The organism is Bradyrhizobium sp. Ec3.3, from assembly GCF_000472925.1.
In the GTDB taxonomy this organism is placed as follows: domain Bacteria; phylum Pseudomonadota; class Alphaproteobacteria; order Rhizobiales; family Xanthobacteraceae; genus Bradyrhizobium.
The window spans coordinates 1-112101 of record NZ_AXAS01000016.1; the positions used below are offsets into that span (position 1 = coordinate 1).

General features: G+C 64.2%; 110 protein-coding genes and 1 pseudogene (1 of these 111 only partly in view). 57 read left to right on the forward strand and 54 right to left on the reverse strand.

All coding sequences use genetic code 11. The features are described 5' to 3' along the window. The 6 genes from YUU_RS0117770 to gph all read right to left on the reverse strand — a co-directional run. The coding region (locus YUU_RS0117770; RefSeq protein ID WP_027523787.1) for an IS630 transposase-related protein at window positions 1-227 on the reverse strand (227 nt) is incomplete at its 3' end. A 165-nt stretch (window positions 228-392) separates the two neighbouring features. Beyond that, complete coding sequence (locus YUU_RS0117775) at window positions 393-1997, reverse strand: TRAP transporter large permease subunit (protein WP_027523608.1); 1605 nt, start codon at window positions 1995-1997, stop codon at window positions 393-395. Then, window positions 1994-2533, reverse strand: coding sequence for a TRAP transporter small permease subunit (locus tag YUU_RS0117780; RefSeq protein ID WP_027523609.1), 540 nt, complete (start codon window positions 2531-2533; stop codon window positions 1994-1996). The genes YUU_RS0117775 and YUU_RS0117780 overlap by 4 nt, the downstream gene beginning before the upstream one ends. 340 nt (window positions 2534-2873) lie before the next feature. Then, window positions 2874-3908, reverse strand: coding sequence for a GTP 3',8-cyclase MoaA (gene moaA / locus YUU_RS0117790; RefSeq protein ID WP_027523610.1), 1035 nt, complete (start codon window positions 3906-3908; stop codon window positions 2874-2876). 108 nt (window positions 3909-4016) lie between these two features. Further along, window positions 4017-4511, reverse strand: a complete 495-nt coding sequence (locus YUU_RS0117795; RefSeq protein ID WP_027523611.1) for a hypothetical protein — start codon at window positions 4509-4511, stop codon at window positions 4017-4019. A 129-nt stretch (window positions 4512-4640) separates the two neighbouring features. Next, window positions 4641-5336, reverse strand: coding sequence for a phosphoglycolate phosphatase (gene gph / locus YUU_RS0117800; RefSeq protein WP_027523612.1), 696 nt, complete (start codon window positions 5334-5336; stop codon window positions 4641-4643). 192 nt (window positions 5337-5528) lie between these two features. Here gph and rpiA point away from each other — a divergent pair, with 192 nt between their 5' ends. The 3 genes from rpiA to gor are packed head-to-tail and all read left to right on the forward strand — an operon-like array spanning window position 5529 to window position 8200. Further along, the gene (gene rpiA / locus YUU_RS0117805; protein ID WP_027523613.1) at window positions 5529-6242 is read left to right on the forward strand and encodes a ribose-5-phosphate isomerase RpiA; all 714 of its coding nucleotides are present in this window, start codon (window positions 5529-5531) and stop codon (window positions 6240-6242) included. A gap of 2 nt (window positions 6243-6244) precedes the next feature. Continuing rightward, on the forward strand, window positions 6245-6778 hold the full coding sequence (locus YUU_RS0117810; protein ID WP_027523614.1) for a DUF2059 domain-containing protein: 534 nt from the start codon (window positions 6245-6247) through the stop codon (window positions 6776-6778). Between the two features lie 33 nt (window positions 6779-6811). Beyond that, a complete protein-coding gene (gor, locus tag YUU_RS0117815) occupies window positions 6812-8200 on the forward strand; it encodes a glutathione-disulfide reductase (protein ID WP_027523615.1) in 1389 nt (462 codons plus the stop codon). Window positions 8201-8207: 7 nt separating this feature from the next. Here the strand turns inward: gor and YUU_RS0117820 are convergent, their stop codons facing one another. Then, entirely contained in the window at window positions 8208-9149 is a 942-nt protein-coding gene (locus YUU_RS0117820; protein WP_027523616.1) for a LysR family transcriptional regulator, read from the reverse strand. Between the two features lie 129 nt (window positions 9150-9278). On the opposite strand from YUU_RS0117820, the gene YUU_RS0117825 reads away from it, so the two are divergent. Next, on the forward strand, window positions 9279-9827 hold the full coding sequence (locus YUU_RS0117825; RefSeq protein ID WP_035662655.1) for a hypothetical protein: 549 nt from the start codon (window positions 9279-9281) through the stop codon (window positions 9825-9827). Window positions 9828-9838: 11 nt separating this feature from the next. Here the strand turns inward: YUU_RS0117825 and YUU_RS0117830 are convergent, their stop codons facing one another. Together YUU_RS0117830 and YUU_RS0117835 are read right to left on the reverse strand one after the other, a co-directional pair. Further along, complete coding sequence (locus YUU_RS0117830) at window positions 9839-10399, reverse strand: DUF2478 domain-containing protein (protein WP_027523618.1); 561 nt, start codon at window positions 10397-10399, stop codon at window positions 9839-9841. A 67-nt stretch (window positions 10400-10466) separates the two neighbouring features. Continuing rightward, on the reverse strand, window positions 10467-11876 hold the full coding sequence (locus tag YUU_RS0117835; protein ID WP_027523619.1) for an aldehyde dehydrogenase family protein: 1410 nt from the start codon (window positions 11874-11876) through the stop codon (window positions 10467-10469). 186 nt (window positions 11877-12062) lie between these two features. On the opposite strand from YUU_RS0117835, the gene YUU_RS0117840 reads away from it, so the two are divergent. Together YUU_RS0117840 and YUU_RS0117845 are read left to right on the forward strand one after the other, a co-directional pair. Continuing rightward, window positions 12063-12440, forward strand: coding sequence for a hypothetical protein (locus YUU_RS0117840; RefSeq protein WP_027523620.1), 378 nt, complete (start codon window positions 12063-12065; stop codon window positions 12438-12440). 314 nt (window positions 12441-12754) lie between these two features. Beyond that, window positions 12755-14611, forward strand: a complete 1857-nt coding sequence (locus YUU_RS0117845; protein WP_051389787.1) for an AI-2E family transporter — start codon at window positions 12755-12757, stop codon at window positions 14609-14611. A gap of 21 nt (window positions 14612-14632) precedes the next feature. Here YUU_RS0117845 and YUU_RS0117850 read toward each other — a convergent pair whose 3' ends face one another. Further along, window positions 14633-15007, reverse strand: coding sequence for a winged helix-turn-helix domain-containing protein (locus YUU_RS0117850; RefSeq protein ID WP_027523622.1), 375 nt, complete (start codon window positions 15005-15007; stop codon window positions 14633-14635). 362 nt (window positions 15008-15369) lie between these two features. On the opposite strand from YUU_RS0117850, the gene YUU_RS0117855 reads away from it, so the two are divergent. Genes YUU_RS0117855 through YUU_RS0117865 form a run of 3 tightly spaced genes read left to right on the forward strand, consistent with a single transcriptional unit; the run spans window position 15370 to window position 16849 of the window. After that, window positions 15370-15843: a TerB family tellurite resistance protein gene (locus tag YUU_RS0117855; RefSeq protein WP_027523623.1), complete on the forward strand. Its 474-nt coding sequence runs from the start codon at window positions 15370-15372 to the stop codon at window positions 15841-15843. A 2-nt stretch (window positions 15844-15845) separates the two neighbouring features. After that, window positions 15846-16208 (forward strand): hypothetical protein, encoded by a 363-nt coding sequence (locus YUU_RS0117860; RefSeq protein ID WP_027523624.1) that lies wholly within the window; start codon window positions 15846-15848, stop codon window positions 16206-16208. Further along, window positions 16205-16849: a TerC family protein gene (locus YUU_RS0117865; RefSeq protein ID WP_027523625.1), complete on the forward strand. Its 645-nt coding sequence runs from the start codon at window positions 16205-16207 to the stop codon at window positions 16847-16849. The genes YUU_RS0117860 and YUU_RS0117865 overlap by 4 nt, the downstream gene beginning before the upstream one ends. Window positions 16850-17014: 165 nt before the next feature. Here YUU_RS0117865 and YUU_RS0117870 read toward each other — a convergent pair whose 3' ends face one another. The 3 genes from YUU_RS0117870 to YUU_RS0117880 form a co-directional block, all read right to left on the reverse strand. Then, on the reverse strand, window positions 17015-17800 hold the full coding sequence (locus YUU_RS0117870) for a class I SAM-dependent methyltransferase (RefSeq protein ID WP_027523626.1): 786 nt from the start codon (window positions 17798-17800) through the stop codon (window positions 17015-17017). A gap of 8 nt (window positions 17801-17808) precedes the next feature. Further along, window positions 17809-18552 (reverse strand): glutamine amidotransferase, encoded by a 744-nt coding sequence (locus YUU_RS0117875; protein ID WP_027523627.1) that lies wholly within the window; start codon window positions 18550-18552, stop codon window positions 17809-17811. 122 nt (window positions 18553-18674) lie between these two features. Further along, window positions 18675-19757: a substrate-binding domain-containing protein gene (locus tag YUU_RS0117880; protein WP_027523628.1), complete on the reverse strand. Its 1083-nt coding sequence runs from the start codon at window positions 19755-19757 to the stop codon at window positions 18675-18677. Window positions 19758-19870: 113 nt separating this feature from the next. Between YUU_RS0117880 and YUU_RS0117885 the strand changes: the two genes are divergently transcribed. Continuing rightward, window positions 19871-21355, forward strand: coding sequence for an aldehyde dehydrogenase family protein (locus tag YUU_RS0117885; RefSeq protein ID WP_027523629.1), 1485 nt, complete (start codon window positions 19871-19873; stop codon window positions 21353-21355). Between the two features lie 46 nt (window positions 21356-21401). On the opposite strand, the gene YUU_RS0117890 is transcribed toward YUU_RS0117885, so the two are convergent. From YUU_RS0117890 to YUU_RS0117900, 3 genes are all read right to left on the reverse strand, one after another. Next, window positions 21402-21782: a DUF779 domain-containing protein gene (locus tag YUU_RS0117890; RefSeq protein ID WP_027523630.1), complete on the reverse strand. Its 381-nt coding sequence runs from the start codon at window positions 21780-21782 to the stop codon at window positions 21402-21404. A gap of 69 nt (window positions 21783-21851) precedes the next feature. Further along, on the reverse strand, window positions 21852-23372 hold the full coding sequence (gene adh / locus YUU_RS0117895) for an aldehyde dehydrogenase (RefSeq protein WP_027523631.1): 1521 nt from the start codon (window positions 23370-23372) through the stop codon (window positions 21852-21854). A 313-nt stretch (window positions 23373-23685) separates the two neighbouring features. Continuing rightward, window positions 23686-23952, reverse strand: coding sequence for a hypothetical protein (locus YUU_RS0117900; RefSeq protein ID WP_027523632.1), 267 nt, complete (start codon window positions 23950-23952; stop codon window positions 23686-23688). A 140-nt stretch (window positions 23953-24092) separates the two neighbouring features. Between YUU_RS0117900 and YUU_RS0117905 the strand changes: the two genes are divergently transcribed. Then, window positions 24093-24344 (forward strand): hypothetical protein, encoded by a 252-nt coding sequence (locus YUU_RS0117905; RefSeq protein WP_156944366.1) that lies wholly within the window; start codon window positions 24093-24095, stop codon window positions 24342-24344. Between the two features lie 125 nt (window positions 24345-24469). Continuing rightward, complete coding sequence (locus YUU_RS0117910; protein WP_027523634.1) at window positions 24470-24733, forward strand: hypothetical protein; 264 nt, start codon at window positions 24470-24472, stop codon at window positions 24731-24733. A 4-nt stretch (window positions 24734-24737) separates the two neighbouring features. Here the strand turns inward: YUU_RS0117910 and YUU_RS0117915 are convergent, their stop codons facing one another. Beyond that, window positions 24738-25634 carry an alpha/beta fold hydrolase gene (locus YUU_RS0117915; RefSeq protein WP_027523635.1) on the reverse strand — a complete coding sequence of 299 codons (897 nt, stop codon included), beginning with the start codon at window positions 25632-25634 and terminating at the stop codon, window positions 24738-24740. Window positions 25635-25817: 183 nt separating this feature from the next. Here YUU_RS0117915 and YUU_RS0117920 point away from each other — a divergent pair, with 183 nt between their 5' ends. Genes YUU_RS0117920 through YUU_RS0117930 form a run of 3 tightly spaced genes read left to right on the forward strand, consistent with a single transcriptional unit; the run spans window position 25818 to window position 29326 of the window. Continuing rightward, window positions 25818-27206, forward strand: coding sequence for a class II 3-deoxy-7-phosphoheptulonate synthase (locus tag YUU_RS0117920; RefSeq protein ID WP_027523636.1), 1389 nt, complete (start codon window positions 25818-25820; stop codon window positions 27204-27206). 4 nt (window positions 27207-27210) lie between these two features. Further along, complete coding sequence (locus tag YUU_RS0117925; protein WP_027523637.1) at window positions 27211-27564, forward strand: diacylglycerol kinase; 354 nt, start codon at window positions 27211-27213, stop codon at window positions 27562-27564. 4 nt (window positions 27565-27568) lie between these two features. Further along, the gene (locus tag YUU_RS0117930; protein ID WP_027523638.1) at window positions 27569-29326 is read left to right on the forward strand and encodes an NAD+ synthase; all 1758 of its coding nucleotides are present in this window, start codon (window positions 27569-27571) and stop codon (window positions 29324-29326) included. A 210-nt stretch (window positions 29327-29536) separates the two neighbouring features. Here YUU_RS0117930 and YUU_RS0117935 read toward each other — a convergent pair whose 3' ends face one another. From YUU_RS0117935 to YUU_RS0117955, 5 genes are all read right to left on the reverse strand, one after another. Next, window positions 29537-29929 (reverse strand): cytochrome C oxidase subunit IV family protein, encoded by a 393-nt coding sequence (locus YUU_RS0117935; RefSeq protein WP_027523639.1) that lies wholly within the window; start codon window positions 29927-29929, stop codon window positions 29537-29539. A gap of 9 nt (window positions 29930-29938) precedes the next feature. Further along, a complete protein-coding gene (locus YUU_RS0117940; protein ID WP_027523640.1) occupies window positions 29939-30661 on the reverse strand; it encodes a heme-copper oxidase subunit III family protein in 723 nt (240 codons plus the stop codon). 15 nt (window positions 30662-30676) lie between these two features. Beyond that, window positions 30677-31381 (reverse strand): cytochrome c oxidase subunit 3, encoded by a 705-nt coding sequence (locus YUU_RS0117945; RefSeq protein ID WP_027523641.1) that lies wholly within the window; start codon window positions 31379-31381, stop codon window positions 30677-30679. Further along, window positions 31378-33156 carry a cbb3-type cytochrome c oxidase subunit I gene (locus YUU_RS0117950; RefSeq protein WP_027523642.1) on the reverse strand — a complete coding sequence of 593 codons (1779 nt, stop codon included), beginning with the start codon at window positions 33154-33156 and terminating at the stop codon, window positions 31378-31380. The genes YUU_RS0117945 and YUU_RS0117950 overlap by 4 nt, the downstream gene beginning before the upstream one ends. An 80-nt stretch (window positions 33157-33236) precedes the next feature. Continuing rightward, on the reverse strand, window positions 33237-34070 hold the full coding sequence (locus YUU_RS0117955) for a cytochrome c oxidase subunit II (protein WP_027523643.1): 834 nt from the start codon (window positions 34068-34070) through the stop codon (window positions 33237-33239). 550 nt (window positions 34071-34620) lie between these two features. Here YUU_RS0117955 and YUU_RS0117960 point away from each other — a divergent pair. Beyond that, window positions 34621-35529: a DUF2189 domain-containing protein gene (locus YUU_RS0117960; protein WP_027523644.1), complete on the forward strand. Its 909-nt coding sequence runs from the start codon at window positions 34621-34623 to the stop codon at window positions 35527-35529. Between the two features lie 73 nt (window positions 35530-35602). Here YUU_RS0117960 and YUU_RS0117965 read toward each other — a convergent pair whose 3' ends face one another. Both YUU_RS0117965 and YUU_RS0117970 read right to left on the reverse strand, forming a co-directional pair. After that, window positions 35603-36799, reverse strand: a complete 1197-nt coding sequence (locus YUU_RS0117965; protein ID WP_027523645.1) for a DUF2865 domain-containing protein — start codon at window positions 36797-36799, stop codon at window positions 35603-35605. Between the two features lie 124 nt (window positions 36800-36923). Continuing rightward, window positions 36924-37229, reverse strand: a complete 306-nt coding sequence (locus tag YUU_RS0117970; protein WP_027523646.1) for a hypothetical protein — start codon at window positions 37227-37229, stop codon at window positions 36924-36926. Between the two features lie 293 nt (window positions 37230-37522). On the opposite strand from YUU_RS0117970, the gene cysS reads away from it, so the two are divergent. The 4 genes from cysS (at window position 37523) to YUU_RS0117995 (ending at window position 41628) form a co-directional block, all read left to right on the forward strand. Next, window positions 37523-38908 (forward strand): cysteine--tRNA ligase, encoded by a 1386-nt coding sequence (gene cysS, locus YUU_RS0117975; protein ID WP_027523647.1) that lies wholly within the window; start codon window positions 37523-37525, stop codon window positions 38906-38908. Window positions 38909-39023: 115 nt separating this feature from the next. Further along, window positions 39024-39515 carry a GNAT family N-acetyltransferase gene (locus YUU_RS0117985; protein ID WP_027523648.1) on the forward strand — a complete coding sequence of 164 codons (492 nt, stop codon included), beginning with the start codon at window positions 39024-39026 and terminating at the stop codon, window positions 39513-39515. Continuing rightward, window positions 39512-41110, forward strand: a complete 1599-nt coding sequence (cimA, locus tag YUU_RS0117990; RefSeq protein ID WP_027523649.1) for a citramalate synthase — start codon at window positions 39512-39514, stop codon at window positions 41108-41110. The genes YUU_RS0117985 and cimA overlap by 4 nt, the downstream gene beginning before the upstream one ends. A gap of 140 nt (window positions 41111-41250) precedes the next feature. After that, on the forward strand, window positions 41251-41628 hold the full coding sequence (locus YUU_RS0117995) for a VOC family protein (protein ID WP_027523650.1): 378 nt from the start codon (window positions 41251-41253) through the stop codon (window positions 41626-41628). Between the two features lie 59 nt (window positions 41629-41687). Here the strand turns inward: YUU_RS0117995 and YUU_RS0118000 are convergent, their stop codons facing one another. Beyond that, on the reverse strand, window positions 41688-42293 hold the full coding sequence (locus tag YUU_RS0118000) for a TIGR00730 family Rossman fold protein (protein ID WP_027523651.1): 606 nt from the start codon (window positions 42291-42293) through the stop codon (window positions 41688-41690). A gap of 201 nt (window positions 42294-42494) precedes the next feature. Between YUU_RS0118000 and YUU_RS0118005 the strand changes: the two genes are divergently transcribed. The 4 genes from YUU_RS0118005 to YUU_RS0118020 all read left to right on the forward strand — a co-directional run bounded on the left by YUU_RS0118005 (window position 42495) and on the right by YUU_RS0118020 (window position 47043). Continuing rightward, a complete protein-coding gene (locus YUU_RS0118005; protein WP_027523652.1) occupies window positions 42495-44453 on the forward strand; it encodes an ABC transporter ATP-binding protein/permease in 1959 nt (652 codons plus the stop codon). A gap of 78 nt (window positions 44454-44531) precedes the next feature. Then, the gene (locus YUU_RS0118010; protein WP_256375280.1) at window positions 44532-45236 is read left to right on the forward strand and encodes a phosphatidylserine decarboxylase; all 705 of its coding nucleotides are present in this window, start codon (window positions 44532-44534) and stop codon (window positions 45234-45236) included. Between the two features lie 84 nt (window positions 45237-45320). Then, entirely contained in the window at window positions 45321-46202 is an 882-nt protein-coding gene (locus tag YUU_RS0118015) for a phosphatidylcholine/phosphatidylserine synthase (protein WP_027523654.1), read from the forward strand. A gap of 121 nt (window positions 46203-46323) precedes the next feature. Beyond that, the gene (locus YUU_RS0118020; protein WP_027523655.1) at window positions 46324-47043 is read left to right on the forward strand and encodes an RraA family protein; all 720 of its coding nucleotides are present in this window, start codon (window positions 46324-46326) and stop codon (window positions 47041-47043) included. Window positions 47044-47062: 19 nt separating this feature from the next. Here YUU_RS0118020 and YUU_RS51065 read toward each other — a convergent pair whose 3' ends face one another. Beyond that, on the reverse strand, window positions 47063-47764 hold the full coding sequence (locus YUU_RS51065; RefSeq protein WP_084801474.1) for a TerC family protein: 702 nt from the start codon (window positions 47762-47764) through the stop codon (window positions 47063-47065). A 74-nt stretch (window positions 47765-47838) separates the two neighbouring features. After that, entirely contained in the window at window positions 47839-48129 is a 291-nt protein-coding gene (locus YUU_RS0118030; protein ID WP_027523656.1) for a hypothetical protein, read from the reverse strand. Between the two features lie 459 nt (window positions 48130-48588). On the opposite strand from YUU_RS0118030, the gene YUU_RS0118035 reads away from it, so the two are divergent. From YUU_RS0118035 to YUU_RS0118065, 7 genes are all read left to right on the forward strand, one after another. Further along, the gene (locus YUU_RS0118035; RefSeq protein WP_027523657.1) at window positions 48589-49362 is read left to right on the forward strand and encodes a motility protein A; all 774 of its coding nucleotides are present in this window, start codon (window positions 48589-48591) and stop codon (window positions 49360-49362) included. A 22-nt stretch (window positions 49363-49384) separates the two neighbouring features. Continuing rightward, complete coding sequence (locus tag YUU_RS0118040) at window positions 49385-50215, forward strand: flagellar motor protein MotB (protein WP_027523658.1); 831 nt, start codon at window positions 49385-49387, stop codon at window positions 50213-50215. A gap of 169 nt (window positions 50216-50384) precedes the next feature. Next, a complete protein-coding gene (locus YUU_RS0118045; protein ID WP_027523659.1) occupies window positions 50385-52283 on the forward strand; it encodes a potassium transporter Kup in 1899 nt (632 codons plus the stop codon). A gap of 142 nt (window positions 52284-52425) precedes the next feature. After that, window positions 52426-54354: a potassium transporter Kup gene (locus tag YUU_RS0118050; protein ID WP_027523660.1), complete on the forward strand. Its 1929-nt coding sequence runs from the start codon at window positions 52426-52428 to the stop codon at window positions 54352-54354. A gap of 144 nt (window positions 54355-54498) precedes the next feature. After that, a complete protein-coding gene (locus YUU_RS0118055; RefSeq protein ID WP_027523661.1) occupies window positions 54499-54825 on the forward strand; it encodes a rhodanese-like domain-containing protein in 327 nt (108 codons plus the stop codon). Window positions 54826-54834: 9 nt separating this feature from the next. Then, entirely contained in the window at window positions 54835-56016 is a 1182-nt protein-coding gene (locus YUU_RS0118060) for an aminotransferase (protein ID WP_035662661.1), read from the forward strand. A gap of 7 nt (window positions 56017-56023) precedes the next feature. After that, on the forward strand, window positions 56024-57136 hold the full coding sequence (locus tag YUU_RS0118065) for a polyamine ABC transporter substrate-binding protein (RefSeq protein WP_027523663.1): 1113 nt from the start codon (window positions 56024-56026) through the stop codon (window positions 57134-57136). Window positions 57137-57257: 121 nt separating this feature from the next. On the opposite strand, the gene YUU_RS0118070 is transcribed toward YUU_RS0118065, so the two are convergent. The 3 genes from YUU_RS0118070 to YUU_RS55110 form a co-directional block, all read right to left on the reverse strand. After that, on the reverse strand, window positions 57258-58877 hold the full coding sequence (locus YUU_RS0118070; protein WP_027523664.1) for an autotransporter outer membrane beta-barrel domain-containing protein: 1620 nt from the start codon (window positions 58875-58877) through the stop codon (window positions 57258-57260). After that, entirely contained in the window at window positions 58874-59287 is a 414-nt protein-coding gene (locus YUU_RS0118075) for a hypothetical protein (protein ID WP_027523665.1), read from the reverse strand. The genes YUU_RS0118070 and YUU_RS0118075 overlap by 4 nt, the downstream gene beginning before the upstream one ends. 73 nt (window positions 59288-59360) lie before the next feature. Then, window positions 59361-63734 (reverse strand): autotransporter domain-containing protein, encoded by a 4374-nt coding sequence (locus YUU_RS55110; RefSeq protein WP_051389780.1) that lies wholly within the window; start codon window positions 63732-63734, stop codon window positions 59361-59363. 186 nt (window positions 63735-63920) lie between these two features. Here YUU_RS55110 and YUU_RS0118085 point away from each other — a divergent pair, with 186 nt between their 5' ends. Next, on the forward strand, window positions 63921-65657 hold the full coding sequence (locus YUU_RS0118085) for a winged helix-turn-helix domain-containing protein (RefSeq protein WP_027523666.1): 1737 nt from the start codon (window positions 63921-63923) through the stop codon (window positions 65655-65657). 306 nt (window positions 65658-65963) lie between these two features. Here the strand turns inward: YUU_RS0118085 and YUU_RS0118090 are convergent, their stop codons facing one another. The 7 genes from YUU_RS0118090 to YUU_RS0118120 form a co-directional block, all read right to left on the reverse strand. Continuing rightward, window positions 65964-66896 carry a lipid A biosynthesis lauroyl acyltransferase gene (locus tag YUU_RS0118090; RefSeq protein WP_027523667.1) on the reverse strand — a complete coding sequence of 311 codons (933 nt, stop codon included), beginning with the start codon at window positions 66894-66896 and terminating at the stop codon, window positions 65964-65966. A gap of 8 nt (window positions 66897-66904) precedes the next feature. Continuing rightward, on the reverse strand, window positions 66905-68182 hold the full coding sequence (locus YUU_RS0118095; RefSeq protein WP_027523668.1) for a beta-ketoacyl-ACP synthase: 1278 nt from the start codon (window positions 68180-68182) through the stop codon (window positions 66905-66907). 50 nt (window positions 68183-68232) lie between these two features. Then, window positions 68233-69441: a beta-ketoacyl-ACP synthase gene (locus YUU_RS0118100; protein ID WP_027523669.1), complete on the reverse strand. Its 1209-nt coding sequence runs from the start codon at window positions 69439-69441 to the stop codon at window positions 68233-68235. Continuing rightward, window positions 69438-69908 carry a 3-hydroxyacyl-ACP dehydratase FabZ family protein gene (locus YUU_RS0118105; RefSeq protein ID WP_027523670.1) on the reverse strand — a complete coding sequence of 157 codons (471 nt, stop codon included), beginning with the start codon at window positions 69906-69908 and terminating at the stop codon, window positions 69438-69440. The genes YUU_RS0118100 and YUU_RS0118105 overlap by 4 nt, the downstream gene beginning before the upstream one ends. Before the next feature lie 10 nt (window positions 69909-69918). Continuing rightward, on the reverse strand, window positions 69919-70206 hold the full coding sequence (locus YUU_RS0118110) for an acyl carrier protein (RefSeq protein WP_007592476.1): 288 nt from the start codon (window positions 70204-70206) through the stop codon (window positions 69919-69921). Between the two features lie 222 nt (window positions 70207-70428). Then, window positions 70429-70776, reverse strand: a complete 348-nt coding sequence (locus YUU_RS0118115; protein WP_027523671.1) for a hypothetical protein — start codon at window positions 70774-70776, stop codon at window positions 70429-70431. A gap of 113 nt (window positions 70777-70889) precedes the next feature. Then, the gene (locus YUU_RS0118120; RefSeq protein WP_051389781.1) at window positions 70890-71801 is read right to left on the reverse strand and encodes an ion channel; all 912 of its coding nucleotides are present in this window, start codon (window positions 71799-71801) and stop codon (window positions 70890-70892) included. Between the two features lie 107 nt (window positions 71802-71908). Between YUU_RS0118120 and YUU_RS0118125 the strand changes: the two genes are divergently transcribed. Then, window positions 71909-72532: a ParB-like protein gene (locus tag YUU_RS0118125; RefSeq protein ID WP_027523673.1), complete on the forward strand. Its 624-nt coding sequence runs from the start codon at window positions 71909-71911 to the stop codon at window positions 72530-72532. A 15-nt stretch (window positions 72533-72547) separates the two neighbouring features. Here YUU_RS0118125 and YUU_RS60270 read toward each other — a convergent pair whose 3' ends face one another. After that, window positions 72548-72703 (reverse strand): hypothetical protein, encoded by a 156-nt coding sequence (locus YUU_RS60270; RefSeq protein ID WP_198031773.1) that lies wholly within the window; start codon window positions 72701-72703, stop codon window positions 72548-72550. 416 nt (window positions 72704-73119) lie between these two features. Here YUU_RS60270 and YUU_RS60275 point away from each other — a divergent pair, with 416 nt between their 5' ends. Then, window positions 73120-73278, forward strand: a complete 159-nt coding sequence (locus YUU_RS60275) for a hypothetical protein (protein WP_198031774.1) — start codon at window positions 73120-73122, stop codon at window positions 73276-73278. A gap of 65 nt (window positions 73279-73343) precedes the next feature. Here YUU_RS60275 and YUU_RS0118140 read toward each other — a convergent pair whose 3' ends face one another. The 6 genes from YUU_RS0118140 to YUU_RS0118165 all read right to left on the reverse strand — a co-directional run bounded on the left by YUU_RS0118140 (window position 73344) and on the right by YUU_RS0118165 (window position 77948). Then, the gene (locus YUU_RS0118140) at window positions 73344-73769 is read right to left on the reverse strand and encodes a GFA family protein (protein WP_027523674.1); all 426 of its coding nucleotides are present in this window, start codon (window positions 73767-73769) and stop codon (window positions 73344-73346) included. A 170-nt stretch (window positions 73770-73939) separates the two neighbouring features. Continuing rightward, the gene (locus YUU_RS61220; protein WP_245288035.1) at window positions 73940-74401 is read right to left on the reverse strand and encodes an alpha/beta fold hydrolase; all 462 of its coding nucleotides are present in this window, start codon (window positions 74399-74401) and stop codon (window positions 73940-73942) included. After that, the gene (locus YUU_RS61225; RefSeq protein ID WP_245288036.1) at window positions 74361-74750 is read right to left on the reverse strand and encodes an alpha/beta fold hydrolase; all 390 of its coding nucleotides are present in this window, start codon (window positions 74748-74750) and stop codon (window positions 74361-74363) included. The genes YUU_RS61220 and YUU_RS61225 overlap by 41 nt, the downstream gene beginning before the upstream one ends. A gap of 161 nt (window positions 74751-74911) precedes the next feature. After that, window positions 74912-75412: an MgtC/SapB family protein gene (locus YUU_RS0118155; RefSeq protein WP_156944376.1), complete on the reverse strand. Its 501-nt coding sequence runs from the start codon at window positions 75410-75412 to the stop codon at window positions 74912-74914. Continuing rightward, window positions 75412-75993 carry a peroxidase-related enzyme gene (locus YUU_RS0118160; protein WP_027523676.1) on the reverse strand — a complete coding sequence of 194 codons (582 nt, stop codon included), beginning with the start codon at window positions 75991-75993 and terminating at the stop codon, window positions 75412-75414. The genes YUU_RS0118155 and YUU_RS0118160 overlap by 1 nt, the downstream gene beginning before the upstream one ends. A gap of 215 nt (window positions 75994-76208) precedes the next feature. After that, on the reverse strand, window positions 76209-77948 hold the full coding sequence (locus tag YUU_RS0118165; RefSeq protein ID WP_027523677.1) for an ATP-binding protein: 1740 nt from the start codon (window positions 77946-77948) through the stop codon (window positions 76209-76211). A gap of 452 nt (window positions 77949-78400) precedes the next feature. Between YUU_RS0118165 and YUU_RS0118170 the strand changes: the two genes are divergently transcribed. After that, the gene (locus YUU_RS0118170) at window positions 78401-79369 is read left to right on the forward strand and encodes a catechol 2,3-dioxygenase (RefSeq protein WP_027523678.1); all 969 of its coding nucleotides are present in this window, start codon (window positions 78401-78403) and stop codon (window positions 79367-79369) included. Here YUU_RS0118170 and YUU_RS0118175 read toward each other — a convergent pair. Beyond that, window positions 79366-82884, reverse strand: a complete 3519-nt coding sequence (locus YUU_RS0118175) for a molybdopterin cofactor-binding domain-containing protein (RefSeq protein ID WP_027523679.1) — start codon at window positions 82882-82884, stop codon at window positions 79366-79368. The genes YUU_RS0118170 and YUU_RS0118175 overlap by 4 nt on opposite strands. After that, a complete protein-coding gene (locus tag YUU_RS0118180; protein WP_027523680.1) occupies window positions 82884-83366 on the reverse strand; it encodes a (2Fe-2S)-binding protein in 483 nt (160 codons plus the stop codon). The genes YUU_RS0118175 and YUU_RS0118180 overlap by 1 nt, the downstream gene beginning before the upstream one ends. A 251-nt stretch (window positions 83367-83617) precedes the next feature. On the opposite strand from YUU_RS0118180, the gene YUU_RS0118185 reads away from it, so the two are divergent. From YUU_RS0118185 to YUU_RS0118225, 9 genes are all read left to right on the forward strand, one after another. Beyond that, complete coding sequence (locus tag YUU_RS0118185; RefSeq protein ID WP_027523681.1) at window positions 83618-85075, forward strand: hypothetical protein; 1458 nt, start codon at window positions 83618-83620, stop codon at window positions 85073-85075. Next, window positions 85072-85971 carry a UPF0280 family protein gene (locus tag YUU_RS0118190; RefSeq protein ID WP_027523682.1) on the forward strand — a complete coding sequence of 300 codons (900 nt, stop codon included), beginning with the start codon at window positions 85072-85074 and terminating at the stop codon, window positions 85969-85971. The genes YUU_RS0118185 and YUU_RS0118190 overlap by 4 nt, the downstream gene beginning before the upstream one ends. Before the next feature lie 27 nt (window positions 85972-85998). After that, window positions 85999-86583, forward strand: coding sequence for an amino acid synthesis family protein (locus YUU_RS0118195; protein ID WP_027523683.1), 585 nt, complete (start codon window positions 85999-86001; stop codon window positions 86581-86583). An 81-nt stretch (window positions 86584-86664) separates the two neighbouring features. Then, on the forward strand, window positions 86665-87867 hold the full coding sequence (locus YUU_RS0118200) for an ABC transporter substrate-binding protein (protein ID WP_027523684.1): 1203 nt from the start codon (window positions 86665-86667) through the stop codon (window positions 87865-87867). A gap of 154 nt (window positions 87868-88021) precedes the next feature. Then, window positions 88022-89911: an ABC transporter permease gene (locus tag YUU_RS0118205; RefSeq protein ID WP_027523685.1), complete on the forward strand. Its 1890-nt coding sequence runs from the start codon at window positions 88022-88024 to the stop codon at window positions 89909-89911. Beyond that, window positions 89908-90699: an ABC transporter ATP-binding protein gene (locus YUU_RS0118210; protein ID WP_027523686.1), complete on the forward strand. Its 792-nt coding sequence runs from the start codon at window positions 89908-89910 to the stop codon at window positions 90697-90699. Before YUU_RS0118205 ends, YUU_RS0118210 begins: the two co-directional genes overlap by 4 nt. Further along, window positions 90696-91400: an ABC transporter ATP-binding protein gene (locus YUU_RS0118215; RefSeq protein WP_027523687.1), complete on the forward strand. Its 705-nt coding sequence runs from the start codon at window positions 90696-90698 to the stop codon at window positions 91398-91400. Before YUU_RS0118210 ends, YUU_RS0118215 begins: the two co-directional genes overlap by 4 nt. Before the next feature lie 16 nt (window positions 91401-91416). Beyond that, window positions 91417-91872: a MarR family winged helix-turn-helix transcriptional regulator gene (locus YUU_RS0118220; protein WP_027523688.1), complete on the forward strand. Its 456-nt coding sequence runs from the start codon at window positions 91417-91419 to the stop codon at window positions 91870-91872. A 42-nt stretch (window positions 91873-91914) separates the two neighbouring features. Beyond that, on the forward strand, window positions 91915-92304 hold the full coding sequence (locus tag YUU_RS0118225) for a hypothetical protein (protein WP_027523689.1): 390 nt from the start codon (window positions 91915-91917) through the stop codon (window positions 92302-92304). An 11-nt stretch (window positions 92305-92315) separates the two neighbouring features. On the opposite strand, the gene YUU_RS0118230 is transcribed toward YUU_RS0118225, so the two are convergent. After that, entirely contained in the window at window positions 92316-92999 is a 684-nt protein-coding gene (locus YUU_RS0118230) for a hypothetical protein (protein WP_027523690.1), read from the reverse strand. A 125-nt stretch (window positions 93000-93124) separates the two neighbouring features. Continuing rightward, complete coding sequence (locus tag YUU_RS0118235; RefSeq protein ID WP_027523691.1) at window positions 93125-94321, reverse strand: amidohydrolase family protein; 1197 nt, start codon at window positions 94319-94321, stop codon at window positions 93125-93127. A 150-nt stretch (window positions 94322-94471) separates the two neighbouring features. On the opposite strand from YUU_RS0118235, the gene YUU_RS0118240 reads away from it, so the two are divergent. From YUU_RS0118240 to YUU_RS0118255, 4 genes are all read left to right on the forward strand, one after another. Continuing rightward, complete coding sequence (locus tag YUU_RS0118240) at window positions 94472-95245, forward strand: ferredoxin--NADP reductase (protein WP_027523692.1); 774 nt, start codon at window positions 94472-94474, stop codon at window positions 95243-95245. Between the two features lie 175 nt (window positions 95246-95420). Continuing rightward, window positions 95421-95741 carry a hypothetical protein gene (locus tag YUU_RS0118245; RefSeq protein WP_027523693.1) on the forward strand — a complete coding sequence of 107 codons (321 nt, stop codon included), beginning with the start codon at window positions 95421-95423 and terminating at the stop codon, window positions 95739-95741. 88 nt (window positions 95742-95829) lie between these two features. Then, window positions 95830-97095, forward strand: coding sequence for a cytochrome P450 (locus tag YUU_RS0118250; protein ID WP_027523694.1), 1266 nt, complete (start codon window positions 95830-95832; stop codon window positions 97093-97095). A 112-nt stretch (window positions 97096-97207) separates the two neighbouring features. Further along, entirely contained in the window at window positions 97208-97444 is a 237-nt protein-coding gene (locus YUU_RS0118255; protein ID WP_027523695.1) for a hypothetical protein, read from the forward strand. 5 nt (window positions 97445-97449) lie between these two features. Here YUU_RS0118255 and YUU_RS0118260 read toward each other — a convergent pair whose 3' ends face one another. The 3 genes from YUU_RS0118260 to YUU_RS0118270 form a co-directional block, all read right to left on the reverse strand. After that, window positions 97450-98697: a DUF763 domain-containing protein gene (locus YUU_RS0118260; RefSeq protein WP_027523696.1), complete on the reverse strand. Its 1248-nt coding sequence runs from the start codon at window positions 98695-98697 to the stop codon at window positions 97450-97452. 115 nt (window positions 98698-98812) lie between these two features. Then, entirely contained in the window at window positions 98813-99610 is a 798-nt protein-coding gene (locus YUU_RS0118265; RefSeq protein ID WP_027523697.1) for an ABC transporter substrate-binding protein, read from the reverse strand. Between the two features lies 1 nt (window position 99611). Beyond that, a complete protein-coding gene (locus tag YUU_RS0118270; protein WP_027523698.1) occupies window positions 99612-100589 on the reverse strand; it encodes a tripartite tricarboxylate transporter substrate binding protein in 978 nt (325 codons plus the stop codon). Window positions 100590-100701: 112 nt separating this feature from the next. On the opposite strand from YUU_RS0118270, the gene YUU_RS0118275 reads away from it, so the two are divergent. From YUU_RS0118275 to YUU_RS0118310, 8 genes and pseudogenes are all read left to right on the forward strand, one after another. Next, window positions 100702-101412, forward strand: coding sequence for a TetR/AcrR family transcriptional regulator (locus YUU_RS0118275; RefSeq protein ID WP_027523699.1), 711 nt, complete (start codon window positions 100702-100704; stop codon window positions 101410-101412). A gap of 114 nt (window positions 101413-101526) precedes the next feature. Beyond that, window positions 101527-102447, forward strand: a complete 921-nt coding sequence (locus tag YUU_RS0118280; RefSeq protein ID WP_051389788.1) for an amidohydrolase — start codon at window positions 101527-101529, stop codon at window positions 102445-102447. 9 nt (window positions 102448-102456) lie between these two features. Further along, on the forward strand, window positions 102457-103332 hold the full coding sequence (locus YUU_RS0118285; RefSeq protein WP_027523701.1) for an amidohydrolase: 876 nt from the start codon (window positions 102457-102459) through the stop codon (window positions 103330-103332). Then, window positions 103329-104549 (forward strand): annotated as a pseudogene (gene dctA, locus YUU_RS0118290) (C4-dicarboxylate transporter DctA); the annotation flags it as partial. The gene YUU_RS0118285 and the pseudogene dctA, both read left to right, overlap by 4 nt. Window positions 104550-104698: 149 nt before the next feature. Then, complete coding sequence (locus YUU_RS0118295) at window positions 104699-105412, forward strand: PIG-L deacetylase family protein (RefSeq protein WP_027523703.1); 714 nt, start codon at window positions 104699-104701, stop codon at window positions 105410-105412. After that, complete coding sequence (locus YUU_RS0118300) at window positions 105409-106092, forward strand: 4-carboxy-4-hydroxy-2-oxoadipate aldolase/oxaloacetate decarboxylase (protein ID WP_027523704.1); 684 nt, start codon at window positions 105409-105411, stop codon at window positions 106090-106092. The genes YUU_RS0118295 and YUU_RS0118300 overlap by 4 nt, the downstream gene beginning before the upstream one ends. 24 nt (window positions 106093-106116) lie before the next feature. After that, the gene (locus YUU_RS0118305; protein ID WP_027523705.1) at window positions 106117-106986 is read left to right on the forward strand and encodes a hypothetical protein; all 870 of its coding nucleotides are present in this window, start codon (window positions 106117-106119) and stop codon (window positions 106984-106986) included. Next, the gene (locus tag YUU_RS0118310; RefSeq protein WP_027523706.1) at window positions 106986-107909 is read left to right on the forward strand and encodes a DUF1932 domain-containing protein; all 924 of its coding nucleotides are present in this window, start codon (window positions 106986-106988) and stop codon (window positions 107907-107909) included. Before YUU_RS0118305 ends, YUU_RS0118310 begins: the two co-directional genes overlap by 1 nt. Here YUU_RS0118310 and YUU_RS51080 read toward each other — a convergent pair. Then, window positions 107893-109167 carry an amidohydrolase family protein gene (locus tag YUU_RS51080; protein WP_051389783.1) on the reverse strand — a complete coding sequence of 425 codons (1275 nt, stop codon included), beginning with the start codon at window positions 109165-109167 and terminating at the stop codon, window positions 107893-107895. The two genes, YUU_RS0118310 and YUU_RS51080, sit on opposite strands and share 17 nt — an antisense overlap. Window positions 109168-109315: 148 nt before the next feature. Between YUU_RS51080 and YUU_RS0118320 the strand changes: the two genes are divergently transcribed. Further along, entirely contained in the window at window positions 109316-109735 is a 420-nt protein-coding gene (locus tag YUU_RS0118320) for a nuclear transport factor 2 family protein (RefSeq protein WP_027523707.1), read from the forward strand. 43 nt (window positions 109736-109778) lie between these two features. On the opposite strand, the gene YUU_RS0118325 is transcribed toward YUU_RS0118320, so the two are convergent. Both YUU_RS0118325 and YUU_RS0118330 read right to left on the reverse strand, forming a co-directional pair. Beyond that, window positions 109779-111950 (reverse strand): hypothetical protein, encoded by a 2172-nt coding sequence (locus tag YUU_RS0118325; RefSeq protein WP_027523708.1) that lies wholly within the window; start codon window positions 111948-111950, stop codon window positions 109779-109781. Window positions 111951-112069: 119 nt separating this feature from the next. Beyond that, window positions 112070-112101 carry the 3' portion of a YciI family protein gene (locus tag YUU_RS0118330; RefSeq protein WP_027523709.1) on the reverse strand. It continues 256 nt past the right edge of the window, so only the last 32 of its 288 coding nucleotides appear in the window; the start codon falls outside the window, past its right edge — the gene reads right to left on this strand; it ends in the stop codon at window positions 112070-112072.

Here is a 112101-nt window from a genome sequence, read left to right on the forward strand (position 1 = left end):
TTGATCCGTTGCGACAGCCAGACCGCGTGGTCTCCCGAAACCGCCTTCGGCTTGTGACCGCCCATCTGGCCCGGAGCAACGCTGCCGGTCTCATCGACCCGCTTCATCCAGCCAATTGCCGTGCTGATCGCGACCCCAAACTGCTTGGCTGCCTGATTGCGGGACATCCCGCCCTCGATCGCGGCCACGACACGCTTGCGAAGATCCAGAGAATAAGGCTTGCCCATCCATGCTGGCCTCCGCCCAGCCAGCATGGTGAATCAGAAACAGCCTGATTTGGGAATCCCAAATCGATTCAACCTAACCCCATCCCGCTTTAGTTCCTTGTAATCATTATGTTATTTCCTCTTTCCCGGTTCCCGCAAGGGGAGAAGGAAGAAAGCGCGCGCGGCCTACTTCTGCGGCGGGCCGAGGTCGAGCGGGGGCAGGTCGATCTGCGGCACCTCGATCTTCACCTTGTCGAGATCGACATTGACCGGCTTGTCGAGCAGGCCCGTCACCACGGACGGGAAGACGATCACGAGCAGCACCATGATCATCTGCAATCCGATCCAGGGCACAGCGCCCCAATAGATGTCCGAGCTCTTCACCGAGCGCGGCGCGACGCCGCGCAGGTAGAACAGTGCGAAGCCGAACGGCGGATGCAGGAACGAAGTCTGCATGTTGACGCAGAGCATGACGCCGAACCAGATCAGCGCGGCGTCGGGGCCGACCACCGGCGCCAGCATCTTCTGCGCGATCGGCGCGATCATCGGCAGGATGATGAAGGCGATCTCGAAGAAGTCGAGGAAGAACGCGACGAAGAAGATGAAGAGGTTGATGAAGATCAGGAAGCCCCAGACGCCGCCGGGCAGGGAGGTGAGCAGGTGCTCGAGCCAGACGCCGCCGTTGCAGCCCAGGAACACGATCGAGAAGCAGGTCGAGCCGATCAGGATGAAGGTGACCATGCAGGTGATGCGCATGGTCGTCTCGTAGCCCTGCTTGATCAGGTCGCGCAGATCGGGGATGCGGGCCGCCTCGATGCAGATCCAGGCGACGGCAAGGTAGGTGATCGCATAGGCGATCTTGAAGACGATGTTCTCGCTGAACAGCATCGCGACGATCGTGCCGATGCCGGCGGTGATGACGCCGATGATCAGGATCTTGCGTCCCGTGGAGGAAAAGTCCTTGTGGTGGATGGCGGCGAGGACGATGGCGCCGACCGCGCCCATCGCGCCGGCTTCGGTCGGGGTCGCAAGGCCCAGCATCATGGTGCCGAGCACCACGAAGATCAGGACCGCGGAGGGGATGATGCCGAGCAGGCATTTCTTCCAGAGCGCCCATCCGGTCAGCGTGCGCGCCTCTTTCGGCACCGCCGGAACGTGGCTCGGCTTGAAGATGCCGAGCATGAAGGTGTAGCCGGCGAACAGGATGATCTGGAAGATCGAGGGGCCCCAGGCGCCGAGATACATGTCGCCGACGGACTTGCCGAGCTGATCGGCGAGCACGATCAGCACCAGCGAGGGCGGCACGAGCTGCGTGATGGTGCCGGAGGCCGCCAGCACGCCGGTGATGTAGCGGATATTGTAGCCGTAGCGGATCATCACCGGCATCGAGATCAGCGCCATGGCGATGACCTGCGCCGCCACCGTGCCGGTGATGGCGCCGAGGATGAAGCCGACGATGATGACGGAGTAGCCGAGGCCGCCGCGGATCGGCCCGAACAGCTGGCCCATGGAATCCAGCATGTCCTCGGCAAGCCCGCACCGCTCCAGCACCGCGCCCATGAAGGTGAAGAAGGGAATGGCGAGCAGCAACTCGTTGGCGAGCACGCTGCCAAACACGCGGCCCGGAATCGCCTGAAGGAAGTTCAGGTCGAAGAAGCCGAGATGGATCGCGAGAAAGCCGAAGGAGAGGCCGAGCGCCGCCAGCGTGAACGCGACCGGGTAGCCGATCAGCATCGCGATCACCAGGCCGCCGAACATCATCGGCGGCATCATCTCCAGCGTAATGGTCATTGGGTCGGTCTCTCGTACTTGGCGTCGATCGTCACATAGCCCTGGAGAGCCGCGATACGCTTGATGACTTCAGACACACCCTGCAGCGCCAGCATGACGAAACCTGCGGGGATCACGAACTTGATCGGCCAGCGGATCAGGCCGCCGGCGTTGCCGGACATCTCGCCGACGTCATAGGCCTGCATGAAGAACGGCCATGAGAGTTTTGCGAGCAGGAGGCAGGAGGGGATCAGGAAGAAGAGCGTGCCGATCAGGTCGAGCCAGAGCTGGCCGCGCTCGGACAGCATCAGGTAGAAGATCTCGACGCGGACATGCTCGTTGCGCTTGAAGGTATAGGACGCGCCGAACATCACGAGCACGGCGAACATGTACCATTGCAGTTCCAGCCAGCCGTTCGACGAGTAGCTGAAGGCGTAGCGGATCATGGCATTGGCGGCACTGACGAGGCACGCCAGCAGCACCAGCAGGTTACAGATGTTGCCGATCTTTTCATTGAGGAGGTCGATGGCGTTGCTCACCGCCAACAATGGACGCATCTTACTTTTCTCCGCCGCGGCCTTTATTCATTGAGGCGCAATTCATTGGGGCGAATTCGCATGCATCGCTCGGCCGGCGTGCGGATGCACGCGACTTTACGGCTCATCGTCCGGAGCGATTGCAGCGATAGTCCTCCCCCTCATGCCTTGCCGTCTTGACCGCGACCATCGAGGGTCGCGCCGGTTTATGCTGCCGGGCGAGCCAAGGCGCAGGCACCATTTCAGCGGCTTGTCGCGCCGTCAATCGGAAAATGGGCAAATTGACGCGCGGTCAGGGGGTTAGGGTTGCGGAAGATACGGTGATTCTACGCGTCGAGATCGGGATTATTGTCTGATTGCTCTAGCCGCCGGTGACGCTCATGTGCCGGCTGACGCTCGGGCGGTTGTGCCGGCGGTCGATGATGAAATCGTGCCCTTTGGGCTTGAGGCCGATCGCACGGTCGATCGTGGCCGCTAGCAGCGCATCCCCAGTGGACTCCCGCAGTGGCTTGCGCAAATCGGAGGCATCCTCGTGACCGAGACAGGTGTGCAGCGTGCCGGTGCAGGTGATGCGCACCCGGTTGCAGGCTTCGCAGAAGTTGTGGGTCATCGGCGTGATGAAGCCGAGCTTGCCGCCGGTCTCCGCGACGCTGACATAGCGCGCCGGGCCGCCGGTCGTCTCGCTTAAGTCCGTCAGCGTAAATTGCTGGGCAAGCCGCGCGCGCACCAGCGACAGCGGCAGATACTGGTCGATGCGGCCCGAGCCGATCTCGCCCATCGGCATCACCTCGATCAGCGTCAGGCCCATGCCCTTGCCGTGCGCCCACTGCATGAGCGAGGGGAGTTCGTCCTCGTTGAGGTTTTTCAGTGCCACGGCATTGATCTTCACCGCGAGCCCGGCCGCGCGTGCCGCCTCGATGCCCTCCAAGACCTTGTCGATCTCGCCCCAGCGGGTGATCTCGCGAAACTTCTGCGGATCGAGCGTGTCGAGCGAGACGTTGATGCGGCGCACGCCGCAATCGGCGAGTTCCCGCGCGTGCTTGGCCAGCTGCGTTCCATTGGTGGTCAGCGTCAATTCACCGAGCGCGCCGCTCGCGAGGTGGCGCGACAGCGAGCGCACCAGCGACATCACGTTGCGGCGGACCAGGGGCTCGCCGCCGGTCAGCCGCAGTTTCTTCACGCCCTTGGCGATGAAGGCCGAGCAGAGCCGGTCGAGTTCCTCCAGCGTCAAGAGGTCCGCCTTGGGCAGGAAGGTCATGTCTTCCGACATGCAGTAGAAGCAGCGCAGGTCGCAGCGATCGGTGACGGAGACCCGCAAGTAGGTGATGGTCCGGCCGAACGGGTCGGTCATCGGGCTCGACAGCGGGGACAGGGGACTCACAGCGGGTCCGTTCATTCAACAAGCCTTGTCACGATCACTATCACCGCGGTTTGCGCGGTGACAAATACATTAGATGCAATCTAAGCATCCCCGCGATTGCCGACAATCGTGCGCTGCACCGTATTAGCGCGTGGGGGCGGGGGCTTCGGGCGGCGGCGCGATGGCAGGCGGTGCCGAGTTCGGGTCGGGGAACGGAGAGCCCGCCGAGGCGGGCGCTGCTGCTTTCGGCGCCTTCGGCTTCTTCGGTCGGTGCGGCTTCTTCACTGGTTTCGGCGGCACGGCCGGTTGCAGCTCGACGAATGCCGGATTTGGATCGGTCGTCACCGAGGCGGGTGTGGAGAAATCGCCGGGGGTCTTGATAACGTTCACTGGCACTGAGGCCGGCAGAAACTGGTTCAGCGTGTAGTTGACCGTGAACGGCACATCCGACGCCGGAACCGAGACCGCGCAGGGGGTTTTGCAGCCCGGGCCGAGCGAGGTGACGGCCTCGGCGCCAGGCGGGTTCGATTCGAGTCGGACCTGGACGGCGGGGGGCGTCGACTTGAACATGTCCCACGAGACCGAGGAGCAGCCGGCCAGGCTCGCACCCGCAAACGCAATCGCGATCACACGATGCATGACCATCACAACTCACTGCGACGAACCGCTGCAATCCCCGAGCGAACCTTAGGTGCGTCGGTTTGCCCGCGCAACGGGCCGGGTGCGTATAGCTAATAGACGGTTAATGTTTCGGTTTACGTAACGATATCAAGCGCTTGCCTCGGCGCTTAGGCGCCCCATCAGGCTCGTCGCCGCCGCCGGCAGGTCGCGCATGTGATGGATCAGGCGGTCCGGCTTGAGTTCCTCGATTGGCACATCGGTATAGCCGAAGCTGACGCCGATCACGGGAACCCCGGCACGCCGGGCCACCCCAACGTCGGTTCCGGCATCCCCGACCATGATGCTGGCGGCGAGCTGTCCGCCGGCGCGGGCCACCGTCTCGCGCAGGATGGTCGGGTCGGGCTTCTGCACCCCAAAGGTATCGGCGCCGCAGATGGCGGCAAAGCGCCGGGAGAGGCCCAGCGCGTCGAGCAGCCGCCTGGAGAGCCATTCGAGCTTGTTGGTGCACACCGCGAGCCGGTGGCCACGCTCCGCGAGGTGGTCGAGCGCGGCCTCCAGCCCCTCGAACGGGCGCGATTCATCGGCGATATGGTCGGCGTAATAGGCGATGAAATCCGCCGTCAACCGGTTGATGTCCTCGACGCCGACGATCCGGCCTTCGGCCTCCAGGCCCCGCTCGATCAGCTTGCGGGCGCCGGCGCCGATCATATTGCGGGCCGATTGCATCGGCACGGGCGACAGCCCCTCGCGATCGAGCACGTGGTTCAGCGCGCTGATCAGGTCGGGCGCCGTATCCACAAGCGTGCCGTCGAGATCGAAGACGATGGTGTGAGCGGTCATGATCATGCGCTACCGGCAAGGCGGAGCTTCTGCAAGCGGACCGGCCATAAGATCAGCTTATAACCTCGTTCCGCAGGCCTGTTCTCCGGGCCAAAACGGGGCTAGATAGGCCGCCGAATGCGACTTATTTCGGCGGTCTCTCAAATGAGATCTCAAGTGAGACCTTGAAGCCACACACAAAGGGCAGGCCCGAACGTGGACATGGACCAGTTGAAGCGACAGGCGGCTGCTCGCGCCCTCGAGGAGGTGCGCGACGGCATGCAGCTCGGTCTCGGCACCGGATCGACGGCCAAGCATTTCGTCGAGCTGCTCGGCGAGCGGGTGCGCGCCGGCCTCAAGGTGATCGGCGTGCCGACCTCGGAAGCCACACGGGCCGACGCGGTCCGTTGCGGCGTGCCGCTGACCACGCTGGACGAGATCGACCATCTCGACATCACGGTCGACGGCGCTGACGAAGTCGATCCCGAGCTCAACCTGATCAAGGGCGGCGGCGGCGCGCTGCTCCGCGAGAAGATCGTCGCGGCTGCCTCCGATCGAATGATCGTAATCGCTGACGACAGTAAATGGGTGGCGACGCTCGGCCGTTTTCCGCTGCCGGTGGAGGTCATCCCGTTCGGGCTTGGCGCGACACGGCGGGCGATCGAGAAGGCATTTGCGCAATCCGGCGTTTCCGGGCAAATGGCGCTCCGCAAGGCCAAGGACGGCCACGTTTTCGTCACCGATGGTGGCCACTGGATCCTCGATGCCCATCTTGGACGGATCGAGGATCCGGCACGGCTCGCGGTCGCCTTGAGCGCGATCCCCGGCGTGGTGGAGCATGGACTGTTCATCGGCTTGGCCGGCTCTGCCGTCCTGGCGGGCGGCGAAGGAATCCGCGTGATTGAACGGCGAAAGCCGAAAGGAGACTAGGAATGAAGAGCGTTTTGAAGATGCTGCCCGTGGCAGGCCTCGCCCTGGGACTGGCTGGCCTGGGATTGGCTTTTGGCGCCGTCCCGGCGGCGGCACAGCAGGCGGCAGCGCCCAAGGCCTCGCCCGCGGCGATGGCGGCCGCCAAGGAAATCCTGACCATGAAGAACGCCAGCGCGCTGTATGCCAACGCCGTTCCCGGCATGGTGGAGAAGGTCAAGGGTGCGCTGATCGGGCAGAACCTCAACTACCAGAAGGACCTCAACGAGCTGGCACCGGTGGTGGCGCAGCAGCTCGCCGGCCGTGAGAAGGAGATCGGCGACGGCATGGCGCAGGCCTACGCCGCCCAGTTCACCGAGCAGGAGCTCAAGGATCTCGTGGCGTTCTACAAGTCTCCGCTGGGGCAGAAGCTGATTAACGCCGAGCCGCGCGCGATCGAACAGGGCATGGCCTTCACGAATTCATGGGCGCAGAATTTCTCCGAGATCGTCGCGAGCGCGTTCCGCGCCGAGATGAAGAAGCGCGGCAAGGATATGTGACGAGGAAGAAAGGCAGAGAGGTCGGAGTGGACAATGGCTGAATTCGACGTCGACCTCTTTGTCATCGGTGGTGGTTCGGGCGGCGTGCGCGCCGCTCGCATCGCGGCCGGTCACGGCGCACGCGTGATGATCGCGGAAGAGTACCGCATGGGCGGGACCTGCGTGATCCGCGGCTGCGTGCCGAAAAAGCTGTTCGTGATCGGATCGCATGTCCGCCACGAGATCGAGGATGCCGCGGGCTTCGGCTGGACCATTCCGTCCGCAAGCTTCGACTGGCCGACGCTGATCGCCAACAAGGACAAGGAGATCGCGCGGCTCGAGGCGGCCTACACAACGAATGTCGAGAAGTCGGGCGCGCGCATCGTCAAGAGCCGCGCGGTGATCGAGGACGCTAACACCATCCGCCTGCTCGAGAACGAAAAGACAATCACGGCAAGATACATCCTGATCGCCACCGGAGGCGCGCCCAACCATGGCTCGGCGATCCCCGGCATCGAGCATGTGATCTCCTCCAACGAAGCGTTTCATCTCAAGAAGTTGCCGAAGCGGATCGTGATCCAGGGCGGCGGCTATATCGCGCTGGAATTCGCCGGGATTTTTGCCGGCTTCGGCTCCGACGTCACCGTGATCTATCGCGGCGACAATATTTTGCGCGGTTTTGACGACGACGTCCGCGCTCATGTCCGCAGCGAGATGGAGAAGCAGGGCATCACCATCCTGACCGGCTGCACGGTGACCAAGGTCGATCGTTACGGTGACGAGTTCACCAGCCATCTGTCGAACGGCTCGAGCGTCGCCTCGGACCAGGTGATGTTCGCGATCGGCCGCCATCCGGCGGTCGCCAATCTGGGCCTCGAGAAGGCCGGCGTTGCCATCAACCCGAAGAACGGCGGCATCGCGGTCGACGGGTTCTCGAAGAGCTCGGTCGACAGCATCTACGCCATCGGCGACGTCACCCATCGCTTCAACCTGACGCCGGTCGCGATCCGCGAGGGCCATGCCTTCGCCGATACCGTGTTCGGCAAGCGCGAGGTGCGGGTCGACCACGCCAACATCCCGACCGCCGTGTTCTCGCAGCCGGAGGTGGGCACCGTCGGCCTGACCGAGACCGAAGCGCGCGCGCAGTTCAGCCACGTCGATATCTACAAGGCGACGTTCCGCCCGATCAAGGCGACGATGTCCGGCCGCGACACCCGCGTCTTGATGAAGCTCATCGTTGACGGCACCTCCGACCGCGTGCTCGGCTGCCACATCGTCGGCGATGCCGCCGCCGAGATCATCCAGGCGGTCGCCATCGCCGTGAAGATGAAGGCGACCAAGGCCGATTTCGACGCCACCATCGCGCTGCATCCGACCGCCGCCGAAGAGCTCGTCACCATGCGCACCCCGACCGCGCGCCACGTGCGGCAGGCGGCGGAGTAGGGGCGCCTTACGCGCCGACCTTGCCGTGGTCGGCGTTCTCCTGCCGTTCGCGATCGCCGAGCTCGCGCACCAGCTCCTGGAGGAACGACTCGGTGTAGGCGGGCAGGACCCGTTCGGCGCGAACATAGACGCCGAGGTCCGACCACACCGGACTGCCGTCGTTGTCCAGCGGCAGGAATTTGAGCTGTCCGCTATTGGCGAGGCGGCCGATGCCGATCTGGGTCTGGATCGCAACGCCGACGCCGCGCGCCGCAAGCTCGCGCATCAGGTCGATGGAATTGGCCTGCACGGCGGGCTCGGGCGTTTCGGCAAGCTGCGCGATGAGCGGTTGCAGCAGGTGGTAGATCGACAGCTCCGGAAGCGCGTGAATGATCGGAAAGGCGAGGCATTGCGCCAGCGTCACGGTCCGGCGCCGCGCCAGCGGATGATCGGCCGCAACGATCGCCCCTAACCGGAAGCGCTTCAGCGCGACCTGGCGCAGATCCTGGGGATGGCGCAGCGCCATGGCAATGCCGATGTCGGCTTCGCCGCGGCTCAGCGCGTCCAGCACGTCGGCTGATCCCATCACCTGCGTGGTGAAAGTGACGCGGCGGGCGCGGCCGCGATGCGACGCGATCAGGCCGGGCAGCAGCGATTCAGCGAGCGACTCGATGCAGGCGATGCTCACCGAGCCGCGCCATGTCCCGGACAGCGACTGGACGTCGGAGCGAAAGCGGTCGTGGTCCTGGAGCACGGTCATGACGTGCCGGGCGAGCATCTCGCCGACCGTGGTCAATGTCAGCCCGCGAGCCGTCCGCTCGAACAGCGGCGCGCCGATCTCCTCTTCCAGCTTGAGAACCTGCCGGCTGACCGCCGAGGAGGCCACGTTGAGGGTCCGCGCCGCGGCGCGGATCGAGCCGGTCCGGCGCACGGCGTGGAAGTAGTACAGGGCGGGGGCATGAAATCGCATCGCGCGACTATAGCTGTTGCCGATTCGGCAGCAAGGCGTACGAAATTCTCTGCTTTTCGAGAACAGCCTCTGGCCCTAGTTTTCGCCCGCGGCGGCCAGGGGGCGCGGCCGAACAGGGGGATTTGGGCGGTGGACGGGAAAAGCGCGTGCGCGCTGGCGGCGGAGCCGCACGGTTTGATCGATCGGCGCCGCGCGGCCGCCTATGTCGGCGTCACCGCCGGCCGCTTCGAGCAGCTGGTCCGCGACAGTGTCGTGCCGCCGCCGGTCATGGTGGACAGGAGCCGCCGATGGCCGGTCGCAGCACTCGATCTCGCCAAGCAATCGGTCAGCGCAGGGGCGACGAAGGCGGCGGTGGTCCCGGAGACTGCGCCGTGCGGCGAGCCGATCGAGCCATCGCGGGTGTTGCCCGATGAGGCCTGGCTCCAGCAGAGGGCAAAACTGGTGCGGCGGGTCCGCAGGTCGCTGCTGTCGGGCAACGAGATCCGCGCGTTGCGCGAGTTCAGGGCGCAGCGACAGAGCCAGATCAGCATGCACGGCTATTACGGGAGCTTCGAAGCGCTGATGGTCCGCGGTTACGTCGTCGAAATCGCGCGCAAGCCGCCGTCGAGCCGTCCGCTGGTGACCTACCGCTTGACGGAGCTCGGCGGACAGGTGCTCTCAGCGCTCAGGGACGAGTAGGGGGCGCGACTTCACTTCAGCACGGCGCACACCGTGGAATGCTCGGCTTCGACCGCGCAGGGCGAGGGCGTCGCGATACGCTGCCACCACGCATCGAGCGCGTGGCGCTCGCAGCGGAGCTTGACGCTCATGCCGCCGGCGAACTTGATCCAGTCGGCGAAGTGGTCGTTTGCAACCGCGATCACCACGGGGATGTCGGCGTTGAACGCCCGCTCGATCAGATAAGCCAGCCCCTTGCCATTGCGCTCCCGTTTGCCGAAGCGGTTGATGATGACGAGGTCGGCGCCATGTGCCAACGCCTCGGCGATCTGCTCGCCGGCGTTCTGGAGCCGCGCAAGATCGAGCCGGCAACCGCTCGCGGCGGGATCGAAGTCCTGCGCCAGCAGCAGTTTCTCGCCGTTGTGAAGCAGCACCGCCGACAGGCTGGAGTCCGCGCAATGGCCCGCCTGCACCATGCCCACGACCCGCAACCCGCGCGCATTCAGGTCGGCCGCGAAGCCGCGCAAGATGGTGTCGGGATCCTGATGCGGTTCATAGACCAGGGCGGCAAGATCGCTTTGTGCATCGAACATCGTCCGCCTCCGCTTGAGTGAGAATGAGCGGGGCCGCGGCGGTTGCGCAGCGACCCCGGATTTCGCCTCAGGCCGCAGGCGGCCCGTTGATGATCTGAAGCTGGGTGAATTCGGCAAGGCCCTCCTCGGCGAATTCGGTGCCGATGCCCGACTGCTTGGCGCCGCCGAACGGGATGTTCGGAGCCATGTCGAGATGCTTGTTGATCCACACGGTGCCGGACTCGAGCTGGCTTGCGACCTCGTGGGCGCGCTTGACGTCGGACGACCACACCGAGGCGCCGAGGCCGTAGGTCGTGGCATTGGCGCGGCGGATCACGTCGTCCTTGTCGGAATATTTGATCACCGGCAGGACGGGGCCGAACTGCTCCTCGTCGACCAGCTTCGAGCCCTCCTGAATGTCGCGCACGATGGTCGGTTCGATGAAATAGCCGGGACGGTCCATCGCCGAGCCGCCGGCGATGACGTTGCCGTTCTTGCGCGCGTCCTCGAGAAACGTTTTCACCTTCTCGTACTGCATCTTGTTCTGCAGCGGCCCGAGCTTGGTGCCCTGCTTCGATCCGTCATCGACCACGGTGTTCTTGGCGATCGCGACCAGCTCGTTGCAGAGCTCGTCATAGACGGACTCGTGGACATAGAGCCGCTTGATGGCGAGGCAGACTTGCCCTGAGTTCTGGAACGCGCCTTCGAAGATTCCCGGCGCGACCTTCTTCGGATCGACGTCGTCGAGCACGATGCCGGCATCGTTGCCGCCGAGCTCGAGCGTGATGCGCTTGAGCGTCTGCGCTGCGCTCGCCATGACCTTCTGGCCGGTGGCCGAAGAGCCGGTGAAGGAGATCTTGCGGATATCAGGGTGCTTGGTCATCTCGCCGCCGAGATCGTTGGCGTCGGTGATGACGTTGAGCACGCCTTTCGGCAGCACGTCCTTGACGAGCTCGGCAAAGCGCAGCGTCGCGAGCGGCGTGGTCGGCGCGGGCTTCACCACCAGCGTGTTGCCGGCGAGCAGCGCCGACGGCAGCTTGAAGCTGAGGATAAGCAGCGGATAGTTCCAGGGAATGATGGCGCCGACGACGCCGAGCGGCCGGCGATACGCCTCGACCTTGCGGTCGCCGGAGTTCTCGATCACCCGCATCGGCAGCTCGAGCGAGCCGAGATAACGGAAGAACGCGGCCATGCCGAGGACCTCGCCGGTGGCGTCCGTGAGCGGCTTGCCCTGCTCGGCGGTCAGAAGGCGCGCGAGCTCGCCGGAATTGGCCTCGATGACGTCAGCCATCTTGATCACGAGCTTGCGCCGCTCCTCGATCGGCGTCGCGGCCCAGGCCGGGTAGGCGGCTTTCGCCGCGGCCACGGCCGCGTCGAGCTGGCTCTTCGAGGCGCGCGGGCACTGCGCCAGTACGTCCTCGGTCGCGGGATTGAGCACGGGCATGGTCAGGTCGCCGGGCACCATCTTGCCGTCGATGAGAAGGTTGTAGTCGCTCATTGGCTTGTTCGCTCCCTGTCAAAACGGGCCGTTCGGGCCTCGCTATATCCATACGTATATCACGCATTCGGTGAGTGAGCCATGCTGTGCGTTTCGAGCGGTTCCAAAAAAGGCGGCTGGACGAGGCGGCCGATATCGATATATCGTGAGCGATATAGCGAAGGCGTGCATTTGTCGGAGCGTGCAATGGAAATCAGCGTCAAATCGCTCACGACCTGCGAGGTCGCGCCCGATGGCGGCGCGATCGCGCTGCGGTTCGAGGATGCTGCGGGCAAGCCTGCCGAGGTCCGCGTCTCGCTCAACCAGGTCGGCGCGCTGATCATGACATTGCCCGGCCTGCTCGAAGCCGCGCTGAAGGCCCGCTATGGCGACCAGAGCCTGCGCTACGCCTATCCGCTGGCAGCCTGGGTGGTCGAGCAATCAACGGACACGACCCAGCGCATCATCACGCTGGAGACCGAGGACGGCTTCAAGGTCCGCTTCTCGATCCCGAAAGCCGAGCAAAGCCTGCTCGGCGAGGCGCTGATCCAGCCGGCACCGGAGATGGCGGTGCGGCCGAACTAGGGCAATCCCGCGCGCCGCAGATCCACTAATCCATCGAGATCGACGTGCTCACGCGTGCCCGGGCAGCGGGCATTGCGGTCACCCTCTTACTTTGTTCTTACCCGAGGTGGAAAAGAGGCGTAGAATTATCCGCCGAAATAGTAGCGCGCGACCGGCAATCGTCCATTCGCATTGCAGAACCCAAGTCCAGTGAACTGAGGGGTTTCATCGAAGCCGGAGCGACTATCGTTCGGCTAAGAGCGAGGGCCACGCAGTTGCAGGATAAGCCCGAGCAAACAAGGCTAACGCAGCGGCGGGGGAGCGCGCTGATAAATATGGCCGTCGCAGCGCTGATTATTGCTGCGCTGTATTTCGGCCGGGAAGTTTTCGTTCCGGTCGCTCTGGCCGTTCTCTTGAGCTTCGTTCTCGCGCCTTTCGTCATCCGCCTCTATTCATGGCGAGTTCCGCGCACGGCTTCCGTACTCGTAGTCGTCTTCTTCGGATTTGCGATCATATTCAGTTTAGGCGGGCTCATGGTATCGCAGGCAACGCGCCTTGCCGCCAAGCTGCCCGGATATCAGCAAACGCTGAGTGACAAGATCGAGAGCCTTCGCGGGCTGATGGGCGGTTCTGGAACGTTGGAACAGGCCTCTACCGTTCTCAAGGAACTGGGGACGGAGCTGCAACATGGTGAGGCGACGACTGGTCGGCCGGACAATGGGCTCTCGAGACAAGCGTCAGATAGAACGCTTCCGATACCCGTTGAGGTCAAGCAGCCCGACCCGGGTGCTCTGACGACGCTCGCCAAAATTATCGAGCCTTTGCTTTCGCCGCTCACGACGACTGGAATCGTCGTCATTTTCGTAACTTTCATCCTGTTGCAACGCGAGGATCTGAGGAATCGCCTGGTCCGTCTTGCGGGCTCGAGCGATATTCAGCGGACGACGGCCGCCCTTGACGACGCGGGCAAGCGCCTGAGCAAACTCTTCCTGACCCAGATCATCTTCAACGCGGTGTTCGGTCTGGCAATCGGCTTGGGTCTCGAATTGATCGGCGTGCCCTCCGCTCCGTTGTGGGGGCTGCTAGCGATGATCCTAAGATTCGTTCCGTATATTGGTGCGCTGATCTCAGCCATATTTCCGCTCATTCTCGCTGCCGCTGTTGGTTCGGGCTGGCAAATGCTGGTGCTGACAGCTCTGTTGTTCGTGGTTCTGGAACTGCTCGCCGGCCAGGTACTTGAACCATTGATCTATGGCCATAGTTCTGGCCTGTCTCCCGTCGCAATCATCCTGTCTGCGTCATTCTGGACGTGGCTCTGGGGTCCGGTCGGACTGGTCATGGCGACGCCTCTGACAATATGTCTCGTTGTCGTGGGACGGCATGTCGAGCGGCTCAAGTTCCTTGAAATCATGCTGGGCGACCGACCTCCTCTGAGTCCGCCTCAGCTGGCTTATCAACGAATGCTGGCGGGGGATCCTCTTGAAGCCGCGGAGCAAGCACATGAGTTCCTCAAAGGGGCGTCACTTGAGGAATACTGCGATACGATCCTGCTCGAGGGACTGAGGCTCGCGGAAGCCGACCGCCGATTGGGCCATCTCGACGAAGAACGGCTAAATCGCATTGCTTCGACCGTCGACGAGCTGGTGGCCGACCTGGAAGCGCACCACGATTTGGACTCACCGGCCTTGGACATGAGCGCGAACCCCGGTGCCGCGATCGCAATTGAGCAGGCAAGGGCGCAACGCAAGTTGATCGAGGAAGAAAGCAGATCACCGCGTTCGGTGCTCTGCATTCCAGGATCCGGAAAGCTCGACGAAGCGACGGCGCTGGTGTTGTCCTATTTGCTGCGGCACCGTGGTATCGAGGCGATCGCGGAAGAAGCGGACGCGCTATCAACGGCGAAATTCTTTTCGCTCGATATGACGGATACCTCGCTTGCGTGCCTCTGCTACGTCAGTCAACCGTCCACCGCCAAGATTCAAGATGTCGTTCGCAGGCTCAATAAGAAGAACGCCGATACCCGCATTCTGCTCGCCCTGTTCGGAACAGGTGCCGCCACGCCGACGATGGGTGCGGTTGGTGCGACGGTTTGTGCTGGATCATTTGGCGCCGCGTTAGACGCAATAGTTCAGACGGCTGCCAGGCAGCGCGACCCTACAATCGTCGACACCAAAGATATTACTGCTACCTAACACGAGTCGGCGCGTTCGGACTCACGCCTTGCGCGAGCGCTTGATGTCCGTCCTCAGCGCCATCAGCTCCTTGCGCACGGCGCGCGCGGCGTCGCGCTCGATCTTGCGGTAGCGCGCGACGAGGGCGGTGCCGAACGGGGTCAGCATCGCGCCGCCGCCGTTCTTGCCGCCGGTCTGGCGCTCGACTGCGGCGTGTCCGCAGATACGGTTGATCTCGTCCACGAGATCCCAGGCGCGCTTGTAGGACATGTCCATGGCGCGGCCCGCGGCCGAGATCGAGCCGTGCTCCCGAATATTCTCCAGGAGCTGGATCTTGCCGGGCCCGATCCGGTCCTCGGCGTCCAGATCGATCCGGACGCTCAGTTGGGGAAGCGATTTTGCGCCCAAGCGCGACATGACTGGCTCTCTTCGGTCGTCCAGCGCGAGATTGCCACCACGCAGGCCGGCGAACAAGGTAAACGGGACGGATATCCCTTACGGCGATTTTATGAACGGCGCGCCGCGTTCCCGCGGCTGCTGGTCGCAGCTCGGCCGGCTTGATTTGGCCTGGGCGAACTTTATCTCTCCCTTCAACAGAATCCGGGCCCCTCTGACGAGGCCGCCGATCCCTCGGCCAACCTCGTGATGTCGGATGACCTGTCCCGCGCGCGAATGCGTTTGGATTGGACGATCGTTGGGCCCAGCGCACCTGCTCTCATCGACCAGCCATCCTCATCGCTTCCCGCGTGCGGTCACAACCGTAAGCTTGAGGAGCTATGATGCCTGACGCAGAAGCTTTGCGCCCCATCCAGGGCGAGATTACCGAACCTTCCAGCCTGCACGAGCAGGCCGCCGCCGCGCTCGTGATTGCCGGCGCGCTGGTCGCCGTCGCCGACCGCCGTGTCGCCGCGGTCGAGCGCGAGGAGGTGACCCGCTTCATCCGGGAGCGCGGGCTCGCCCCGCATGTCAGCGAAGCGCGGCTTGCTGCGATGTTCGACGAGCTCGCGGAGCGGCTGGAGCAGCCTGATTTCGCCAATGTCGTCATCGACACGCTCCGCCCGGTCTCGGACCTGCCGCTGGCCGCGCATCTCATCGACATCTCCGAGCGGGTCGCCGCGGCGGACGAGGACGTGCATCCGCATGAGGTGCAGGCGATCAAGCTGCTCCGCCTGCTCACGCTGGTGCTGCCGCGCTCGAAGCCGGTTAGCCGGGTCACGCCGCGCGGCGAGGGCCGCCTCGCATCCGGAGCGTGAGCATGCGCGCAGGCACCGACGATCACGCGAGGTCGCGCGAGCGCGCCACCGGCGAGGCCGCCGGCGGCGATCCGCGCCTTGACGCGCTCGTCGGCCGCCTGCCGCCGCGCGTTAGCGGCACCGTCACCTACCTGCTGCGACCCTCGAACCGCTGGGTGCGGATGCCCGCCGGCGCGCTGCTGGTCGTCGGCGGCGTGCTGTCGTTTCTGCCGGTGCTCGGCATCTGGATGCTGCCGCTCGGCCTTGCCCTGCTTGCCGAGGATGTGCCGGGCTTGCGCTCGCAGCGCTCGAAAGTCCTGGACTGGATCGAGCGCCGCAAGCCGCACTGGCTCGGTGCAGCCTCGCGTCCGAATGATCAGACATGAGCGAATTCATCACCCCCGAAGCGCTGACGGCGCTGTTTCAGGTCGTCCTGATCGACCTCGTGCTCGCCGGCGACAATGCCGTCGTCATCGGCCTTGCCGCGGCGGGCCTGCCTGCCGGCCAGCGCCGCCGTGCCATCATCGTCGGCATCGCGGCTGCGACCGTGCTGCGCATTGTTTTCGCCGGCGTTGCGACCCAGCTCCTCCAGGTGCTCGGCCTTCTGCTGGCCGGCGGCGTGCTGCTGCTGTGGGTCTGCTGGAAGATGTGGCGCGAATTGCGCGAGCAGTCGTCCCACGCCGGCGTGCTGGCGCTCGGTCATGCCGGGGCCGGGAGCACGACGCATGCGCAGGCGCCGCGCAAGACTTTTCGGCAGGCGGCGCTCCAGATCGTCGCCGCCGACGTCTCGATGTCGCTCGACAACGTGCTGGCTGTCGCGGGCGCCGCACGCGAGCATCCGTTCATCCTGGCCTTCGGCCTGTTGCTGTCGGTCGCGCTGATGGGCGTCGCCGCAGATCTGCTCGGCCGCGTGCTCCAGAAGCAGCGCTGGATCGCCTATGTCGGCCTCGCCATCATCGTCTACGTCGCCTTCGAGATGATCTGGCGCGGCTCGGTCGAGCTCGCGCCGGTCATCGCCAGCCTCTGATCCAAGCCTTTCCGACTTCTTTTCGGAAAACCGCTTCGCACTTTTCCGGATCATGCTTGTCGGAAACGTCTTGCTGTCAAGGAACGAGCGAGGACACCGCCAGCGTCACCACGCACGGACGATCAGTCAATGACAGAGAAGTTTCCGCCGCCTTACCCGGTCGGATCAGACCCGGCCGACGATCAGTTTGAGGGAGCCGCCAAAGGAGGGCAATTTTCGATGCTCGCCAAATCGCTCGTCCCAGTGGCCGGACGCCAGATCGCGGCCGAGGGCATCCTCGAAGCGCTGCACTGCATCGTCGTCGACGAAGCTCCAAGCTGAGCAGGCGAGCCGCGCGGCGGGATCAAGCAGCATCTCCGGCCGGCCGTAATAGGCTTCATTGAAGCCATCGGTGCAATCCAGCGGAATGGGAACGGACAGGATCTCGGAGTTGGCCCCGAGTGCCTGCGCAATGTCGTGCACCGGCGGATATCTCACCGACTCGACTGCGATCACCTCGGGGCAATAGGCGTCGAGCCAGAAGCGATCGAGTTCGCTCGGCTCGCAGCTCATGATGATGACCGGACCGCGTGTGACCCGCCGCATCTCGCGCAGGCCCGCATTGAGATCTTTCCATTGATGCACGGAGAAAGTCGACATCGCGGCGTCGAAGGAAGCGTCCTTGAAGGGGAGGTTTTCGGCAACGGCGTCGATCGCTGCGGGAAGATGCGGCGGGCGCTGGTCGCGCATCGACTGTGAGGGTTCAACCGGGGTCACCGTGCGGTCCTTCGGTTCGTACGAGCCGGCACCGGCCCCGACGTTGAGAACGGTCTGTGCATCGCCAAGCGCGTCCCCGATCAGGCTGGCGATGCGCGGGTCGGGACACCGAAAATTCACATAGCCCTTGCCGATCGCACCGTAATTGGCGTCGCCGGCACTGCCGTCCTGATGACGCGGCGATTCGTTTTGCATGAAGGCTCCTACGGCGCAGCCGTGCGCAGCGATGCGTCACGGTGCCCGATCTGGCGAAGCCAGTCGGAGAATACGCGATCAGCCTCGCGCGCAAGTCCGCGTGAGAGTTCTGCGGTCCGTGTCCGAAGCTGCGACACCGAAATTTTTGTCGCCGCAAGCTCGATAGCGTGGCCGACATACCATTCCTCGAGTTGCCGCGGATCGGCCTCGAGGTGGAATTGCAGCGCCAGCGCATGGGCGTCGCAGGAGAATGCCTGGTTTTCGTAGTTCTCGTTGGCGGCAAGCCGCGTCGCGGAAGCCGGGAGATCGAACGTGTCGCCATGCCAATGCAGGACCGGCGTGGTGCCGGCAAGCGGTTTCAGGCAGGAGGCGAGGCCTGACTCCGTCAGCGAGACCGGTCCCCAGCCGATCTCCTTGACGTGACCAGGATAGACGCGGGCGCCAAGTGCCTTCGCCATGAGCTGCGCGCCGAGGCAGATGCCGAGTGTCGGAAGATCCCGGCCGAGGCGGTGCTCGATGAGCGCGATTTCCCGCGCGATGAACGGATAGCTCTCGGTCTCGTAGACGCCGATCGGGCCGCCGAGAACGACGAGGAGATCGGCATCCCTGATCGAGGGATGGCTGAGATCGTCGACCGGTGCGTCGCAGAAGGAAACGTTCCAGCCTTCGCGCTCCATGACCGGCGCGAGCAGGCCGAGATCCTCGAAGGCGACGTGACGGAGCGCGACGGCAGATCGGCGGCGTTGAAACATTCAGCAAGTCCTGTTGCGCGAGTTAGCCGGGCCAGCATCCGCTATATTCAAACTGATATAGCGTGTCCCGGACCTCGTCCAGTCGGTTCGGGCTAATGCGGCGTCGACATGACCGCATGGCTTCACCGTACGGCGTGCATCTCCAAAAAGGCCTTCACGCCGGTGACGTCGCCGGTATCGGTCGGCTGGTAGCCCGGGAGGACGGCGACAGCGGCCCGAAACTCGGCGCTGCGGATGATCTCGAGGATGCGCCGCATCGGCTCGGTATCCAGGAATGCGCGCTTGCAGACGAAGAAATAGTCCTCGGTCACGACCCGGATGAAATCGAGGCCGAAATGCCGGGCGGCCGCTTCCACGCCAAAGCTCACGTCCGCCATACCGCTCGCGACATAGGCGGCGACTGCGGCGTGAGTGAATTCGATCTGCTGTGCGCCGTTGATGCGGCTCTCGTCGATGCCGTTCGCGGCGAGCAGCTGGTCGAACAACAGGCGCGTGCCGGAATCATGGTCGCGGTTGACGAAGCGTACCCTGGGAGCGGTCAGATCCTGGATCGATCCGATGCCTAGCGGGTTGCCGCGCGCAACCATCAGCCCCATCTCGCGCGTGACGAAATTGATGATGCGGTCCTCACGCGGATCGAGCCATTCGCGCGCCGCCTTGATGCCCTGCGCTCGCAAGGCGCCGTGCGGCAAGTGGAGGCCCGAGAGGTCACAGGCGCCCTGCGCCAGCGAGACCAGCGAATGCTGGTTGCTGACATAGCGCAGGTCGACGCCTATGCCGGGCTCGCGGTCGAGGAACTCGCGAAGCTTCGCGACCGCAAAGCCGTGGCTGGCATGAACGCGGATCACCGAGGGGCGCTGCTCGAGGAACGGCTTGATCTCGCTCGCCAGTTCCTGCGCGAGATTGTCGAGCTGGGGTCCGAGCCGCGCCTGCATGCGTTCGCCGGCCCATACCAGCCGCTCGCCGAACGCGGTGAGCTTGGTGCCCTTGCCGCGCTGGGTCTCGACGAGAGGCGTGCCGAAGAACTCCGACCATTGCTCGATCAGATTCCAGACGTGCCGATAGGACAGATGCGCGTCATTGGCTGCGCTGGTGATCTTGCCGGTCTTCCTGATCTCGTTGAGGACGCCGAGCATGATCACGGCGGTGCGCGGGCTTCCTTCGCGGCGAAACCGCCAGACGGCCTCGATCTCGATCTGAAGCATTGGCTTTCCTTATGAAGTTCGCTTCATATGAGAAGCGTCCATTTGCACACGATATCATATTTACTACAGCCAGTCGGCGCCTAGTCTGGCATACCAGAACAGGAGGAAATATGATGTCTGTTGCATATGACTTTGCGCACTCGCCGGCCAGCGAGTTCATGTCCCGGCCGCAGCATCTATTGATCGACGGCCGCCGCATCCCCGCCAGCTCCGGGCGTACCTTCAAGTCTCTCAATCCTGCGACCGGGCAGGTCATTGCTACCATCGCCGAAGGCGACGAGGCCGATGTCGAGCACGCGGTGGCGGCTGCGCGGCGCGCGTTCGAGGGCTCCTGGCGCACCATGCGCGCCTCCGAACGCGGTCAGATCCTGCTCCGCTGGGCGGAGCTTCTCAAAGCCCACGCCGACGAGATCGTCGAGCTCGAGTCGATCGATGCGGGCAAGCCGATCGCTGCAACGCTGCGCCAGGATTTCCCGGCTGCCGTCGACACTTTGATCTACTACGCTGGCTGGGCCGACAAGATCAGCGGCGACGTCGTGCCCGTGCGCGACGATGCCTTGACCTACACGGTGCGTGAGCCGGTTGGCGTCGTCGCGGCGATCGTGCCCTGGAATTTCCCGCTGATGATCGGCATGTGGAAGCTCGCGCCCGCGCTCGCCTGTGGCTGCACCGTGGTGATGAAGCCGGCCGAGCTGACCTCGCTGTCGGCGCTGCGCATCGCCGAGCTTGCCCTCGAAGCCGGCCTGCCGCCGGGCGTCTTCAACGTCGTCACCGGTCCGGGCCGCGTCGTCGGTGATGCGCTGGTCAATCATCCCGATGTCGACAAGGTCACCTTCACCGGCTCGCCGGGTGTGGGGCGCGGAATCATGAAAGGCGCAGCCAGCAACTTCAAGCGAGTCTCGCTCGAGCTAGGTGGCAAGTCGGCCAACGTCATCTTCGACGACGCTGATCTCGAAGCAGCCGCGAAGGCAGCCGGCTCCGGCATTTTCTTCAACGCAGGCCAGGTCTGCTCGGCCGGCTCCCGCGTGCTGGTGCAGGAGGGCGCTTATGACGAGGTGGTGGAGCGGCTCGCCGCCCGCGCAAAATCGCTGCGTATGGGCGATCCGCTCGATCGCAAGACCACGCTCGGCCCCGTGATCTCCGAAAAGCAGATGAAGTCGATCCTCGACTATGTCGATATCGGACAGAAGGAGGGCGCAACGCTCGTCACGGGCGGCGAGCGGGTCGGCGATCGCGGCTATTTCATCAGCCCCGCCGTGTTTGCAAATGTCGAGCACGAGATGCGGATCTCGCAAGAGGAGATCTTTGGTCCCGTGGTCAGCGTCATCAAGTTCAAGGACGAGGCCGACGCGCTGCGGATCGCCAACGGCACGGCCTATAGCCTTGCCGCCGGCGTCTGGAGCCGCGACATCGGCAGGCTCCAGCGTATTGCCAAGAAGGCGAGGGCAGGCACCGTCTGGATGAACACCTATGGCTACACCGACGTGCGCCTGCCCTGGGGCGGCGAGCGCGACTCCGGCCTCGGCCGCGAGCATGGCACTGCCGCGCTCGACAATTTCACCGAGCCCAAGGCGGTCTGGATGAACCTCGCCGTCTGACGGAGACGGATCGCGTGACGGCGGCCGGAGCATCCCGTAAGGAAGCTCAGGCCGCCCGGGCCGGTGGGCCTGCGGCCTCGAGCTCGGCGACTTCCTCGTCGGTAAAGACTCGGCTGCGTGTCAGAAACCGCACGCCCTCGGGTGCTTCGACGGAAAATCCCGATCCGCGTCCGGGAACGACGTCGATGATGAGCTGGGTGTGTTGCCAGTACTCGAACTGCGCGGCGCCGATATAGAAGTCGCATCCGGCGATATTGCCCAGCAGCACGTCCTGCGGTCCGACCTTGAAATCGCCGACCGGATAACACATCGGTGCCGAGCCATCGCAGCATCCGCCGGATTGATGAAACATCAGCGCGCCGTGCTGGGCCTTGAGACGTTCGATGATTTCGGCGGCCTTTGGTGTGATCTCGACCCGGTTGACCATGGCGTGCATCCCATAAAAAAGGGGCGCAAGCGCGGTCAGGCCGCGCCTGCGCCATCAGGCGGCGAACGATCAGAAGAAGCCGAGCGCCTTGGTCGAATAGCTGACGAGGACGTTCTTGGTCTGCTGATAGTGATCCAGCATCATCTTGTGGGTCTCACGCCCGATCCCGGACTGCTTGTAGCCGCCGAACGCTGCGTGCGCGGGATAGGCGTGATAGCAGTTCGTCCAAACACGGCCGGCCTGGATGGCGCGGCCGAACCGGTAGGCACGGTTGCCGTTGCGGGTCCAGACGCCGGCGCCGAGCCCGTACAGGGTGTCGTTGGCGATTGCGAGTGCGTCTTCCTCGTTCTTGAATGTCGTGACGGAGACGACCGGTCCAAAAATCTCTTCCTGGAAGACCCGCATCTTGTTGTTGCCGGCGAAGATGGTCGGCTCGACGTAGTAGCCTTCGGCGAGTTCGCCTTCCAGCTTGGCCCGGTTGCCACCAGTTAGAACTTTTGCGCCTTCCTGCTTGCCGATGTCGAGGTAGGACAGGATTTTCTCGAGCTGGTCGTTCGAGGCTTGGGCGCCGATCATGGTGCTGGGGTCGAGCGGATGGCCCTGCTTGATCTTTTTGGTGCGCGCGACCGCTTTCTCCATGAATTTGTCGTAGATCGACTCCTGCACCAGTACGCGACTCGGGCAGGTGCAGACCTCGCCCTGATTAAGTGCGAACATGGCAAAGCCTTCGAGTGCCTTGTCCAGGAAGTCGTCATCGGTCTCGGCGACGTCGGCGAAGAAAATATTCGGCGACTTGCCGCCGAGTTCTAGTGTCACTGGAATGAGATTGTCGGACGCATATTGCATGATCATGCGCCCCGTCGTCGTCTCGCCGGTGAAGGCGATTTTGGCGATCCGTTTGTTCTGCGCGAGCGGCTTGCCGGCCTCGATGCCGAAACCGTTGACGACGTTGACGACGCCTGGCGGCAGGATGTCCGCGATCAGCTCCATCACGGCGAGGATGCCGAGCGGGGTCTGTTCGGCCGGTTTGAGCACCACGCAATTGCCCGCGGCCAGCGCTGGCGCCAGCTTCCAGGTCGCCATCAGGATCGGGAAGTTCCAGGGAATGATCTGGCCGACGACTCCGAGCGGCTCATGGTAGTGGTAGGCGACAGTGTCGTGGTCGATCTCGGAGATGCCGCCTTCTTGGGCGCGTACCACGCTGGCGAAATAGCGCCAGTGGTCGACGACGAGCGGCATGTCGGCATGGGTCGTCTCACGGATCGGCTTGCCGTTGTCGAGCGTCTCGACGAGCGCGAGCAGGTCAAGATTGGATTCGAGCTTGTCGGCGATTTTGTTCAGGAGCCGGGATCGCTCCTGCACCGACGTCTTGCCCCAGACGTCCTTGGCCTTGTGCGCAGCATCGAGCGCAAGCTCGATGTCGGCGGCGGTGGAGCGGGGCACGGCGCAGAGCTTCTTGCCAGTGATTGGGCTCGGGTTATCGAAATACTTGCCTTCCACCGGGGCCACCCATTTGCCGCCGATGAAATTGTCATAGCGTTCGCGGATAAGGAGTTGTTTCGAGATTTGGTCGAGCGCTTGCTGGAACATGCATTTCCTCCGTGGGATTGACGAGTTTTTTTGTACTTGTCGTCTGCGGTCCCGCGCCTGGTTGACCGTGTGCGCCGATCGCGGCGGTGCAGCACGACGCAACAGGTTGGCTAGGAGCGCAGCAGGCTCCAGCAGCGAGTGGGGATTCAGTTATCCCGGCGAAACCATCAGGAATTCTGCGCTGAACGCAGACATTCGTCAACGTTATATCCGTACGGATATCGCGACGGTTTAGGACCTAAGTAGTAGGCGATCTCGCCGGGGCGCGAACTCGTGGGAGTAGTGCGCCCCGGCGCCGGCAAGGCGGATGATTTTATTTCGGTAAGGCGACGGACTTAAGTACGAACGGTCCTGGGTCCTTGTCCTTGTTGAAGCTGCCGACGTAAAGCGCGCCGTCGCTGGTTGACGTCACGCTTTCGGGGAAGCTCCTGTCGGCAAGGCTGATTGGTGCGTTCTGCGCATGCACGAAGCCTGCGGTCAGTCCAAGGACAGCGATGGTCCATGCGGCCGCGCCGAGTGTGCGACCGGCCTTGAGCGTTTCTCTCTGCTTACTCGAAGCAGCGTCATATTGTTGTTTCATGATTGAAAGTCCTGATGAATACGGGGCTATTCTTCAGAAGCGGTGCGGTGTCGACGGGAGGCTGCTCCGCCTTGCCGCGATCGATATATACCGATAAATATAGCGAGACGAAGGCTGAGGACCGTACAGAGGATTGCGCGATGAACCGCCATGGTTCGCTTGGGCGTGAAGCCGCCACGGATTCCTGGGTGGACACCCAGCACAGGTGCCTGAGCTGCAATGGCGTCATCGCCGGCCTTGCCGGCCAGGATCTGGGGCTCGGCCTCGACACCAGGTTTGGTCTGGTGTCGGATGAGTGCGCGCTGATCTGCAACGAGTGCACTGCAAGATTGATTGAGCCAAAACTGATCGAGCCAAGGGCGCCGGCCGTCATGGCGATACCCCGGCGGTAACGCATTCGTTCAAATTGTCTGCAATTTGCTGACCCGCGGCCAACCCTGCCGACAAGTGCCGCACGGTCTTAAACCTTGCCTTTGGAACCGGCCTGCATCCTCCCGGAAAAGGGTGGGGCATCAACATGTCGGTTCTCAAGGAAATCGTCGCTGCGATTGCGGGAGTCTACGCACTCCTGTTCGTCTGCGACGCATTGTTCGGCATCAACGAGACGCGTTTCGACGACGCCTATTACAGCCGCGACTTCTATGCGCCGCGGCCGAAAGAGTTTCGCTTCGCCAGCGATACGCCGCCGGCGGTCCGCGTCAGCGACGCCTTCGCGCAGTTCTCGCCGGGTGAAGCAAAGCCGGGCAAGCGCTACTCGTCTCTGACGACCATCCTTCGCTAGCCCCTCACTCCCCCTGGATCCATTCCGCCACACCGCGCCAGAGCGTGTCGCGGTGGTCGGGGCGGAAGAAGCCGAAATGGCCGATTGTCTTGACGCCAACGTCGGACGGCTTGACCGTGAGCACCTCCGGCTTGATCGCGCTGAAGCCGGAGCAGAGCAGCTCGACCGCGGGCCGCGTTGCCCAGGGATCGTCGGCGAAGGCGAGGGCGCGCAGCTCGCCCTTGTAGCTTGCGAAGTTTGCCAGCGCCGGCAGCTTGGAATCAAAGAGGTGGCGCGGGCTGCTCACCCATTTGGCGCCTTGCAGGAACACGCCCTTGGGCAAATCTTCGCCGATGCCGAGCCAGCCCGGCGCGTAGCCGAGCAGCTGGGTCACGGGCACGCCGATGAAATTCATGAACACGAAAACGCGGTAGTTTTCCGGCGGCGGGATCAGTTTCCACGTCGCGGCTTGGGACGCCACGAACAGCGCGCGCGAAATCTCGGCGTTGTTCGCGATCAGCCCAAGCGCCTGGCCGCCGAAGGAATGACCGACATAGTTGAGCGGCAGGGTATGATAGCGCTCGCGCATCCATTTGACTGCGGCGGTGACGTCGAGCGCGGCCCAGTCGGACATCGAGGCCTTGAAGCCGACCAGCGATTTCGGCTGGTTGTAGCCGACCAGCGCCGGCAGGCGGGAGTCGCCGATGCCGCGATAGTCGTAGGTCAGGACCGCGCAGCCGCGGTTGGCGAGGTACGAGGCAAAGCCCCTATAGACTTTGCGGGGGACGGCGGTCGCGGAATTGATCAGGACGGCGTGGCGCTTGACGCCGCGCGGCAGGAACAGGGTGCCGGTCAACGAATAGCCGTCGACGGCCGGAAAGCTGATGTCGTCGATAAAAACGTCGTCGAGTGCCGCGTCCATGAGCAGCGCACGCCCCAAGGTTTCTCCGCACGCCCCTACCAAATGCGAATTCGGCTTTGCCCGCAAGGGCTTGCGTGCGGAAATGGATTTACGACTGGCGAGGCGATGCCAGCCTGTGTATAAGGCGGCTCGCGCAACCCACAGATCAGGTTGCAGTTTTTGCTTTAGGAAAGAGGATTTACGATGTCCGAGCGGTGGACACCCGAGAGCTGGCGCAGCAAGCCCGTGCTGCAGGTCCCCGACTATCCCGACGCCAAGGCGTTGGCCGATGTCGAGGCGCAGCTTGCGAGCTTTCCGCCGCTGGTGTTCGCGGGCGAAGCGCGCAATCTGAAGAAGGCGCTGGCTCGCGTCGCTGCAGGCGAAGCGTTCCTGCTCCAGGGCGGCGACTGCGCCGAGAGCTTCGCCGAGCACGGTGCCAACAACATCCGCGACTTCTTCCGCGTGCTGCTCCAGATGGCGGTCGTGCTGACCTATGCCGGGGCCGTCCCGGTGGTGAAGGTCGGCCGTATCGCCGGGCAGTTCGCAAAACCGCGCTCCTCGCCGACGGAAAAGGTCGATGGCATCGAGCTGCCGAGCTATCGCGGCGATATCGTCAACGACATCGCCTTCACCAAGGAAGCGCGAGTGCCCGATCCGCAGCGCCAGCTGATGGCGTACCGCCAGTCGGCGGCGACGCTGAACCTGCTCCGCGCGTTCGCGACCGGCGGCTTCGCCAATCTCGGCAGCGTGCATCAGTGGATGCTCGGCTTCCTGAAGGATTCTCCGCAGTCCCGCCGCTACAAGGAGCTGGCCGACCGCATCTCGGACGCGCTGAACTTCATGCGCGCCTGCGGCCTCGATCTGGAGAGCCATCCCGAGCTGCGCGCGACCGATTTCTACACCAGCCACGAGGCGCTGCTGCTCGGCTACGAGCAGGCGATGACCCGCGTCGATTCCACCACCGGCGACTGGTACGCGACGAGCGGCCACATGATCTGGATCGGCGACCGCACGCGGCAGCTCGACCACGGCCATGTCGAATATTTCCGCGGCATCAAGAACCCGATCGGGCTGAAGTGCGGCCCGTCGCTGAAGCCCGATGAGCTCTTGAAGCTGATCGACGTGCTCAACCCCGACAACGAGCCCGGACGGTTGACGCTGATCGGCCGCTTCGGCTCCGACAAGGTCGGCGAGCATCTGCCGAACATGATCCGCGCCGTGCAGCGCGAGGGCAAGGTGGTGGTCTGGTCCTGCGATCCCATGCACGGCAACACCATCACCTCCACCACCGGCTACAAGACGCGGCCCTTCGACCGCATTCTGTCGGAGGTGAAGTCGTTCTTCGCGATCCACGCGGCCGAAGGAACGCATGCCGGCGGCGTGCATCTGGAGATGACCGGCAAGGACGTCACCGAATGTCTCGGCGGCGCTCGCGCGATCACCGACGAGGATCTCAACGACCGCTATCACACGGTCTGCGACCCCCGCCTCAATGCCGAGCAGTCGATCGACATGGCTTTCCTGATCGCGGAGCTCTTGAAGCAGGATCGTGCCGGCAAGGCCAGGCCGATGCCGGTCGCAGCGGGCCTTTAAGACCTTGCTGCGGCTCTGGAAGGCCACGATCAACTCGCGCAACGGTCTGGCCTTTGCTTTTCGTTCAGAGCAGGCCATCCGCGAGGAGATATTTGCGCTTTTGCTGTCGCTGCCGCTGGCCTGGTTCATTGGCGCGACCGCGATGCGCACGGTCGAGCTGGTCTGTGCCGTCGCCTTCGTGCTGGTTGTCGAGCTGCTCAACACGGCGGTCGAGAAGCTCGCCGATCGCCTGACGCTCGATCACGACAAGCAGATCGGTCAGGTCAAGGACATGGGCTCGGCCGCCGTCGGTGTCGCGCTGTTGATGGCGGGCGCGTTCTGGATCTTCGCCATCGTGGAGCGGGTAGGGCTGATCTAGCCAGATGAACGAACGCGTCAGCCAGTTCGCCGTGACGCTCGCCCAGCTCAATCCGACGGTGGGCGATATCGACGGCAATGCCGCGAAGGCGCGCGCGGCGCGCGCGCACGCCGCTGCAGACCGCGCCGATCTCGTGCTGTTTCCGGAATTGTTCATCGCCGGCTATCCGCCCGAAGACCTCGTGCAGAAGCCGGCCTTCCAGGCCGCCTGCCGCGTCGCGATCGAAAGCCTTGCGCGCGAGACCGCCGATGGCGGCCCCGCCATGCTGGTTGGCACGCCCTGGGTCGAGGAGGGCAAGCTCTACAATGCCTGTGCGCTGCTCGATGGCGGCCGCATCGCGGGCCTGCGCTTCAAGGCCAATCTGCCGAACTACGGCGTGTTCGACGAGAAGCGGCTGTTTGCGCGCGGCCCTGCGGCCGGCCCGGTGACCGTGCGCGGCGTGCGGATCGGCGTGCCGATCTGCGAGGACATCTGGCTGGAGGAATCCGAGGACTACGAGAACGTCGTCGAGACGCTGGCCGAGACCGGCGCCGAGATCATCCTCGTGCCCAACGGCTCGCCTTACGCCCGCGACAAGGGCGACGTGCGCTTGTCGGTCGCGGTCGCGCGCGTGACCGAAAGCGGCCTGCCGCTGGTCTATCTCAATCAGGTCTGCGGCCAGGACGAGCTGGTGTTCGACGGCGCTTCGTTCGCGCTGAACGGCGATCTCTCACTTGCCGCGCAGCTGCCGGCATTCGAGGAGAGCGTCACCACGCTGCACTTCACCAAGACCGGCGATGATTGGCGCTGCACGGGTCCGGTTGCGCAGCTGCCCGAAGGCGACAGAGCCGACTATATGGCCTGCATGCTCGGCTTGCGCGACTATGTCGGCAAGAACGGTTTTCCCGGTGTGTTGCTCGGCATTTCCGGCGGCATCGATTCAGCCCTGTGCGCGGCGATCGCCGTCGATGCGCTCGGCGCGGATCAGGTGCATGGCGTGATGCTGCCGTATCGCTTCACGGCGCCAAGCTCGATCGCGGATGCCGGCGAGCTCGCAGGCCACCTCGGGATCCGTTACGAGGTGCTCCCGATCGCAGAGGCGGTCAACGGTTTTGGGACCATCCTCTCCGATATCTTCAAGAATCTGCCGCCCGATATGACCGAGGAAAACCTCCAGGCGCGCACCCGCGGCACGCTGCTGATGGCGATCTCCAACAAGACCGGCTTGATGGTGGTGACCACCGGCAACAAGTCGGAGATGTCGGTCGGCTACGCCACGCTCTATGGCGACATGAATGGCGGCTTCAACCCGATCAAGGACATTTACAAGACGCAGGTGTTTCGGCTGGCGTCCCTGCGAAATAGCTGGAAGCCGGATGGCGCGCTTGGCCCCTCCGGCGAGGTCATTCCGCCTGACATCATCACGCGCCCGCCGACGGCGGAGTTGCGCGAGAACCAGCTCGATCAGGACTCGTTGCCGCCCTACGAACTGCTCGATGCGGTGCTCGAGCGCCTGGTCGAGCGCGAGGAGCCGCTGGAAGAGACCATTGCCGCAGGCTTCGACCGTGCGATAGCGACGCGGATCGACCATCTCCTCAACATCGCCGAATACAAGCGCCGCCAGGCCGCGCCGGGCGTGAAGGTGACGCGCAAGAATTTCGGTCGCGACCGCCGCTATCCCATCACCAACCGCTTCCGCGACAAGGGCGATCCACTGCCTGTGCCGGACGACACGCTGGTGTCACGCGGCAGCCGCGCCTCGATCGACGCGTTCGAGGGGTGATGGTTAGCGCATGCTGGTGAGGCGGACGGTCCCGCCGCCCACTACGCCGTCATCATCCGCGAAAGCGGATGATCCAGTACTCCGCGGCGGACGTTGTAGAAACCGACTCCTGTCGCGGAGTACTGGATGCCCCGGAGCCTGTCATCGGGCTCGCCGAAGGCGAGACCCGGTGGCGGGGCATGTTCGCGCGAGGTACGAACTCGCGTACTGCTAAGACGGGGCCGCGAAGAACAGCACCCGCAGGAGGTGCGTGTATTCGGATTCGAGCACCATGATCGCCACAAAGACCAACACCGCGATCGGCGGCGCCAGGATGGCGTAGGCCAGGGCCAGCCGTTCCCAGGCCATGTGCATGAAGACGGCGACGATCAAACCGGCCTTCAACACCATGAACAGCAGGATCAGCGACCACCTGAGATAACCATGCAGGCCAAAGTAGTCGACCAGATAGGAGCAGGTGCTGAGAACGAACAGCCATCCCCAGACCACGAGGTAGAGCTTGATCGGGTGCTGCTGACCCTTGGTGTGTACGGCAGGCACTGCGACTGCATCATGCGCATGAGCCTGGAGCTGTCCTTCCATGGGTAATGCTGCGTTTGTCATGCGCCGACCTCACCAAAGATAGAAAAGCGCAAAGATAAAAACCCATACGAGATCGACGAAGTGCCAGTACAGGCCCATGATCTCGACGATCTCGTAATATCCCTTGCGGCTCGTGAAGAAGCCGCGCCTGCCGACGTCGAAGTCGCCGCGCAGGACCTTGCGTGCGATCGCGATCAGGAAAATCACGCCGATCGTCACATGGGTGCCGTGGAAGCCCGTGATCATGAAGAAGCTTGAGCCGAACTGCTCCGCGCCCCACGGATTGCCCCAGGGCCGGACGCCCTCCCTGATCAGCTTGGTCCATTCGAAAGCCTGCATGCCGACGAAGGTTGCACCGAACGCCGCCGTGACCAGCATCAAGGCTGCGGTTCTGACGCGATCGCGGCGGTAGCCGAAATTGACGGCCATCGCCATTGTCCCGCTGCTGCTGATCAGGATGAAGGTCATGATGGCGATCAGGATGAGCGGGATCTGCTTGCCGGCGAAGTTGAGGGCGAAGACTTCGCTGGGGTTGGGCCACGGCACGGTCGTCGACATGCGCGCCGTCATGTAGGAGAGCAGGAAGCAACTGAAGATGAAGGTGTCGCTGAGGAGGAAGATCCACATCATGGCCTTGCCCCAGGACACGTTCTTGAAAGCGCGCTGATCGGACGCCCAGTCGGCGGCGATGCCGCGCCAGCCTTCAGGCCGTGCAGGCGATTGTCCGGAGGTTGTCAGCACAGTCTCTGCCATCTGGTCTCGCCCTCCCTAGCTCAGCAATTGGCGGCAGATGTCGACGAAATTGTCCGTCCATCCCGTGAGCAGCCCGAGCAGAACAAGCCAGACCAGCAGCAGGAAGTGCCAGTAGATGGTGCATAGTTCCACGCTCAAGCGCATGTCGGCGATCTCGGCGCCGCGCCACACCTTGGCCGAGGTTCGCCCGAGGGCTACCAGGCCACCCGTCAGATGCAGCCCGTGCACTGCGGTCAACAGGTAGAAGAAGGAATTGGCCGGATTGGACGCCACGAAATATCCGGCCGCGCTGAGCTGCTGCCAGGCCAGGAGTTGCCCGGCCAGGAAGATCACGGCAGCTACGCCGCCCGCGAGCAGGCCGACCATGACGCTCTCGGCGTCGCCCCGGCGCGCAGCCACATATGACCATTGCAGCGCGACGCTGCTCAGGACCAGGACGCCCGTGTTGAGCCACAGCAGTTTCGGCACGGGCAGGGCCCGCCAGTCCACCACGGACATGCGCATGGAGTAGGCGCTGATGAAGAGGACGAACAGACAACTCGCGACAGCGAGGAACACGCCTAGTCCGACCTTCGCCGCCGGCCATGCCATGGCGTCGCCGCCGGGGAAATCGCCGACCGAACCTTCCTCCAGCCATGGCTTGGCGGTCAGCCGTTGCTGCGAGAGCCACCATCCGGCGATGATCGCGATCATCGCCAGGAAAAGGACGATGGCGCTCACGAAGCAGCTCCCTGAACGGCTCTCGTTGCACGCGGCGGCTGGTTCTGCGGAATGAAGTCCTCTTCGGCGCCGGGTACGCTGTAGTCATAGGCCCAGCGATAGACGATCGGGAGCTCCTTGCCCCAGTTGCCGTGCCCGGGCGGCGTCTCCGGCGTCTGCCACTCCAGCGTCGTCGCCCGCCACGGATTGCCGCCCGAGGGCTCACCTTTGAACAGGCTCCAGGCAAGATTGAACAGGAACACCATTTGGCTGAAGCCGACGGTCAAGGCCACCACGGAGATGAAGGCGTTCAGTGAATGGGCCGAGGGCGGGATGAACGCTGCGTCGCCGAGTTCGAAGTACCTGCGTGGAACTCCGAGCAGCCCGAGATAGTGCATGGGGAAGAAGATCAGGTAGGCGCCGAGGAAAGTGACCCAGAAGTGAAACTTGCCGAGCGCGTCGTTCAGCATCCGCCCCGTGACCTTGGGGTACCAATGATAGATCGCCCCGAGCACGACCATGATCGGCGCCACGCCCATCACCATGTGGAAATGCGCGACCACGAACATGGTATCCGACAGGGGCACATCCACGACGACGTTGCCGAGGAAGAGGCCGGTCAGTCCGCCGTTCACGAAGGTGATGATGAAGCCGAGGGCGAACAGCATCGGCACCCTGAGATGAATGTCGCCGCGCCACAGGGTCAGCACCCAGTTGTAGACCTTGATCGCGGTCGGGATGGCGATGATGAGCGTCGTGGTGGCGAAGAAGTACCCGAATTGTGGGAACATGCCGCTCACATACATGTGGTGCGCCCAAACGATGAAGCTGAGCGCGCCGATGGCCACGATCGCCCAGACCATCATGCGGTAGCCGAAGATGTTTTTGCGCGCATGTGTGCTGATCAGATCGGAGACGATCCCGAAGGCGGGCAGGGCTACGATGTAGACTTCGGGGTGGCCAAAGAACCAGAACAGGTGCTGGAAGAGCAGCGGGCTGCCGCCACCATATTTCGACAGTTGGCCCATTTCGACGAGGGAAGGCATGAAGAAGCTGGTTCCCAGCAGACGGTCGAGCAGCAGCATCACCGAGGCAACGAAGAGCGCGGGGAATGCCAGCAGCGCCATGACGGTCGCCGTGAAAATGCCCCACACCGTCAAGGGCAGCCGCATCAACGTCATGCCGCGGGTGCGCGCCTGCAGCACCGTCACCACGTAGTTCAGTCCGCCCATGGTGAAGCCGATGATGAACAGGATCAGGGACGACATCATGAGAATGATGCCCCAATCCTGCCCGGGCGTTCCGGAGAGGATCGCCTGCGGCGGGTACAGCGTCCAGCCGGCGCCGGTCGGGCCGCCGGGCACGAAGAATGTCGAGGCCAGCACCAGGACTGCGAGCAGGTAGACCCAGTAGCTCAGCATGTTCACATACGGGAAGACCATGTCGCGGGCGCCGACCATCAGCGGGATCAGGTAGTTGCCGAAGCCGCCCAGGAACAATGCCGTGAGCAGGTAGATCACCATGATCATGCCGTGCATGGTGATGAACTGGAGGTACTGGTTGGCATCGATGAAGGAGAAGGTGCCGGGGAATCCCAATTGCAGTCGCATCAGCCACGACAGCGCCAGGGCCACCAGCCCGATCGCCGAGGCTGTCAGCGCGTACTGAATGGCGATCACCTTGGCGTCCTGCGAGAAGACGTACCGTGTCCACCAGCTCCTCGGATGATAGAGCTCGACATCAGGTACTTCGGCAGGCGGAATGCCGGCGACGGTATCATATGGGACATCGACCATAGAAATATCTCCTCGGTCGTTTCCTTCGGGGACAATGAGCTGGTCTCACGCACCCGATCTATTTTCCCAGCGGCACCTTCTTACTTGCCGCCGGATTGGTACGTCGCCTTCACGACGGCTTTTGCGGGCGACAAGTCTGCGAACGTTTTCTGCTGCTCCAGCCAGGCGTGATATTCGCCCTCGTCGTCGACGATCACCTTGGCACGCATTTGATAGTGCGCAGCGCCGCAAAGCTCCGCGCAGAGAACGTCGAACGTTCCGGTTCGGATCGGCTTGATCCAGAAGAAGGTGACCATGCCTGGGACCATGTCCATTTTGGCCCGGAATTCGGGCACGTAGAAATCGTGCAGGACATCAACTGAGCGGAGAAGAATCTTGACCGGCTTTCCCACTTGAAGGTGCAGATCGCCGTTCTCGATCACGACGTCGTCCTGCGCTTGCGGATCGTCGCGATTGAGTCCCAACGGATTGTCGGAACCGATGTTGCGGACATCGGATGTGCCCAATCGCCCATCCTTGCCCGGAAGACGGAAGCTCCATTGCCATTGCTGGCCCATCACCTCGACCTCGGTGGCATCCGCAGGCACCGTCACGAACTGGTGCCAGACCACGAGGCCGGGCGCCAGCATGGCCGCGACGCCGACGCCGGTCCCGACGCTCAGCCACCATTCGAGCTTTTTGTTTTCCGGATTGTAGTCAGCCCGTCTTCCCTCTTTGTGGTGAAAGCGGAAGACGCAATAGGCCATGAAGGCGATGACCGCGACGAAAACGAAGCCCGTGATCCAGAACGTGATGTTGATGGTGTGGTCGATATACGCCCAGTCGGTGGCGATCGGCGTCCACCACCACGGGCTGTAGAGGTGAAACAGCACCGAGCCGATCGCGACCAGAAGCAGTATCAGTGCGACAGCCATCCTGATCCATCCTTGCCATCGAAGGCTGCGGATACGATTCCAGGGCGGAGCTCACGTCTGTCGCGATGGCTGACTAAGTTGGCATCTACGTTGGCATGTTCGCCATCGCCGCGCCTCTTGCTTCGCCCATTCCACCGGTCGCAAAATCAAGAAAAGGTCGCGACCGTCAATTTCATCGGAGCTTTGGGTGTCTGCGTTTTAAAATGATCCCCGCCGAACCCGGCGTCAATAGCGCATGCTGGAGTTCATTTGGCGCGGACGAACTGTGCACTGCCGCGCAAGACGATGGGCGTCAGTCGCCGGACTTGCCGGGTTGCGCAGCGCACAAATCTGCGCGGATGCACGATCACCCAACCGTGAGCACAGCGGTGCGTCGTGCGCGCTAAGCTTGTGCGGGCAGGTCGCGGCGGGTTCCGTCCGGCCAGGGTCGTTTCGCTGAACCTGGGTTGCCGTACTCGGTCCATCGCGTCTCTCGCTCGTGAGGCGGACGCGCGTGGCTGAAAAGCGCGTGGTATCGCCACCGCGGCTTTCAGCACGGGAGGGTGCATTCATGGCCACTCTGTACTCCCACGACCTCATAAGACGGCACGTGTTCGGCGAAGCGGTCTCTTATCCCGTTCGCAAGATCGACCTGTCCGACCTTCGAGAAGCGCTGCGCCTGGGTTGGGAAGATTTCCAGGCAATGCCAAGTCACGCGATCGTCGTATGCGTGATTTATCCCGTTCTCGGCCTCGTCCTGTTCAGGATGGTCCTCGGCCATTCGGTGCTGCCGCTATTGTTTCCGCTAGCGGCCGGATTTGCCTTGATCGGACCCTTTGCCGCGATCGGTCTCTACGAGCTCAGCCGTCGCCGCGAACGCGGCGAGGAGGTCGATGCATGGGACGCGATCAAGGTGCTGCGGGCACCGTCGTTCGGCGCCATGGTCGAGCTCGGCGTGCTCCTGCTCGTCCTGTTCGGGGCCTGGATCGGTGTCGCGAACGCGATCTATGTCTCAATCTTCGGCCACGCGGCAGCCGCGAGCATTCCCGACTTCGCAACGCGCGTGCTGACCACACCGGAGGGCTGGTCGCTCATCATCGTGGGTTGTGGTGTCGGCTTCGTGTTTGCGGTCGTGGCCCTGTGCGTCAGCGTGGTGTCGTTTCCGTTGATGCTCGACCGGCATGCGACTGCGATCGATGCGATCCGCACATCGCTGCGAGCGGTGGCGGCGAATCCGGTTGCGATGGCTGCGTGGGGCCTCATCGTCGCGGCGCTGCTCGTGATCGGCTCGCTACCGCTCTTCGTCGGTCTCGCCGTCGTCCTTCCGGTGCTCGGCCATGCCACCTGGCATCTTTATCGGAGGGTGGTCGAGCCGAATCCAAATCCACCGGACGAGGCGCCGCCGCCCCCGAAGGGAAAGCGCTATGCCGCGGATTTCCCGGCCAATCTCTTCCCGTGGAGCCGCGAGGGCGAGCAGTAACAGCGCAAGGGCCGCGGAGTACTGGATGCCCCGCCTTCGCGAAGGCGGGGCATGACAGTAGAGTAGGGACCAGCTACTTCTGCTGCTGCGGCAGGAAGGTCGGACCGACTGAGCGGATCGGCTTGTTCTCGCTCGGGGGCGTCGTCGGCGTGGAATCCGCCGGTGCAGCCGTCGCCGGTGCGCTCGCCGTAGCCGTAGCCGGAGGTGCACCCTTCTTGCCGTTGGCCGGCGCACCCTTGGTGAGCTGCCGCTGCTGCATCTTCTTGGCGCTCTCTTCGGTGACGATGATGTCACCCTGCTGCTCGGCCGCCGCCTTGTCGTCGGCCGATTTCAGCGCGTCAGCCCAGCTCTGGCCCGCGGCCTTGCACGAGCAGGACGGGTTGAACTCGCTGCGGAATTTGAAGGCGTTCGGGAGCGCGGTGTAGGGCTGGCCGCTGACGGAGACCGCCGCGTTCATGTCCTCGCCGGGATTGCGATAGGCGTAGAGCGCAGCGTCGGCCGCCGGGCACAGCGCCTTGCAGGTCCTCTCGTCGTCGGGGAAGCGTGCCGGGACGGTGGCGAACGAAACCGGAAAGTAGGCGCCGTCGCAGGTGCGGACACAGACAGTACGATAAGTGCCCGACTGCGGGCCGAGATCGGCGGGCGGTGTGCCGGGTGGAGGATTATTAGGATTGTTGCCGCCGCCAAACAGGTTGCTGAGGAAATTGCCGGGGCCTTGCGACTGCGCGGCGTTGGCATATTGCGGGCCGCAATTGTTCTGCGCGAGCGCGACCAGCACCGATCGGCGCTGGTTGTCGCGGTCGGGGCTGTAGCTGCCAGGACCGCCGGCGCGTAAGCGTTCGAGATTGGAGGTGATCTGGTCGAGATTCGCCCGCATCTGCTGGATCTGGGTGTTGACCGGACCGCATTGCGCCGACTGGTTGTTGAACAGCGAGAAGAAGCCGGAACTGTCGCAGCCCATACGCTTGGCCTGCGAGGTGAGGCGATCGAGCTCGGCCTGCTGGCGGGTCGCTGAATCCTGGTAGCGGCGGATCTGGTCGTCCTTGGCGGGATCGCCGCTGCCGCCACGGTCGAGCGCGGCAAGCTGGCCTTCCAGCCGCGAGCAGATCGGGTTCGCTCCGGGCGCGGCTTGCGCGGGCGGCGGCGGCCCGGGGGGACCTGATTGTGCGAGAGCGTCAGTGCCGAGGGCGAGCGCGCTGATCAGCGCGGCGCCGGCAAGGATCGAACGGGAGCGAGAGAGAGAAGACAAAAATTCCGGCATATCCGCCATTCTAGCGATGTCACGGCCCCAAACATGGGGCCGGTGCGCGCCCTCCAATACCCGCTTCTCGGGGCATCGTCACGTCGTTTCGGGGGCGATGATTGGACCTAAGGTCCGCCAGCTCCGACCGAATTCAGCGCTGGCAGGTGATTGCGACGTAATCGTCGCAATGGCCATGGGAGCAATTTGCGCCTGATTTGGGGACGGAGCCGGTAATTTCGTCGGGATCGACCCGGCGGTAGGACGAGGCCTGGGCAAAGTCCCGGGACTGGCAATAGGAGCGGGCGGCGTGCGCGCCGCACTGTTCACCCTTGGCCAGGCACTGGTCGACGCCGTAGCCGTCCGCCTGGTTGGCGATGATGAAGACGCTGGTCTCCGCCGAGGCGCTGGAGGCGGCGATGATGAAGGCACAGCAAAGAAGTGCCGGAAGGGATCGCATGGAAAGCACCGTAGCTTGGGAGGAACCGCCATCACATGAGTAAACTCAAAAGGTTAAGGATGATTAACCCTGGTGGCGGGACGCGGGCGCTTTGAGCAGAGAAAGCGGCTTTTTCGCGGCTCACTTGACGGCAGGCCCGCTTGTGGCCCATATGTTCCGCATGAACGGTCTCCTCGCCATTTGCGCCATTTGCCGCGAGATTACGAGCTAGCGATTCGCTGGCTGGAGCCGTCTTTTCTCAAAACATATTGAGAGCACTGGACGCCCGGCCCGGCCGATAGGGATGGGTTGTCATGGACTTGCGTCTTCACGATACGCTGACGAGGGAAAAGCGCACTTTTGTGCCGCTCGATCCAAAGAACGTCCGCATGTATGTCTGCGGACCGACCGTCTACGACTTCGCCCATATCGGCAATGCGCGGCCGGTGATCGTGTTCGACGTGCTGTTTCGGCTGCTCCGCCACCTCTATGGCGAGGCGCACGTCAAATATGTCCGCAACATCACCGATGTCGACGACAAGATCAACGACCGCGCCGCGCGGGATTTTCCAGGGCTGCCGCTCAACGAGGCGATCGGCAAGGTCACCGAGGAGACGGGGCGGCAGTTTCACGCCGACGTCGACGCACTCGGTGCGCTTCGGCCGAGCGTCGAGCCGCGCGCAACCGAGCATATCGGCGAGATGCGCGAGATCATCGAAAAGCTGATCGCCGGCGGTTTTGCCTATGTTGCCGAGGACCACGTGCTGTTCTCGCCGCAGGCCATGAACGCGGCCAATTCCGAGCTGCCTCGCTATGGCGCGCTGTCCAATCGCTCGCTGGACGAGATGGTCGCCGGTGCCCGTGTCGATGTCGCGCCCTACAAGCGAGGGAACACCGACTTCGTGCTGTGGAAACCGTCAAAGCCCGGCGAGCCGTCATGGCCGTCGCCGGCCGGCATCAAGGCAGAGGGGCGCCCGGGCTGGCACATCGAGTGCTCGGCCATGGCCTGGAAGCATCTCGGCACGCATTTCGACATTCACGGCGGCGGCATCGATCTCGTGTTTCCGCATCACGAGAACGAGGTCGCGCAGAGCTGCTGCGCGTTCCACCAGTCGCGCATGGCGAACTATTGGATGCACAACGGCTTCCTCCAGGTCGAGAGCGAGAAGATGTCGAAGAGCCTCGGCAACTTCATCACCATCCGCGACCTGCTTGCGGATTGGCCGGGTGAGGTGCTGCGTCTGAACATGCTCAAGACGCATTACCGTTCGCCGATCGACTGGACCCTGAAATCGCTGGAGGAGAGCGGCAAGACGCTCGACGACTGGTATCGTGTCGCGGCGGACGTTCCGCCCGGCAAGCCGGCCACGTCGGTGATCGAGCCGTTGCTGGACGACCTCAACACGCCGCAGACCATCGCGGCGCTGCATGGTCTGCGCAACGCGTCCGACGCCGCCGGCCTGACGGCGTCACTGCGGCTGCTTGGCTTCCTGTCCGAAACTGCGGCGCAGTGGGAGGGACGGAAGCGGCAGGCAAGTGGTGTCGATGCCAGCGAAATCGACCGTTTGATCTCGGAGCGCACGGCGGCACGTGCGCGGAAAGACTTCAAGGAGTCCGACCGCATCCGCGATCAGCTCGCCGCGATGGGCGTTGCGATCAAGGACTCCAAGGAGGGCACGACCTGGGAGATCGCGCGATGAGCCGTCCCGATACGCCTTTTCCCAGGCACTGGCTTTACTACATCGTGCTGAAGATTCTGCTCCTTGCCGGCGCGGTTGCGCTGGCGCTGAAACTGTACGGAATGTGGTGACGATCATGGGACAGACTTTGCCGAAGCCCGCGCTGCGGCCGTTCCTGCCGGCCGATGTCCCGGTCGTTGCCGCGATCTTCGCATCCGCGATCGAGGAGCTGACCGGCGACGACTACAGCGAGGCGCAGCAGGAAGCCTGGATGGCGGCTGCGGAGGAGGACGAGTTCGGCCGCCGGCTCGCCTCCGACCTGACGCTGGTCGCAACGCTCGATGGATCGCCGGTCGGCTTTGCCTCGCTGCGGGGCAACGATCACATCAGTATGCTCTATGTGCATCCGGCGGTGAGCGGCCAGGGCATCGCGACCCTGCTGGTCGATGCGCTGGAGAAGCTTTCCGGCGGCCGCGGCGCCACGAGCCTGACGGTCGATGCCAGCGACACCGCGCAGGGCTTCTTCGCCAAGCGCGGCTATACCGCCCAGCAGCGTAACAGCGTGACGATCAACGACGAATGGCTCGCCAACACCACCATGAAGAAGACGCTCGGAGCGCCGCAATGAGCAAGGAGCGCCTCTATCTGTTCGATACCACGCTGCGTGATGGCGCGCAGACCAACGGTGTCGATTTCACGCTTGCCGACAAGCAGGTCATCGCGCAGATGCTGGACGAGCTCGGCATCGACTATGTCGAGGGCGGCTATCCCGGCGCCAATCCGCAAGATACGGAATTCTTCGCCGAGAAGCCGAAGTTCGCGCAGGCGCGCTTCACCGCCTTCGGCATGACGCGGAGGGCGGGGCGATCGGTGTCGAACGACCCCGGCGTCGCCGCGCTGCTGGAAGCGAAGGCGGACGCGATCTGCTTCGTCGCAAAATCCTCCGCCTATCAGGTGCGCGTCGCGCTCGAGACGACGAAAGAAGAAAACCTCGCCTCGATCCGCGACAGCGTCAGCGCCGCCAAGAAGGCCGGTCGCGAGGTGATGCTCGATTGCGAGCATTTCTTCGACGGCTACAAGGAGGATGCGGATTTCGCGCTCGCCTGCGCGAAGGCAGCCTATGAGGCCGGCGCGCGCTGGGTGGTGCTGTGTGACACCAATGGCGGCACCATGCCGCACGAGGTCGAAAGCATCGTCACCGAGGTGATCAAGCACATCCCCGGCGATCACGTCGGCATCCATGCCCATAACGATACCGAGCAGGCGGTGGCGAACTCGCTCGCAGCCGTGCGCGCCGGCGCGCGCCAGATCCAGGGCACGCTCAACGGGCTTGGCGAGCGCTGCGGCAACGCCAATCTCTGCTCGCTGATCCCGACCTTGAGGTTGAAGCAGGAATTTTCCGACGTCTTCGAGATCGGTGTGACGGGCGAAAAGCTCGCAAGCCTCGTCAAGGTCTCGCGCACGCTCGACGACATGCTCAATCGCGCACCGAACAGGCACGCGCCTTATGTCGGCGAGAGCGCCTTCGTCACCAAGACCGGCATTCACGCCTCCGCCGTGCTGAAGGATCCGCAGACCTATGAGCATGTGGCGCCGGAGGCCGTCGGCAATCATCGCAAGGTGCTGGTCTCCGACCAGGCCGGGCGCTCCAACGTCATCGCCGAGCTCGATCGCGCCGGGATTGCCTACGAGAAAAGCGATCCGAAACTGACGCGGCTGGTCGAGGAGCTGAAGGAGCGCGAGGCGCAGGGCTACGCCTATGAATCCGCCAACGCCTCGTTCGAGCTGCTGGCGCGCCGCACGCTCGGCAAGGTGCCGCACTATTTCGAGGTCGAGCAGTTCGACGTCAATGTCGAGCAGCGCTACAACGCGCTTGGTGAGCGCGTCACCGTTGCGCTCGCCGTGGTGAAAGTCGACGTCGCCGGCGAGCGCCTGATCTCGGCGGCGGAAGGCAACGGCCCCGTCAACGCGCTCGACGTCGCGCTGCGCAAGGACCTCGGCAAGTACCAGAAATACATCGAAGGGTTGAGGCTGATCGACTACCGCGTGCGTATCCTCAACGGCGGCACCGGCGCGGTCACGCGCGTTCTGATCGAGAGCGAGGACGAGAACGGCGACAGCTGGACCACGGTCGGCGTGTCGCCCAACATCATCGACGCCTCGTTCCAGGCGCTGATGGATTCGGTGATCTACAAGCTCGTGAAGTCAGGCGCGCCGGCGTAAGACCCGCGACGGCCGTCATACCCCGCGAAAGCGGGGTATCCAGTACGCCGCGGCTTCTCAGTAGCTCTCGGGCGTCTCGGAATACTGGATCGCCCGGTCGAGCCGGGCGATGACAGCGGAGGTGAGGAGGGGACGAAGACATGATCGACCACATCTCCGTCGGCGTCAGCGATCTCGATCGCTCCGCAAGATTCTATGAGGCGACACTTGGCGCCCTCGGGCTCACGCGCCTGATGAGCCGGCCGGGGACGGTCGGTTTCGGCAAGGCCTATCCGGAATTCTGGATCAATTTGCGCGCCGGCATGCCGCCCGTAGCACGGGAGAGTGGCGTCCACATCTGCCTGCGGGCGAAGTCGACTGTCGAAATCGATGCGTTTCACACCGCAGCGCTTGCGGCGGGCGGCGCTTCCGACGGTGCGCCGGGCCTCCGCCCGCATGACCGCGTGCGCTATTACGCGGCCTTCGTTACCGATCCCGACGGCAATCGCATCGAGGCGGTGACGTTTCCGAGCGAATAAGATTATCGTTTGAGCATGATCTTTTCGGAAAACCGCTTCACACTTTTCCGGATCATGCTCTACAGCTTCCGCGCAACTTCCGGCGCGAGGTTCTTCTCCGCCTCGGCCACCTGCGCGGCAGCCGCCTTCAGTTTCGGCAGGATATCCTCGACCTTGTCGGCCATGAGGATGTCGACGTTGAAACCGGCGCGGATGAATTCCGTCTGGCGCATGTGCGACAAGAGCGAGAACAGTGGCTCCCAGAAATTGTCGATATTGGCGAGCAGCACGGGCTTGGCGTGACGGCCGAGCTGCTTCCAGGTGAGTTGCTCGACCAACTCCTCCAGCGTGCCGATGCCGCCGGGCAGCGCCACGAAGGCGTCGGAGCGTTCAAACATCAGCCGCTTGCGCTCGTGCATGTCGGGCGTGACGACCATCTCCTGCACGCGGGTCAGCGCATTCTCGCGCATCCGCAGGAAGTCAGGGATGATGCCGGTGACGGTGCCGCCGTGGTCGAGCACGGAGGTTGCGACTGCGCCCATCATGCCGAGCGCGCCGCCGCCATAGACGAGGCGGACGTTGCTCTCCGCGAGCGCCTTGCCGAGCGCCTTGGCGCCTTCGATGAAACGGGGATTGGTTCCTGGGCCGGAGCCGCAATAGACACAGACGGTTTTTAGAGTGCTCATTGAACCCATGATGCATTGCAGCGAAAGGGCGTCAAGTCCAATCGGTGATTCGCAAGCCCCCGGGACTCTACCGGTAAATCACGACAAACAATCGAGAATAGCCGTCTGGTGGGGTGCGCGGCTGGCCCGAAGCCTCTATATGAGGGCGAAATCGGTTAATCGCAAACGGGCTCGCATCCGGCGGGTCTTCCAAGGTTGTCTATGGCTCACCCTCATTCGTCCCCTGCCGGCGGCGACGTCCCTGATGCCGCGCGCAGCTCCGCGGAGCGGGCGACCCTGGCTGGAACGCTGGCGCATCTGTGGCCCTATATCTGGCCGAGCGACCGCATCGACCTGAAGATGCGCGTGGTCTGGTCGATGGTGCTGCTGCTCATCGCCAAGCTCATCACGCTATCGGTGCCCTTCACCTTCAAATGGGCGACCGATGCGCTGACCGGCGCGAACACGGCGCCGGTGGAAGCCTCCAACTGGCACCTCTGGGTGATCGCTTCGCCGCTGGTCCTCACCGCAAGCTACGGCGCGACGCGTATCTTGATGGCGGTGCTGACGCAGTGGCGCGACGGCATCTTCGCCCGCGTCGCCATGCACGCGGTGCGTAAGCTCGCCACCATCACCTTCATCCACATGCACGAATTGTCGCTGCGCTTTCACCTCGAGCGCAAGACCGGCGGCTTGACGCGCGTACTCGAGCGCGGCCGCGAGGGCATCGAGGTCATCGTGCGCATGGTGATCCTGCAGCTCATCCCGACCATCGTCGAGGTGTCGCTCTTGATGGCCGTGCTGTTCTGGCAGTTCGACTGGCGCTACGTGGTCGCGACCCTGATCACCGTCGTGATCTACATGTACTACACCTACATCGCCACCGAATGGCGGATCGGCATCCGCCGCAAGATGAACGATTCCGACACCGAGGCGAACACCAAGGCGATCGACTCGCTGCTCAACTACGAGACCGTGAAATATTTCGGCGCCGAGGCGCGCGAGGCGCAGCGCTATGACCGTTCGGTCGAGCGCTACGAGGAGGCGAGCGTCAAGACCTACACCTCGCTCGCGGTGCTCAACACCGGCCAGGCCGTGATCTTCACCATGGGACTTACGGCAACCATGCTGATGTGCGCGATCGGCGTACGAAGCGGGCGCAACACGGTCGGCGATTTCGTGCTGGTCAACGCCATGATGATCCAGCTCTACCAGCCCCTGAACTTCATGGGCATGGTCTATCGCGAGATCAAGCAGGCGATCATCGACATCGAGAAGATGTTCAACGTGCTGTCGCGGGAGGCCGAGATCAAGGACGCCCCGGACGCCAAGCCGCTGGTGGTGTCCGCAGGCGCCGTGCGCTTCGAGGACGTGCGTTTTGCCTATGAGACGGCGCGGCCGATCCTCAAAGGCATCAGCTTCGAGGTGCCGGCCGGCAAGACGGTTGCGATCGTGGGGCCGTCTGGCGCCGGCAAGTCGACGATCTCGCGGCTCCTGTTCCGCCTCTACGACGTCTCCGGCGGCAAGATCCTGATCGACGGCCAGGACATCCGCGATGTCACCCAGGGCTCGCTGCGCGCCTCCATCGGCATGGTGCCGCAGGACACCGTGCTGTTCAACGACACCATCCGCTACAACATCCGCTACGGCCGGTGGGATGCGAGCGATGCGGACGTGGAGCAGGCGGCGCGGCTCGCGCAGATCGACAATTTCATCCGTATGGCGCCGAAGGGCTATGAGACCCAGGTCGGCGAGCGCGGCCTGAAGCTTTCCGGCGGCGAGAAGCAGCGCGTGGCGATCGCGCGCACCGTGCTGAAGGCACCGCCGATCCTGGTGCTGGACGAGGCGACCTCGGCGCTCGACAGCCACACCGAGCACGAGATCCAGGGCGCGCTCGACCGCGTCTCGAAAAATCGCACCTCGCTGGTGATCGCGCACCGGCTTTCGACCATTGTCGGTGCCGACGAGATCATCGTGCTCGACCAGGGCCGCATCGCGGAGCGGGGGACGCATGCCAGCCTGCTGGCGTTCGGCGGGCTCTATGCCAGCATGTGGAACAGGCAGCGCGAGGCGGAGGCCGCACGCGAAAAGCTCGCCAAGATCGCCGAGTCCAGCGAGGCACCGAACCGCGAGCCGCCGCCGGTCGATGACGTCCTCACGACGCCGGCGGCCGCCGAGTGACCTTGTCTATGGTCCCAACTCTGGCCTAAACCTCTCCCGCGCGCGAGGTGACCGCGCGCCAGCAACCCCAGGCGGCAGATAGCGATGTCCATTCTCGATTCGATCCAACGGCAGATCCCGCCGATCCACAAGGAAGGCTATCCCTTCATCGGCATCTTCGCGCTGGTGAGCCTCCTCCTGTTCTGGCTCTGGTCGCCCCTGGGGTGGATCGGCACCGTGCTCACGGTGTGGTGTGCGCTGTTCTTCCGCGACCCCGTCAGGGTGACGCCGGTGCGAGAGGGGCTCGTGGTATCGCCGGCCGATGGGCGGGTCTCGATGATCACGATGGCGCTGCCGCCGGCCGAGCTCGGGCTCGGCGACCGGCCGCTGCCGCGGGTCTCGATCTTCATGAGCGTGTTCAACTGCCACGTGAATCGTGCCCCGATCGCAGGCCGCATCGACCGCATCGCCTACCGGCCCGGCCTGTTCATCAATGCCGAGCTCGACAAGGCGAGCGAGGACAATGAGCGCAACTCGCTGGTGATCTCCTCGGCGCAAGGGCGGATCGGCGTCGTCCAGATCGCCGGCCTCATCGCCAAGCGCATCGTGTGCTTCGTCAAGGAGGGCCAGTCGATCGGCGCCGGCGAGCGGTTCGGTCTGATCCGCTTTGGCTCGCGACTCGACGTCTATCTGCCGCTCGGCACCCGGGCGCTGGTCTCGGAAGGCCAGACCGCGATCGCCGGCGAGACGGTTTTGGCCGATATTGTCGCTGACGACACCGGCCGGTCCTACCGCGCCAATTAACTATTACAGCGGCGAAAGGTCCCGCGGGCGCATTGGCGGGAGGCGGGGCGGCTTGCTATATCCCGGGGAAGCGAGGTCAAAGCCATGACGCCCTACGACTTCAAGAATCCCGACGTGCGCCGCCGGCGGTTCCGCCCGATTCCGGTGCGGATGCTGGTGCCCAACGTCATTACACTGCTGGCGATCTGCGCCGGATTGACCTCGATCCGGCTGTCGATCGAAGGGCGGATGACGCTTGCGGTCTATGCGATCGTGTTCGCCGCGGCCCTCGACGGCATCGACGGCCGCATCGCGCGGATGATCAAGGGCCAGTCGAAATTCGGCGCCGAGCTCGACAGCCTCGCCGACTTCGTCAATTTCGGCGTGGCGCCCGGCCTGATGCTGTATTTCTGGGAGCTTCACGAGCTGCGCAACGCAGGCTGGATCGCGGCCATGGTGTTCGCGATCTCCGGCGGCTTGCGGCTCGCGCGCTTCAACGCCACCATGGACGATCCCAACAAGCCGCCGTTTGCCTCGAATTACTTCACCGGCATTCCGGCGCCTGCCGGTGCGATCACGGTGCTGCTGCCGATCTATGCGGCGTTCCTGGATCTTGGGCGCTGGCCCGCGCCGGTGACGGCCGGCTACACGCTGCTGATCGCCTTCCTGATGGTGTCGCGGCTGCCCGTGTTCTCCGGCAAGACGGTGCGCATGCGCGTGCCGCCGGAGCTGGTGCTGCCGTTGTTCGTCGGCGTGATCTTCTTCATCGCGCTCCTGATCAGCTATCCCTGGTACATCCTGCTGGCTGGCTCGGTGCTCTATCTCCTGGCCCTGCCATTGGGCTGGAGGTCGTATCAGAAGCAGGCGCGTGCGTACGCCGCTGCGTCACCGGGACCGGTTGGCGTCACGCCGCCGGGTGCCGCGCCGACGCTGTCGCCGAACCTGCCGGAACCCCCGCACGACGACCGGCCCGAGCGGCTGCATTAGACGGCGCTCGCGGATATCTGCCATGAAGGCGCGCGCGTTGGGTTGACTCCCGATCTCGGCTATATCGCCTTGGGTCCGCGGCGCATGCGAAACAGCCGTGGCCAACAGGGGAGAGAACGCCGTGACGACATCCGCAACCGGGCCGCTGCCTGCATCCGTCCTCGAAGCGCTCGGCCGCTACGACACGCCGACGATCTGCAACGCCATGGAGATCGTGGCCCCCGAGCGGCGGCTGATCGGCTTCACCACCAAGCCGCTGGTCTGCCCGTTCCCTGATCTGCCGCCGATCGTCGGCTACGCGCGTACGGTGACGATCCGCTCGGTGCTGAAATCCTCGCTTCCCGCGGAAGAGCAGGCCAAGCGCCGCATCGACTATTACGAATATGTCGGCACCGGCCACGGGCCGCGCATCGCCGTGATCCAGGACATCGACGGCGCGGACGTCGGCTACGGCGCGTTCTGGGGCGAGGTGCAAAGTAACGTGCACAAGGCGCTCGGCTGCCTCGGCGTCGTCACCGATGGCTCGATCCGTGATATCCCGCAATGGGCGCCGGGCTTCCAGGCGCTCGCCGGCTCGATCGGCCCGTCACATGCCTGGGTGCATGCGGAAAGTTTTGGCGGCGAGGTGCGGGTCGCCGGCATGACCGTGAAGTCGGATGATCTCATCCACGCCGACCAGCACGGCGCGATCGTGATCCCGCTCGACGTCGCCGCCAAGCTCCCCGAAGCCGCGGAGCTGTGCGGCCGCCGCGAGACTCCGATCCTGGAGATCGCGCGCAGCCCCGACTTCTCGCTGGAGAAGCTGAAGGCCGCGCTGAAGCGCTCGGCGGAGATTCACTGATAGCCTCGGCCGATCGCCTTCACGTTCGCCGCAATATCGTTCGGAAGTAGCGCGGGCGGAGCGAGTTACGCGCAACTCCTCCGGTCGCGACAGGCGTCAGGCTTGCGGCGACCTCCACGATGTCGGCGACCCCACGAAAAATCATATCGACCGCGACATAGACAATCACGAGCAGGCCAACATAGGCGATCCAGCGTTGATGCTGCAGCAGCCTTGCGATGAGTGAGGCGGCTGCACCCATCATCGCAATGGAGAGGGTCAGCCCGAAGATCAGAATCACAGGCTGCTCGCGCGCTGCGCCGGCAACAGCCAGAACGTTGTCGAGCGACATTGAGACGTCCGCGACGACTATCTGCGATATGGCCTGGAAAAGTGTCTTTCCCGGCTCGCGTTTTGTGTCGACCTCGGTGGTGTTGGCGTCTTCATCGCTCGACGACGTGCGCAGCTCGCGCCACATTTTCCAGCACACCCACAACAGCAGGATGCCGCCTGCCAGGAGAAGGCCGACGATCTGCATGATCTGTGTGGTCAATACCGCAAACAGAATGCGAAGCACGGTCGCGGCCAGGACGCCGATCAGAATGGCTTTGCCTCGTTGGGTATCTGACAGGCCGGCCGCAGCAAGGCCGATGACGATGGCGTTATCTCCGGCGAGTACAAGATCGATGACAACGACCTGAAGGAGTGCGGTGAGGGCATCGATGTTGAGGAGTTCGGACATGGGCCACCCGCCTGACTCCAGTCCGACATCGCAGCCCGTAGGCTGCCAGAGGGGCCCGGCCTGGTAACGATCGACTAGGGTCGTGAGACCGAACGCAGCTCGGCCTGTTCCTCAAGGAACAGGGCGGCTTGATCCGGCTCGCCGAATACTGCAGCGGCGCAACCGATCAGAGTGAGTGCGCCGGCGAAATCCCATAAGGTTATATCCGCCGCATTCTCCGGAATGTGCATCAGATGCGCAACGATGCCGGTGACGGCGGCTTCCGCGAGGAGCAGGACGCTGAACGCGGGGAGAACGAGTTCCGGCTCAACCGTGCGCAGCGTTAGGATAGCGGGGGCGATGGTGAGGAGGCCGAACAGCGCCAACGTTCCGAACGGCTCCAGCGAGGGAGCGTGTCGCGTGAACCAATCTGGACTGGAGGCAGACATCCTGTCCCTTTCAACGTCCACATGAGGATCAACGGTCGCATCGCAGCCACGCTGTCAGGATAACAAAACGAGGCCCTGCCGGGGAGAGTTCGCGCCGCTCGCGAGGCGTGGCGCAGCGCCGCACACAGAGGCGTGCGCCTGCGCGCGCTAAGCCTTAACTTGACGGGTTTTGCCCCAGGCCAGCCGACTATGGTTAGCAAAGTCTTGCGATCGGAATGGCCTTGCGGCAATTCGCCCGCGCGATGAGCCCGGCGATGTGGCCGGATCGAGGCAGGCCGCACTTAACCTTTACGCGTCTTTAATGGCAGCTCTTTAGGGTTCCTCCAACGCGGTTCGGGGTTGGGCTGCGCCGCCGGCCATGACGGCCGGTGTGTGGCGTGCGGGTTGGAGTCTCCCATGGATATCATGACGGGCGTTGGGCTTGCGGCGGGTTTCGCTGTCATCGCCGTCATGATGATCATGGGTGGCGATCTCCACATGTTCATCTCCGAACATGCGATGATCATCATCTTCGGCGGCTCGATCTCCGCGACCATGATCCGCTTTCCGCTCAGCGCGCTGGTGCACGGCCTCCCGCTCGGCGCCAAGTTCGCCTTCACCATGAGCCGGCTGTCGGCGCACGATCTCGTCGACGAGCTCGCCCGCATCGCCGAGATCGCCCGCAAGCAGGGTCCGGTGGGTCTGGAAAAGGTCGAGACCGACGAGCCGTTCCTCGCCAAGGGCATCCGCTACGTCGCCGACGGCTACGACCTCGACTTCATCCGCGACAATCTCGAGCGCGATCGTGACAATTTCCTCATGCATCTGGACGAGGGCAGCAAGATCTATCGCGCCATCGGCGACTGCGCCCCGGCCTTCGGCATGATCGGCACCCTGATCGGCATGGTGCAGATGTTCGCCAACATGACCGACCCCTCCAAGCTCGGCCCGTTCATGGCGACCGCGCTGCTGGCCACGCTCTACGGGGCGCTGGTTGCGAACCTGTTCTGTCTGCCGATCGCCGACAAGCTGCACGGCAAGCTGCTCGACGAGGAGACTAACCGCACGCTGATCATCGACGGCATCCTGATGATCCGCGACTCCAAGAGCCCGACCCTGGTGCGCGAAATGCTGCTGGCTTACCTGCCGGAGAAGCATCGCCATGCTGAGGGCGAGCCGGTGCCGGCCTGATCAGCCACGCCGGGTTTAGGACATGGCCAAGAAGAAGCGCGGCGATGCACATGGAGGCGGTCACGGCTGGTTCGTGACTTTCGCCGACCTGATGGGCCTGATGATGAGCTTCTTCGTGATGCTCGTCGCGTTCTCCACGCAAGACGCCAACAAGCTCAAGATCGTCGCAGGCTCCATGCGCGACGCCTTCGGCATCCAGAGCGAGGCGCGCTATGCCGGCATCATCGAATCCGACGGCCTGCCCACGCGTCCCAAGCTGAAGAACGTCGATCACATCCAGCCCGAGGACGCCTCCAACACGCCGACCCCGGATCAGCAGGATCGCGACCGCACTTCGGGCGCGAAGATCAAGGTCGATCGCGACTTCGCGCTTGCCGCGGCCTCGCTCCGCCAGGCGCTTCAGGACCTGCCCGAACTCACCGAGATGTCCAAGCACATCATGTTCGAGGAGACCAAGCAGGGTCTCAATCTCGAGATCGTCGACCAGGACGGCCGCTCGATGTTTGCCGACGGCTCGAAGGTGCCTTATGACCGCACCCGACGCCTGATCGAGAAGCTGGCGGTCCCGCTCAAGGCGACGCCGCTGCGCGTCTCCATCGTCGGCCATACCGCCGCGGGCTTCGTGCCGAGCCGCAGCGACTACGGCGCCTTCGACCTCTCGGCCGACCGTGCCAATGCGGTGCGCCAGATCCTCGAGCGTGAGGGGCTGCCGCCCTCGCACATCTTCGCCGTGTCCGGCAAGGCGGACAGCCAGCCGCTGTTTCCCGACGATCCCTCGCTGGCCGCCAATCGCCGCGTGACCATCACCCTGATGCGCGAAGATCCGCCGCTGCCGCCGAACCTGAAGCCCTAAATTCCTTGCGTTACCATTTTACCTGAGGCATGTCGTCGCGCGGCGATGACCGTGGCTGCTCCGTCAGAGCATCCGCGCCGGCGCCTGCTATGCTGGGGCGATTGACAGGCGCGCAGGAAGCGTCAAAAGGCGCCGGATCAATTTCAGGGAAGAAGCGTTTTCCACCCCTATGACGGCGAGCATCACCACGACCGAAGGCCAGGAGACCACGGCCCATGCGGGCTTTTGGGCCCTGACGCTCGGAAGCATCGGCGTCGTCTTCGGCGATATCGGCACCTCGCCGCTCTACGCATTTCACGAGGCGGTCAGGGGCGCGGCCCATGGCGAGCCGGTCTCGCGGGTCATCGTGCTCGGCGTGCTCTCGCTGATCCTGTGGGCGCTGCTGATCGTCGTTACCGCCAAATATGTCCTGCTGCTGCTGCGCGCCGACAACAACGGGGAGGGCGGGACGCTTTCGCTGATGGCGCTCGGCCAGCGTGCGCTCGGGCGTCGAAGCTGGTTCCTGCTCGCGCTCGGCGTCGTCGGCGCCTCCATGTTCATCGGCGATTCCATGATTACGCCGGCGATCTCGGTACTGTCGGCGGTCGACGGTCTGAAGCTCGCGACGCCGGCTTTCGAGCACTATGTCGTGCCGCTCACCGTCTTCATCCTCGTGGTGCTGTTCGCAGTCCAGAGCAAGGGCACCGCGCTGGTTGCCTCCGCCTTCGGGCCGGTCATGGTGGTCTGGTTCACCTGCCTCGCGGTGATGGGCCTCGTTCACATCGCCGACGATCCGTCGGTGCTGGCGGCGATCAATCCCTATTACGCGCTGCAATTCCTGCTGACGCACGGCACGATCGGGCTTGTGACCCTCGGCGCGGTATTTCTCGCGGTCACCGGTGGCGAGGCGCTCTATGCCGATCTCGGCCATTTCGGCCGCAAGCCGATCCAGTCGGCCTGGCTGTTCTTCGTGCTGCCCGCGTTGCTGATCAACTATTTCGGACAGGGTGCACTGGTGCTGTCCGATCCCAGCGCGATCGAACATTCCTTCTATCGCATGGTGCCCGAGCATCTGGTGCTGCCGCTGGTCGGACTTGCGACCGCGGCGACCGTGATCGCGAGCCAGGCCGTGATCACCGGCGCCTATTCGCTGGTCTATCAGGCAGTACAGCTTGGCCTCTTGCCGCGCTTCGCGGTCCGCTACACCTCCGAGTCTCACGCCGGCCAGATCTATCTGCCGCGCGTGAACCGGCTGCTGCTGATCGGTGTGATGCTGCTGGTGCTGCTGTTCCGCACCCCCGGCGGGCTCGCCTCGGCTTATGGCATCGCGGTGTCCACCACCATGGTCGCCGACGGCATCATGGGCTTCGTCGTGATCTGGAAGCTGTGGAACTGGCGCGCCGCGACCGCAGCGGCAGTGATCCTGCCCTTCGTCGTCGTCGACATGACCTTCTTTGGCGCCAATCTGCTCAAGCTGCTCGAAGGCGCCTGGGTGCCGCTGTTGTTCGGCGCCTGCATGGCCGCGACGATCTGGACCTGGCGGCGGGGCACGGGAATTCTGCTCCAGAAGACCCGCCGCATCGAGGTGCCGCTGGACGATTTGATCCGGAGCCTGGAGAAGCGGCCGCCGCACATCGTCAAGGGCACTGCGGTGTTCCTCACCAGCGATCCCGCCTTCGTGCCGACCGCGCTCTTGCACAATCTCAAGCACAACAAGGTGCTGCACGAGCACAACGTGATCCTGACGATCGAGACCGCGCACACGCCGCGGGTCGATCTTTCGGAGCGGTTCCGGATGGAGAAGATCAGCGACAAGTTCTCCAAGGTGCGGCTGCGCTTCGGCTTCATGGAACAGCCGAACGTGCCCAAGGCGCTGGCGATTGCGCGCAAGCAGGGCTGGCAGTTCGACATCATGTCGACGTCGTTCTTCGTGTCGCGCCGCTCGCTGAAGGCCTCGGCACAGTCGGGCATGCCGCTGTGGCAGGATCACATGTTCATCGCGCTCAGCCGGTCCGCCAACGATGCCACCGATTACTTCCAGATTCCGACCGGACGGGTGGTTGAAGTCGGCACCCAAGTCACTATTTGACGAAATTGGCGGACTTATGCGATTTTTGCATGGCAAGGGCCCGAAATCGCGCTAGGCTATGCCGGTAGCGCAGGACTATAAGCCGCGCGCTCTCTGCCGCCATTGTGCAGTGAAGCATTTTTAGAGGCCAACAGTCTCTCCCATGACCAGTGAAGTCGCAGTTCCCGCCCCGGAAACGGTGGCGGCCAATGGGCATGGCGATGCCCACACCACCGCCGGCTTCGGCGCGCTGACGCTTGGCAGCATCGGCGTCGTCTACGGCGATATCGGCACCAGCCCGCTTTACGCGTTCCGCGAGGCGGTCACGGCGGCGTCGGGCGCGGAGGGCGTGCCCACGACGGTCGCTGTGCTGGGGGTGGTCTCGCTGATCCTGTGGGCGCTCGTCATCGTGGTGACGCTGAAATACGTCGTGATCCTGCTCCGCGCCGACAACAACGGCGAGGGCGGCACGCTCGCCTTGATGGCGCTGGCCCAGCGCGCGGTCGGCACGGGCGGGGCGACCATCGTCCTGCTCGGCATCATTTCCGGTGCGCTGTTCTACGGCGATGCCGTGATCACGCCGGCCGTCTCCGTGCTGTCAGCCATCGAAGGCATGAAGGACGTCACGCTGACGTTCGAGCCTTACATCGTCCCGTTGACCGTGGTGATCCTGGTCTGCCTGTTCGCCGTGCAATCGCGCGGCACGGCCCGCGTCGCGGCATTCTTCGGTCCGGTGATGTGCGTCTGGTTCGCGGTGATCGCGGTGGCGGCGATCGGTCCGATTCTCCGGCAGCCGCAGGTGCTGTTCGCGCTGAACCCGCTCTATGCGGTGTCCTTCATGCTCCACCACGGCATCATCGGGTTCGTCACGCTGGGTGCGGTGTTCCTGGCGGTCACCGGCGCCGAGGCGCTCTATGCCGACCTCGGCCATTTCGGCAAGCGGCCGATCCAGACCGCCTGGCTGTTCATCGTGCTGCCGTCGCTGGCGCTGAACTATCTGGGGCAGGGAGCTCTCGTCCTGGACGACCCCGGCGCGATCGTGAGCCCGTTCTTCCAGTTGTTTCCGCAAGGCTGGCTCCGCGGCAGCATGGTCGTGCTCGCCACTTTGGCCACCGTGATCGCCAGCCAGGCCGTCATCACCGGCGCCTATTCGCTGACGCGCCAGGCGATCCAGCTCGGGCTGCTGCCGCGATTTGAAATTCGCCATACCTCCGAGGCCCATTCCGGCCAGATCTTCATCCCGCGCATCAACCAGCTGCTGCTGGTTGCCGTGATCCTGATGGTGCTCTTGTTCCGTTCTTCCAGCGCTCTGGCGTCGGCTTACGGCATCGCCGTCACCGGCACGATGGTGGTCACGGGCATGATGGGCTTTGTCGTGATCTGGAAGGCCTGGAGGTGGTCGCCGCTTGCTGCTGCGGCTCTGATCGCTCCGTTCCTCTGCCTCGACTTGACCTTCCTGGCGGCGAACCTGCTCAAGGTGTTCGAGGGCGGCTGGGTGCCGCTGGCGCTCGGCGCGCTCATGATCCTCCTGATGTACACGTGGCGACGCGGCAGCCGGCTCTTGTTCGAAAAGTCGCGCAAGCTCGAGTTCCCGCTCGCCGACCTCGTGGCGATGCTGGAGAAGCGGCCGCCGCAGCGGGTGCCCGGAACGGCCGTGTTCCTCACCTCCGACCCGCTGAGCGCGCCGACCGCGCTCATGCATAGTCTGAAGCACTACAAAGTGCTGCATGAGAAGAATGTCATTCTCACCATCGAGACCGCAACGACCCCGCGCATCGATCCGTCCGAGCGCGTCAAGCTGGAGCAGGTCAGCCCGACCTTCTCCAAGGTGACGCTGAAGTTCGGCTTCATGGAATCGCCCAACGTGCCCAAGGCGCTGGCGATCGCCCGCAAGCTCGGCTGGCAGTTCGACATCATGTCGACCTCGTTCTTCCTGTCGCGCCGGGCGCTGAAGCCCGCCGCCCATTCGGGCATGCCGCGCTGGCAGGACCGCCTGTTCATCTCGCTCAGCCGCTCGGCGAACGATGCCACCGACTATTTCCAGATCCCGAGCGGGCGGGTGGTCGAGGTCGGAACGCAGGTGACGATCTAAAGCTCCGCTTCAATGCCATGCGATTTAGCTTTAAGTTCCGGGATATCGCTCAAGCCTTTGTAGCGCTTGATTTTCGCGTGCCGAGAGGCGAGGTTGCCGCCGGCCGGGGCAGCCCGGCCTAACGCGGCCGTTCTGGAGGATGAAGTGGCAAACCAGGTGCAAGATCTGACCCCGGACGAGGTCGCCAAGGGTGTGAGCGAGGGGCGCTATCTGCTCGTCGACGTCCGTGAGCCCAACGAGGTTGCCGCGGAGGCCTATCCCTATGGCGTCGTCGTGCCGCTCTCGACCTTCGACCCCAAGGCGATCCCCGATCCGCAAGGAAAGGACGTCGTGTTCGCCTGCCGCTCCGGCAAGCGCTCGGTGACGGCCTCGCTCGCCGCGCAGGCGGCGGGGCTTGCCTACGACAAGCATCTTGCGGGCGGCATGCTCGGCTGGAAGTCGGCGGGCCTCCCCACCAAGGTCGGTGGCTGATCTAAGCCGATGTCGTCCAAGAGCTCCTCCCTGAACAAGGTCTTCGCCGACCTTCCCGTCACCATCTTCGAGGCGATGTCGCAGGCCGCGCGCGACAATGCCGCCATCAATCTCGGTCAGGGCTTTCCCGACGATCCCGGCCCCGAGGACATCCGCCGCGCCGCGGCCGATGCCTCGGTGCATGGCTACAACCAGTACCCGTCGATGATGGGCATCCCCGAGCTGCGCCAGGCGATCGCGACCCATTACGGGCACTGGCACGGGTTGAAGCTCGATCCGATGAGCGAGGTCATGGTGACCTCCGGCGGCACCGAGGCCCTGACCTCGGCGATCCTCGCGGTGGTGCAGCCCGGCGACGAGGTCGTCTGCTTCCAGCCGGTCTATGATTCCTATTTGCCGATCATCCGCCAGGCCGGCGGCATTCCGCGCCTGGTGCGGCTCCAGCCGCCGCACTGGCGGCTGGACGAGGACATGCTGAAAAGCGTGTTCAATTCAAAGACCAAGGCGGTCCTGTTCAACAACCCCTTGAATCCATCCGCCGTCGTCTTTCCGCGCGAGGACCTCGAACTGTTGGCGCGCTATTGCCAGGAGTTCGACGTCATCGCGATCTGCGACGAGGTCTGGGAGCACGTCACCTTCGACGAGCACAAGCACATCCCGCTGATCACCATCCCCGGCATGCGCGAGCGCACCATCAAGGTCGGCTCGGCCGGCAAGATCTTCTCGCTGACCGGCTGGAAGATCGGCTTCGTCTGCGCCGCGCCGCCCTTGCTGAGGGTGGCCGCCAAGGTGCACCAGTTCCTGACTTTCACTACCGCGCCGAACCTGCAGGCCGCCGTCGCCTATGGCCTCGGCAAGCCGGACGAGTATTTCGTCTCGATGCGCAAGGATCTGGCGAGGAGCCGGGATCGTCTGACCAAGGGCCTGGAGAGCCTCGGCTTCCCCGTGCTGAAATCGCAAGGCACCTACTTCCTCACCGTGGACCTGTCGCCGCTCGGGCTCAACGAGAGCGATACCGAGTTCTGCTGGCGCATCGTGAAAGATTACAAAGTTGCGGCGATCCCGGTGTCGGCGTTCTACGAGCAGGACCCCGTGACCTCCGTGGTGCGCTTCTGCTTTGCCAAGAAGGACGAGACGCTCGACACCGCGCTGGAGCGGCTGTCGGACGCGGTGCGCGGGCGCAAGAGGTAGATCTGAGATGACGAACGTCAGCCGCTCCTGGCGTTGCCGTGGTTTCGCAATCGCCGCAGCGCTGACGTTGCTCTCCGCTCCCGCAGGGGCCGAGCAGCGCGTCGTCAACTTCTACAACTGGTCCAACTACATGGCGCCGGATGTCCTTGACAACTTTACCAAGGAGACCGGCATCAAGGTGGTCTACGACACCTTCGACGCCAACGAGACGCTGGAAACGCGCCTGATGGCCGGCAAATCCGGCTACGACGTCGTGGTGCCCACCGCCTATTTCCTCCAGCGGCAGATCAAGGCGAACATCTTCCAGAAGCTCGACAAGTCGAAGCTGCCCAATCTCGCCAACGCTTGGCCGATGGTGAACCAGCACCTTGCGACCTACGATCCCGGCAACGTCTTTGCCGCGAACTACATGTGGGGCACGACCGGCATCGGCTACAATGTCGCTAAGGTGAAGCAGATACTCGGGCCCGACGCGAAGATCGACAGCTGGGACATCGTCTTCAAGCCGGAGAACCTCGCCAAGTTCAAAGATTGCGGCGTCCACATGCTCGACTCTGCCGACGACATCTTTCCGGCGGCGCTGAACTATCTCGGGCTCGATCCGAACTCGACCAAGCAGGCGGACCTGGAGAAGGCCGCCGACGTCGTCGCCAAGGTTCGCCCGTCCGTGCGCAAGTTTCATTCGTCCGAATATCTCAGCGCGCTCGCGACCGGCGAGATCTGCTTCGTGGTCGGCTGGTCCGGCGACATCATGCAGGCCCGCGCCCGCGCGGCTGAAGCCAAGAACGGCATCGAGATCGGCTATGCGATTCCCAAAGAGGGCGCGCAGATGTTCTTCGACAATCTCGCGATCCCCGCGGATGCCAAGAACGTCGCGGAAGCCTACGAGCTGATCAACTATCTCTACCGCCCGGACGTCGCCGCGAAGAACTCCGACTTCCTGTCCTACGCCAGCGGCAACCTCGCTGCCCAAAAGCTGGTCGACCCGAAGATCCTGGGCGACAAGAACATCTATCCGGACGAGGCGACGCTCGCAAAACTCTTCGTCATCACCGCCCGCGATCCCGCCACCCAGCGGATCATCAACCGGCTCTGGACCAAGTTGAAGACGGGGCGGTAGAGCGGCGGCAAGCAAAATCCCGCAAAACAACCCCATGCAAAGTAGAACCGCCACCTCCGGGTTTACCGGGGTGGCGGTGCCTAAGTCGCGATGATGCCTGGCTTAATCGCCCCGCAGGCGCTCAGAACCCGACGCGCAAACCCGCGCGGCCGCTGACCACGTTGGAGTTGTCCGACAGCGCGAGATATTCGGCGGCGGCGAACAGGCTGACGTTGCGGCTGCGCCATTCCAGTCCCAGCCCGCCGAAGCCGCCCCAGACATTGGCTTGACCCGGCGTGGCGAAGGGAATGGCCTGGCCGAGCAGGGCGGCGTTGACGGTGGAGCTGCCGATGCGCTGCGTGCCCAGCACGCCGCCGGTGAGGCTGGTGGAGAGCTGGTTCATCGGGCCGAACGCCGCGCTGCGCGTCAGCTTCACCTCGCTGCGTTCCTCCAGCGTGCTTGCGGTCTGCTCGCCCACCGTCAGCGGCGCGGTGGTGCCGGTTTCGGTGTAGCCGTCGAAGGCGCCGTAGAGATAGCGCACGCGCGCGCTCGGCGTCAGCGTGTAGGTGGCATCCGCGAGCTGGCCGAGCGCAAAGCGATGACCGAAGGTCAGCTCGGGGCTGACGTACCAGCCGTTGAACGAGGCGACGGCGGTCTCCAGGCCGCCTGCGACGAGGTTGTTGTTGATGGTGCGTGTCGTGGTGTTGCGCGAGCCGCCGCCCTGGATCGCACCGTGCAGGAAGGATGCGCCGATGTCGTAGCGCGCATAGGCGCCGCCGAACAGCATGTCGGAATCCGCGCCGCCCTGGTTGAGATCGATGCTGGTGCGGGTCTTGCCGCCGCCGAGGAAGAGGCCGGTGCGCAGGTCGGGGCGCGCCGCGAAATCGGCGCCGATCATGCCGCCATAGAACAGATTGGCCGTGCGCAGCAGGACGCCGTCCTGCTGCTGGATGCGCTGGCCGGCAAAGCCGCGGGCCCATACCGTCGTGCCGTCTGCATAGGTCGATGTCGGTGCCTTGAACACCATGGCCTCGCTCGCATAGGCGGACGCAAGCGAGGGGATCGCGGCAAAGACATCGTCGAAACGCGAGGGCGCATCAGGCCCCGCGAAGGCGAGCGGCGCGCTGCTGCCGGACGTGCCACCGGAAAACACCGGCACGGCATCCGACACGCCGCGGGTGAAATCGGTGAGCGAGCGCCAGTTCGCCGCGAAGGAGGTGGGGTCGATGGCGACGGCCTGGTTGCCCGAGACAGCGAACGGCGTGGTGCCGGTCACGGTCGCACCGGTGAGCGTATCGAAAGTCAGGTTGTGGTTGCCGCCGCGGAAGTTGACGGTATCGCCGCTGCCGAGTGAGATGCTGTCGCCGCCCTCGCCAAGTTTGATAGCACTGCCTCCGCCGCCGAGATTGATCGCGCCGATGATGCGCGAGCCCGGCAGAAGCGTCAGAGTGTTTGCAGTGCCCCCAAACTGCAACGCAATGATTCCAGAAATGGTGCCGGAGTTCGTCACGGAAGCGTTGCCGAGGAAGGCGGCGATGCCGTAGGTGCCGCCCGAGATAGTGCCGGAGTTCGTCACGTTCGCGGTGATGGTTTCGATGCCGAAGAAGCTCCCTGAGATGGTGCCGGAATTTGTCACATTGGCGGCGTTGAAGGCGAGGACGCCGTAGCTACCCCCCGAGATGATGCCGGAGTTCGTCACTTTCGCTGTATTGGCGCTGATGCCGGCGCCGCCGCGTCCCGAGATGGTGCCGGAGTTCGTCACATTTGCGGTGTTGGCCTGATGCTGTTGAAGACCCCCGAGATAGTGCCGGAGTTCGTCACATTCGCAGTGTTGGCGCTGATGCCGTCAAAGCCCCCGGAGATGGTGCCAGTGTTCGTCACATTGGCGATGGTGGTGGCGACGATGCCGGTGCCGCCCGCCGAGATGGTGCCGGAATTCGCCACGTTGGCGGTGTTGGCGAAGACGCCAGATTTGCCCCCAGTGACCGTGCCGCTCGCGGTATTGGTCAACGTCAAGGTCGCCGTATCGATGATGCCGGCCATTGACGCAGAATTCGTGCAGGTCTGGTTGGTGCCGGTGGTGACGCAGGGTGTCTGCGCCTGCGCTTTCGCAAGCGGACACACCAGCAGCGCCAACGCGGCCGCTGCCCACCAGACTTCACTCACCTTCATTCCCATGTCTCGCATTCTCAAATTTCGTATTTCAAAGTCTCGATATCCAATTTGAAAAGAGTCGATGTGCCGCCTACCACGCATAGCGCACCGTGCCCTTGCCGGCGTAGGAGCGCGTCACGTTGGAGAGCTCGCCCTCGAAGCTTGCTGCCGCCGACCAGCCGTTGAGCCATTTCATTTCGGCGGAGGCGGTGGTGAGAGCGGAGTCGCTTGCGGCGCGTGCGCCGTTGACGACGAAGCTCGCGCCCTGCAGCGCCTGGAACGTCGCGGCGACGGAGTGATCCGGATTGAAGTCGTGCGCCCAGGCGGCGCGGCCGCGCAGGGTGAGGACGCCGTTGGCCATGGCGAAGGACTTGTCGGCACGCAGGCCGAGTTCGCTACGCGCATCGATGACGCTCTTCGCTGCATAGGCCAGCGCGAAGGCATTGCTGCCCGAGACGACGGACTCTGCGTAGCCCGGCAGGTTGAACGTCGTGAACTGGCCGGCGGCGTAGGGCGTCAGGCCGATGCCGCCGATCCACGGCGCGACAAAGCGATAGCCGCCTTCGAGCCGGCCGCTCCACGCATTCGCGTTAAACTCGGCGCGCAGGCGATCGACGCCGGCGAGCGTCACGGTGCGATCGGTGGTGACGTCCTGCCAGCCATAGGCCAGCGCGGCGGTAATGTAGCTCGGGCCATTGTTGTGGCGGACGTATGCGCCGGCCTGGAACAGGTCGGAGCGGCCACTGCCGCCATTGACCACGGAGAAGCTGGTGCCGCCGCCGGCCAGCGCAAAGCCGGCCAGTGTCTGCGGCGAGAACCAATACTCGGCGCCGGCGGCGGTGCCGAACAGGCGGCTGGTTGCGCTGTTCGAACCTAGCGCGGTGTTGCCGTCTGTGGTCTGCGATCCGGCGAAGCCGGAAGCCCACACGCTCCAGCGCTGCTCGAAGGTCTGGGCCGGTGGCGCCTTGGCCAGCATGGCAAAGGCATCGCGTGCGGCGCCTGTTGGTGTGCTGTCGGCATAGGCCGGCGGCGCGGAGCCGCCGATGTCGCGGCCCGCGCCGGAGGGATCGGTGAGCAGGCCCATGAACTGGCCCATGGCCTGGAAGGTGGTCTGCTGCGAGCCAGCGGCCGTTTCGCCCGAAGCCTGCGTCAGGCCGCCGGCCGTCAGCCCGCTATAGACCAGCGAGATGCCGCCATTTGCGTTGAAGGAGTTGATGATGGCATTGCCGACCTTCTGCTGATTGCCGGAAAGGCCGCTGCCCGGCGGCGCAACGAAGTCCAGGATCAGGTTGAGATAGGCGTGGGTGACGTCATAGCTCACCGTGGTATGGAAGTTCGACGGCAGGTTGGTCTGGACGACAGAACCGAACGTGCCGCTGACGCTGCCGGCGGTCAGGATCGTGTACTGCTTGGCGACGTAGCTGCCATTGGCGTAGACAGCCTGGAGTGTCGATCCGCCGAGCGTCGCCGTGCCCGAGACATTGGCGTAGCTCGACGTCGCCGGATTGATCTGCACCATGTAGAAGGCGCTGGATTGCAGCGCGAGGCTGCCCGCCACGGTCAACGACGAGTTGGCGGTGCCGTTGCCGGCCGCGAGCGTGCCGCCGGCGTTGACGGTCGTGGTGCCCACGGTGCCGCCGCCGCCGAGGGTCGCGCCGCTGTTGACGGTGACGCTGCTCGACGCCGCAATCGATCCGTTCACGACGAGCGCGCCCGCATCGACGATGGTCGCGCCGGTGTAGGTGTTAATGCCCGAGAGCGTCATGGTGCGGGTGCCGACCTTGATCAGCGATGTTCCGGTGAGGCTCCCGTTGCCGGTGAGCACGCCGGTGACATCGGTCGACAAATTGTTGCTGCCGACCGTCAGCTCTGTGCCGTTGAGGTCGAAGCGGCCGCTGCCGGCGATGGAGGCGGCGGTGAGCTTGCCGTCGCTGCCCGGGCCAGGGGTCCAAAAGTTGATCACGGCGGTGGACGCGGTGTTGATGAGCTGCGCGTTGCCGGCCGTCGAGTTGCCGTCGAACAGCACATTGCCGTTGTTGATGATGATCGCGTTGCCGGCTGTGGAGTTGCCGTAAAACGCTAATTGCGCGTTGTTGGTGATGGTCGTGTTACCGGCCGTGGTATCGAGGAATGCCAGCGTGCCGGCGGAGATCGTCACGCTGGAAAATGTGTCCGCGCCGGTCAAGGTCAGCGTGCCGGCGCCGGATTTGGTCAGCGCGCCGCCGTTGAGACTTTGGCTGACGGTGAAATTGTTGGCTGCGTCCGCAATGTCGAAGGCGCCGCCATTGGCACCCCAGGTGATGCTGCGCGTCGTGGCGTTGAACGTCGTTCCCGTGATCTGCAAGGTCCCGCCGTTGAAGGTCAGGCCACCCGCGAGGTCGCCGAGATTGGCTTCGGACGAGACGCTGACCGTGCCGCCGGCGAAGGTGGTGCCGCCGGTATAGGTGTTGGTCCCCGAGAGCGTCAGCGTGCCGGTGCCGATCTTGACCAGCGAGCCGGTACCCCCGATGACGCCGCTCACTTCGGTCGAGAGATTGTTGGATCCGACGGTCAGCTCATTGCTGCCGAGCAAATAGAGGCCCGCGCCCGCGATCGAGCCCGCGCTGACCTTGTTGTCGCCGTTCAATCCCGAGGTGGGGGTGAAATCGACGAGAGTGTTGGCATTAGCGATGAGGGTCGCATTGCCGGCCGTGCTGTTGTCGGAGAAAGTCATGCTCCCGTTGACGGTGATGGTCGCGTTACCGGCTGTGCTGGAGTTGAAGAACGAGATGCCGCCATTGTTGGTGATATCGGCGCTTCCCGCCGTGCTGGTGCTGTAGAAGTACAGGAGATTGGAGTTGGTGATAGTCGCGCTGCCGGCGCTGCTTTGGTCGGTGAAGGTCAACGTTGCCGAGCCGAGATTGGTGATGGTGGCGTTGCCGGCGCTGCTTTGCGCGTAGAAAGTCAGCGAGCCGTTGCCAACATTGGCGATCGTGGCGTTGCCGGCCGTGCTGTTCGTGAAGGACAGCCAGCTGTTGTTGGTGATCGTTGCGTTGCCGGCCGTGCTGTTGCCGTAGAAATACAGGTAGGCGTTGTTGCTGTTGGTGATGGTGGCGCTGCCGGCCGTGGCGTTTCCGAAAAAAAGGACCCTGCCGTTGCTGCTGTTGGTGATGGTGGCGCTGCCCGCAGTGCTGGTATCGTTGAAATACAGGTAGTTGCTGTTGATAATGGTCGCGCTGCCCGCCGAGCTCGAATTGTTGAATTTGAGGGTGCCGGCGACGTTGGTGATGGTGGCGGTGCCGGCCGTGCTCGTGTCGTAGAAAGCCAGCTGGCCGTTATTGGTGACGCTGGCGCCGCCGGCACTCGTAGCGTTGCGGAAATATGTTTTCCCGCTGTTGGAGATGCTGGTGATGCCGCTGGTGTCGGCGTTGAGAACGTCGAACGTGCCGCTGGCGCCAACGGTGACGATCCCCAGAATCGTGCCGACGCTGGTGGCCGTGCCGAGCTGTAACGTGCCGCCGTTGATCGTGGTGCCGCCGGTGTAGGTGTTCGCTCCCGACAGCGTCAGTGTGCCGGTGCCGATCTTGACCAGCGAACCGCCGCTGCCGGCGATGACGCCGCTCACTTCGGTCGAGAGATTGCTGGACCCGACGGTCAGCTCATTGACGCCGAGCAGGTACAAGCCCGCGCCCGCGATCGAGCCGGCGCTGATCTTGTTGTCGCCGCTCAGGCCCGCGGTCTGGCTGAAGTCGACCAGGGCGTTGGCATTGTTGATGATCGCCGCATTGCCGGCCGTGCTGTTGTCCTGAAAGGTGATGCTGCCATTGATGGTGATGGTCGCGTTGCCGGCCGTGCTGTTGTCCTGGAAGGTGATGCCGCCATTGTTGGTGATGGTGGCGCTGCCGGCGCTGCTGTAGTCATAGAAGTAAAGGAGGTTGGTGTTGGTGATGGCTGCGTTGCCCGCCGTGCTGTTGCCGACAAAGTAAGTCATGCCGCCGTTGTTGTTTGTAATGGTTGCGTTGCCGGCCGTGCTGCTGTCGCCGAATTGAAGGGAGCTGTTGTTGTTGATTGTCGCGCCGCCGGCCGTGCTGGTGTTCTGGAAAGCCAGTGAGGAGTTGTTCGTGATGGTGGCGCTGCCGCCGTTGATGGTGATGCCGGCGCCGGTGAAGTTCAGCGAGTTGCTGACGTTAAAGGTGTAGTTCGAGGCGCCGGCATTGAAGGTCCAGCCGCCGACGGTGGCGCTCGAAATCACCAGGCTGGTGGTATCAGAGGCACCGAAGGTGGCGGTGCCCACCGGCACGAAGCCGCCGCTCCAGTTGGAGCCGGTGTCATAGTCGTTGCTGCTGGGAGAGGTCAGCCAGGTGCCGTTCGCCGCGGCGCGCGATGGCGTGGTCGGCAGCATCCAGGCCAAAGCCAGCGCCGACGACGTCAACAGCGCGGCCCGCAGCCGGCGGGTGGCCCCGAAACAATATTTCTCCGTCCCCACCGCTTCCCCCCAGCACGCTCGCGAGTCTCAAGCCGGATTCTTGTCATTGGCTTGGGGGCGGTGTCCTGATAAGGCGCGGGGGAGTTTCTGAAGCTTTCTGATATTTCCGTTTCAGACCCGTTTTCCGGTCACTTTCGGCAGACTTCCACTATATGAGCGGGCTGGAGAGCCACTTTGGGGGATAGCGTGCTTCGTTTCGCCGGCTTCGGGCTGGATCAGCAGCGCGCGGAGCTGCGGGGGCCGGATGGCGTTGCGATCAAGCTCCGGCCGAAAACCTTCGAGATGCTGCGGCTGTTCGCGACCAGCGGCGGCCGGGTGCTCAGCAAGCAGGAACTGATGGAGGCGGTCTGGCCGAACGTCCATGTCGGCGAGGACAGCCTGTTCCAATGTATCCGCGAGCTTCGCACCGCGCTCGGCGATGACCGGCGGCAGCTGATCAAGCTCGCCTCCGGCGGCGGCTATCTGCTGACGGCGGAGGTTGAGGCCGAGCCGGAGGTCATGGCGGAGGCCGAGGCGCCTCCGCCCGCCGAGGCCATGGAGGCCGCGCCCGCGGCGCCGGCCGAAGGTGTCCTGGCACAGGCGAGGTCGCAGCGCTCGATCTTCGGTTTCAGCCGGCGGGCCATGGTCGCCGCAGTGGCCGGGCTCGGCGTGATCGTCGTGGGGCTTGCGGTGGACGCGCCGGTGCTGAAGCCGGACCTCCTGTTCCGGCGAAAGCCGCCGCGTGTCGCCGTGCTGCCGATCGTTGATGCCAGCAGCGATTCGCGCGGCGCCGGGACAGCGGAGGAGGTCACCGGCCGCCTCACGGACGGCTTTGCGAAGATCCAGAACATCAGCGTGGTTGCGCCGCGATCGCCAGCGCTCGCGGGCGTCGAAAGCACCAGTGCACGGGCCGCATCACCCGATTACGAAATTCGCGGCGAGTTGCAGCATGGCGATCAATCCTGGACGCTGCGGGCGCGCATGATCAAGACAGCCACCGGCGAGGTTCAGTCGGTCGTTGCGGCTTCGGTCAACGCGGATGAGGCGGACGCGCAGCTTGCGCAGTCGCGGCTTGCCGCGGGCGTCGGTCATGTGCTTGCGCGCCGCCTCAACGACATGCTGGAGCCCAGCGCGTCGTCGCCCGCGAGCCGCGGACAGTCCGCGGGCGGCGACAGGGTCGCCGTCGAGCAGGCGCTGGCGTCGATCAACCAGACCACGCGCGAGCGTTTCGGTGCGGCGCAGGCGATGCTGCAAAAGGCGCTCACTGACGACCCTGACAATGTCGATCTCGCCGTGGCGCTTGCTTCGCTCCAGATGCGCGGCATCCAGATGGTCTGGTTCAGCCCGGAGGAGGCTGTTGCGGTCGAGGCCAGGGCCAGCGCGACGCTCGAGCAGGCATTGCGGTCGAAGCCGAATTCGATTCCGGTGCTCGAGGCCTATTGCCGCTTCCTCAGCGCGACCAACCATTTCGTGGAAAGTCTCGTCACCTGCGCCAAGGCATTGAGCTTCGATCCGTGGAACGGCTCTGCGCTCTATCTGATCGGATTGGGCCAAATCTATCTCGGCCGCTTCGACGATGCGCTCGCGACATTCCAGCAAGCCGATCGTTACGATACGCCGCCGGCCTCGCGCTGGACCTGGCTGCTCGGCGCGGGCTTGGCGAATGTCTTGATGGGGCGCGACGAGGAGGCGTTGCCGTGGCTGCAGCGTTCGATCGCCATTACGCCGGCGACCGGCCGCTCGCACTTTCTGCTCGCCGCCGCCTACCAGAGATCGGGCCGGTTCGAGGAGGCGAGGGCGGCGATCGCGGAGGGACTGCGCTTGCGGCCCGGCACGACCAGGCTCAACGTCTCGCCGCCGATGAAGAACGCAAGTCCGGTGAATATCGCAGCCTGGGAACGCGTCGTTCAGGCCGAGGTCGACGCAGGATTGCCGGAGTGGTGAGGGCGAGTTTGCGGCGATGGGGCGATCGCAAGCGTGCACGATGAAAGCGTGCGTCAGGAGTGCAAGCCGCTTCCTAACCCTCGCTGTCATGCCCCGCGAAAGCGGGGCATCCAGTACGCCGCGGCCCCTCCGTATCCGTCACCGTCTCTGGAATACAGGATCGCCCGGTCGAGCCGGGCGATGACAGGCGAGAGTGTGGACGGCGCGTGCCACGAACCTCGTCATTGCGAGCGCAGCGAAGCAATCCAGAATCTTTCCGCGGAGGCAGTCTGGATTGCTTCGCTGCGCTCGCAATGACGGAGCAAACTACCGCCATCTCCGATGCAGCCAGAGCCACTGCTCGGGATATTCGCGCACCCAGCCCTCCACCACGTTGGTGATCGCCTGCGTCGTGCCCTGGACGTCGATCTTGCCCTCGGCGTCGCGCACCGGCGGGATCTCCTCGGTCAGCTCGGCGCGGAAGCGATAGCCGGGCAGGCGGATGATGCGCACGCCGTGGATGGGGCATTCGACCTGGCGCAAGAGCCGCGCCAGCATCGGGTTGGCGCGGGTCTTGCGGCCGAAGAAGGTGACCTCGACGCCGCCGGTCAGATATTGATCGACCAGCATGGCGACGTGCTGGCCGTTCCTGAGCGCTTCGCCAAGCCGGAACGGCGCGTCGCGCCCCGCCGGGATCAGCGTGCCCATGTTGACCTGGCGCATCTCCTGGATGATGCGATCGGCGGACGCGATATTCGGGCGGCGATAGAGGATCGCGGTGTCGAGCCCATGCGCGACGGCAGCGAGTGCCGGCAATTCCCAGTTGGCGAGATGCGAGGCGAAGATCAGCGCCGGCTTGCCGTCGTCCCTGATGTGGTCGAACAGCTCGACGGTGCGCGGCGACAACTCGATCCGGCTCTTTTCCGGATGATCGCGGTCATAGTCCCAGACCTGATCGAGATGGGCGAACTCGGCGCCGACGCGGCCGAGATTGTCCCAGACGCCCATCAGGATCTTTTCTATCTCTTCCGGCGATTTCTCGGGAAATGCCGCGGTGAGGTTGGCGCGGCCGATGCGGTGCTCGCGCAGGCGCGGGCCGATCGTCTTGGTGACGCGCGCGAAGAAGTCCGAGGTCTTGACCGGATCGAAATAGCGCGTGGTGCGCAGCATGCCGACGGTGGCCGCGCCGATCACGCTTCCGCCGATCGACTTGGCAACTTCCCGCGCGCGGGCCTTCGTGCTCGCAGGAAGCAGCGCCATGCGTCCGATCAGGCCGGTTCGCGGGTCAGGATCAGCGAGGCGTTCTGGCCGCCGAAGCCGAACGAGTTCGACATGACCGCGGTGACGCGGGCATCGCGCGCGGTATTGCCGACGACGTTGAACAGGATCGTGGGATCCGGATTGTCGTAGTTGATGGTCGGCGGAATGCGCTGATGCTCGAGCGTCAGCAGCGAGAAGATCGCCTCCACCGCTCCGGCGGCCGAGATGGTGTGGCCGACCATCGACTTGTTGGAGGTCACCGGAATTTTCTGCGCGAGATCGCCGAACACGGCCGAGGTCGTGTTGAACTCCATCTTGTCGTTTTCGGGCGTCGCGGTGCCGTGGGCGTTGATGTGGTCGATCTGGTCCGGCGTCATGCCGGCATCGGCCAGCGTCTTGTTCATGCAGCCGATGATCGGCTTGCCGTCGGGGGAGGAGCGGGTGCGATGGAAGGAGTCGGTGAGCTCGCCGCAGCCGGCGAGCACGCCGAGGATCTTTGCGCCGCGCGCGGTCGCCGCCTCATAGCTTTCGAGCACGAGGGCGCCTGCGCCTTCAGCCATGACGAAGCCGTCGCGATTCTTCGAGAACGGCCGCGAGGCGGCCTGCGGCGATTCGTTCTGCGTGGAGAGCGCGGAGAGCAGCGAGAAGCGCACCAGAGCTTCGGGATTCACGGTACCGTCGGTCGCGACGCACAGCGCCGCATCGGTCTCGCCGCGGCGGATCGCCTCGACGCCGAGCTGGATCGAGGTTGCCCCCGAGGCGCAGGCCGTCGACAGCGAGATCGGCGAGCCCTTGGTGCCGAAGGTCTCGGCGAGGTGTGCGGCTACCGAGCCGAACATGAAGCGGTGATGATAGGCGGTGTATTTGCCGCCGCCGGAGATGCGCAGGAGATCATCGTAGGTGAAGTCGGACGTGCCGACGGCGCGGCCGAGTTCGCGGCGCTGCGGCCATTCGACCTCGACCGGCGCAACCGCCAGGAAGAGGGGGCCCGGGAAATCGCCCTTGGCGCCGATACCGGCCTGATCCAGCGCTTCCTCCGTGACCATCTCGGCCATCCGTTCGGAGAGGCCGGTGGAGGAGAACGGATCGACGCTGACGAAATCGACCGTGCCGGCCATCGTCGTCTTCAGCCCGTCGGTCGGAAAGCGCGTGATGGTGCGGATGCCGGATTGCCCGGCGACGAGCTTCGACCAGTTGTCGGCCTTGCCGGCGCCGAGCGAGGTCATGATGCCCATGCCGGTGACGACTACGACGGGCCGTCCGAATTTGTCGCGTGGTGCTGTCATGATTCCCCCGCTCGTCTCAATCGTCCCAAACAACCAGCCGAACGCGCGGCTCAGCTGACCGCTTCCACCAGCGCCATGCCTTCGCCGCGCCAGTGTCCGGCTCCCACCACCACAATCTGGGTCGGAGCCGACTGCATTTCAATCTCGAGGCCGGTCGAATCGTTCGGCGGGAACAGGGCCCCGCGCGAGAGCGACAGTGCGGCGAGCGCAATCCCGAGCGGGAACTGCGTCTCCATGGTGTGGCCGAACATGGTACCGGTGGCGCGAACCGGGAAGTCCGCATGGCTCTCGAGGAAGGCGCGCTCCTCGGCGGTCGCCGGCTCCGCGCCGGTTGCCCCCGTGATGATCGCGCCCTTGCCCTCGCGCCTGGGCAGCTTCGACCACAGCTTCTGAAGCGTCGCGGTCAGTTCGCCCGGCTGCTTGCGCCTGGCCAGATCAGCCACCACGCTCGTCAGCTTCGCAAACGGTTTTGCGCCGCGCGCTTCCGCATGGGCCTTCGATTCCAGCACCAGGAATGCGCCGGCCGAGCCGAGCGCGAAGCCGGCGTGGTCCTTGCGCCCCCAGACCGGGGCGAACTTGTCCTTCAGGTTGAAGTCGCCGAACTCGTAGAGGACCATCAGGTCCTTGCGCTCGCCATTATGCGAGCCGCCGACCAGCGCAATGTCGCTCTCGCCCGAGGCGATCCGTGCCAGCGCGATGCGCGTGGCATCCGCGCCCGCCACCTCTTCACCCATGAAGGTGCGCGAGGTGCCGCCGAGACCGTGCACGATGGCGATGTTGCCGGCGAGCAGGTTGGAGAGCTGGGCCAGGAACAGCGTCGGCCGCAGATCGCTCATCAGCCGCTCGTTGAGGAAGCCGGGCGCATTGGCGCCCTTGGCCTCGGCCGTGAGCACGCCGGTATCGACGTTGAGATCGCGCTCGCCGCCGCCGGCCGCGACCACCATGTCGATCTTGGAGAGGATGTCCTTGTTGCCTTTGATCCCGGCCGAATCGAGCGCCAGGCCCGCCGCATAGGTGCCGATGCGCTGCCAGGCTTCCATCTGGCGCTGGTCGCCCTTCTTCGGGATCTGGCTGTCGAAACTGACCGGCATCAGGGGATGCACGATGAAAGGGGCAAACCCCTTCTCGTCGACGTTGATGCGCCGCTCGCCGAGCGCGGCCCAGTTGGCGTCCAGCCCTTCGCCGAGCGAAGTGGCGAGTCCAATACCGGTGATCCAGACTTCCGTCTGGCCGGGCTTCGAAGCAGGAGTGTCAGTCATGGCGAAACGGCCTGTTGCGGAAAGCCGATGCGCTTGGCGAACGCGTCCATGTAGCTGCGCATATCCGCATTGGGGAAGGGAATCTGCGTGAAGGTGAGCGTCGAATTCGCGCGCAGCTTGCCGCCGACCCGGATCTTGGCCTCGGTCATGGCGTAGCCCGAGCCCTCATGGGCGAGGGTTGCCTCGATGCTCATGAGATCGCCGGGGAAGACCGAGCCGCGGACCTTGGCCTCCTTCACGGCGGCGAGGATCGGCATGCGCTCGAACTTCAACACGCCGAGCTGCAGCCAGCCCGAGGCCTGCGCCATCGATTCGATCAGGAGCACGCCGGGCATCAGCGGATAGCCCGGAAAGTGTCCCTCGAAGATGGTGCTTTCCTTCGGAACGAGCGCCTCGACGACGATCCGCTTCTCGTCGACGTTGAGGTCGACGATGCGATCGATCATGTGGAAGTATTCGAGTTGCATGGTTGCGCGATCAGGCGCTCGCGCCCTTGGCCGCCACCAGCTCGTCGATGCGCGCGCACAGGTTCTTCAGCACGAAATACTGCTCGGTTGTCGCCTTGCCGTCGTTGACCTCCTGGGTCCACTTCTCCAGCGGCAGCTTGATGCCGAACTGCTTGTCGATCGCAAACGCGATGTCCAGGAAATCGAGGCTGTCGATGCCCAGATCGTCGATGGCGTGACTATCCGGCGTGATCGTGTCGCGCGGGATGTCGCAGGTTTCAGCGATGATCGTGGCGACCTGATCGAATGTAGAGGACATCACTAAGCCTTTGATATATTGCAGGTATTTGTCAGATTTTCCAGAGAGGCACGGTGGGCGGGCATCGCGCCCCGAGTGATGCCCTCAAACGCCCTCTGGCCGGGTCGAGTGCCCGTATATCGGACGGCCGCCCTGAGTTCAATGGAGCCGGGCAGGGCCCGGGGACAGGGCTGGGGATGCCGGTCGGAGCCCCGCGAATCCGGGCTCTCCGGGCCGGGCTGCCTAGATATGCGGCGTCGTGATCTTCACGCAGTCGCGACGGCCCATCAGCACGCAATCCTGGGTCCGGCGCAGGTCGGCAATGCTGACCGCGAGCCAGATACCGATCGCGGTGAGCGCGATGGTGAAGGCGAGGGCTGCGATGTTGGCGAGCATGCGGTGGCGGAAGTCGTCCGGCTCGTCGCGGGGCTGCTCGTAACGCGATAGGTCGAGCGGTTCCGGCGCGGGCTGGGCGTGCAACGGCTGCACCGTCCCGTTCCCCCGCCGGGGAACGCCCTGGGGCTGGCCGCGCGGCCTGAACTGGAGCACCCGGTGCTCGTCGTCCGAGGTTTTGGGCCGCTGGGTTTTCATGCCAAGGATCGGTCGCGGATCAGCCTTCAAAGCAGCGAAATTTAGATAGCACAGGGCTGCGAAGCGTTGCAGAAAATCTTCACAAGCACAGCGTGCATCTGTCGCGTTCGGAATTATGCTTCGCCGGTCGTTTCCAGTGTCTGGTGGAACCTGCCGTAGTCGATGCGCAGCCGTCCATCGTCCTGCGTATCGAGGATGTCGACATAGCGATGGCCGAACCTGATCTCGAAATGCTCGTAGGATTTGCGGGCATGCACCGTTTGCGCTGCAACAACGTCGTAGCCCGACAGCACCACGATGAGCGCGACAGTCGCGGCTTCCATGTCTTCCGCCGACAAAGCATGCAACGGGCTCGTCTCGTCCAGCGTGTGATAGAGCGTCCAGCTCAGGGCAAGGCCGGGGATTTCGTTGCGGTCGAGCGCGAGTTCGTAAAAGCGCCGCAGCGGCCGGCCTTCCTTCGTCACCACGCTCTTGAAGGCCCAGACCCGCGCATTGGCATTGGCGATGACGTTGTGCCGCTCATTGGCAAGGCGGATCATCAGGGTCGGCTTGCCCTCGTGCAGCGAGATCACCGGGTTCTCGGCGAACAACAGCCGCGCGCTCGGCCGCGAGAAGCGGGCGAAGATCAGCCCCGTCATCAGCGACATCGAGAAGATGCCGGTGAACAATTCGAGCGTCGCAACGAAGTGGCCGTAATGGCTCTGCGGATGCATGTCGCCGTAGCCCGCGGTCGAGAGCGTCTCGATGGAGAAGTAAAAGTAGTCGATATAGGCGCCGCCGGGGACGTTCGAGATCGGCAGGTCGCCGATCCAGTAGAAATAGGCGAAGAACGCGTTGAAGGCGAGAAAGACCAGCGCTGCGCCCGCGATGAACACCGGCCAGGACGCCGTCATGCAGCGATGGCTGATGTCGGCCCAGAAATTCAGCGTCAACCCCTCGGCGATGATTTCGCGCCCGCCGAGCCTGACGATCCGTGCCTTGCCGGTCCCTCCATTGGTCGTCCGTTCATTCGGGATTTTAAGCATCCGCTTTTGATCTCTTCGCGCCGCAGCGGCATTTGCCGTCCCGGCCGTCATGGCATAATCGTACGGAGTTCAGGACGTTCTTTGCAACCTTTGAGGGGTTTTCGACAATGACCAACACGCGCGAGCCCAGAGTGCACCCGGTGTCGATCCTGTCGCTGAAGCCGACGCAGATGACGGTCGGCATGCGCGAGGTCAAGGAGAAGCGCAAGCGCTGGCGCGAGCAGGACAAGCAGAAGCAGGCGGACTCGCTCGGCAAGCACATGATCCCCGTGGTTCACGGGCCGGACCAGCGCTACTACGTCATCGACCATCATCATCTGGCCCGCGCGCTTCACGACGAGGGCGTCAAGGACGTGCTGGTCACCATCGTCGGCGACCTCAGGATGGTCGAGCGCGACGCCTTCTGGGGCGTGATGGACAACAAGCGCTGGGTCTACCCTTACGATGCCAAGGGTGAGCGGCGGCATTTCAAGGACCTGCCGAAATCGGTCGCCGCTCTCAAGGACGATCCGTTCCGCAGCCTCGCCGGCGAACTCCGCCGGATGGGAGGCTTCGCCAAGGACACCACGCCGTTCTCCGAATTCCTGTGGGCCGACTATTTGCGCCGCAAGCTGTCACGCAAGGCGGTCGATGCCAATTTCGACAAGGCGCTGGAGAAGGCGATGGCTGCCGCAAAGATCAAGGACGCGATCTATCTGCCCGGCTGGTGCGGACCGGCGTCGGAGGATTAGGGCGCAGCGCTCACATCAATCGCGCTGGAAGATCTTGGCGCCGGGGTAGACGCGCCGGGCGTATGTCACGACCAGCTCCCTGTCCTGAGTCTCCAGGAAAGGGGTGCGGATCTGGCACGACCCGACGATCAGGTGCCACAGGCCATTAAGCTTCTGAACGAAGACGTTCATTTGATTGTTCCTCGACGAACCTGCATCCAGCAAGAGCTGCTTGTCGCAGCAGCCTTGCGATTCACTATCGTTATCCCGAGCGCAAAATTCCCAACGTGACCCGCGCCACTGTAAAACGACGTGACTATTGTTAGTTGCGCCTTTCGAGCGTGAAGTTCGCGCGGTTCATTCGTCGCTTTGGACTAGTCGGCGAGCATAAGGATCTCTCCCCATCGCTCAATTGTACGAGCTTATGCGGAGGTCATAAGAAGGGATGAGCGCGCTAAACCAAGGTATTCCGTTGTTTACCGGAGCGTCCTTGCCGGCCGGACCTCATCACAGTCTCTTGAGCGAAACCGTTTTCCGGCCGCGCGAAGAGGTCCTGAAACAAAGCCGTTCCATCCTTCGGGGCAGTCGAGCCCACAAAGGAGGGAGGAATGCGCCATCTGGTCTTCGCCGCCGCCTTGCTCGCGGTCGCCACAGTAGGGTTTCACACGTTCATCTCGGCCTCGCTTGCCGCGGCTCGCGAGGCCAAGGCCGCGACGTTTGCCGAACGCTTTGCCCCGGCGGTCGAGTTAATGGCGAAGCAGCACTAGCGCAGTAGCGCGCCGCCGCCGCAAGCAACGCAGCGGCGGCAGGCCCGGACATCAAGGCCGGTGGCTCAGGCTCCGGGCGGCGGAGATGGCGGCATCTTAGGGAAGGTCGGCAGCCCCTCGTGCATCAGATGCCACGGTGGCGCCGAGGACGTATAGAGATGCAGGGCCGGCGTCAGGTCTGAATTGCTGTCAAGCGCGCCAAGCTTGACAGTCAGGAACGGCGCATTGGGAGGCAAGCTCCACAGCGGAGACCCGCAATCCGGACAAAAGGCGCGACCGACGTCGCCGCCGCTGTCGCCCTTGCACGAGTAGATTTTTGCCTCGCCCTTCGTGACTTCGAGGCCGGTCTTCGGCGCGAGCGCGACGTAGTTCGGCCCGCCGCCCGAAGCCTTCTGGCAATCGGTGCAGTGGCAGATCCCGACACCCATCAGCGGCGCATTGATCCTGAATCGGATCGCGCCGCAAGCGCATCCTCCGGTACGGTCGGTCATGGTTGCCTCAATCCTCGTTGGCCAAGAGCCGCTCATCCTGGCCGCTCACATCAACAGCCGGCTTGACACGCATAAGCGAGCGCTGCTGCCAACGTCTTGTCAGCATGGCTTGTTGCCCCTCGCGCAATCGACGCGAAAATTCGACCGTGCCGTAGCGCGAGACACCCCATCTACTCGGCTGATCCCATACATCGGTTGGCAAATTCGGCGATGAGGGCTGTGATTTCCTCCGGGCGCTCCAGGCTAGGCAGATGCGCGACACCCGGCATCTCACGCCCTTCCGCGTCCGGTACTGTCGCTGCCACGTGACGACAGCGTTCCTGAACGTAGGGAAAGTCGAGATCGCCCCAGATCACAAGGGTCGGCACAGCGACGTCACTGAGGCGGTGGAAGAAGGGTTGAATGTCAATGTCCGAGCCGAATGGCGCGGAGCGGAGCGCGATGCCGTTCATGTCAAGGAGCAGGTCGCGAGCGGGACCGGCTACGCGGCCTTCGGGGGCCAGTGGTCCGTCCAGCCAGAGACGCGCCTTCATCGCGTTCAACCGATCCAGATCGCCCGATGCCTCAATCCTCCTTGATTGCGTCATCAGTTTATCGACTTCGGGAGGATAGATCAGGTGCGCCTGCGACATTGGGGGCGATCAGAACGAGGGCGCCAACACGCGATGGGTGTCGAAGCGTGGCATCAAGCGCGATGCGCCCGCCGAGGGAGCAGTCAACAAGGACCGCGCGCTTGCCGTCTGCGGTAGCATCCAGCACGGCCACGAGGTCTGCGAGGGCGGAGAAGTCCTCCAACTCGGCGTGAGTTTCGCCGAACCCACGCCGGTCATAAGCAACCGCCTTGTGAGTGGCGCCGAGTCCATTCAACTGGTCGCGCCACATGCGCCGGTCGCACACGTTGGCATGAAGAAAGACGATGGCAGTGCCGCTGCCCACGATCTCTGTTGCGAGCCTGGCGCGACCAGACGTGACATAGTGCATAGATTGCAGGTCCAAACCGATGACGTCTGCGGGTGAGGATAAACGGGATCAATCGAGTCCAGAACCCCGGTTGCCTGCATGGGGGTAGAGAAATCAAGGCGGGTCTGCCCGCGTGGTGCGAAGGGTGACGGGTTTCGCAAGAGATCTGCCCGACCTGGGGACTAGCGCTCCCGCGCGTCTCGCCTCGCCGTTGTCTCGGCATCATGCGACTCCTCCTCACCGCCGAGCGCGCGGTGCAGCCAGTGCTCGGTGCGGTTGCCGACGGTGAGGATCAGGAAAGCCAGGACGAACGCCGTGCCGACGATCGGCCACTCTCCGGCGCCGCAGGCAATCCCGACGCAGGCGGCGAGGAAGGTACAGGCGGCGCTGGTGAGGCCGCGAACCCGAAAATGCTCGCTTTCGTGGACGATCACGCCGGCGCCAAGAAAGCCGATGCCGGTGAGGATGCCCTGGATGACGCGGCTGGTCGCGTCCGAGATCTTGCCGGGCTCGGCGAACTGGACCGCGAGCAACACCACAGTCGCGGTCGACAGGCCGACGATGCCGAGCGTCTTCAGCCCGATCGGCTTGCCGTGCAGGTCGCGGTTCAAGCCGATGGCGCAGCCTGCGAGCGAGGCGGTGCCAAGCCGCAGCACGATCTCCGGCCAGTCGAGCGAGGCGATCATTGTTTCGGCAGGCGCCCCATCAGGTAGAACTCGTCGTTCGGCCGCATGCCCGTGAAGTTCGCGAGCCGGTTCGACAGCGCGAAGAACGCCGAGATCGCGGCAATATCCCAGATGTCGTCGTCGCTGAAGCCGTGTGGGGCAAGCGCCGCGAAATCCTCCTCCGAAATCCGCTGTGCGTCGGCCGAGACCTTCATCGCGAAATCGAGCATCGCCTTCTGCCGCGGCGTGATGTCGGCCTTGCGGTAGTTCACCGCGACCTGGTCGGCGATCAGCGGGTTCTTGGCGCGGATGCGCAGGATCGCACCGTGCGCGATCACGCAATACTGGCACTGGTTGGCGGCCGAAGTGGCCACCACGATCATCTCGCGCTCGGCCTTCGTGAGGCCGGAGTCTTTCTCCATCAGCGCGTCGTGGTAGGCGAAGAAGGCGCGGAACTCGTCGGGCCGGTAGGCTAGCGTCAGGAATACGTTGGGCACGAAGCCGCTCTTCTCCTGCACCGCGAGAAGCCGCGTGCGGATGTCGTCGGGCAGCGTGTCGAGGGCGGGAGCGGGGAAGCGTTGCGCGGCGGGCTTTGTCATTGGTGTTTTTTCCGGATCGGGGCTGGCAAACATAGTCGATGCGGGCGGTCGCCTCAACGTGCCACATACTCGCTGTCATCGCCCGACTTGATCGGCGATCCAGTATTTCAGAGACGGCGATGGGATATGGAGAGGCTGCGGCGTACTGGATGCCCCGGTCAAGTGTTTAGTCCGGGGCATGACAGCGCAAAATGCGGTGGCCGTGTCGTCGATCCTTACCGCAATGGCTTCTTCAACAGCGAGAAGCGGTCGGGGTCGAGCCCCATCGACGGCTGGAGCATCGGGGCATCGAGGCTGGAGGACGTCTTCGCAGACGGCGCGGAGAACATCGGATCGTTCGGCGTGTCGCGCTGCGAGGTGGCGCCGCGCCAGCGCTCGAGCACGGCGCCGACGAAATGCACGTCGTGACCGGCGGTGACCGAGGGAACGCTGCTGATGGTCGCTTCGCCGCGCGGCAATTGATGCGGCGGCACCTCCTTGAAGCGCAGCCGCGTCGGCAGCGCCACGCCTTCGCCGAACGCCAGCACCTCGCGGGTGCCGAGCGAAGGCACGAACGAGAGCAGGTTCGCGGCGGCATCCGACACCGCGGCGCGGAGCAGCGCCTGGTCGCGGTCGTTGGCCAGACGCATCGTGAACAGCGTGTTGCACTGGGAGATGATGGTGGCGTCGAGCTCGGCCGGACGCTGGGTGATGAGGCCGAGATAGACGCCGTATTTGCGGCCTTCCTTGGCGATGCGCGACACCGCCTTGCGGGTCGGTCCGAAACCAACGTTGCGGTCGGCGGACGCATAGCGATGCGCCTCCTCGCAGACGAACAGCAGCGGCGAGACGCCGTCGCTCCACAGGCCGAAATCGAAGGCCATGCGGCACAGCACCGAGACGACGGAATCGATCACCTCGACCGGGAAACCAGCGAGCTGCATCACCGTCATCGGCTTGCCATTGGCCGGCAGACGGAACAGGTGGCTGATCACCTCCGCCATGGTGTCGCCGCCGACATTGGCGTTGTCGAACATGAAGGTATAGCGCGGATCGTTGCGCACAGCCTCGATGCGCGAGATCAGCTTGTGATAGATGATGCGCGAGGAGCGGTTTTCCAGCTTGCCCATGCGCTCGTCGATCAGGGAGATCAGATCGACCAGGCGATACGGCACCGGTGTGTCGACGGTGAAGCCGACCTGCTTGGGATCGATGCGCTTGAGGCCGAGGCGGTCGGAGTTCTGGTACTGGGTGTAGACGCCCTTCGCGATCGGAATGACCTCGGCGAGGATGTCGAGCTCTTCGGGCACGCCAGGGCGGCCCGCAAATAGCACGTCGACGATCTCCTCGAAATTGAACAGCCAGAACGGCAGCTTCAGGTTCCGCGGGTTGAGCACCAGCGAACGGTCGCCGAAGCAGCGGCCATATTCGTTGTGGACGTCGAGCAGGAAGATGCGCAGGTTCGGGCGCGCCTTGAGGATCTCGTTGAGCAGCAGCGACACGCCGGTCGATTTGCCGACGCCGGTAGAGCCGAGCACCGCAAAATGCTTGGAGAGCATCTCCTCGACGTCGACATAGGCGACGACGGAGCGGTCCTGTTGCAGGAAACCGACGTTGATCTGGTCCGCTCCGGTCGGCGCGTAGATCGTGCGCAGCTCCTGGCTGGTGATCAGGTCGACCGCATCGCCGATGGTCGGATAGTTGGTCACGCCGCGCTGGAACTTGGCCTTGTCGCTGGCATTGAGGATCTCGCCGAGCAGGTCGACGGAGGCAATGGCAAAATAGTTCTCGGCGCTCGATATGTTCTCGCAGGAGACTTCGGTAATCATGGCCACGATGATCGAGCTTGCGCAGCGGATGCTGACGAAGCGGCCGACGGTGGCGCGCACTTCCGCGATCGGCATCCGGCTTTCCGCCAAAAGTCCGACCCGGGCGAGCGATCCTCGTACCGAAATCACGCGTCCAAAGGATGTCACGATGATGAACCTGGCAAGAACAAGGATATGTTCGCAACTATGCGCAGCCGTCACTGCACAAACGGTTAAATGCGAGGCGCCGCCGCTTTGTTAAATCCGCGACAATTCGGCGGGGAGATTTGTACCAAAGTGCATGTGTCCAGCGAAAATCGGTACGAAATTGCCGCTTTCCCGGCCGGTCGGCGGGTCGGTGCGTAAGGAAGGATTTACCATCCGGAAAGCCCGCTCAACCCGGTGGGGAAATGAAAGCGGCGCGGAGCGGTGCAGCCCAGTGCGGGAAGAGGGCGCTTCTATTTGTTGACGAGACCTAATCATTTGTACATTAGTACAAATGAACCGGCGGCCGGCAGGCCGCCCGCGCGCATGCAGGTTCCGCCGTGGCATCCGCAAGCCCGCGTCGAAATTCCGAGATCCGTGGAGAGCGGATCGCCCGACATGCCATGGAGGAAATGATGCAGCCCGAACCGATCCTCGATCTCGCCCATCTCGGCCACATGGAGCTATTGACGCCCAAGCCCGACGAGAGCCTGAAATTCTTCGTCGACGTCATGGGCATGACCGTCAGCGGACGACAAGGCGAGTCGGTCTATCTGCGCGGCTGGGATGACTATGAGCGCTATTCGCTAAAACTCACGGCGTCGAACACCTCGGGCATGGGTCACATGGCGCTGCGCGCGCGCAGCCAGCAGGCGCTGGAGCGGCGCGTCGCGGCGCTCAAGGGTTCCGGCTTCGATATTGGCTGGATCGACGGCGATATGGGGCAGGGGCCGACCTTCCGCTGCCGCGATCCCGACGGCCACATCGTCGAGCTCTATTACGAGACCGAATGGTATCAGGCTCCGCCCGAGCTGAAGCCCGCGCTGAAGAACCAGGCGCAGCGCTTTCCCGCGCGCGGCGTCAATGTGCGCCGCCTCGACCATCTCAACTGCCTCGCGGCCGATATCAAGGCCAACCGCGAGTTCTTCGAGACCTATCTCGGCTGCCGCCTCACCGAGCAGATCGTGCTCAACGACGGCCGGGAAGCCGCGATGTGGCTGACGATGTCGAACAAGAGCTACGATTTCGCCTATTCGCTTGACCATTCCGGCGTGCCCGGCCGCTTCCACCACGTCACCTACGCGCTCGACAGTCGCGAGGAGATTTTGCGCGCCGCCGACATCTTCCTGGAGAACGGCGTCTACATCGAGACCGGCCCGCACAAGCACGCGATCCAGCAGACCTTCTTCCTCTACGTCTATGAGCCCGGCGGCAACCGCGTCGAGGTCGCCAATGCCGGCGCGCGCCTCATCCTCGCGCCCGACTGGAAGCCGATCGTATGGACCGAGGAGGAGCGCAAGAAAGGCCAGGCCTGGGGCCTGAAGACGATCGAGTCCTTCCACACCCACGGCACGCCGCCGGTGGAGACGAAGAAGCACGCCTAGTGCGTGCGCACGCGTGCGATCGTCTCCCTGATGCCCGTCCATGCCGGCTTGTCCGGCGCGAACTGTTTGCGCAGGAACGTGATGAGCTCCTCGACCTGCGCATCGCTCATGCTGTGCTTGAACGCGGGCATGTAGCCGAGGTCGCTTGAGGCGGGTTCGGTGATGCCGTGCAGAATGACCTGCACGAGATTGTCCGGCGCGCTGCTGTGCAGATTGCTGTTGAGTGACAGCGAGGGTCTGCTGCCGAACAGCGGCAAGCCGCCAACCTCGTGACAGACGGCGCAGGCGCCCTGATAGAGCCGCGCGCCGGTGGACGGGGCGACGGTGACTTGTGTTGCGCGCTCGAGCTGGGCCGCGAGCGCGTCCTGCGCCTGCCGGTCGATCGCGGTGTCGTTGAACGAGCCGAGATAGACCGCCATCGCGCGGATGTCGTGATCGGGCAGGGCGGCGAGATCCCGCACGATCGGCGCCATCGGGCCCGCCGCCACGCCGTGGAAACGCGAATGGCCGGTGCGTAGATAGGCGTAAAGCTCGTCCTCGCTCCAGGGAACCGGCGCCCGCGACAGCGATGTCAGCGCCGGCGCTTCCCAGCCCTCGGCGAAGCCGCCGGCAAGATAGGAGCTGCGCTGCTCGGCGCCGAGCGCATTGCGCGGCGAATGGCAGGCGCTGCAATGGCCGAGGCCTTCGACAAGATAGGCGCCGCGATTCCAGAGCTCGGACTTGGCCGGATCCGGCTTGAGCGTCGTGGTTCGATGGAACAGCGCCTTCCAGCCGGCCAGCAGCGGGCGAAGATTGAACGGGAAGGCGAGCGCGTTGTCCGGTGTGGTCGCACGCACTGCGGACTGCGCCATCAGGTACGCGTACAGCGCCTGCATGTCGGCGTCGCTTGTCTTCGCAAAATGCGTGTAGGGGAATGCAGGATAGAGCTGCCGGCCGTCGCGATGCAGTCCCTCGCGCATCGCGCGCTCGAAGGCCGGATAGGACCATGCGCCGATGCCGGTCTCGACGTCGGGGGTGATATTGGTGCTGTGGATCGTACCGAACGGCGTTTCCAGCGCGCGGCCGCCTGCGTTCAATGCGCCGCCTATGGTGGTGTGGCACTCCGCGCAATTGCCAAGCGCGGCGAGCTCTGCGCCGCGCGCGATCGTCGAGGCCGAATAGACAGACGCATCGGGCCGCGCGATCGGCGCGATGGCGCGGCCCGGCAGCATGGCGGCGCCGATGCCGATCGCGGCCGTGCAGAGCGCGGCCGCCGTCGCGAAGACGCCGGTGCGTTTTGCAAACGGATTTATCCAGGAGCGAGCAGGCGCGGCCGCCGGTGCAGGCAACGCCTGAGGCTCAGGCGGCGCGTCGCCACGCAAACCCCTGAGAACGCGCTCCGGCGTGAACGGCGGCTCGCGGAAACGTACGCCGGTCGCATCGAAGATCGCATTCGCGATCGCCGCAGCGCTCGGCACCGAGGCGGATTCGCCGACGCCGAGCGGCGGCTGGTCCTGACGCGGCAGCATCAGCACGTCGATTTTGGGCACGTCGGGGAAGGGGATGATCGGGTAGGCGCCCCATTCGCGCGCCGCGACCGCTCCGCGCTCGAAGGAGACCTCTTCCATCAGCGCGCGGCTGGTCGACTGGATCACGTTACCCTGGATCTGGTGACGCACGCCGTCCGGATTGATCATCAGTCCGGAATCCTGGCCGGCGACGATGCGAGTGACGCTGACATCGCCGGTCGCCTTGTTGACGGCGACGTCGGCGATCCATGCCGACCACGCCGCGCCATAGCCGGGAAACTTGCTGTGCACGTAGAGCGCGTAAGCGAAGCCGCGCCCGTGCACGATCTCGCCGTCCTTGTCCTGCCGCACCGGCCGCGGTGTCCAGCCCGCGCGCTCGGCGACCGCATTGACGAGATCAACCGCGCGCCGGTCCTTCAGATAGCGCTGGCGATACTCGATCGGATCGACACCGGCTTCAGTCGCAAGCTCGTCGATGTAGGACTCATGTGCAAAGGTGTTCGGCAGCGCCGAGACGCCGCGAAGCCAGGAGGCGCGCACGATCGGCGGCATGTCGTGCGCGACGACGCGCATGTGATCGTAATCGTAGGGCGGGATGGCGGTGCGGTCGCCCATCTGGAGCACGTCGGGCGAGGGCGAGATCCGGCCGGTGAGAAGCAGCGCAAGTGTCGGCGCGGCATTCGAAGGATAGCGCGTGGCGAGATCGTAACCGGCGACGCCGCCGTCGGCGTTCAACCCGCCATTGACGTCGATGAGCTGCGCAGTGCCCTTCGGCTCCCAGGCGTGTTCCTGCTCCCGCGTCAACTGCACGCGCACGGGCCGGCCGACCGCGCGCGAGAGCAGCAGTGCATCCGCGGTGACGTCATCGGCGCAGTTGCGGCCGTAGCAACCGGCGGCCTCGAGCCGGAACACCTCGATCTCGGACTCGGGCCGCTCGATCAGCAAGGCGAGGTCGGTGCGCAGGATGTGCGGGTTTTGCGTTCCGGACCAAACCCGAATGCGACCGTCCTGAAAATCGGCAACGGCACAGGAAGGCCCGATCGAGGCATGCATCTGGTAGGGCCAGACGTAGGTGCGCTGCATCGGCTTGGCGGCGGCGGCGATAGCTGCGCTCACGTCGCCTTTGTCGATCAGCGTGCGTGGCGTCGACGGGTTGGCGCGTAGCGCAGTCTCGAGATCGGCGAGATCGGGCAGGGCGGGTGTCGGCTTCCAGGTCACCTTGAGCCGGCTTGCGGCCAGAATCGCATTCTCCTCGCGCTCGGCGACGACGCCGACGAAGTCGCCGATGCGCACGACGCCGACGAGGCCGGGAATATCGCGCACCGAGGACTCGTCCACCGCGATCAGGCTGGTGCCGACGAACGGTCCGGCATCGACGCCGGCGTAGGGCGGGCGCACGACGCGGCCGTGCAGCATGCCGGGAACGCGGATGTCGTGCACGAAGGTCAGCTCGCCCGTCGCTTTCGCTGGCAGGTCGACGCGCGGCACGGACTGGCCGACGATGGTGTAGTCGCCGACGGGCTTGACCTGCACGTCCTCGGCGAGCTCGAGACTGATGATCTCATCGCCGATCAGCTCACCAAAGCTGACGCTACGGTTGTGGCCGCGAACCAACCCATCCTCAATGCTGAGATCCGCAGCCGGCAGCTCCAGCCGCTCGGCGGCGCGCGCGATCAGAAAATGCCGCGCTTGCGCGGCGGCCTTGCGCAGGGGAACGGCGGTGATCTGGATCGTCTCGCTCGCAATCGTCGCGCCCTGGTTCGGCACGACGGCCGTATCGCCGAGCACCACGACGACGCGGGCAAAGGACACGTCGAGCTCTTCGGCGACGATCTGGCCGAGCGCGGTGCGGATGCCGGTGCCAAGATCGACATGGCCGTTATAGGCGCTGACTGAACCGTCCGCGGTGATGCGGACGAAGGTCTCGGACGTGCCATCGTCGAGCGCGCGGGCGATGACGAGCGAACCGGAGCGCCGCTCAGTTCCATTCGAAACAGCGGAGGCCATCAATCACCGGCCTCGGCGAGCTGGCCAGATGCGCGCATCACGGCGCGCAGGATTTCGACATGCGTGCCGCAGCGGCAGAGATTGTAGCGCAGCGCCGCCATCGCCTCCTGCTCGGTGGGCTGAGGGTTGATCGCAAGCAGCGCCTTCGTGGACATGATCATACCGTTGAGACAGTAGCCGCATTGCGCGGCCTGCTCGTCGATGAAGGCCTGCTGCACCGGGTCGGGATTTTCGCGCGTGCCGAGCCCCTCGAGCGTCACGATGTCGCGCCCGGCGCAACCGCCGATCGGAATGACGCAGGAACGCGCGGCCGCGCCATCAATCAGGACAGTGCAGGTGCCGCATTCGCCGAGGCCGCAGCCATATTTGGGACCGTTGAGCGCGAGGTCGTTGCGCAGCACATAAAGCAGCGGCGTCTCCGGCGCGGCGGCGACGTCATGGATCCTGCCATTCACGGTGAGGCGGATCATGGTCTGCGTCATCTCTGGTCCCGGCGCGGTGCGCGCGCATGTCAAATTGCGAAGCCCGACGATACCGTTTGTACACAAACGTGCAAGCACCGCATGCCGCACTGCAGCGCGGTTGCCCGCTTTGTGGACAGGGCGGGCAGGCAGATGAGGTTTTATTCGGCAGCCTCACGGTTTTGCCGGTCGCGCCGCTTGACAGCTTCCGGCATCGCGCGCAACATCGTTCGTATACGAATGATAAGCCCCCGTGATCCGCTGGCTTTGACATGGTGACTGAAGCGACGAGCGCTGCCTCCGACAAGATCCGCTGCGATGCCTGTCCGGTGATGTGCTACATCAAGCCCGGCGCGGCGGGCGCCTGCGACCGCTACGCCAATCACGACGGCAAGCTCGTCCGCGTCGATCCGCATATTATCCTCGAGCGCACGGTGTCGCATGGCGGCAAGCTGGTGCCGTTCAGCCGGTCAGAGGATTGGGACGGCAAGATCGTCCATGAACCCTCGACCTTCGTCACTGCGATCGGCGCGGGCACGACCTATCCCGACTACAAGCCGGCGCCGTTCATCGTGTCATCGGAAGTCGATGGCGTCGATATGGTCACCGTCGTGACTGAGGGCATCTTCTCCTATTGCGGCGTCAAGGTGAAGATCGATACCGACCGCTATCTCGGCCCGGAAAGCGCGGTCGTGCGGGCGCAGGGCGAGGCGGTCGGCCACGTCACGACCAGCGAATATGGGTCGCAGATGCTGTCGCTCGGCGGCGTGCATCATTTGACCGGCGGCTCCAAGAAGGAAGGTCGCGTCACCTGTGACACGCTGATGGACCTCTCCAACTGCAAGCCGGTCGAGTTCACGATCGACGGTGGCGCGACGGTGGTGGTGCAGGCGGGAGAGCCGCCGATTGTCAACGGCGTGAAGGAAGAGCGCATGCGGGTCGGCTGCGGCTCGGCGACGATCGGCATGTTCGCAAAGCAGTGGCACGGCAAGGTCGATGAGGTCGTCGTGGTCGATGACCACATCACCGGTGTGCTCAGCGAGCACCAGGCCGGCAAGCTGCTCGACATCGCCGACACCGGCATCAAGATGAAGGGCCGGCGCTCGACGCCCGGCCGCTATTTTCAGGTCGCCGATCCCGGCACGGGCTGGGGCGGCACCAACATCTCCGATCCGCTGTCGATCCTTGGTCCCTTCGACGCCAAGGAAGCGAAACCCGGCCTGACCATGCTGATGGTCTCCACGACCGGCGAGCACGCGTCCTACTATGTGCTCGACGATGCCTTGAAGCCGGTCGAGACCGAGATGCCGGCGGATTTGCGATTCTCGGTCGAGCGCATTCAGGAAAATTGCGAGCCGGCCCTGTGCACCGTGCTGTTCATGGCGGGGGCCGGCGGTTCCTTGCGTGCCGGCGTCACTGACAATCCGGTGCGGCTGACGCGCTCGGTGAAGGATGCGCTGACACGCGTCACCAGCGGCGGTGCGCCGGTTTATGTCTGGCCCGGCGGCGGCATCACCTACATGGTTGATGTCACGCAGATGCCGGCCGGTGCGTTCGGCTATGTGCCGACGCCTGCCCTTGTCGCGCCGATCGAGTTCACGATGAGGCTATCCGACTATGCCGCGCTCGGGGGCCACATGGACCATGTGCGTCCGCTATCCGAGGTCCAGGAGAGCGATGATATCCGCCAGGTGCCGTGGCAGAACCCGATCCCGGGGCGGCGCGCATGAGGAGGCTCCCGCAAATCGCATTGCTGTCTGATGGCCGGCGGCTGCATTTGCAGGATGGTCCGATTGATCTGATCGTGGAGGCGACGGGAGCCGAGCATCAGGTGCGCGCGGCCTATGAGGCGGCGGCGCGGCGTTTCACCGGGCTGCTCGATGAGCTCTGCGAGGAGCTGACGGAATTGCGCAAGGCGGCGCAGCCGGCGCAGTGTTCCCTGAAAGGCGTCGTCGCGCGGCGCATGCACGGCGCCGTTGCTCCCTATGCCGGCGATTGCTTCATCACGCCGATGGCCGCGGTCGCGGGCAGCGTATCGGAGGAGATTTTGGGTGCGATGCTCGGTGCAGCGCATCTCGAGCAGGCCTATGTCAACAATGGCGGCGACATTGCGCTTCATCTGGGTGAGGGCGAGCGCTTCACCGTTGGCCTTATGGATCGACCCGACCGCGACGGCGTGATGCGGGCGATGACGATCGAGGCCGACGATCCGGTCCGCGGCATCGCGACCAGCGGGCGCCATGGCCGCAGTTTCTCGCTCGGTATCGCGGATGCGGTGACGGTGCTGGCAACGACGGCCTCGCAAGCCGATGCGGCAGCTACCGTCATCGCCAATGCGGTCGATCTGCCCGGGCATCCGGCGGTCAAGCGCTGTCCGGCGAAAGAGATTCAGCCCGACAGTGATCTCGGCGCGCGTCTCGTCACCCGCGAGGTCGGCGCATTGTCGCAGACAGAAGTTCGTGATGCGCTGGAATTTGGCGCGGAATCTGCACGGCGTTTGTTCGATCGCGGATTGATCGAGGGTGCCGTGCTCAGGCTATGTGGTGATATGCTTGTCATCGGACCTAAGGATATTGAACGGCTCCGATCGCGTCAGCCGGTACTGGAGAGCGCGGTCCATGCCTGATCAGGAAGCGAATCTAGGGAAACCCACATGAGCGCGATCATCCGCAAGATCGTCACGGTCGTCGAAGAGACGCAGATGGAGATGGGAAGGTCGGTGTCGCCGCCGACCCGACGCGCCGCGGCGATCGCCGTGATTGAGAATCCCTTCGCCGGAAAATACGTCGAGGACTTGTCGCCGCTGATCGCGATCGGCGAGGAGCTCGGCGACCTCTTGTCGAAGCGCGCGGTGGCGGCGCTCGGCATCGAAGGCTCGAAGGTGCAGAGCTACGGCAAGGCCGCCGCCGTCGGCGAGAACGGCGAGCTGGAGCATGCGGCCGCGATCCTGCATCCGAAGATGGGCGCGCCGGTGCGCAAGGTCCTGAGCAAGGGCGCGGCGCTGATCCCGTCGTCGAAGAAGCGCAGCGGTCCCGGCACGACGCTCGACATTCCCTTGGGCCACAAGGACGCGGCCTTCGTGCGCAGCCATTTCGACGGCATGGAAGTGCAGATCAACGACGCGCCGCGGGGCAACGAGATCATGGTCGCGGTGGCCGTCACCGACAGCGGCCGTCCGCTGCCGCGGGTCGGCGGGTTGACGGTTGCCGAAATCAAGGGCGAAGACGGGCTGCGTTAGAGCATGATCCGGAAAAGTGGGAACCGGTTTTCCGACAAGATCATGCTCAAGAAATAGAGTCTTAAAACACTGGAGGTTGGGATGCGAGCAACGAAGTATTTTGTGGGCGCGGCATTCGCGCTGTTGGCCGGTGGTATGGCCAGCTCGGTGAAGGCGCAGGAGATCAAGATCGGCGAGATCAACAGCTACTCGCTGCTGCCGGCGTTTACCGAGCCCTACCGCAAGGGCTGGCAGCTTGCCGTCGAGGAGATCAACGCGGCCGGCGGCATCAACGGCAAGAAGCTCGTCGTGATCTCCAAGGACGACGGCGGCAAGCCCGCCGACGCGCAGACCGCGGCAAACGAGCTCGTATCGAGCGAAGGCGTGGCGATGCTCGCGGGCACGTTCCTGTCGAACATCGGCCTTGCCGTGAGCGACTTCGCCAACCAGAAGAAGGTATTTTTCCTCGCCGCCGAGCCGCTGACGGATGCCGTCACCTGGTCGAAGGGCAACAAGTACACGTTCCGCCTGCGTCCCTCGAACTACATGCAGGCCGCGATGCTGGTTGAGGCCGCGGCAAAGCTCCCGGCAAAACGCTGGGCGACGATCGCGCCGAACTACGAATACGGCCAGTCGGCGGTCGCCGTGTTCAAGAAGCTGATGTCGGAGAAGCGTCCCGACATCCAGTGGGTCGACGAGCAGTGGCCGCCGCAGGGCAAGATCGACGCCGGCCCGGTGGTGCAGGCAGTCGCCCAAGCCAATCCGGAAGCGATCCTCAATGTCACCTTCGGCGCCGATCTCGTGAAGCTCGTGCGCGAAGGCAATACCCGCGGCCTGTTCAAAGGACGCGAGGTCGTCTCCTTCCTGACCGGTGAGCCGGAATATCTCGATCCGCTCAAGGACGAGACGCCCGAGGGCTGGATCGTGACGGGCTATCCCTGGTACTCGATCAAGACGCCCGAGCACGACGCATTCCTGAAGGCCTATCAGGCCAAGTACAACGACTATCCACGACTCGGCTCGATCGTCGGCTACCAGACCATCAAGTCGGCGGCCGCGATCCTGGCGAAGGCCGGCTCGACCGATCCGGAAAAGCTGATCGCGGCGGCCGAGGGCCTCTCGGTAGGCTCGCCCTTCGGCGAGATCACTTTCCGCAAGATCGATCACCAGTCGACGCTCGGCGCGTTCGTCGGCAAGACCGCGCTGAAGGACGGCAAGGGCGTGATGGTCGACTCGTCCTACAAGAAGGGTGCGGATTATCTGCCGAGTGACGCCGAGGTCGAGAAGCTCCGTCCGAAGGATTGAGTTTCTCCGCTGTCGTAGGGGGGTTAGCCGAAGGCGCAACCCACCACGGTCTGTCCCGCGGCGAAAGAAGTGGTGGGTTACGCTTCGCTAACCCACCCTACGAAGTTATCGCTCCCCGCGCGGGGAGCGCACAGAAACCCAACCCGGACCGCCGATGGCCTTTTACGTCGTACAGTTTCTGACCGGACTCGCCAGCGCAGCGTCACTGTTTCTGGTGGCCTCGGGCCTGTCGATCATCTTTGGCGTGACGCGGATCGTGAACTTTGCGCATGGCGCCTTCTACATGATCGGCGCCTACATCGCTTTCACGCTCACGGACCGCTTTTCCGGGGCATTCGGGTTCTGGGGCGGGATCGTTGTCGCCGCGCTCGCGGTGGCGTTGATCGGCGTCCTCGTCGAGATGGTGCTGCTTCGACGCATCTATCACGTTCCCGAGCTCTTCCAGTTGCTCGCGACCTTCGGCTTGACCCTGATGGTCCAGGACCTTGTGGTCCTGATCTGGGGTCCTGATGACCTTGTTGGCCGTCGCGCGCCGGGCTTCAAGGGCGCGGTCGATTTCTTCGGCCAGAACATCCCGAGCTACGACCTGTTCCTGATCGTGCTCGGCCCGGTCGTGCTCGGCATCCTTTGGCTGCTGTTCCAGCGCACCCGCTGGGGCGTGCTGGTGCGGGCGGCGACGCAGGACCGCGACATGGTGGCGGCGCTCGGCGTCAATCAGAAATGGCTGTTCACGTCAGTTTTCGCGGTTGGCGTCTTCCTCGCAGCGCTCGGCGGCGCGCTGCAGATCCCGCGCGATGCCGTGCATCACGCCATGGACCTGCGCATCATCGTCGAGGTCTTCGTCGTCGTCGTGATCGGCGGTCTCGGCAGTATCGTGGGCGCCTTCGTAGCGGCGGTGCTGGTCTCGGAGCTCAATGCCTTCGGCATCCTGATTTTTCCGAAGATTTCCATCATCCTGGTCTTCCTGGTGATGGCGGTGGTGCTGATCGTGCGTCCCTGGGGCCTGTTCGGCAGGCCTGAGGCGCCGGCGCGCCGCACGCCGGGCCTTACCGTCAATCCCTGGCGTCCGCTGACGTCGAACGAACGGCTGGCTGCGCTTGCCGCGCTCGTCGTCGCAGCAGCGTTGCCGCTGTTCGCCGGTAACTACGCGCTGACAGTCGGATCGGAGATCGCGATCTTCGTCATCTTCGCCGTCAGCCTGCATTTCCTGATGGCGGTCGGCGGCCTCGCATCCTTCGGGCACGCGGCGTATTTCGGCCTCGGCGCCTACGGCGTCGCGTTTCTCGCCAAGATGGCGGGACTGCCGATGATCGTCTGCCTGCTGGTGGGGCCGCTGCTTGGTCTTGCCGGCGCGGCGGTGTTCGGCTTCTTCGCCGTGCAGCTCTCGGGCGTCTACTTCGCAATGCTGACGCTCGCCTTTGCGCAGATCGTATGGTCGATCGCGTTCCAGTGGGTCAGTGTCACCGGCGGCGACAACGGCATTCTGGGCGTCTGGCCTTCGAGCTGGGCGGCGAGCCCATCGCATTTCTACTGGCTGGCGCTCGGCGTCGCCGCGCTTGTGACGATCGCGCTGCGCATCGCGGTGTTCTCGCCATTCGGCTACGCGTTGCGCGCCACGAGGGACTCCGCGCTGCGCAGCGAGGCGATCGGCATCAATGTCAAGCGCATGCAGTGGACGGCGTTCGTCATCGCTGGAACGACGGCCGGCATTGGCGGCGCGCTGTTCGCCTACCTCAAGGGCAGCGTCTTCCCCGACAATCTCGGTATCTCGCTCTCGGTCGATGCGCTCGTGATGGTGCTGCTCGGCGGCGTCGAGACGGTGTCGGGCGCGGTGATCGGCGCGATCGTCTACAAGGCGCTCAACATCTGGCTCGTCAGCCAGACCGACCTGTCAAAGCTCGTGCTCGGCGCCTTCATCGTGCTGATCGTGGTCGTCTTCCCGAAGGGGATCGTCGGCATGCTGGAAATGCTTGCGCAGCGGCGCAAGGGATCCTCGCCGCCGGGCTCGACATTGCTCGCCAAACCGATCGGGTCCGCCGAATGAGCGTCGCCCCCACACTTCTCGCGGTCGAAGGCCTGACCAAATCCTATGGCGGCATCCACGCCGTGCGCGGCGTCTCATTCGAGCTGCGCGCCGGCGAGATCTTGGCGCTGATCGGGCCGAACGGCGCGGGCAAGAGCACCTGCTTCGACATGCTCAATGGCCAGAACAGACCGGACGCCGGGCGCATTCGTCTGCTCGGCGAGGATACGACGGGCAAGAAGCCGCGCGAGGTCTGGCGCCTCGGGGTCGGCCGCACCTTCCAGATCACCGCGACATTCGCGACCATGACGGTGCGCGAGAACGTGCAGGTCGCGCTGATCTCGCATCAAAAGCACCTGTTCAATCTCTGGGGCTCGGCGCCGCGGTTCGACCGCGACGAGGCCGTGCGCTTGTTGGAATTGGTCGGCATGGGGGGCTATGCGGATCGTCCCTGCGGCGAGCTCGCCTATGGCGACCTCAAGCGGCTCGAGCTTGCGGTTGCGCTTGCCAACGAGCCAAAGCTCCTGCTGATGGACGAGCCGACCGCCGGCATGGCGCCGCGCGAGCGCATCGACCTGATGCGGCTCACCGCGCGCATCGCGCGGGAGAAATCCATCGGCGTGCTCTTCACCGAGCACGACATGGACGTCGTGTTCGAGCATGCCGATCGCATCATCGTGCTCAACCGCGGCACCCTGATCGCCGAGGGGGCACCGACGGAGGTGCGGGGCAATCCGCAGGTGCAGGCAGTCTATCTCGGCGAGGGCCTCGTCTACGACGCCCGCCATCGCGAGGGGGCCTCAACATGAAGCTCACGGTCGAGGGGCTCAACAGCCATTACGGTCCGGCCCATATCCTGTTCGACGTCGCCCTCGAGGTCGGTGACGGTGAGGTGGTCGCCTTGCTCGGACGCAATGGTGCCGGCAAATCGACGACCTTCCGCTCCATCGTCAGTCTGGTGGCGCAGCGCTCGGGCCGCATCATGTTCGAGGGCAGGGACGTCTCGGCCCGGCCGACGCATGAGATCGTGCGCGGCGGGCTCGGTTACGTGCCGGAGGAGCGCCGCATCTTCACCGACCTCACGGTCGAGGAGAATCTCGAGGTCGGCCGCCAGCCGAAGCGGCCGAACGCGCCATACTGGACGCGCGAAAAGCTGTTCACGCTATTCCCGAACCTGAACGAGATGCGCAACCGGCCGGGTGGCCGCATGAGCGGCGGCGAGCAGCAGATGCTGACCATTGCCCGCACGCTGATGGGCAATCCATCGCTGGTGCTCTTGGACGAGCCGTCGGAGGGGCTGTCGCCCAAGATCGTCGAGCAGATGGTCGATGCGATCCTGACCATGAAGAAGGAAGGCGTCAGCATCGTCGTTTCCGAGCAGAATTTGCATTTTGCAAAGCTGATCTCCGATCGTGCCTATATCATCGAGCGCGGCCGAATCTGTTTCGGTGGTACGATGGCCGAGCTCGATGCGCGCCCGGATATCCGCGACGCGCATCTGTCATTGTGAAGGGGGCGGAGCGGGAATGGCGAGGGGCGTCGCAGCCAAGAAGAGCGTCAGACAGGCCAAGCCGCCTTATGTGCTCGACGAGCAGATCGGCTTCATCCTGCGCCAGGTCTGGCAACGCCACACGGCGATCTTTGCCCGTGATATCGGCACCAACCTCACGCCGACGCAATGGGCGGCGCTGTCGAAGCTCGCCGAGACCGGGCCTTGCTCGCAAAACCAGCTCGGACGGCTCACCGCGATGGATGTTGCGACCATCAAGGGCGTGATCGACCGGCTCAGCGCCCGCGGGCTGACGGAGACAAGTCAGGATCCGGAGGATGGACGGCGGCTGCTCGTGAGCCTCACACGCGCCGGTCAGCAGCTTGCGGAGAAGGTCGCGCCGAATGCGCTCGCGATCACCCGCGAGACGCTGGCACCGCTCGACGCCAGGGAGCGCGAGATGCTGATGGCGCTGTTGAACAAGCTGCGGTGAGGCGCGACTAACCTCGATGATGGTTTTGTCGAGGTTTCCGGCATGAAAGCGGCGACGCGGTTTGCGATGGTTTTGAGCCTTGGTGCGGCGCTGGCGGGCGGGTGCGCTCCTGCCTGGGCCGCGCAGCCTTACGAAGGGTTCTGGGCGTCGACCAAAATGGACTGCCGCGACGAGGACAGCGCCAACCGCATGAGCATCGAAGGCGGCAATCGCCTCTTTTGGTACGAGACGCGGTGCCGCGCCAGCGCGATCACCGCCGACGGAAAGCTCAGCTGGAAGATGCGGCTCGCCTGCGAAGGTGAGGGCGAGAAGTTTCGCTCCAATCCGCGCGTCTCCATCGCTGCGGATGGCAGGCTGGTGATGGACAATGGCCCGGTTGGACAGGCCAAGCGCCAGACCTATGTGCGCTGTGAGATACCCAAGTCTCGCTGATCTTCAGCGCATTACGTCTTCCCCGGCCATTTGGCGCGGTAGCGGATTTCGCTGCCGTCGCTGAGCCGCTGCCACGTTCCGAACTCCGGCGTGTGCGGCGCCCAGGCAGATAGTTCGATCGGATAGACCCGGCTCGGTTGTCCCGCGATGGTGACGGCGAGCTGCCGGTGCGAGGTTTGAAACGCGAGCTCGACTTCGCCTGCGATGACAGGCTGGTCGCCATCGCGATAGAAGGCGGCCGGTGTCACTTCGCCCGGCATGGTGTTGAGGTCGGTCTGCAGTTCGATGGCAATGCCTTGAGCTGAGGTCGGCACCATGACGCCGGCTGGCAAACGAACCTCGAACACGAGCAAGGGGGTGGCGCCGTTCCGATTGAGCCAGGGCGTGGCGGTCATGTACGCGACGGCCAGGTAAATGGCGCTGGCGCCGACGCAGAGGAGGGCGACGACACCGAGCGACTTCAGGCTGTTGCGGGTGAGGATGCCAGCGTTGGCGTCCTTGTGTGTCGTCAGCTTGGTCGCGAGCACCAGGCCTGCAATCGCACCGGCAGGCGCGATGACGAACACCGCAAGCAGGCCCGTCGTGATCGGGTCTGCGCGATTGCCGAAGCCGGTAAGCTCGAGCAGCCCGATCGTGCCGATGAATCCAGCCACCGCACCAGCGACGCCGGCGGCAATCCGCAGCGAACTCTTCATGTCTCCCTCGATGGTCCAGCATTGAACTGCCGCCACCAGGGGCTGCCTGCGTTAGACGCAGCAGGCCCGCGACTTGTTCAATGCTGTCGAGGGACGATGCGGAGCGGCGCGCCGCTCCGGCTGCGTCACTTCGCCACCACCTCCGGCACCTTCCCCGCCGGCGGAGTGTTGCGGCTGCGCTGGGTGCGGACGATGCCGTCGATAATGGTCATGCCGATGCCGGGCAGGTCGCCGAGCTGAACGCTCTCCAGGATGTTCTTGCCCGGCGAATGCTGCGCCTTGTCCATGATGACAAAATCGGCGGAGCGACCGACTTCAATGAGGCCGCAATCGAGCTCGCGCATCCGCGCAGTGTTGCCGGTGGCGAGGCAAAACGCGATCTCGGCCGGCAGCTCGCCGAGCGAGGACAGCATCGAGACCATGCGCAAAATGCCGAGCGGCTGCACGCCGGAGCCGGCCGGCGCGTCGGTGCCGAGGATGACGCGGTGGAGGTCGCCCATCTCGCGCGCGGTGCGCAGCGTGAACAGCGCCGAGCGCTCATTGCCGTTGTGCACGAGCTCGAGCCCGCGCTTGCAGCCCTCGCAGATGCAGCGGATCTGGTCGTCGGGCAAGGCAGTGTGGCCGCCATTGATGTGACCAACCACGTCGGTGTCGGCCTCCAGCACAACATCCTTGTCGATCAGGCCGGAGCCGGGAATCGACGGGCCGCCGGTATGGATCGTGCTCTGGATACCGTATTTGCGCGCCCAGCCGACCATCTTGCGCGCGGTGGGGCCGTCCTTGACGCCGCCGAGGCCGACCTCGCCGAGCAGCTTGACGCCGGCAGCGGCCATCTCCTTGAAATCCTCCTCGACCATCTCGCACTCGATCACGGGCGCACCGGCGTGAACCTTTACGCCGCCCGGACGCAGCGTCCAGAACGCGCGCTGGGCGAATATGGCCATCGCCTTCAACCCGACGACATCGCGGGGCCGGCCGGGCATGTGCACCTCGCCGGCCGAGATCATGGTGGTCACGCCGCCGTGGAGGTAGCTGTCGATCCAGTTGATCTGGTTCTGGCGCGGCGTCCAGTCTCCAGCGACGGGGTGGACGTGGCTGTCGATCAGCCCCGGCGCGACCGTGGTGCCGTTTGCGTCGACGATGGTGGTTGCTCCTTCCGTGTTGACGTCCTTGAATCGGCCGATCGCGGTGATCTTGCCGTTCTCGGCGACGATGGTGTCGCCATCCAGGATCGGCTTCTCCAGCGCGCCCGACAGAATCAGGCCGATATTGCGGATCACGAGCTTCGAAGGCCCGGTGGCCTGGGGTGCGTCATGCGCCATGGAAAGGCTCCTTATTCCTAACTGCAACACTCGCGATCTTGGGCAGCCTTGACCAAAGGATCAAGCCGGATTATTCATTTGTATACGAACGATCGTATACGAATGACGCATAGCTGACAATCGCCTGCGCGCCGGCAAGGGAAGGGTGAGATGAGCAATTTCAACCAGGAAAGCGTCCTCAGCGTCCACCACTGGACCGACACGCTGTTCAGCTTCAAGACCACGCGCAGCCCGACCTTCCGTTTCCGCAACGGCGAATTCACGATGATCGGGCTCAAGGTCGGTGAGAAGCCGCTGCTCCGCGCCTACAGCGTCGCCAGCGCCAATTACGAGGACACGCTGGAGTTCTTCTCGATCAAGGTACCGGATGGCCCGCTGACCTCGCGCCTCCAGCACCTGAAGGAAGGCGACGAGATCATCGTCAGCCGCAAGGCGACCGGCACGCTGGTGATCGACAATCTCGAAGCGGGCCGCAATCTCTACCTGATCGGCACCGGCACGGGTCTCGCGCCGTTCCTGAGCGTGATCAAGGATCCCGAAACCTATGAGCGGTTCGAGAAGGTGGTGCTCCTGCACGGCTGCCGGCACGTCAAGGAGCTCGCCTATGGCGAGATGATCACCGAGACGCTGCCGAAGGACGAGTTGCTCGGCGACTACATCCGCAACCAGCTGATCTATTACCCGACCGTCACCCGCGATCCCTTCCGCAACCGCGGCCGCATCACCGATCTCATCACCTCGGGCAAGCTGTTTGCCGACATCGGCCTGCCGCCGATTGAGGCGGCCCACGACCGCGTCATGATCTGCGGCAGCCCGGCGCTGGTCACTGATACCCGCCTGCTCCTGACCGAGCGCGGCTTCGTCGAGGGCAATCATGGCGAGCCGGCGCAATTCGTGGTCGAGAAGGCCTTTGCCGAGCGCTGAACAGGCTCATTGTTTGGGGCATGATCTCCGCGCAAACGCTTTGCGTTTGTCGTGAGGAAAACCGCCGCAATCATGCCCACCGCGCAATAAAGCCGCATTTTTGCCGCCCGGCGCCCGTTGCGGCGTCGATTCGGCAGGCGATATTATGGGAACGCCGAATCAGCGGAGTTCCTAAATGGTTGCGGACAACGACAGCAACATCGCCTGGCACCGAGTTCAGGTGAAGAAGAACCGCGCCGAGTTGAAGGCGCTCGAGACGGCGCGCTTCACGATGGGCGAGGTCGCATCATCCAAGCGCAACGGACAGACCCAGAAGGCGATCGTGGAACTCAAGCGCAAGATCACGCAATCCGAACGCGCGATTGCCGACTACGAGAAGCGCACGCGCCGCCCGCTCGCGACCGACCTGCAAAGCCTCAGCAATGGGAGCTGGAGCCATTGGGACGCCTACACCAACCAGCGCAAAGCGGGGCCACGCTCGCCCGGGCGCGGCTGATCGCCTTCTTTTGATCGACGTTCCAGCCCTTGCGCCGGCGACTGCGCACACCATCTGGTTGAGGCGCCATCAACAAGGGCGGTGACCCATGACACCGCGCATCGACTTTACCAGCGACGCCTTTTTTCGCGACCCGCCCAAGGGAATCGCGACGCTGCGCGCCTCCGGGCCCGTGGTCGCGACTCGTTTTCCCCTCATCGGCGACGTCTGGGTCACCACCACCCACGATGCCACGGCGGAAGTGCTCAAGGACAGCGCGACGTTCACACTGCGCAAGGAGGACGGCAAGGTTGCAGGCCTGCGGTGGTGGATGCCGAAACTCGTCACGACCATCGCCAAGAACATGCTGACGATGGACGAGCCGGATCACACGCGGCTGCGCAGCATCGTCGACGAGGCCTTCCGCCGCCGCGCCATCGTCGCGATGGAGCCGCGCATCCGCGCCATCGCCGATGGACTCGCGGGCGAGCTGTTCGCGGCAGGAAGCCCCGCCGATCTCGTCCAGCGCTACGCCCGGATCCTGCCGCTGTCGGTGATCTCCGAGCTGCTCGGCCTGCCGATGGCCGATCGACCCCGATTCATCGCATGGGCCAATGCGATGTCCTCGCTGACGAACGTCGTCAGCTTCTTTCGGCTGCTGTTCGCGTTCCGCAAGATGCGCGCCTATCTCGAAGAGCAATTGCGGATCGCACGTGCGCAGGGCGGCGAGGGTCTGATTGCCGAGCTCGTGCAGGTCGAACGGGAAGGCGGCCGTATTTCGCCGGACGAGATGGTCTCGATGGTGTTCCTGTTGCTGGCCGCGGGCTCGGAAACCACCACGCATCTCATCAGCGGCTCCGTTTATGAGCTTCTCAAAAATCCCGGCCTGCGCGATTGGCTGGAACAGGATTGGTCTCGCGCGGGCCTTGCCGTCGAGGAATTCCTGCGCTTCGTCTCGCCGGTGCAATTCTCAAAGCCGCGCTATGTGCGGCGGGATCTCGAGCTCGAAGGTGTGCGTCTGAACAAGGGCGACCGCGTCATGGTCATGCTCGCGGCCGCAAACATGGATCCTTCGGTGCATGATGCTCCCGAGCGGCTCGATCTCGAACGCAAGCCCAACCGGCACATCTCTTTTGGCACCGGAATCCATTTCTGTCTCGGTCACCAGCTCGCGCGGATCGAGGCGGCCTGTGCGCTTGAGGCCTTGTTCACGCGATGGCCGCGGCTTGGTCTCGCCATCGATGCGTCGCAAGTTCATTGGCGCAAGCGCCCGGGCATCCGCGCCATCGCGAAACTGCCGGTCGTGGCCGACGACGGCGGGAACCGCCCGGCCAAATCCCACTCGGCCGACGTCGAGCAATTGGTTGCAAATTGACATCGCCCTGCCGGTGTATCGGAACCGCGTCGCGACGATCTTCCCGCGTGTTCACGAAACAATCATTGCCGGGCAGGCGTTGGCCCTCATGCGGACAGCAAGGGAGCAATCCATGCCGCACGGAGGCAAGACGCATATTGGATCGGGTACGCATGGCAAGGGCGCGGGGAACGGCGCTTTCACGGAGGTTTCGAAAGACAAGATCGGCGACAACATGATCCTGTCGAACCGCGACAAGGCGCAGCATTCCGACATTCGCGGCATGGACGGAAAATATATCCAGACCGAGCAGTACCAGGACCACTCGGCAAACCGCCTCGCGGAGGACAAGGACGAAGGCGAAGGTTAGGCGGCTTACGAGCCGGTCAGCTTCTTCGAAGCGAGGAGATCGCGCTCCCAGCCGAACACGGATCGGCCGTCGAGCTCCGGTGAAGCCGCGCGTTCGGCCGCAATGAAGGCTGCGACCGATGGACCGCGCGCGGTGCGCTCCAGCCGCCGCGCCTGGTCGTCAAGGCGCTTGATCGCCTGCATTTCCTCCTCGCGCCCGAGCCTTGCATTCTCGATCGCGCCCTTGAGCACACGAATGGTCTCGTCATAAACCTTGATCGGCACGGGGTAAGGGTGGCGGTCCTTGCCGCCATGGGCGAGCGAGAAGCGCGCCGGGTCCTTGAAGCGATAGGGCGCGCCGTGCACGACTTCGGCGACCATCGCGAGTGAGCGCACGGTGCGGGCGCCGACACCGGGCGTCAGCAACAGCTCCGGAAAATCGACCGGACCGCGTTCGGCGGCTGCAGCCAATGTGCCGTGCAGGCGCCGCGCGAAGACGTCCTTCGGCCTTACGTCGTGATGCGCGGGCATGATGAGGTGCGGCAGCATGGCCTGCGCCGGTTCGACGCCGCTCAGGCGTTCGAATTCGGACACGATGCGATCGGGGCCGAGATCGAAGAGCAGCTCGAGCTGCGCCGAGCGCGAGACGTCGGCGCGGTGGTCGGTGAGATTGACGATCTCGCCTTGCACGGGGCCGTCGATCGCACTATGCGGTGCATCGACAAAGCTCTTCAGCGCCTCGGAGTGCCAATGATAACGGCGCGCTTGCCGCTTCTCGCCGTTCATGCCCTGCTGCACCACCGTCCATTTGCCGTCGGCGGTGACAAAGAAGCCATGCAGATAGAGGTCAAAGCCGTCCTGGACCGCAGCGCTGTCGACCTTCGCAACGAGGCGGCTCGCTCGCGTCAGCCTCGCGCCATCGAAGCCGACGCGGTCGCCGAGCGTCAGGAGCTCATCCGGCGTCTTGCGCGAATGCTGCCCACGCCCGCCGCAGACATAGATGCCGAGCTCGTTCTGGAGCGGGGCAAGCCCGCGCTTCAGTGCGCCGATCACGGAGGTGGTGATGCCGGAAGAGTGCCAGTCCATCCCCATCACGGCGCCGAACGACTGGAACCAGAAGGGATGCGACAGCCGCTGCATGAACTCGTCACGGCCGTAGTGGTGGACGATCGCCTGCGTGACGATCGCGCCCAGCGACGCCATGCGGCTTGCGAGCCACGGCGGAACCCGTCCGGTGTGGAGAGGAAGATCGGCGCTGCCGGTGCGTCGGGGCATTGCCCTTGATAGCCGGATTCTGTCCGGGTTGCACGACGGGAAATGCTGAACTCGGCGGCTACGCCGCGGGCCCGAACGATGCGGTGCCGCGCTCCTGTTGCCGGCGCGCCGAGGCCTAATTGCGCCTGGCGTTGACGGCTCCGCGCAAGCCCGCCTGTTGCTCGATCGTTTCGAGCGCGCCGCTGGACTTGATGTCCTGCACGAAACGATCGAGGAGAGGCAGTGCGCTCTCGCGTCCCTTCGGGATTGCGATCGCCATCTGCTCAAGCCCCCAGTTTCCCTCGAGGATGCGCGCGCCCGGCATCTGGTCGGACATCTCGAACAGCGTCGGCTTGTTGGTGGCGTAGAGATCGATCTCGCCGCGGACGAACATCGCGACCGCGATCTTCACGCTCTCGGCGGGAACGATGGTTGCGTTTCTGAACTTGGCCGGCAGCGTGCGCTCCGACGTCGAGCCCTTGGTCACGCCAATCTTCACGCCGGCCCGGTCGATGTCGTCTACCTCTGCGATCGGCGAGTTTGCCGGAACGAGGAATCCGAGCTCGATCGCGAGCACCGGCTCGCTGAAGCTGACGTCGTTCGCGCGGGCAGGGGTCGCGTTGGTGACGGTGAAATCGACCTTGCCGTCATGGATCGCGGTGACGATGTCGGCCACACGCTCGAACCGGACATAATCGACGGGGACGCCGAGCCGCTTTGCAAGCTTACCGCCGAGGTCGTAGCTCACCCCGTGAGGCTTTCCGTTCGTGTCGGTCACCATCGAGGTCGGGCTGCCCGGATAGATACCGACATGCAACGCGCCGGACGGCGCAAGAATTTGAGCCTCACCGTCGGCCTTCGCCATCGCGCCGGCGAGGCCGGACGCGACGACGGCAAGCAGTACGGTGCGTGCAAGGCGCGCAAGGCCGGTCATGTCATTGCGCCCGGATATTCGCAGCCTTCAGCACCGGCTCCCATTTGGTCGCTTCCGCATGCATGTAGGCATCGAACTCCTTCGACGACGAGCCGACCGGCGTCGCACCGATCTTGTCGAGGGTCGACAGCACGCTCGGGTCTTGCAGCGCCGTCTTCAAATCGGCTTCGAGCTTCGCCACGATCTCCGGCGGCATTTTTGCCGGCGCCAAAAATCCCCACCAGACCGAGACGTCATAGCCGGCCACTCCGGCTTCGGCGACGGTCGGAACATCGGGCAGGGCCTTTGACCGCTGTGCCGAGGTCACGGCGAGCGCACGCACCGGGCCGCCTTCGAGCTGACCGATCGCTTCGGCAAGCGGGTTGAGGCTGAGGGGGATTTCGCCGGCGATCACGGCGGTCAACGCAGGCGCGCCGCCCTTGTAGGGAATAGAGACGATCTTCACGCCGGCCATGTATTTCAACAGCTCGCCGGCGAGATGCGCGGAGGTGCCGTTGCCGGACATGCCGTAGGAGAGCTTGTCGGGATCCTTTTTCGCCGCGGCCAGGAGATCGCCGAGGCTCTTGTACGAGCTGTCCTTGGCAACCACGATGGCGAGCGGCGAGGAGGCCACCTCGCTGATCGCGGTGAAATCCTTGAAGGTGTCGTAGGGCAGGCTCGGATAGATGAACTGGTTGAGCGGATGGCCGCTTGCGACCAGGATCAGCGTGTAGCCGTCCGGCGGCGCCTGGGTCAGCGCTTGCGAGGCGATGATGCCGCCGGCGCCGGGGCGATTGTCGATCACCGGCTGCTGGCCCCAGCTCTTGACGAGCGCCTGGCCGATCGTGCGGGCGAGCACGTCGACGGCCCCGCCGGCCGCATAGGGCACCAGGATGTGGACCGGCTTGTTCGGGAAATTGTCGGCCTGTGCGCCGCTCCCGGCCAGCAGCAGGCCCGTGCCCAGCAGTAAAGTTGTGATTTTCTTGTTCAAACCCAGCATCTTCCAGCGCTCCTCGGGGCGCGTATCCACGGGCGCCCGTCTCGGACCGCCCAGGTGCCGCCCATCGTTTTTGTTGACGAGACCTTATCTTTTGTACGATAGTACAAATCACATGGTACGCAAGCCCACCAGCAAAGAGACGGCCCGCAAGCCGAACATGCGCGAGGCGATCCTCGCCGCAGCAGAAGAGTTGTTCGCGACCAACGGCTTCAACGCCGTCTCGGTGCGCGACATCGCGCAGGCCGCCGGGGCCAACCCCGGCAGCGTCACCTATCATTTCAAGACCAAGGACGGTCTGCTGCTGGAGATCTATCGCCGCCACTGCGGGCCGATGAATCTCCGCCGGTCCGAGCTGCTCGCGGCCGCCAAGCGCGTGCGCGATCTCCAGGACCGGCTGGAAGCGATCGTGCGTGCCTACGTCGTGCCAGCCTTCACCTCGGGCAGCGATCTCGCCGGCGGCGGGGCCCGGTTCACGCGGCTTCGCGCCGTGATGTCGGCGGAGGGTAACGAGGTGGCGCGGCGTATCATCGCGCAGACCTTCGACGATACCAGCCACGCCTTCATCGACGCGATCCACGAGAGCCTGCCACATGTGCCGCGCACCGAGATCGTCTGGCGCAGCCATTTCCTGCTTGGCGCACTCTATTACTCGCTGGTGACGCCGGAGCGCGTCTCGCGCCTTTCACGCGGCGAGGCCGACGGCAGCGATGCGGCCGCTGCGATCGAGCAGCTCGTTCAGGCAACAGTGGCCTCGTTCCAGGCGCCGGCACTCGATCAGGCCGCGCCGGCACGTCGGCGCGCGGCAGCAAGCAACAAGACGTAGACGACCGCCTACGGACAGGGGGCGTAAGGCTCGCCTTGTCCGCAACCGGCGGCATTTGACTGGGGATGCGGAATGAACAGGCGGGCCTGCTTGCAACTCTTGACGGGCGCTTCGATGGCCGCCTGGGCTTCGAGCGCGTGCGGGCAGGCGGCCGAGCCGGCCAAGGCGATCCCGACCATCGATCCGCCGGACCCAAATCCAAAGGTGCCGGCATTCAAGCTGCCGCCGAAATCCTGCGACTCGCATACGCACATCTTTGGGCCGGCCGCCCGCTATCCGTTCGCCGAACACCGTCCCTACAACACCGCTGATGCGCCGCTGGAGGCCTTCCGTGCCGTGCACGAGAAGATCGGTGTCGATCGCTGCGTCATCGTCAATGCCACGGTGCACGGCACCGACAATCGCGTGGTGACCGACGCCATCGCTCAAAGCGAGGGTGCCTACAAGGGTATCGCCAACGTCAAGGACGAGATGTCCGATCACCAGCTCGAGGCGCTGGACAAGGGCGGCATCTGCGGCTGCCGCTTTGCCTTCCTGAAGCGGCTCGGTGGCGTCGGCGACATGACCAAGTTCCAGCGCATCGTGCATCGCGTCGCCGAACTCGGCTGGCACGTCGACGTCTATTTCGAGCCGGGCACGATCGCGGAGTTCGCGCCGATCCTGACCGCGCTGCCGACGCGCTATGTCATCGACCACATGGGCACGGTGCAGGCGGCCAAGGGGCTCGAGGATCCAGGCTTCACCGCACTGCTCGATCTCCAGAGGAAAGACGAGAAGTGCTGGGTCAAGATCACCGGTCTTGAGCGCGCATCCGCCGCAGGCAAGCCGTTCCACGATGCCGTGCCGTTCGCAAAGAAGCTCATCGACAACGCGCCTGATCGCGTGATCTGGGGCACCGACTGGCCGCATCCCAACGTCAAGGTCATGCCCAATGACGGCGAGATCGTCGATCTGATCCCGCTCTATGCGCCCGATGCCGCCATCCAGCAGAAGCTGCTGGTCGACAATCCCGCGCGCCTGTTCAAGTTCACCTGAAGAGACCAGATGTACAAGCCGACCATTCCGCCGCCCGATCCGAACACGCGCAAGCCGAAGTTCAGGCTGCCGCCGCTCGCATGCGATGCGCACTGCCACATCTTCGGTCCGGGCTCAAAATACCCGTACGCGCCGGACCGTTCCTACACGCCGCCCGACGCGCCGCTGGAGGATTTCAAGGCGTTGCACGCCAAGCTCGGCGTCCAGCGCGCCGTGATCGTCAATGCCAGCGTGCACGGCACCGACAACACGGTTGCGCTCGATGCGATCGCGCAGAGCGATGGTGCCTATCGGGCCGTCGCCAATATCGACGATACCATCACCGAGCGGGGCCTGCGCGAGCTGCACGAGGGCGGCTTCCGCGGTTGCCGCTTCAATTTCGTCCGTCATCTCGGCGGCGTCCCGGACAAGGGCGTGTTCGACCGGGTGATTGCCATGGTCGCGCCGCTCGGCTGGCACATCGATCTGCATTTTGACGCGATCGATTTGTCGGAATATGCCGACATGCTGGCAAAGCTTCCGGTGCGTTACACGATCGACCACATGGGACGGGTGAAAGCGTCGGAAGGGCTCGACCAGCTTCCGTTCAAGATCCTGATCGAGCTGATGCAGCGTGACGAGAAATGCTGGGTGAAGATTTGCGGCTCCGAGCGCGTTTCCTCCTCGGGCCCGCCCTTCACCGATGCCGTGCCGTTCGCACGCAAGATCGTCGAGACCGCGGTCGACCGCGTCATCTGGGGTACGGATTGGCCGCATCCCAACGTCAAGCTGATGCCAAACGATGGTGATCTCGTAGACCTCATTCCGCTGTTCGCGCCGGAGGCGGAGTTCCAGCAGAAGATCCTGGTCAGCAATCCCGCGCGCCTGTTCGAGTTCGGGGAATGACGGCGCTCTCGATCGACAAGCCGCGCAGCCGCGCCTGGTGGAAGGAGCTCTGGGTCCAGGTTCTCCTTGCCATGGCAGCCGGCACCGTGCTCGGCATCGTCAATCCCGAACTTGGCGCAAAAATGCAGCCGCTGGGCGATGCCTTCATCAAGGCGATCCGGATGCTGATCGCGCCGATCATCTTCTGCACGGTGGTGCACGGCATCGCGCATATGGCCGACATGGCCCGGGTCGGCCGCGTCGCCACCAAGGCGATCATCTATTTCGAGATCATGACGACGATCGCGCTGGTGATCGGCCTTGTCGCGATCAATCTCTTGAAGCCCGGCGTCGGCATGAATATCGACGCTGCCAGCATCAACACCAGCGCCATCGAGCCCTACGTCAAGCAGACCGGGGCGATCGGCTTTGTGCCGTTCCTGATGAACATCCTCCCCGCCACCTTCGTCGGCGCATTTGCCGAAGGTAACATCCTCCAGGTGCTGTTCATCTCGGTGCTCTGTGGTTTTGCCCTGGTGCAGCTCGGCGAGCGCGGAGCACCACTCGTCAACCTGATCGACGTCGCGGCGAAGATGGTCTTTGCCATCGTCGGCTTCGTGATGTGGGTGGCGCCAATCGGCGCATTCGGTGCCATCGCGTTCACGGTCGGCAAGTTCGGTGTCGGCTCGCTGGCCTCGCTCGGCAAGCTGCTCGGCGGCTTCTATCTTACCTGCCTTGTATTTATCGTGATTGCGCTCGGCCCGGTCGCGCGGCTCTGCGGCTTCAGCCTGCTCAAGCTGATCCGCTATATCTGGGAAGAACTCCTGATCTGCATCGCCACGACGTCGTCGGAGACCGTGCTGCCGCGGATGCTGTCAAAGCTCGAGAATGCCGGCTGCGAGCGCAGCGTGGTCGGGCTCGTGATCCCGACCGGCTACTCCTTCAACCTCGACGGCACCTGCCTTTACCTCGCGGCCGCCTCGGTGTTCCTGGCGCAGGCGACCAACACGCCGCTCGGCCTCACCGAGCAGATCGAGCTGCTGCTGATCCTGCTCGTGACCTCCAAGGGCGCGGCAGGAATTGCGGGCGCCGCCTTCGTCGTGCTGGCGGCAACGCTGTCGGCCACCGGAACCATTCCGGTCGCCAGTGTCGCGCTGGTGCTCGGAATCCACCGTCTGATGTCGCAGGGACTGACGCCGACCAATCTCATCGGGAACGCGGTGGCGACCATCGCGATTGCCAGATGGGAAGGTGCGCTCGATGCGGACCGGCTGAAACGCGTGCTCGATGGCGAGGCGCTGCCGGCCGCAGTGGTGTGATGAATTGGCTGCTTGCGCTTCGCTAGCAGCGGGTCAAGCTTTGAAAAGATGAAAGGGGAGTTTGTCCCATGAAGACAGGTCTTGTGATTACCGCCCATCCCGGCGATTTCGTCTGGCGCGCGGGTGGCGCGATCGCGCTGCACGCCAAGAAGGGCTACCGGATGAAGATCGTCTGCATGTCCTTCGGCGAGCGCGGCGAGAGCCAGTTCGCCTGGAAGGAAAAGGGCGCAACGCTGGAGTCGGTCAAGGCGGGCCGCAAGGACGAGGCCGAGCGCGCCGCCAAACTCCTGGGCGCCGAGATCGAGTTCTTCGATTGCGGCGACTATCCGCTCAAGCTCAACGAAGCGCATTTCGACCGCATGGTCGACATCTACCGCGAGCTCAATCCGAGCTTCGTGCTGACCCATGCGCTGGAGGATCCCTATAATTTCGATCACCCGAATGCGGCGCATTTCGCGCAGGAGACCCGCGTGGTCGCGCAGGCCATGGGCCACAAGCCGGGCGCGCAGTACAAATATGCGGCGCCGCCGGTGTTCCTGTTCGAGCCGCATCAGCCCGAGATGTGCAATTTCAAGCCGAACCTGATCCTGAAGATCGACGAGGTCTGGAAGGAGAAGTACGAGGCGTTCCAGATCCTCGCCGCGCAAAAGCACCTCTGGGGCTACTATGAGCGCGTCGCCCTCAACCGTGGCATCCAGGGCAGCCGCAACACCGGCGTGCCCATGACCTATGGCGAGGCCTATCAGCGCCTGTTCCCGACAGTCGAGGAGGTCCTGGCATGAAGCCCGTCGTCGTCCGCAACATCGAGCGCGCCGATCACGGCGGCATGTCGGTCTATGGCGTCTCCACCGTGCACGAGGCGATGGGGCGCGTCGGCCTCATGAAGCCCTATATGCGTCCGATCTGGCCCGGCGCGCAGATCGCCGGTCCCGCGGTCACCGTGCTGGCGCAGCCCGGCGACAACTGGATGATCCATGTCGCGGTCGAGCAATGCAGGCCGGGCGACATCCTCGTGGTTGGCTGCACCACCGACAATACCGACGGCATGTTCGGCGAGCTGCTTGCAACGTCGCTTCATGCGCGCGGCGTGCAGGGGCTCGTCATCGATGCCGGCTGCCGCGATGTGAAGGCGCTGCACGAGATGAAATTCCCGGTCTGGTCGCGTGCCGTCTCGGCCAAGGGAACGGTGAAGGCGACGCTCGGCTCGGTCAACGTTCCCGTGGTCTGCGCCGGCGTCAATGTCGAGCCCGGCGATATCGTGGTCGCCGATGACGACGGCGTCGTGGTGGTGCCGAAGCGGCTTGCGGTCGAGGTTGCGGAGAAAGCCCGGAAGCGCAATGCGGATGAAGGCGGCAAGCGCAATCGTCTCGCCTCGGGCGAGCTTGGCCTCGACATGTACAACATGCGCGAGGCTCTGGCGAAAGCCGGGCTCGTCTATGTCGACAATCCCGAGGACGTCTGAGCAGGCGAAAAGCGGAGCGGATTGATGGATCGTCTCAAGCTGCGGACCGTGCTCGGCAGTCATCCGCATGTGCTGGCATTGAAGAGCGGAGAGCTCCGCTCCGAGCGCTTCGATCTCGACTTCATCGAGTACACGCCGACCAACACGGCGTTCAAGCCGATGGTGCGCGAGCAGGCCTTCGACGTCTGCGAGATGGCGATCGTCACCTATCTGATGGCGAAAGCCCACGGCAAGCCGCTGGTGCTTCTGCCGGCAACCATGCTCGGCCGCTTCCAGCACGGTTACGCGCTGTACAACTCCGAGCGAGGCGCGCTCCGCCCGTCCAATCTGGAAGGCAAGCGCGTCGGCATCCGGTCGTTCACGACCACGACGGGGGCCTGGATCAGGGGCATTTTGGCCAATGACTACGGCGTCAACCTCGACAAGATAGGTTGGGTTACCTTCGAGGACCCGCACGTGGCCGAATATGTCGACACAACCGAGCGCGCGCCGAAGGACAGAAAGATCCTGCAAATGCTGCTTGACGGCGAACTCGACGCTGTGCTCGGCGAGACCTCGAATGATCCGCGCCTCAAGCCGCTGTTCCCCGATCCGGCCGCGGAGGCCGCGACCTGGTACGCCCGGCGCGGCGTCGTCCCGGTCAACCATCTCGTGGTCGTGACCGAGGCTCTGGCAAAATCGCGCCCTGACATCGTCGCCGGCGTGTACGATCTCCTGAAGGCTGGCAAGGCTAAGACAGGCGCGCCCGCATTACCCGATCTCCTGCCATTCGGGATCGAGGCCAACCGCAAGCCGCTGGAGCTGATCATCGACTACGCCTATCAGCAGGCCCTGATCCCGCGCCGCTATGCGGTCGAGGAGCTCTTTGACGACACCACGCGAAGGATGAACTGATGTCCGGCGATTCCAGGCGATGGCAGATTGGACTTGTCGGCTATGGCGAGGTCGGCAAGATCCTCGCGGAGGACTTGCGCCAGCAGGATATCAAGGTTGCGGCCTTTGACCTCAAGCTCGGGAACGAGCAGGGCGCGGCCTTGCGCAATCACGCCACGAGGCACGGTGTTACGTTAGCTGCCTCGCACGCTGATCTGACCGCAAGATCCGACTTCATCGTCTCCGCCGTGACCGCGAGCCAGGCCGTCTCGGTGGCAAAGGCTTGCGCGGCTGCGATCAACCAGGGCACATGGTTTCTCGACTTCAACTCGGCCTCGCCGGGCGCCAAGCAGCGCGCCGCGAAGCTGATCGACGACGCCGGCGGACGCTATGTCGAGGGCGCGGTGATGACCTCGGTGCCGCCTTATCGCATCAAGGTGCCGCTGCTGCTCGGTGGTCCCGGCGCACGCGAGCTCGAGCCGCTTCTCAACGCGATCGGCTTTGCCGCCAAGGTCGCGAGCGACAAGCTCGGTGTCTCCTCGGCGGTGAAGATGTGCCGCAGCATCATGATCAAGGGCCTGGAGGCTATGGTCATCGAGAGCTTCACCACGGCGCGCGCCTATGGCGTCGAGGATGCGGTGCTGGCCTCGCTCGCGGAAACCTTTCCCGGCATCAACTGGGAGAAGCAGGGCGCCTATTTCTTCCAGCGCGTGATCGAGCATGGCCGCCGCCGCGCCGAGGAAGTGCGCGAGGTTGCCGAGACCGTGCGAGAGGCGGGGCTTACGCCATGGTCGGCACAAGGTACCGGCGAGCGGCAGGCCTGGGTTGCCGATCTTGCCGACCAGGGTCTGTTCGGCGCAAAAGGCACCAAAGAGTTCGCCTGCAGCGCCGACTGGCGCACCGAGGCCGACCGCATCCTGGCAAAGATCAGGCGTGAGGGATGACGGCGCGCGGTTTGCACGAATCTGAGGGCGGAAACAGGACGGCTTGTTGCCGTTCAAAGACCGGCCGGCCGTTCTTGAAGCCCATCATGACATCAGGCAGTTCGGCGATCGCAAAGCGGCTGTCGCGCGTATCGAGCACGACGAGATCGGCCGGGTTGCTGATTTTGAAGCCGTAATTTTTCAGGTTCATCAGCCGCGCCGGCAAATCGGTGACGAGGTCGAGGCAGGTGTCGAACTCGCCGACTGATGCATGCGCGACGTTGGCGTAGAAATTCGCCATTCGCAGCAGCGAGGCATCGCCGAACGGCGTGAAGGGATTGAGCACGTTGTTGGTCGCAACGGAGCACAGCACGCCGTTTGCGACGAGCTTGTGCGCGACCGTGATTCCGCGGGGCACGTTGTGGGTGGTGTCGCGGCCCATCAGATAGAGATCGGTCGCGGGCAGCACCGTGACGGCGACACCGGTTCTTGCGAGACGCTCGACCACCGGTTTCAGTCGATCCGGCGGTAACGCGGAGAGCTTCGTCACATGGCCGATCGCGACACGCCCCTGGTAGCCGCGCTGTTCGGTTTGCCGGCAGACTTCGTCGAGATGCGACCAGGACGTATCGAGGTCGAAGTCGAGATGGAGATCGACATCGACGTCGAACTCCTGCGCGAGGTCGAAGATGCGCTTAAGATGCGCGTTCGGATCGGTGTCGGTATAGGGACAGCCGCCGATCACCTCGCCGCCGTCGCGCAGCGCCTGGATCAATAGCTCCTCGGCTCCGGGATCGTTGGTCAGCCCCTCCTGCGGAAAGACGCAGAGCGACAGATCGAGCGCCCAGGCGTAGTCGCGCTTCAGCGCCTTGACCGCCTCGAAGCTGCGCAGGCCGATCCGCGGGTCGATCTCGACATGAGTACGCATCCGCGTCGTGCCGTGCACGATTGCGCGCTCCAGCACTTTTGCGCCGCGGGCATAGACGTCCTCGACCGTGAAATCGCGCTTCATCGCCGAGACGGCGCGGATGGCGTCGCTGAGACTGCCGTGGTCGTGCCCGCAGCGACCGAGCAGGCAGGCCTTGTCGAGGTGGATGTGGGTGTCGACGAAGCCGGGCAGCACGAGCCGCCCCTCGAGGTCGATCTCAACGGCTTCGGCCTGAAGGCACGGCTCGATTGCGGCGATGTTACCTTGGGAAATGCCGATATCCGCAGGAGCGGTGACGCCGCGCATCAGCGCGTTGCGAAGGATCAGGTCGAAGGCGGTTCGGCTCGTCATGGCACCAGCACTTTGCGGCGTAAGCGTACAGGAGCGTGCCCTGCGGGGCACCTCCAGATTCCCGGCAATCGAGCGCGGGAATGTTCAAAATATATGCATGCAATCCAGCAGCCCAGGGTTAGTATCCCGCATCTTTCGGAGAAGCGCCATGCCCGTTGCCGCAACTGCCCCAAGCAAAACCATGTCTGACGCCGAGATCGTCGAAGCCTATCTGACGGCCTCGATGATCCCCGATCCGGAGGCCGCGGCGGTCTACATGGCGCCGGGCACGGTGATCACCTTCACCGGCGGACGCGAGTTCGACCATCCGCGCGGGTCGGCCGGCTTCAACGCCAAGCGCTATCGCTGGGTCAAGAAGAAGATGGACCGGTTCGACGTCTGCCCGGGCGAGGGGGAGACCGTGGTCTACAGCGTCGGCACGCTCTATGGCGAATGGCACGACGGCACGCCCTTCGAAGGCAACCGCTACGTCGATCGCTTCGTGGTGCGGGGCGGCAAGATCACCAAGATGGACGTCTGGAACGACAGCGCCGAGCGCATCCTGGTTCAACGCGGCATCGACGCGTAGCGCACAGCCCTCGAGTCCGGTGGCGGCGCCGTCGTGCGTGGCGTCATCTCGGATTGGGATGGCCGTCGAGGCGAAGCTGATAGACAAAATAGGTGGGGGTGCAGAACCCAAGCTTGCGGCTCTTCAGGATGCTGAGGGTCTGCGGGCTGACGCCGAACTTCGCGCCAGTCAGGAAATCCGGGATCGCCTGGCAGATATAGTCTTCCCGGCAAAATCGCGACGGCGAACATACGTTCAAGAGCCCGCGGCCGACGCCGGCCGCAAAGGCGGCGCCGTCGAAATAGCCCTTGGCCATCTGTTCGAAGCCCTTGCCGCCGACGACAGCGCAGATCTCGTCAGGCGTGCTGCCAGGCTGAACGGCCGCCAGTTTCGACTCTTCGGGTTTGCACGGACGGGTGATGCGGCCGAGCGGCACGCCGATTTTTGTCGGTCGGCAATTGTAGTCATAGCCGCTCAATTTGCCCTCGGGCACGTGATAGACTAATTCATCCGTGCTCACGCGATCGGCAAAAGAGCGCAAGCTGAAGCTCAACAGATCCTTCGCATTGTTCTTCGCCGTCATGTCCTCGATTGCGTTCGAGCGGCAAGAGAGGCCTGCGTAGATGTTCTGCTGGGGTGGCAGACATTGACCGAGATGGGAAGAGGCCGCCGCGTTCGTCACCACGGCCTGGCAGGCGAGATGTCGTGCGGCATTGCAGCTCCACTTCGCGCCATCCGCGAGATCGCCGTTCAGGGGGCACGGCATGTTGTCGCCGGCGGCTGAATAAACCGGGCTCGCGTTCTGCCAGGCCGCTGCGGGCGCAGACGGATGCGGGCGGAACGTGTCAGGGGCCTGGCCTCGCGAAAGGCTTTCAACGTAGCTCTTCCGGCGGGCAAGCTCCGCATGGACGTGCGGCGAGAACGGAAGCTGCAGACTGTTGCCGTCGAGCGCGTCCTTGATTGCCCCACCGCCGCTGCCGAAATCGACCCGGTCCACGCCGAGGAAGTGAAATCCCGCCGTCGAGGAGGATTGATGGCAGCCCATGCAGGACGATGTGTTCAGCCGTTCGAGCAGACCTGCGCCGGAGCGCGCGAACTTGACCGACTTCGCGGTCTTTTCCAGCGCCGTGACGATCTGCCCGGCCTGGTCCTTGCTGACCAGCAGGTCGAACGGCCGGTTGGCCACACGCGCGCTTCCGGCCGTGGAAAAACTCAGAGCGATATCGGCCTCGAGGCTCTCCGGCAGATTGAACACGCCGTTGTCGATCTCCTCCGCGTGGCTCGCGAGATAGTCCTGCAATTGCTTCTGCTTGGAGGGATCCTTCAGGATCGCCTGCACGTCGGGTGTGTTCTCGAGTTTGATAGGCTGAAATTTTCCGCCCCTCAAGGCGAATATCCTCATCCAGTAGATCGCTTGGCCGGCGAATTTGCGGCCCTCCATGTTTTCGAGATCGGAGGGAAAGCGCACCACTTGGGCGTTGATTTCCATCTGCTTGAAGGTCAGCCTCGACAAATCCAGCGGGCCCTGCAGGAGGCGCTGGGCAGTTGAGTGCGGGTCGCCGCCGTCGATGCCATCGATGCGCCAGAGCGCAGCCACATCCTGGCAGTGCTTGCCGTCGTCACGATAGCTGAAGACCATGTTCACGGTGAGCGGCATGCGCGAGGCGTAGGTCTTGCCGTTCATCCGGACTTCGTATCCGAGCCGGTAGATGAAGCGAAGTTCGCCGCAGTGGGCGGGATCGAAGTCGCGGCGATCGATGCGATTGACCACACCCGCCAGGATGAACAGCCCGTCGCTCGAACCGAGCCATTTCTCGTTGAAGACGCGAGCGACGTTACCGTTCAGCCGCAAGGTCTTTCCGGCCTCCGTCTTGGCCGACTTTGGATCGTAGGTCTTGAGAATTTCCTTTTCCCAGTCGATCCCAAGGCCCGAAATGATCCGCGTCATGTCCGCGGACATGACGGTCGCAAATTGTCCGTAGGTCTCGCCAAAGCGCAACAAGTCGCTGGCGCGCGTGGGGCCCGGCGCCGGAGCCGGCGACGTGAGCTTTTCCGCCGCGTGGATTTTCTCAAGAAGCGTGATCAGCGAAAGCGCGGATGAATTGTCATGATCGAGTAAGGCGAGCACGGGTGTCTGGTCGATCAGGACCGTGACCGGCGTGGAAGGCTGCAGCGACTGGGCGAAGCAGAGCGGAATTGAGAAGGTCAACCAACAGATGATCGAGACGATGCGCATCTGTGATTTGTACCGCGGCAAAGGACATTTCACAATTTGGAGATGAGCCGCGCTATGACGATACGGCACGTCACCAGGGGTCCGAGTTGGGCCAGCCCTGGATGGTGATGCCTGTACCTTCACCCCTGGCGGCGCAAGAAGCCGGTGATCG

Excerpts from the sequence above, each read along its gene's own strand:
- YUU_RS0118110 (WP_007592476.1), bottom strand. The coding sequence starts at position 70,206 with ATGTCCTCTACATTCGATCAGGTCGCCACGATCATCGCTGAAACCTGC.
- YUU_RS0117830 (WP_027523618.1), bottom strand. The coding sequence starts at position 10,399 with ATGTTCGATGCACAAAGCGATCTTGCCGCCCTGGTCTATGAACCGCAT.
- YUU_RS0118160 (WP_027523676.1), bottom strand. The coding sequence starts at position 75,993 with ATGACAAAGCCCGCCGCGCAACGCTTCCCCGCTCCCGCCCTCGACACG.
- YUU_RS0118095 (WP_027523668.1), bottom strand. The coding sequence starts at position 68,182 with ATGACAGCACCACGCGACAAATTCGGACGGCCCGTCGTAGTCGTCACC.
- YUU_RS0117970 (WP_027523646.1), bottom strand. The coding sequence starts at position 37,229 with ATGCGATCCCTTCCGGCACTTCTTTGCTGTGCCTTCATCATCGCCGCC.
- YUU_RS0118250 (WP_027523694.1), top strand. The coding sequence starts at position 95,830 with ATGACACCGCGCATCGACTTTACCAGCGACGCCTTTTTTCGCGACCCG.
- YUU_RS0117915 (WP_027523635.1), bottom strand. The coding sequence starts at position 25,634 with ATGGACGCGGCACTCGACGACGTTTTTATCGACGACATCAGCTTTCCG.
- cysS (WP_027523647.1), top strand. The coding sequence starts at position 37,523 with ATGGACTTGCGTCTTCACGATACGCTGACGAGGGAAAAGCGCACTTTT.
- YUU_RS0117885 (WP_027523629.1), top strand. The coding sequence starts at position 19,871 with ATGTCTGTTGCATATGACTTTGCGCACTCGCCGGCCAGCGAGTTCATG.
- YUU_RS0118320 (WP_027523707.1), top strand. The coding sequence starts at position 109,316 with ATGCCCGTTGCCGCAACTGCCCCAAGCAAAACCATGTCTGACGCCGAG.
- YUU_RS0118200 (WP_027523684.1), top strand. The coding sequence starts at position 86,665 with ATGCGAGCAACGAAGTATTTTGTGGGCGCGGCATTCGCGCTGTTGGCC.
- YUU_RS61225 (WP_245288036.1), bottom strand. The coding sequence starts at position 74,750 with ATGCACTATGTCACGTCTGGTCGCGCCAGGCTCGCAACAGAGATCGTG.
- YUU_RS0117855 (WP_027523623.1), top strand. The coding sequence starts at position 15,370 with ATGCCTGACGCAGAAGCTTTGCGCCCCATCCAGGGCGAGATTACCGAA.
- YUU_RS0117960 (WP_027523644.1), top strand. The coding sequence starts at position 34,621 with ATGGCCACTCTGTACTCCCACGACCTCATAAGACGGCACGTGTTCGGC.
- YUU_RS0118045 (WP_027523659.1), top strand. The coding sequence starts at position 50,385 with ATGACGGCGAGCATCACCACGACCGAAGGCCAGGAGACCACGGCCCAT.
- YUU_RS0118280 (WP_051389788.1), top strand. The coding sequence starts at position 101,527 with ATGGCCGCCTGGGCTTCGAGCGCGTGCGGGCAGGCGGCCGAGCCGGCC.
- YUU_RS0117930 (WP_027523638.1), top strand. The coding sequence starts at position 27,569 with ATGAACGAACGCGTCAGCCAGTTCGCCGTGACGCTCGCCCAGCTCAAT.
- YUU_RS0117820 (WP_027523616.1), bottom strand. The coding sequence starts at position 9,149 with ATGCGATTTCATGCCCCCGCCCTGTACTACTTCCACGCCGTGCGCCGG.
- YUU_RS0117795 (WP_027523611.1), bottom strand. The coding sequence starts at position 4,511 with ATGCATCGTGTGATCGCGATTGCGTTTGCGGGTGCGAGCCTGGCCGGC.
- YUU_RS0118175 (WP_027523679.1), bottom strand. The coding sequence starts at position 82,884 with ATGGCCTCCGCTGTTTCGAATGGAACTGAGCGGCGCTCCGGTTCGCTC.
- YUU_RS0118015 (WP_027523654.1), top strand. The coding sequence starts at position 45,321 with ATGACGCCCTACGACTTCAAGAATCCCGACGTGCGCCGCCGGCGGTTC.
- YUU_RS0117835 (WP_027523619.1), bottom strand. The coding sequence starts at position 11,876 with ATGAGCGACTACAACCTTCTCATCGACGGCAAGATGGTGCCCGGCGAC.
- YUU_RS0118125 (WP_027523673.1), top strand. The coding sequence starts at position 71,909 with ATGACCAACACGCGCGAGCCCAGAGTGCACCCGGTGTCGATCCTGTCG.
- YUU_RS0118170 (WP_027523678.1), top strand. The coding sequence starts at position 78,401 with ATGCAGCCCGAACCGATCCTCGATCTCGCCCATCTCGGCCACATGGAG.
- YUU_RS0118140 (WP_027523674.1), bottom strand. The coding sequence starts at position 73,769 with ATGACCGACCGTACCGGAGGATGCGCTTGCGGCGCGATCCGATTCAGG.
- YUU_RS60270 (WP_198031773.1), bottom strand. The coding sequence starts at position 72,703 with ATGAACGTCTTCGTTCAGAAGCTTAATGGCCTGTGGCACCTGATCGTC.
- YUU_RS0118305 (WP_027523705.1), top strand. The coding sequence starts at position 106,117 with ATGGATCGTCTCAAGCTGCGGACCGTGCTCGGCAGTCATCCGCATGTG.
- YUU_RS0118120 (WP_051389781.1), bottom strand. The coding sequence starts at position 71,801 with ATGCTTAAAATCCCGAATGAACGGACGACCAATGGAGGGACCGGCAAG.
- YUU_RS0117965 (WP_027523645.1), bottom strand. The coding sequence starts at position 36,799 with ATGGCGGATATGCCGGAATTTTTGTCTTCTCTCTCTCGCTCCCGTTCG.
- YUU_RS0118185 (WP_027523681.1), top strand. The coding sequence starts at position 83,618 with ATGGTGACTGAAGCGACGAGCGCTGCCTCCGACAAGATCCGCTGCGAT.
- YUU_RS0118325 (WP_027523708.1), bottom strand. The coding sequence starts at position 111,950 with ATGCGCATCGTCTCGATCATCTGTTGGTTGACCTTCTCAATTCCGCTC.
- YUU_RS0117950 (WP_027523642.1), bottom strand. The coding sequence starts at position 33,156 with ATGGTCGATGTCCCATATGATACCGTCGCCGGCATTCCGCCTGCCGAA.
- YUU_RS0118300 (WP_027523704.1), top strand. The coding sequence starts at position 105,409 with ATGAAGCCCGTCGTCGTCCGCAACATCGAGCGCGCCGATCACGGCGGC.
- YUU_RS0118245 (WP_027523693.1), top strand. The coding sequence starts at position 95,421 with ATGGTTGCGGACAACGACAGCAACATCGCCTGGCACCGAGTTCAGGTG.
- YUU_RS0118050 (WP_027523660.1), top strand. The coding sequence starts at position 52,426 with ATGACCAGTGAAGTCGCAGTTCCCGCCCCGGAAACGGTGGCGGCCAAT.
- YUU_RS0118265 (WP_027523697.1), bottom strand. The coding sequence starts at position 99,610 with ATGACCGGCCTTGCGCGCCTTGCACGCACCGTACTGCTTGCCGTCGTC.
- YUU_RS0118195 (WP_027523683.1), top strand. The coding sequence starts at position 85,999 with ATGAGCGCGATCATCCGCAAGATCGTCACGGTCGTCGAAGAGACGCAG.
- YUU_RS0118005 (WP_027523652.1), top strand. The coding sequence starts at position 42,495 with ATGGCTCACCCTCATTCGTCCCCTGCCGGCGGCGACGTCCCTGATGCC.
- YUU_RS0117905 (WP_156944366.1), top strand. The coding sequence starts at position 24,093 with ATGAACCGCCATGGTTCGCTTGGGCGTGAAGCCGCCACGGATTCCTGG.
- YUU_RS0118285 (WP_027523701.1), top strand. The coding sequence starts at position 102,457 with ATGTACAAGCCGACCATTCCGCCGCCCGATCCGAACACGCGCAAGCCG.
- YUU_RS0117780 (WP_027523609.1), bottom strand. The coding sequence starts at position 2,533 with ATGCGTCCATTGTTGGCGGTGAGCAACGCCATCGACCTCCTCAATGAA.
- YUU_RS0118275 (WP_027523699.1), top strand. The coding sequence starts at position 100,702 with ATGGTACGCAAGCCCACCAGCAAAGAGACGGCCCGCAAGCCGAACATG.
- YUU_RS0117955 (WP_027523643.1), bottom strand. The coding sequence starts at position 34,070 with ATGGCTGTCGCACTGATACTGCTTCTGGTCGCGATCGGCTCGGTGCTG.
- YUU_RS0118180 (WP_027523680.1), bottom strand. The coding sequence starts at position 83,366 with ATGACGCAGACCATGATCCGCCTCACCGTGAATGGCAGGATCCATGAC.
- YUU_RS0118260 (WP_027523696.1), bottom strand. The coding sequence starts at position 98,697 with ATGCCCCGACGCACCGGCAGCGCCGATCTTCCTCTCCACACCGGACGG.
- YUU_RS61220 (WP_245288035.1), bottom strand. The coding sequence starts at position 74,401 with ATGTCGCAGGCGCACCTGATCTATCCTCCCGAAGTCGATAAACTGATG.
- YUU_RS51080 (WP_051389783.1), bottom strand. The coding sequence starts at position 109,167 with ATGACGAGCCGAACCGCCTTCGACCTGATCCTTCGCAACGCGCTGATG.
- YUU_RS0117870 (WP_027523626.1), bottom strand. The coding sequence starts at position 17,800 with ATGCAAAACGAATCGCCGCGTCATCAGGACGGCAGTGCCGGCGACGCC.
- cimA (WP_027523649.1), top strand. The coding sequence starts at position 39,512 with ATGAGCAAGGAGCGCCTCTATCTGTTCGATACCACGCTGCGTGATGGC.
- moaA (WP_027523610.1), bottom strand. The coding sequence starts at position 3,908 with ATGAACGGACCCGCTGTGAGTCCCCTGTCCCCGCTGTCGAGCCCGATG.
- YUU_RS0117840 (WP_027523620.1), top strand. The coding sequence starts at position 12,063 with ATGGAAATCAGCGTCAAATCGCTCACGACCTGCGAGGTCGCGCCCGAT.
- YUU_RS0118295 (WP_027523703.1), top strand. The coding sequence starts at position 104,699 with ATGAAGACAGGTCTTGTGATTACCGCCCATCCCGGCGATTTCGTCTGG.
- YUU_RS0118210 (WP_027523686.1), top strand. The coding sequence starts at position 89,908 with ATGAGCGTCGCCCCCACACTTCTCGCGGTCGAAGGCCTGACCAAATCC.
- YUU_RS0118270 (WP_027523698.1), bottom strand. The coding sequence starts at position 100,589 with ATGCTGGGTTTGAACAAGAAAATCACAACTTTACTGCTGGGCACGGGC.
- YUU_RS0118230 (WP_027523690.1), bottom strand. The coding sequence starts at position 92,999 with ATGAAGAGTTCGCTGCGGATTGCCGCCGGCGTCGCTGGTGCGGTGGCT.
- YUU_RS0118060 (WP_035662661.1), top strand. The coding sequence starts at position 54,835 with ATGTCGTCCAAGAGCTCCTCCCTGAACAAGGTCTTCGCCGACCTTCCC.
- YUU_RS0117845 (WP_051389787.1), top strand. The coding sequence starts at position 12,755 with ATGGCCGTCGCAGCGCTGATTATTGCTGCGCTGTATTTCGGCCGGGAA.
- YUU_RS0117860 (WP_027523624.1), top strand. The coding sequence starts at position 15,846 with ATGCGCGCAGGCACCGACGATCACGCGAGGTCGCGCGAGCGCGCCACC.
- YUU_RS0118220 (WP_027523688.1), top strand. The coding sequence starts at position 91,417 with ATGGCGAGGGGCGTCGCAGCCAAGAAGAGCGTCAGACAGGCCAAGCCG.
- YUU_RS0118065 (WP_027523663.1), top strand. The coding sequence starts at position 56,024 with ATGACGAACGTCAGCCGCTCCTGGCGTTGCCGTGGTTTCGCAATCGCC.
- YUU_RS0118225 (WP_027523689.1), top strand. The coding sequence starts at position 91,915 with ATGAAAGCGGCGACGCGGTTTGCGATGGTTTTGAGCCTTGGTGCGGCG.
- gor (WP_027523615.1), top strand. The coding sequence starts at position 6,812 with ATGGCTGAATTCGACGTCGACCTCTTTGTCATCGGTGGTGGTTCGGGC.
- YUU_RS0118075 (WP_027523665.1), bottom strand. The coding sequence starts at position 59,287 with ATGAAGGTGAGTGAAGTCTGGTGGGCAGCGGCCGCGTTGGCGCTGCTG.
- YUU_RS0117985 (WP_027523648.1), top strand. The coding sequence starts at position 39,024 with ATGGGACAGACTTTGCCGAAGCCCGCGCTGCGGCCGTTCCTGCCGGCC.
- YUU_RS0117890 (WP_027523630.1), bottom strand. The coding sequence starts at position 21,782 with ATGGTCAACCGGGTCGAGATCACACCAAAGGCCGCCGAAATCATCGAA.
- YUU_RS0118205 (WP_027523685.1), top strand. The coding sequence starts at position 88,022 with ATGGCCTTTTACGTCGTACAGTTTCTGACCGGACTCGCCAGCGCAGCG.
- YUU_RS0117850 (WP_027523622.1), bottom strand. The coding sequence starts at position 15,007 with ATGTCGCGCTTGGGCGCAAAATCGCTTCCCCAACTGAGCGTCCGGATC.
- YUU_RS0118035 (WP_027523657.1), top strand. The coding sequence starts at position 48,589 with ATGGATATCATGACGGGCGTTGGGCTTGCGGCGGGTTTCGCTGTCATC.
- YUU_RS0118310 (WP_027523706.1), top strand. The coding sequence starts at position 106,986 with ATGTCCGGCGATTCCAGGCGATGGCAGATTGGACTTGTCGGCTATGGC.
- YUU_RS0117940 (WP_027523640.1), bottom strand. The coding sequence starts at position 30,661 with ATGGCAGAGACTGTGCTGACAACCTCCGGACAATCGCCTGCACGGCCT.
- YUU_RS0118040 (WP_027523658.1), top strand. The coding sequence starts at position 49,385 with ATGGCCAAGAAGAAGCGCGGCGATGCACATGGAGGCGGTCACGGCTGG.
- YUU_RS0118105 (WP_027523670.1), bottom strand. The coding sequence starts at position 69,908 with ATGCAACTCGAATACTTCCACATGATCGATCGCATCGTCGACCTCAAC.
- YUU_RS0117900 (WP_027523632.1), bottom strand. The coding sequence starts at position 23,952 with ATGAAACAACAATATGACGCTGCTTCGAGTAAGCAGAGAGAAACGCTC.
- YUU_RS0117995 (WP_027523650.1), top strand. The coding sequence starts at position 41,251 with ATGATCGACCACATCTCCGTCGGCGTCAGCGATCTCGATCGCTCCGCA.
- YUU_RS0117875 (WP_027523627.1), bottom strand. The coding sequence starts at position 18,552 with ATGTTTCAACGCCGCCGATCTGCCGTCGCGCTCCGTCACGTCGCCTTC.
- YUU_RS51065 (WP_084801474.1), bottom strand. The coding sequence starts at position 47,764 with ATGTCCGAACTCCTCAACATCGATGCCCTCACCGCACTCCTTCAGGTC.
- YUU_RS0118000 (WP_027523651.1), bottom strand. The coding sequence starts at position 42,293 with ATGAGCACTCTAAAAACCGTCTGTGTCTATTGCGGCTCCGGCCCAGGA.
- YUU_RS0117920 (WP_027523636.1), top strand. The coding sequence starts at position 25,818 with ATGTCCGAGCGGTGGACACCCGAGAGCTGGCGCAGCAAGCCCGTGCTG.
- YUU_RS0118190 (WP_027523682.1), top strand. The coding sequence starts at position 85,072 with ATGAGGAGGCTCCCGCAAATCGCATTGCTGTCTGATGGCCGGCGGCTG.
- YUU_RS0118115 (WP_027523671.1), bottom strand. The coding sequence starts at position 70,776 with ATGAAAACCCAGCGGCCCAAAACCTCGGACGACGAGCACCGGGTGCTC.
- YUU_RS0118215 (WP_027523687.1), top strand. The coding sequence starts at position 90,696 with ATGAAGCTCACGGTCGAGGGGCTCAACAGCCATTACGGTCCGGCCCAT.
- YUU_RS0117865 (WP_027523625.1), top strand. The coding sequence starts at position 16,205 with ATGAGCGAATTCATCACCCCCGAAGCGCTGACGGCGCTGTTTCAGGTC.
- YUU_RS0118100 (WP_027523669.1), bottom strand. The coding sequence starts at position 69,441 with ATGACTGACACTCCTGCTTCGAAGCCCGGCCAGACGGAAGTCTGGATC.
- YUU_RS0117775 (WP_027523608.1), bottom strand. The coding sequence starts at position 1,997 with ATGACCATTACGCTGGAGATGATGCCGCCGATGATGTTCGGCGGCCTG.
- YUU_RS0118240 (WP_027523692.1), top strand. The coding sequence starts at position 94,472 with ATGAGCAATTTCAACCAGGAAAGCGTCCTCAGCGTCCACCACTGGACC.
- YUU_RS0118090 (WP_027523667.1), bottom strand. The coding sequence starts at position 66,896 with ATGGCGCTGCTTCCTGCGAGCACGAAGGCCCGCGCGCGGGAAGTTGCC.
- YUU_RS60275 (WP_198031774.1), top strand. The coding sequence starts at position 73,120 with ATGCGCCATCTGGTCTTCGCCGCCGCCTTGCTCGCGGTCGCCACAGTA.
- YUU_RS0118255 (WP_027523695.1), top strand. The coding sequence starts at position 97,208 with ATGCCGCACGGAGGCAAGACGCATATTGGATCGGGTACGCATGGCAAG.
- adh (WP_027523631.1), bottom strand. The coding sequence starts at position 23,372 with ATGTTCCAGCAAGCGCTCGACCAAATCTCGAAACAACTCCTTATCCGC.
- YUU_RS0117880 (WP_027523628.1), bottom strand. The coding sequence starts at position 19,757 with ATGCTTCAGATCGAGATCGAGGCCGTCTGGCGGTTTCGCCGCGAAGGA.
- YUU_RS0117935 (WP_027523639.1), bottom strand. The coding sequence starts at position 29,929 with ATGACAAACGCAGCATTACCCATGGAAGGACAGCTCCAGGCTCATGCG.
- YUU_RS0118235 (WP_027523691.1), bottom strand. The coding sequence starts at position 94,321 with ATGGCGCATGACGCACCCCAGGCCACCGGGCCTTCGAAGCTCGTGATC.
- YUU_RS0117910 (WP_027523634.1), top strand. The coding sequence starts at position 24,470 with ATGTCGGTTCTCAAGGAAATCGTCGCTGCGATTGCGGGAGTCTACGCA.
- YUU_RS0117810 (WP_027523614.1), top strand. The coding sequence starts at position 6,245 with ATGAAGAGCGTTTTGAAGATGCTGCCCGTGGCAGGCCTCGCCCTGGGA.